Source organism: Cystobacter fuscus, assembly GCF_002305875.1.
In the GTDB taxonomy this organism is placed as follows: domain Bacteria; phylum Myxococcota; class Myxococcia; order Myxococcales; family Myxococcaceae; genus Cystobacter; species Cystobacter fuscus_A.
Genome location: NZ_CP022098.1, coordinates 1,778,615 through 1,893,957, shown reverse-complemented (window position 1 = coordinate 1,893,957; position 115,343 = coordinate 1,778,615). Strand labels below are relative to the sequence as shown.

General features: G+C 68.5%; 90 protein-coding genes and 5 pseudogenes (2 of these 95 running past the window's edge). 36 read left to right on the top strand and 59 right to left on the bottom strand.

From position 1 onward, the window contains the following. On the top strand, nucleotides 1–496 hold the end of the coding sequence (locus CYFUS_RS50410; protein ID WP_157758312.1) for a hypothetical protein. The gene continues 800 nt to the left of window position 1, outside the view; only the last 496 of its 1,296 coding nucleotides appear in the window; the start codon falls outside the window, past its left edge; its stop codon occupies nucleotides 494–496. A gap of 699 nt (nucleotides 497–1,195) precedes the next feature. Here the strand turns inward: CYFUS_RS50410 and CYFUS_RS51635 are convergent. From CYFUS_RS51635 to CYFUS_RS07885, 3 genes are read right to left on the bottom strand one after another with little or no spacing between them, the layout of a single operon-like run. After that, nucleotides 1,196–1,339 (bottom strand): hypothetical protein, encoded by a 144-nt coding sequence (locus CYFUS_RS51635; RefSeq protein ID WP_198316498.1) that lies wholly within the window; start codon nucleotides 1,337–1,339, stop codon nucleotides 1,196–1,198. Then, nucleotides 1,336–1,545 carry a hypothetical protein gene (locus tag CYFUS_RS51630; protein ID WP_198316497.1) on the bottom strand — a complete coding sequence of 70 codons (210 nt, stop codon included), beginning with the start codon at nucleotides 1,543–1,545 and terminating at the stop codon, nucleotides 1,336–1,338. Before CYFUS_RS51630 ends, CYFUS_RS51635 begins: the two co-directional genes overlap by 4 nt. A gap of 59 nt (nucleotides 1,546–1,604) precedes the next feature. Further along, entirely contained in the window at nucleotides 1,605–1,766 is a 162-nt protein-coding gene (locus CYFUS_RS07885; RefSeq protein ID WP_232537431.1) for a hypothetical protein, read from the bottom strand. 101 nt (nucleotides 1,767–1,867) lie between these two features. Between CYFUS_RS07885 and CYFUS_RS07880 the strand changes: the two genes are divergently transcribed. Together CYFUS_RS07880 and CYFUS_RS07875 are read left to right on the top strand one after the other, a co-directional pair. Beyond that, on the top strand, nucleotides 1,868–2,287 hold the full coding sequence (locus tag CYFUS_RS07880) for a hypothetical protein (protein WP_157758311.1): 420 nt from the start codon (nucleotides 1,868–1,870) through the stop codon (nucleotides 2,285–2,287). A gap of 7 nt (nucleotides 2,288–2,294) precedes the next feature. After that, the gene (locus CYFUS_RS07875) at nucleotides 2,295–2,822 is read left to right on the top strand and encodes a hypothetical protein (protein ID WP_095984672.1); all 528 of its coding nucleotides are present in this window, start codon (nucleotides 2,295–2,297) and stop codon (nucleotides 2,820–2,822) included. Between the two features lie 945 nt (nucleotides 2,823–3,767). Here CYFUS_RS07875 and CYFUS_RS07865 read toward each other — a convergent pair. From CYFUS_RS07865 to CYFUS_RS50405, 3 genes are all read right to left on the bottom strand, one after another. Continuing rightward, nucleotides 3,768–4,385, bottom strand: coding sequence for a pentapeptide repeat-containing protein (locus tag CYFUS_RS07865; RefSeq protein WP_095984671.1), 618 nt, complete (start codon nucleotides 4,383–4,385; stop codon nucleotides 3,768–3,770). A gap of 7 nt (nucleotides 4,386–4,392) precedes the next feature. Continuing rightward, nucleotides 4,393–6,033, bottom strand: coding sequence for a hypothetical protein (locus CYFUS_RS07860; protein ID WP_157758310.1), 1,641 nt, complete (start codon nucleotides 6,031–6,033; stop codon nucleotides 4,393–4,395). Between the two features lie 1,256 nt (nucleotides 6,034–7,289). Continuing rightward, on the bottom strand, nucleotides 7,290–9,350 hold the full coding sequence (locus tag CYFUS_RS50405; RefSeq protein ID WP_157758309.1) for an FG-GAP-like repeat-containing protein: 2,061 nt from the start codon (nucleotides 9,348–9,350) through the stop codon (nucleotides 7,290–7,292). A gap of 318 nt (nucleotides 9,351–9,668) precedes the next feature. On the opposite strand from CYFUS_RS50405, the gene CYFUS_RS07850 reads away from it, so the two are divergent. After that, nucleotides 9,669–10,886: an ISAzo13 family transposase gene (locus tag CYFUS_RS07850; protein ID WP_198316496.1), complete on the top strand. Its 1,218-nt coding sequence runs from the start codon at nucleotides 9,669–9,671 to the stop codon at nucleotides 10,884–10,886. Nucleotides 10,887–10,979: 93 nt separating this feature from the next. Here CYFUS_RS07850 and CYFUS_RS07845 read toward each other — a convergent pair whose 3' ends face one another. The 5 genes and pseudogenes from CYFUS_RS07845 to CYFUS_RS07825 all read right to left on the bottom strand — a co-directional run bounded on the left by CYFUS_RS07845 (nucleotide 10,980) and on the right by CYFUS_RS07825 (nucleotide 25,546). Next, a complete protein-coding gene (locus tag CYFUS_RS07845) occupies nucleotides 10,980–11,702 on the bottom strand; it encodes a hypothetical protein (protein ID WP_095984670.1) in 723 nt (240 codons plus the stop codon). Between the two features lie 5 nt (nucleotides 11,703–11,707). Further along, nucleotides 11,708–13,486: a class I adenylate-forming enzyme family protein gene (locus tag CYFUS_RS07840; RefSeq protein ID WP_095984669.1), complete on the bottom strand. Its 1,779-nt coding sequence runs from the start codon at nucleotides 13,484–13,486 to the stop codon at nucleotides 11,708–11,710. After that, on the bottom strand, nucleotides 13,483–22,803 hold the full coding sequence (locus tag CYFUS_RS07835; RefSeq protein ID WP_198316495.1) for a non-ribosomal peptide synthetase: 9,321 nt from the start codon (nucleotides 22,801–22,803) through the stop codon (nucleotides 13,483–13,485). Before CYFUS_RS07835 ends, CYFUS_RS07840 begins: the two co-directional genes overlap by 4 nt. A 227-nt stretch (nucleotides 22,804–23,030) precedes the next feature. Further along, a pseudogene (locus CYFUS_RS52450) lies at nucleotides 23,031–24,347 on the bottom strand (condensation domain-containing protein); the annotation flags it as partial. A 458-nt stretch (nucleotides 24,348–24,805) separates the two neighbouring features. After that, nucleotides 24,806–25,546: an SDR family NAD(P)-dependent oxidoreductase gene (locus CYFUS_RS07825; RefSeq protein WP_095984666.1), complete on the bottom strand. Its 741-nt coding sequence runs from the start codon at nucleotides 25,544–25,546 to the stop codon at nucleotides 24,806–24,808. A gap of 124 nt (nucleotides 25,547–25,670) precedes the next feature. Here CYFUS_RS07825 and CYFUS_RS07820 point away from each other — a divergent pair, with 124 nt between their 5' ends. Next, the gene (locus CYFUS_RS07820) at nucleotides 25,671–26,057 is read left to right on the top strand and encodes a winged helix-turn-helix transcriptional regulator (protein WP_095991866.1); all 387 of its coding nucleotides are present in this window, start codon (nucleotides 25,671–25,673) and stop codon (nucleotides 26,055–26,057) included. Nucleotides 26,058–26,395: 338 nt separating this feature from the next. Here the strand turns inward: CYFUS_RS07820 and CYFUS_RS52445 are convergent, their stop codons facing one another. Both CYFUS_RS52445 and CYFUS_RS54300 read right to left on the bottom strand, forming a co-directional pair. Next, nucleotides 26,396–26,605 (bottom strand): hypothetical protein, encoded by a 210-nt coding sequence (locus tag CYFUS_RS52445; RefSeq protein ID WP_095984665.1) that lies wholly within the window; start codon nucleotides 26,603–26,605, stop codon nucleotides 26,396–26,398. 56 nt (nucleotides 26,606–26,661) lie between these two features. Continuing rightward, nucleotides 26,662–26,766 (bottom strand): annotated as a pseudogene (locus CYFUS_RS54300) (kelch repeat-containing protein); the annotation flags it as partial. 449 nt (nucleotides 26,767–27,215) lie between these two features. Between CYFUS_RS54300 and CYFUS_RS07805 the strand changes: the two are divergent. After that, the gene (locus tag CYFUS_RS07805) at nucleotides 27,216–27,818 is read left to right on the top strand and encodes a hypothetical protein (protein WP_095984664.1); all 603 of its coding nucleotides are present in this window, start codon (nucleotides 27,216–27,218) and stop codon (nucleotides 27,816–27,818) included. Nucleotides 27,819–27,872: 54 nt separating this feature from the next. On the opposite strand, the gene CYFUS_RS07800 is transcribed toward CYFUS_RS07805, so the two are convergent. The 5 genes from CYFUS_RS07800 to CYFUS_RS50385 form a co-directional block, all read right to left on the bottom strand. Beyond that, nucleotides 27,873–28,979, bottom strand: coding sequence for a serine hydrolase domain-containing protein (locus CYFUS_RS07800; protein WP_095984663.1), 1,107 nt, complete (start codon nucleotides 28,977–28,979; stop codon nucleotides 27,873–27,875). A gap of 168 nt (nucleotides 28,980–29,147) precedes the next feature. Then, on the bottom strand, nucleotides 29,148–30,011 hold the full coding sequence (locus CYFUS_RS07795; protein WP_095984662.1) for an alpha/beta fold hydrolase: 864 nt from the start codon (nucleotides 30,009–30,011) through the stop codon (nucleotides 29,148–29,150). Nucleotides 30,012–30,050: 39 nt separating this feature from the next. Beyond that, complete coding sequence (locus CYFUS_RS50395; protein ID WP_157758307.1) at nucleotides 30,051–30,539, bottom strand: YybH family protein; 489 nt, start codon at nucleotides 30,537–30,539, stop codon at nucleotides 30,051–30,053. A 65-nt stretch (nucleotides 30,540–30,604) separates the two neighbouring features. Beyond that, nucleotides 30,605–30,754: a hypothetical protein gene (locus CYFUS_RS50390; RefSeq protein ID WP_157758306.1), complete on the bottom strand. Its 150-nt coding sequence runs from the start codon at nucleotides 30,752–30,754 to the stop codon at nucleotides 30,605–30,607. Beyond that, nucleotides 30,751–31,014 carry an NAD(P)-binding domain-containing protein gene (locus CYFUS_RS50385; protein ID WP_157758305.1) on the bottom strand — a complete coding sequence of 88 codons (264 nt, stop codon included), beginning with the start codon at nucleotides 31,012–31,014 and terminating at the stop codon, nucleotides 30,751–30,753. The genes CYFUS_RS50390 and CYFUS_RS50385 overlap by 4 nt, the downstream gene beginning before the upstream one ends. An 87-nt stretch (nucleotides 31,015–31,101) precedes the next feature. Here CYFUS_RS50385 and CYFUS_RS07785 point away from each other — a divergent pair, with 87 nt between their 5' ends. After that, entirely contained in the window at nucleotides 31,102–31,998 is an 897-nt protein-coding gene (locus CYFUS_RS07785) for a LysR family transcriptional regulator (protein WP_232537430.1), read from the top strand. A 167-nt stretch (nucleotides 31,999–32,165) separates the two neighbouring features. Here CYFUS_RS07785 and CYFUS_RS07780 read toward each other — a convergent pair whose 3' ends face one another. The 3 genes from CYFUS_RS07780 to CYFUS_RS50380 form a co-directional block, all read right to left on the bottom strand. Next, entirely contained in the window at nucleotides 32,166–33,800 is a 1,635-nt protein-coding gene (locus CYFUS_RS07780) for an IS1182 family transposase (RefSeq protein WP_095984660.1), read from the bottom strand. Between the two features lie 305 nt (nucleotides 33,801–34,105). After that, nucleotides 34,106–34,561, bottom strand: coding sequence for an immunity 26/phosphotriesterase HocA family protein (locus CYFUS_RS07775; RefSeq protein ID WP_095984659.1), 456 nt, complete (start codon nucleotides 34,559–34,561; stop codon nucleotides 34,106–34,108). Nucleotides 34,562–34,564: 3 nt separating this feature from the next. Further along, nucleotides 34,565–35,281: a hypothetical protein gene (locus CYFUS_RS50380; protein WP_157758304.1), complete on the bottom strand. Its 717-nt coding sequence runs from the start codon at nucleotides 35,279–35,281 to the stop codon at nucleotides 34,565–34,567. Nucleotides 35,282–35,316: 35 nt separating this feature from the next. Between CYFUS_RS50380 and CYFUS_RS52435 the strand changes: the two are divergent. Next, nucleotides 35,317–35,560: pseudogene (locus CYFUS_RS52435) on the top strand (tyrosine-type recombinase/integrase); the annotation flags it as partial. On the opposite strand, the gene CYFUS_RS52430 reads toward CYFUS_RS52435, so the two are convergent. From CYFUS_RS52430 to CYFUS_RS07750, 4 genes are all read right to left on the bottom strand, one after another. Next, nucleotides 35,501–35,773: a hypothetical protein gene (locus CYFUS_RS52430; RefSeq protein ID WP_232537429.1), complete on the bottom strand. Its 273-nt coding sequence runs from the start codon at nucleotides 35,771–35,773 to the stop codon at nucleotides 35,501–35,503. The pseudogene CYFUS_RS52435 and the gene CYFUS_RS52430 overlap by 60 nt on opposite strands. Before the next feature lie 139 nt (nucleotides 35,774–35,912). Then, nucleotides 35,913–36,587: a hypothetical protein gene (locus tag CYFUS_RS07760; RefSeq protein WP_157758303.1), complete on the bottom strand. Its 675-nt coding sequence runs from the start codon at nucleotides 36,585–36,587 to the stop codon at nucleotides 35,913–35,915. 240 nt (nucleotides 36,588–36,827) lie between these two features. Further along, entirely contained in the window at nucleotides 36,828–37,154 is a 327-nt protein-coding gene (locus CYFUS_RS07755) for a kelch repeat-containing protein (protein WP_232537772.1), read from the bottom strand. Between the two features lie 145 nt (nucleotides 37,155–37,299). Further along, complete coding sequence (locus tag CYFUS_RS07750; RefSeq protein ID WP_232537428.1) at nucleotides 37,300–40,365, bottom strand: CHAT domain-containing tetratricopeptide repeat protein; 3,066 nt, start codon at nucleotides 40,363–40,365, stop codon at nucleotides 37,300–37,302. Between the two features lie 408 nt (nucleotides 40,366–40,773). Here CYFUS_RS07750 and CYFUS_RS07745 point away from each other — a divergent pair. Then, nucleotides 40,774–41,981 (top strand): annotated as a pseudogene (locus CYFUS_RS07745) (ISAzo13 family transposase). Nucleotides 41,982–42,307: 326 nt separating this feature from the next. On the opposite strand, the gene CYFUS_RS07740 reads toward CYFUS_RS07745, so the two are convergent. After that, the gene (locus CYFUS_RS07740; protein ID WP_157758302.1) at nucleotides 42,308–42,604 is read right to left on the bottom strand and encodes a DUF2917 domain-containing protein; all 297 of its coding nucleotides are present in this window, start codon (nucleotides 42,602–42,604) and stop codon (nucleotides 42,308–42,310) included. Nucleotides 42,605–42,818: 214 nt separating this feature from the next. On the opposite strand from CYFUS_RS07740, the gene CYFUS_RS07735 reads away from it, so the two are divergent. Together CYFUS_RS07735 and CYFUS_RS07730 are read left to right on the top strand one after the other, a co-directional pair. Continuing rightward, a complete protein-coding gene (locus tag CYFUS_RS07735) occupies nucleotides 42,819–44,255 on the top strand; it encodes a PLP-dependent aminotransferase family protein (protein WP_095991864.1) in 1,437 nt (478 codons plus the stop codon). Nucleotides 44,256–44,264: 9 nt separating this feature from the next. After that, entirely contained in the window at nucleotides 44,265–44,741 is a 477-nt protein-coding gene (locus CYFUS_RS07730; RefSeq protein ID WP_095984654.1) for a GNAT family N-acetyltransferase, read from the top strand. On the opposite strand, the gene CYFUS_RS07725 is transcribed toward CYFUS_RS07730, so the two are convergent. From CYFUS_RS07725 to CYFUS_RS07685, 9 genes are all read right to left on the bottom strand, one after another. Next, entirely contained in the window at nucleotides 44,727–45,518 is a 792-nt protein-coding gene (locus tag CYFUS_RS07725) for a crotonase/enoyl-CoA hydratase family protein (RefSeq protein WP_095984653.1), read from the bottom strand. The two genes, CYFUS_RS07730 and CYFUS_RS07725, sit on opposite strands and share 15 nt — an antisense overlap. Before the next feature lie 17 nt (nucleotides 45,519–45,535). Beyond that, nucleotides 45,536–46,090, bottom strand: coding sequence for a putative Fe-S cluster assembly protein SufT (gene sufT / locus CYFUS_RS07720; protein WP_095984652.1), 555 nt, complete (start codon nucleotides 46,088–46,090; stop codon nucleotides 45,536–45,538). Between the two features lie 9 nt (nucleotides 46,091–46,099). Then, a complete protein-coding gene (gene sufU, locus CYFUS_RS07715; protein WP_095984651.1) occupies nucleotides 46,100–46,552 on the bottom strand; it encodes a Fe-S cluster assembly sulfur transfer protein SufU in 453 nt (150 codons plus the stop codon). Next, nucleotides 46,549–47,778, bottom strand: a complete 1,230-nt coding sequence (locus CYFUS_RS07710; RefSeq protein WP_095984650.1) for a cysteine desulfurase — start codon at nucleotides 47,776–47,778, stop codon at nucleotides 46,549–46,551. Before CYFUS_RS07710 ends, sufU begins: the two co-directional genes overlap by 4 nt. Then, on the bottom strand, nucleotides 47,775–49,100 hold the full coding sequence (sufD, locus tag CYFUS_RS07705; protein WP_095984649.1) for a Fe-S cluster assembly protein SufD: 1,326 nt from the start codon (nucleotides 49,098–49,100) through the stop codon (nucleotides 47,775–47,777). Before sufD ends, CYFUS_RS07710 begins: the two co-directional genes overlap by 4 nt. Beyond that, nucleotides 49,097–49,879: a Fe-S cluster assembly ATPase SufC gene (gene sufC, locus CYFUS_RS07700; protein WP_095984648.1), complete on the bottom strand. Its 783-nt coding sequence runs from the start codon at nucleotides 49,877–49,879 to the stop codon at nucleotides 49,097–49,099. Before sufC ends, sufD begins: the two co-directional genes overlap by 4 nt. Next, nucleotides 49,876–51,312, bottom strand: coding sequence for a Fe-S cluster assembly protein SufB (gene sufB, locus CYFUS_RS07695; RefSeq protein WP_095984647.1), 1,437 nt, complete (start codon nucleotides 51,310–51,312; stop codon nucleotides 49,876–49,878). Before sufB ends, sufC begins: the two co-directional genes overlap by 4 nt. Then, a complete protein-coding gene (locus tag CYFUS_RS07690; protein ID WP_095984646.1) occupies nucleotides 51,309–51,812 on the bottom strand; it encodes an SUF system Fe-S cluster assembly regulator in 504 nt (167 codons plus the stop codon). The genes sufB and CYFUS_RS07690 overlap by 4 nt, the downstream gene beginning before the upstream one ends. Nucleotides 51,813–51,972: 160 nt before the next feature. Next, on the bottom strand, nucleotides 51,973–52,455 hold the full coding sequence (locus CYFUS_RS07685; RefSeq protein ID WP_095984645.1) for an SMI1/KNR4 family protein: 483 nt from the start codon (nucleotides 52,453–52,455) through the stop codon (nucleotides 51,973–51,975). A gap of 88 nt (nucleotides 52,456–52,543) precedes the next feature. On the opposite strand from CYFUS_RS07685, the pseudogene CYFUS_RS07680 reads away from it, so the two are divergent. From CYFUS_RS07680 to CYFUS_RS52420, 4 genes and pseudogenes are all read left to right on the top strand, one after another. Beyond that, nucleotides 52,544–53,097: pseudogene (locus tag CYFUS_RS07680) on the top strand (ISAzo13 family transposase); the annotation flags it as partial. 639 nt (nucleotides 53,098–53,736) lie between these two features. Next, nucleotides 53,737–54,534, top strand: coding sequence for a MopE-related protein (locus tag CYFUS_RS52425; RefSeq protein ID WP_232537427.1), 798 nt, complete (start codon nucleotides 53,737–53,739; stop codon nucleotides 54,532–54,534). 419 nt (nucleotides 54,535–54,953) lie between these two features. Continuing rightward, a complete protein-coding gene (locus tag CYFUS_RS07675) occupies nucleotides 54,954–58,094 on the top strand; it encodes an RHS repeat domain-containing protein (protein WP_232537426.1) in 3,141 nt (1,046 codons plus the stop codon). Beyond that, nucleotides 58,060–58,827, top strand: a complete 768-nt coding sequence (locus CYFUS_RS52420) for an RHS repeat-associated core domain-containing protein (RefSeq protein WP_232537425.1) — start codon at nucleotides 58,060–58,062, stop codon at nucleotides 58,825–58,827. The genes CYFUS_RS07675 and CYFUS_RS52420 overlap by 35 nt, the downstream gene beginning before the upstream one ends. 497 nt (nucleotides 58,828–59,324) lie before the next feature. Here CYFUS_RS52420 and CYFUS_RS07670 read toward each other — a convergent pair whose 3' ends face one another. From CYFUS_RS07670 to CYFUS_RS07660, 3 genes are all read right to left on the bottom strand, one after another. Beyond that, the gene (locus CYFUS_RS07670) at nucleotides 59,325–59,756 is read right to left on the bottom strand and encodes a DUF2809 domain-containing protein (protein WP_198316494.1); all 432 of its coding nucleotides are present in this window, start codon (nucleotides 59,754–59,756) and stop codon (nucleotides 59,325–59,327) included. Between the two features lie 27 nt (nucleotides 59,757–59,783). Further along, the gene (locus CYFUS_RS07665; protein WP_095984644.1) at nucleotides 59,784–61,019 is read right to left on the bottom strand and encodes an esterase/lipase family protein; all 1,236 of its coding nucleotides are present in this window, start codon (nucleotides 61,017–61,019) and stop codon (nucleotides 59,784–59,786) included. Nucleotides 61,020–61,157: 138 nt separating this feature from the next. Further along, nucleotides 61,158–62,009 carry an alpha/beta fold hydrolase gene (locus tag CYFUS_RS07660; protein ID WP_095984643.1) on the bottom strand — a complete coding sequence of 284 codons (852 nt, stop codon included), beginning with the start codon at nucleotides 62,007–62,009 and terminating at the stop codon, nucleotides 61,158–61,160. A 145-nt stretch (nucleotides 62,010–62,154) separates the two neighbouring features. On the opposite strand from CYFUS_RS07660, the gene CYFUS_RS07655 reads away from it, so the two are divergent. After that, nucleotides 62,155–62,814 carry a TetR/AcrR family transcriptional regulator gene (locus CYFUS_RS07655; protein ID WP_095984642.1) on the top strand — a complete coding sequence of 220 codons (660 nt, stop codon included), beginning with the start codon at nucleotides 62,155–62,157 and terminating at the stop codon, nucleotides 62,812–62,814. Here the strand turns inward: CYFUS_RS07655 and CYFUS_RS07650 are convergent. The 5 genes from CYFUS_RS07650 to CYFUS_RS07630 all read right to left on the bottom strand — a co-directional run bounded on the left by CYFUS_RS07650 (nucleotide 62,783) and on the right by CYFUS_RS07630 (nucleotide 67,369). Further along, the gene (locus tag CYFUS_RS07650; RefSeq protein ID WP_095984641.1) at nucleotides 62,783–63,574 is read right to left on the bottom strand and encodes an SDR family NAD(P)-dependent oxidoreductase; all 792 of its coding nucleotides are present in this window, start codon (nucleotides 63,572–63,574) and stop codon (nucleotides 62,783–62,785) included. The genes CYFUS_RS07655 and CYFUS_RS07650 overlap by 32 nt on opposite strands. A gap of 91 nt (nucleotides 63,575–63,665) precedes the next feature. Further along, nucleotides 63,666–64,283, bottom strand: a complete 618-nt coding sequence (locus CYFUS_RS07645) for a TetR/AcrR family transcriptional regulator (protein ID WP_095984640.1) — start codon at nucleotides 64,281–64,283, stop codon at nucleotides 63,666–63,668. Nucleotides 64,284–64,356: 73 nt separating this feature from the next. Beyond that, complete coding sequence (locus tag CYFUS_RS07640; protein WP_095984639.1) at nucleotides 64,357–65,391, bottom strand: D-alanine--D-alanine ligase family protein; 1,035 nt, start codon at nucleotides 65,389–65,391, stop codon at nucleotides 64,357–64,359. A 4-nt stretch (nucleotides 65,392–65,395) separates the two neighbouring features. Beyond that, a complete protein-coding gene (locus CYFUS_RS07635; RefSeq protein ID WP_232537424.1) occupies nucleotides 65,396–66,460 on the bottom strand; it encodes a putative zinc-binding metallopeptidase in 1,065 nt (354 codons plus the stop codon). A gap of 87 nt (nucleotides 66,461–66,547) precedes the next feature. Continuing rightward, nucleotides 66,548–67,369: an endonuclease I family protein gene (locus CYFUS_RS07630; protein ID WP_095984637.1), complete on the bottom strand. Its 822-nt coding sequence runs from the start codon at nucleotides 67,367–67,369 to the stop codon at nucleotides 66,548–66,550. A 208-nt stretch (nucleotides 67,370–67,577) separates the two neighbouring features. Between CYFUS_RS07630 and CYFUS_RS07625 the strand changes: the two genes are divergently transcribed. Both CYFUS_RS07625 and CYFUS_RS07620 read left to right on the top strand, forming a co-directional pair. Next, nucleotides 67,578–68,765, top strand: coding sequence for an ABC transporter substrate-binding protein (locus CYFUS_RS07625; RefSeq protein WP_095984636.1), 1,188 nt, complete (start codon nucleotides 67,578–67,580; stop codon nucleotides 68,763–68,765). 240 nt (nucleotides 68,766–69,005) lie between these two features. Further along, nucleotides 69,006–69,500, top strand: coding sequence for a hypothetical protein (locus CYFUS_RS07620; RefSeq protein WP_095984635.1), 495 nt, complete (start codon nucleotides 69,006–69,008; stop codon nucleotides 69,498–69,500). A 24-nt stretch (nucleotides 69,501–69,524) separates the two neighbouring features. On the opposite strand, the gene CYFUS_RS07615 is transcribed toward CYFUS_RS07620, so the two are convergent. Beyond that, the gene (locus CYFUS_RS07615; RefSeq protein WP_095984634.1) at nucleotides 69,525–70,127 is read right to left on the bottom strand and encodes a hypothetical protein; all 603 of its coding nucleotides are present in this window, start codon (nucleotides 70,125–70,127) and stop codon (nucleotides 69,525–69,527) included. A gap of 107 nt (nucleotides 70,128–70,234) precedes the next feature. Between CYFUS_RS07615 and CYFUS_RS07610 the strand changes: the two genes are divergently transcribed. From CYFUS_RS07610 to CYFUS_RS07600, 3 genes are all read left to right on the top strand, one after another. Then, nucleotides 70,235–71,710, top strand: a complete 1,476-nt coding sequence (locus tag CYFUS_RS07610) for a DUF2252 domain-containing protein (RefSeq protein ID WP_232537423.1) — start codon at nucleotides 70,235–70,237, stop codon at nucleotides 71,708–71,710. A 128-nt stretch (nucleotides 71,711–71,838) separates the two neighbouring features. After that, nucleotides 71,839–72,042, top strand: a complete 204-nt coding sequence (locus tag CYFUS_RS07605; protein ID WP_043433126.1) for a cold-shock protein — start codon at nucleotides 71,839–71,841, stop codon at nucleotides 72,040–72,042. A gap of 223 nt (nucleotides 72,043–72,265) precedes the next feature. After that, nucleotides 72,266–72,697, top strand: coding sequence for a universal stress protein (locus CYFUS_RS07600; RefSeq protein ID WP_157758301.1), 432 nt, complete (start codon nucleotides 72,266–72,268; stop codon nucleotides 72,695–72,697). Between the two features lie 20 nt (nucleotides 72,698–72,717). Here the strand turns inward: CYFUS_RS07600 and CYFUS_RS07595 are convergent, their stop codons facing one another. Continuing rightward, nucleotides 72,718–74,277, bottom strand: a complete 1,560-nt coding sequence (locus CYFUS_RS07595) for a DUF4388 domain-containing protein (protein WP_095984632.1) — start codon at nucleotides 74,275–74,277, stop codon at nucleotides 72,718–72,720. Between the two features lie 44 nt (nucleotides 74,278–74,321). After that, entirely contained in the window at nucleotides 74,322–75,125 is an 804-nt protein-coding gene (locus CYFUS_RS07590; protein WP_095984631.1) for a tetratricopeptide repeat protein, read from the bottom strand. 263 nt (nucleotides 75,126–75,388) lie between these two features. Between CYFUS_RS07590 and CYFUS_RS07585 the strand changes: the two genes are divergently transcribed. Both CYFUS_RS07585 and CYFUS_RS07580 read left to right on the top strand, forming a co-directional pair. Next, nucleotides 75,389–81,331, top strand: coding sequence for an Ig-like domain-containing protein (locus CYFUS_RS07585; protein WP_095984630.1), 5,943 nt, complete (start codon nucleotides 75,389–75,391; stop codon nucleotides 81,329–81,331). Between the two features lie 100 nt (nucleotides 81,332–81,431). Beyond that, on the top strand, nucleotides 81,432–82,376 hold the full coding sequence (locus CYFUS_RS07580; protein WP_095984629.1) for a metallophosphoesterase: 945 nt from the start codon (nucleotides 81,432–81,434) through the stop codon (nucleotides 82,374–82,376). 27 nt (nucleotides 82,377–82,403) lie between these two features. Here the strand turns inward: CYFUS_RS07580 and hemW are convergent, their stop codons facing one another. Both hemW and CYFUS_RS07570 read right to left on the bottom strand, forming a co-directional pair. Next, nucleotides 82,404–83,627: a radical SAM family heme chaperone HemW gene (hemW, locus tag CYFUS_RS07575; RefSeq protein ID WP_095984628.1), complete on the bottom strand. Its 1,224-nt coding sequence runs from the start codon at nucleotides 83,625–83,627 to the stop codon at nucleotides 82,404–82,406. 4 nt (nucleotides 83,628–83,631) lie between these two features. Beyond that, complete coding sequence (locus CYFUS_RS07570) at nucleotides 83,632–85,119, bottom strand: hypothetical protein (protein ID WP_095984627.1); 1,488 nt, start codon at nucleotides 85,117–85,119, stop codon at nucleotides 83,632–83,634. A 159-nt stretch (nucleotides 85,120–85,278) separates the two neighbouring features. Here CYFUS_RS07570 and CYFUS_RS07565 point away from each other — a divergent pair, with 159 nt between their 5' ends. Continuing rightward, nucleotides 85,279–87,888, top strand: coding sequence for a M16 family metallopeptidase (locus tag CYFUS_RS07565; protein WP_095984626.1), 2,610 nt, complete (start codon nucleotides 85,279–85,281; stop codon nucleotides 87,886–87,888). Between the two features lie 98 nt (nucleotides 87,889–87,986). Here CYFUS_RS07565 and CYFUS_RS07560 read toward each other — a convergent pair whose 3' ends face one another. The 5 genes from CYFUS_RS07560 to CYFUS_RS07540 are packed head-to-tail and all read right to left on the bottom strand — an operon-like array spanning nucleotide 87,987 to nucleotide 96,256. Then, a complete protein-coding gene (locus tag CYFUS_RS07560) occupies nucleotides 87,987–93,173 on the bottom strand; it encodes a hypothetical protein (RefSeq protein ID WP_157758300.1) in 5,187 nt (1,728 codons plus the stop codon). Between the two features lie 9 nt (nucleotides 93,174–93,182). Then, entirely contained in the window at nucleotides 93,183–93,710 is a 528-nt protein-coding gene (locus tag CYFUS_RS07555; RefSeq protein WP_095984624.1) for a hypothetical protein, read from the bottom strand. Nucleotides 93,711–93,723: 13 nt separating this feature from the next. After that, nucleotides 93,724–94,890: a PilW family protein gene (locus CYFUS_RS07550; protein ID WP_095984623.1), complete on the bottom strand. Its 1,167-nt coding sequence runs from the start codon at nucleotides 94,888–94,890 to the stop codon at nucleotides 93,724–93,726. A 2-nt stretch (nucleotides 94,891–94,892) separates the two neighbouring features. Then, nucleotides 94,893–95,468, bottom strand: a complete 576-nt coding sequence (locus CYFUS_RS07545; RefSeq protein ID WP_095984622.1) for a type IV pilus modification PilV family protein — start codon at nucleotides 95,466–95,468, stop codon at nucleotides 94,893–94,895. A gap of 5 nt (nucleotides 95,469–95,473) precedes the next feature. After that, on the bottom strand, nucleotides 95,474–96,256 hold the full coding sequence (locus CYFUS_RS07540) for a pilus assembly FimT family protein (protein WP_157758299.1): 783 nt from the start codon (nucleotides 96,254–96,256) through the stop codon (nucleotides 95,474–95,476). A 228-nt stretch (nucleotides 96,257–96,484) separates the two neighbouring features. On the opposite strand from CYFUS_RS07540, the gene CYFUS_RS07535 reads away from it, so the two are divergent. The 11 genes from CYFUS_RS07535 (at nucleotide 96,485) to rsgA (ending at nucleotide 109,867) form a co-directional block, all read left to right on the top strand. Continuing rightward, the gene (locus CYFUS_RS07535; RefSeq protein ID WP_095984620.1) at nucleotides 96,485–97,354 is read left to right on the top strand and encodes a 50S ribosomal protein L11 methyltransferase; all 870 of its coding nucleotides are present in this window, start codon (nucleotides 96,485–96,487) and stop codon (nucleotides 97,352–97,354) included. A 9-nt stretch (nucleotides 97,355–97,363) separates the two neighbouring features. Beyond that, a complete protein-coding gene (locus tag CYFUS_RS07530; RefSeq protein ID WP_095984619.1) occupies nucleotides 97,364–97,873 on the top strand; it encodes a DUF962 domain-containing protein in 510 nt (169 codons plus the stop codon). 285 nt (nucleotides 97,874–98,158) lie between these two features. Then, nucleotides 98,159–99,286 carry an endonuclease/exonuclease/phosphatase family protein gene (locus CYFUS_RS07525; protein ID WP_095984618.1) on the top strand — a complete coding sequence of 376 codons (1,128 nt, stop codon included), beginning with the start codon at nucleotides 98,159–98,161 and terminating at the stop codon, nucleotides 99,284–99,286. A 72-nt stretch (nucleotides 99,287–99,358) separates the two neighbouring features. Beyond that, nucleotides 99,359–100,093, top strand: coding sequence for a 16S rRNA (uracil(1498)-N(3))-methyltransferase (locus CYFUS_RS07520; protein ID WP_095991861.1), 735 nt, complete (start codon nucleotides 99,359–99,361; stop codon nucleotides 100,091–100,093). Nucleotides 100,094–100,213: 120 nt separating this feature from the next. Then, nucleotides 100,214–100,480 (top strand): GlsB/YeaQ/YmgE family stress response membrane protein, encoded by a 267-nt coding sequence (locus CYFUS_RS07515; protein WP_095984617.1) that lies wholly within the window; start codon nucleotides 100,214–100,216, stop codon nucleotides 100,478–100,480. A 627-nt stretch (nucleotides 100,481–101,107) separates the two neighbouring features. Beyond that, entirely contained in the window at nucleotides 101,108–101,596 is a 489-nt protein-coding gene (locus CYFUS_RS52415) for an RDD family protein (protein ID WP_232537422.1), read from the top strand. Between the two features lie 84 nt (nucleotides 101,597–101,680). Further along, nucleotides 101,681–104,482, top strand: coding sequence for a HEAT repeat domain-containing protein (locus CYFUS_RS07505; protein WP_095984616.1), 2,802 nt, complete (start codon nucleotides 101,681–101,683; stop codon nucleotides 104,480–104,482). A 39-nt stretch (nucleotides 104,483–104,521) separates the two neighbouring features. After that, nucleotides 104,522–106,027, top strand: coding sequence for an ATP-binding protein (locus CYFUS_RS07500; RefSeq protein WP_095984615.1), 1,506 nt, complete (start codon nucleotides 104,522–104,524; stop codon nucleotides 106,025–106,027). A 130-nt stretch (nucleotides 106,028–106,157) separates the two neighbouring features. Continuing rightward, the gene (locus CYFUS_RS07495; protein ID WP_095984614.1) at nucleotides 106,158–107,228 is read left to right on the top strand and encodes an alkene reductase; all 1,071 of its coding nucleotides are present in this window, start codon (nucleotides 106,158–106,160) and stop codon (nucleotides 107,226–107,228) included. A 144-nt stretch (nucleotides 107,229–107,372) separates the two neighbouring features. Continuing rightward, complete coding sequence (locus CYFUS_RS07490) at nucleotides 107,373–108,791, top strand: sigma-54-dependent transcriptional regulator (RefSeq protein WP_198316493.1); 1,419 nt, start codon at nucleotides 107,373–107,375, stop codon at nucleotides 108,789–108,791. 35 nt (nucleotides 108,792–108,826) lie between these two features. Next, complete coding sequence (rsgA, locus tag CYFUS_RS07485; RefSeq protein WP_198316492.1) at nucleotides 108,827–109,867, top strand: ribosome small subunit-dependent GTPase A; 1,041 nt, start codon at nucleotides 108,827–108,829, stop codon at nucleotides 109,865–109,867. Between the two features lie 11 nt (nucleotides 109,868–109,878). Here the strand turns inward: rsgA and CYFUS_RS07480 are convergent, their stop codons facing one another. The 5 genes from CYFUS_RS07480 to CYFUS_RS07460 all read right to left on the bottom strand — a co-directional run bounded on the left by CYFUS_RS07480 (nucleotide 109,879) and on the right by CYFUS_RS07460 (nucleotide 114,534). Then, complete coding sequence (locus CYFUS_RS07480; protein ID WP_095984613.1) at nucleotides 109,879–111,279, bottom strand: WS/DGAT/MGAT family O-acyltransferase; 1,401 nt, start codon at nucleotides 111,277–111,279, stop codon at nucleotides 109,879–109,881. A gap of 4 nt (nucleotides 111,280–111,283) precedes the next feature. Beyond that, a complete protein-coding gene (locus tag CYFUS_RS07475; protein WP_095991858.1) occupies nucleotides 111,284–112,066 on the bottom strand; it encodes a hypothetical protein in 783 nt (260 codons plus the stop codon). 46 nt (nucleotides 112,067–112,112) lie between these two features. After that, nucleotides 112,113–113,096, bottom strand: coding sequence for a methyltransferase domain-containing protein (locus CYFUS_RS07470; RefSeq protein WP_198316491.1), 984 nt, complete (start codon nucleotides 113,094–113,096; stop codon nucleotides 112,113–112,115). 243 nt (nucleotides 113,097–113,339) lie between these two features. Continuing rightward, nucleotides 113,340–113,828: a hypothetical protein gene (locus CYFUS_RS07465; RefSeq protein WP_157758298.1), complete on the bottom strand. Its 489-nt coding sequence runs from the start codon at nucleotides 113,826–113,828 to the stop codon at nucleotides 113,340–113,342. A gap of 151 nt (nucleotides 113,829–113,979) precedes the next feature. Continuing rightward, nucleotides 113,980–114,534: a VUT family protein gene (locus CYFUS_RS07460; protein ID WP_232537421.1), complete on the bottom strand. Its 555-nt coding sequence runs from the start codon at nucleotides 114,532–114,534 to the stop codon at nucleotides 113,980–113,982. A 61-nt stretch (nucleotides 114,535–114,595) separates the two neighbouring features. Here CYFUS_RS07460 and CYFUS_RS07455 point away from each other — a divergent pair, with 61 nt between their 5' ends. Then, nucleotides 114,596–115,051 carry a hypothetical protein gene (locus tag CYFUS_RS07455; protein ID WP_095984609.1) on the top strand — a complete coding sequence of 152 codons (456 nt, stop codon included), beginning with the start codon at nucleotides 114,596–114,598 and terminating at the stop codon, nucleotides 115,049–115,051. Nucleotides 115,052–115,061: 10 nt separating this feature from the next. Here CYFUS_RS07455 and CYFUS_RS07450 read toward each other — a convergent pair whose 3' ends face one another. Next, nucleotides 115,062–115,343: the 3' portion of a M3 family metallopeptidase gene (locus tag CYFUS_RS07450; RefSeq protein WP_095984608.1), read on the bottom strand. The gene runs 1,830 nt beyond the window's last position; 282 of the gene's 2,112 nt are visible here — the last part of the coding sequence; its start codon lies off the right edge, out of view; it ends in the stop codon at nucleotides 115,062–115,064.

The following is a 115,343-nucleotide window of genomic DNA, read 5'->3' as shown; positions in this document are numbered from 1 at the left end:
TTCTTCCAGCGGCTGGCAGTACTGGAATGGCTCTGGGTGGACCACAGTGAATCAAGGGACATACCAAGGTAATAGCGGTCCTCAGCAGCCCTACATTTTTTGGGAATCTACCAACGCGTGCTCGCATTTGTACGCTCACAATGTTAGAAAACACGCCAGCAGCGGCAAGTGGATTGTCTTGGGGGCAGCGTATTGCACAGATGTTGATGCAAACGGCAATATTCTAGGCAAGGCAGTTTACTCATGGATTAACTCGCTAGCCAATCCAGCACTCCTAGACAAAACCGCCGCTGGCCAGTCCAGAAGTCCCCAAGTCATTCCCGCAGTTGGAAACTACATCCCCTTTAATGCGTACTACAGCTTCTTCGATGTAAGTGGCAGTCAGAATGTGGGAGACAACTTTGAGGTGGTGAACGACACGCCCTTGTTCACCGCCATCAACCCTGCGAAGAACACGATTCTTCACCAGTTCTTAAACATCTCGTACACGCCTTAACGAAACTGCTACAGAGGGCCTGTAAAACACTGATTCCTGAATTTACAGTTCATGAGAATCAGTGGGTTTCGGGCGTCAACCGGCGAAAAAAAGGGGTTTGCGGCCCCCCCTAGTACTACCCGGTCAGATGCGGGATAGGCCGAGAGGGGGAGCGCGAGCCGAGAGGGTGTCCGAGAGGGTGTCAAAGAATTTGAGAAGGCGCGACACGCGGCGGGAAGGCAAAGGGAGGAAAGCAGGCCAGGAAATCCCCCCGACTCCACCGCGCCGCCGCCTCTCGAAATGCCGCGACGAAGGCCCGATAGTGCTCGCGTAGCTCCTTCAATGCCTGCCGCGTGGAGGCATGGCCCAACGGCCTCGGGCTCCTCTTGAGGTGCTCGGGCCGGGTATGCGGGTGCTGCGCCTTCACGGCTCGCGCTCCCAGCACAGGCGTGCCCCGGGTTCGCGCCTTGGCTTCCTCTTGCTCCACCATCCCCCGTACCGCTCGCTGCCTCTGCTTCTCCTTCAGTCCTTCCCAGCACGGCAGCGCGCCTGGTGTTGAGACGCAAGCCGACACAGCCCAGAGACCTGGTGCCCCTGCCGCGCCCCTCCTGGGCGGCAGGCCTGGACAGGCCTGCCCAAGGTGGCGGCCTGGCTTCTGCCTCGGCCCGGCGCACAGGGAAGTTCGCGATGCCGTGGGGGCTCCTTGCTCCTCTTCTGCCCTCAGCCCCCGTCGCCGGTGTCCTCGCAGGTGGCGGCTGAACTGCGGTGCTCCGCCAGGAAGATGGTCTGCGCCATCATCCGGTACCCGGACATGCCTTCGCGCAGGGTTTCGATGGACTCCTCCGGGTGCACCGAGTCGATCACCGCATGGGCCCGACCGCGTTGAACTGGTGCGAGACTCCCCGGGGGATCTGCATGTCCACCCAGCAGTTCGGTGGCACGACGACGTTGTACCGCTCCCGGTGCACGCCCTCCGGGGTGTCCGGCAGGCGGTCGACGAAGGCGTGCAGCGGGGTCGTCCAGTCCGGGCGGGAGCGGTGTGGGGGACTCGTGTTCCCGCCAGTGGCCACCCTTCGTCCCGACGCTCAAGGCGGCCCTGCGCGCCACGGGGTGAGGGCGTGGCGTGCGCTCAGGCACGCACCTTGGCGGAGAACGGGCTCACATACGGCGCGACGACGAGCCGCGCCCAGGTGTCGTGGAGCCCGTCGAGGTAGGTGACCTGGACGCCGGAGAGGTCGGCGCCATCGAGGCAGTTCGCGTTGACGCTGGGGTACGCCCCGCCGTGGCTCACACCCGCCGGACTCTCCACGTTCACGCCCGCGTTGGACGGCAGCCTGTCTCAGTGTGGGGAGGTGGTACCCTGCCGCGCATCAGAACCCAAGGAGTAACCCCGTGAAAGAACTGCTGGCAGTCAGTTTGCTCCTGTGGTGTGGCCTGTCCCTGGCGGCCCCTCGAGTCCCCAAGGCCGTTCCAAACAAGGCCACCGTCCAGAGCGTGAAGACTCCCCCGAATCCAAATGGAAGGAAGGGGGGGACGGAGCATCAGGCGAAGGTCAAGGAGGTCGCCCAGGAGGTCGAGGCGCGTGGACTACAGCCCAAGACCGAGCATATGGTTGAGACACCCGGGGGAACCAAGAGCAAGCGGTTCGTCGATGTCGTGGGCACTGACAAGAAGACAGAAGAGGTCAAGGAAATGCACCAGGTGGGGCTCCAGACGAAGAAGGGGCAACCCGTGACACGTGAGCGGCAGGCCCTGGATGATATCCAGAAAGCCGAGGGCAAGCGCCCCGAGTTCCATCCGTACAACAAATAAGGCTCTCATGGGGCACCAGATCAATTTTTTCTTGATGCCAGAAGACACTCGGCTCCTCGAGAAGAGACTCAGAGAAGAGTGCCCGGTGGTCTTCCTGGATGGGGAGTCGCGGGATTCTGCTCCCGTACAGCTCCCTGACCTCGAGGTCGCCGAGTTCGGCAAGACACGGCTGAGGGTCATCCTGGTACAGCCGGAGGACCTGAAGTCAGTCATCCTGAGATACATTCCTCAGCAAGGTCATTGGTCGGTGGACTCAGACCGTTCTCCGGTGATCGAGCTGGACCGCTGCTACTACGACGGCGAGATTCTCAGGAGGGGACGGTTGTACTACCAACGGCAGTTCGCCGAACATGGTGCCTGGGTGGAGAAACCCGCGGCCTTTCAGGCCTGGGCAAAGAGAGTTTTCTCGGTCACCCGTAAGACACTCCAGAAGCTACCAGATAGGCCCTACCATGTCGGGCCTCATGCCCTGGCCGAGCAACGGCAGGGACACGTCAAGCTGATGGCTTCCACGAACAAGCCATTGCTCCCATGACACGCCCTCGGACCGGTTGCACGACTGACTTGAGCCCAGAAGGTCCTGTCGCTGTTGCCATCCCGGCGCTTCTGGGCGGGCGGGCTCCAGTCCGCTCCCTCCACATGGCCGAGAGGGTGTCGCCGAGAGGGTGTCAAAGAATTTGAGAAGGCGCGACACGCGGCGGGAAGGCGAAGGGAGGAAAGCAGGCCAGGAAATCCCCCCGACTCCACCGCGCCGCCGCCTCTCGAAATGCCGCGACGAAGGCCCGATAGTGCTCGCGTAGCTCCTTCAATGCCTGCCGCGTGGAGGCATGGCCCAACGGCCTCGGGCTCCTCTTGAGGTGCTCGGGCCGGGTATGCGGGTGCTGCGCCTTCACGGCTCGCGCTCCCAGCACAGGCGTGCCCCGGGTTCGCGCCTTGGCTTCCTCTTGCTCCACCATCCCCCGTACCGCTCGCTGCCTCTGCTCCTCCTTCAGTCCTTCCCAGCACGGCAGTCGCGCGAGCTCCAGTTCCACTGGCTCGGCCCATTCCTGTGCGAAGCGCCCCTCCCCCGCCAGGTCCTCACTTCCCCGTTTGCTCCAGCGCTTCGTCCAATTACCTGGACGTGACGAAATAGACACCCTCCTCCTGGAACATCCTCAGCGGCCAACCCATCCCCTTCCCCCCCCTCGTGAGCACATCGAGGCCGGATGCACCGCGCGCGCCAACTCGCAAGTCCGCAGAAACAGTTGAAGAGAGTGGGTTCCACCGTCCACGCCACGTCTCGTTCTGGCTTGGGTCCCGCGTTTCGAGTCCTTTGACACCATCCCGGCGACACCATCCCGGCGGACACCATCCCGGCTGGGTCCCGCGTTTCGAGTCCTTTGACACCATCCCGAGCCGGCACCCGTCAGCGGCCCTCCCCGGCCCCTCCGCACCCGCCCTCCCCCCTCAACTCGGCCTCTCTCCTGCCTAGACGCCCGCCCTACATGAAAATCCCGGGGGCCGTCTCCAGGGCGGCGCGCAGCTCCTCAACCGTCGTGTCCATCTTCTCGGCCACGGTGGGTGCGTGCCAGGTCACCGCGACTGTGCCGACAGGCGACTCGCAGACAGCCTCGACAGTCGCTCTGCCGACCAGTCCGGGCCAAGCGTGCCGGCGCAGTTCCGCCACGTGCATGAGGGGATCCAAGAAGGTGAAGCACGGCCACCGCGGCAGGCGAATGGTCTTCATGTCGCAATTGCGGAACCGGCACCCGTTGAGTCGGGCCTCTGAGAAGTCGCAGTCCTCAATGCCTCCGAGCTTCTGCCTCTCGTCCAGGTCCTCGCGCAACCCGAAGTCGTTTCCACCGAAGCGGCCCTTGAACCGGCACCCCTTCAACTTCATGGCTGCCCACGGTAGCGTTTTCAGCTCGCTCTTCGCATGAATGGTGCAGTCGATCAGGGTTCCCGACACCAGGTGCAGCCACCGCGCCGAAACGTTCGTGACCAGCGTACAGCCCCGGAGGGTGACGTTTGGCCCGAGCCAGTAGATGGCCGTCTTATCGGTCAGCTCCAGGTGCTCGCCCTCAATCTCTCGATTCTCGTAGTGGATGTTGGGAGTCACGCGGGCCTCAGAAGAAGATCATGCGGAAGAAGGTGCTCGCCATCCGGCGCCCGTGCAGCGCGAAGTTCGACTCCGTACCCGACAGGATCTCGTAGTGGTAGCTCTGGCCACCAGGTCCGGTGACGTCCACGCCGCGGCTGTTCCAGGATAGGTGCGGGAAGCGGTTGGCCACCTGTCTCTCGATCCACCGCCCTCGGGCCTGCCGCTCCAGCAGATTCGCGCGGTACTCCTTGCCGGCTGCTCGCATCTTCTTTATCGCCTCCAGCTCCTCGACTGACAGCTCAGCCTGGGACCACCTCGCCGCCTCCTCCCTCACGGCCGCCTGCAGCTCGTCGCCGAGCCGGTCTTCCGCCGGTATGTCATTGTAGCTCTGGCCTCGCGGGAGGTGCCACCGCTCGCCGTTGCCGAGGATGACCTGCTTGTTGCCCCCGCGGTGCTGGATGGCCACGGTGCCCCCATGCCCTCGAGCAGCTCCCGAGCCGCCACTCCTGGCCAGGACGTTGATGGCCACGGGCGCCTGCGGGGAGGTGAGGACGACGAGGGCGCGGCTCTGCTCCACCACCACCTCCACCGCGGCCGCCTCCTCCATCGCCACCGCTACCGAGCCCTCCATGCCCTGGGCCGCCCACTGCGCCTGCACCTGGTTGAACCTCGGCAGCGAGCGAAGGTGCGTCGCCACCTCGCCCAACGTTCGTCCGGTGAGGGTGGCCACTGCGAGAATGAGGGCCCGGGCCGCGTCCATTCCTATCCGCTTGCCGAAGGCCTCGCCGGCGTCGCGCAGCTCCTCGAACGTGGTGGCCTCGTGCGCCGCGTGCGCCATGCGGGCCCACCCGTCCATGAGGCCCCACATGGCGTCCACCCCCAACCAGGCCAGAAGTACCACGGAGAGCGCGGCGGCGGCCGCCTTGGTGCTCGGCTCGGGTAGCAGCCAGAGGGCCAGGTACAGGCCCGCGGCCCACACCAGGGAGGAGAGCAGTGCCTGAGGGCTGAGCTCGCGCCCAAGGGCCGCTCGCGTCTCGTCAAGCACACCTCCGAAGGCCAGGGCGAGCGCCAGGGTGCGCCTGTCGTCGGTGCGCAGGTAGGGTCCATCCGTGAAGAGGCCCAGGCAGTCCCCGCCGCCGCGTGGCTGGCACCACCGCAGGTACTTCGCCTTGAGCGCCGCCTCGGCCTCGGGGACGAGCGAACCCTTGTCGATGAGGGGCACCAGCGTGAGGACCCTGTCCCGATACACCTCGGCGAGCAGCTCCTCCTCGGGCATGGCCTGGAGCAGCCCCTGGGCGGCCTCCTGGGGCGTCCCGTGCACCTGGTGGTGCTGGAGGAGTTGCGCCACCGCACGCTGATACTCCTCCCGCGTGACGGCCACCACCCGCGTGCTGCCGCGCGCCTCCACCTCGGCCGCGTACACCACCAGCACCGGCTGCAGCTCCCTCGGCGCCGCTCGCGCCTCGCTCTCCGCGGCCTCGTCACCTGCCCGGCCACCCCCGGTCCCCCTGCTTGACGCGGGCCCCTGCGACGCGCAGGCCGCATGGAAAATCAGGACAATGAGCCAGAGGGCCCCGGCCGGCGCCCAGCGTGGAGGGCCCCGCCGGACCCCCAGCTGCGTTCCGCCGCCCTTCCCCACCGTCGGATTCGGTTGCTTCTTCGACATGGCGTTGGCCTCCCCCAGGAGAAACAGCCCTGAAGAATAGGATGCGGGGCGGCCAACGAGCGATTTTGGAGCACCTGGGACTGTCCACGGCAGATGCGAGCCTGACCCCGGCGCGAGAGCCACCCCAGGGCGCCTAGTGTCGAGGCTTCCGCAGGGGATGGTGATCGGGTCGAGGGCCGGCGCGGTGGTGTGCAGGCTGCTCTTGGCCGTCTCCGCCGTTTCCGGCTTCGTGCCCGTTTAGAGCTCACCATCACTCCGTCTCCGGCCCCCGCCACTTCGAACCGGACGGGCGGGTTTCCCGCATCCGGCTCACCGCGGAGGCGTCCTCCGCCGGGGTTATGCTTCCGTCCTTCTGGCCGCCGACTTTCGGAGCCATTCGCCCCTACTCCACCGCTGCCAGCCGGGGGCGGATTTCGCCCAGCGGTCCATCTTCATTCGAGGCTCCTGCGCATTTCCGGTGGGTCTTGTCATCCCACTCCCGCCTCACCTCACGTTCCGAATGCCTCCGGCAGGGCCCCTTGGCTCCACGGGCATTACCCCGCTTCATCGCTACTACGGACCCATCTGCCAGGCTCTCGCCTTCACCGCACTTCGCCTCCTCGGCTCGCGCGGCTACCTTGCTTCCGCGGGCTTTCTCCGCGGGGCGAGGAGCCCTTCCCTGTTTCCATCCATGGCCTTGTTCACGTGCCGCCGCCCTCTACCCCGCCGGGTGGACCCCCCAAGGTCGTCTTCGGGGAGTTCCTGCTGCCTTCGCCGTCTTTGAGCCAGCTCGGCACCCGGAGTTGACGAGTCACGAGGCCTCTTCCGGGCGTTCACTCATCGTTGCGGCCCGCGCACTCGCTCACCCCGCTTTCCGGGGCTTTGTCGGTGGGCTTCACCGCAGGGCTCTCCCCTCTCGGTGCCACCCAAGCTATGCGGTTCGACCTTCTCCCGCTTCGGGACTTTCACCCTATGGGTCCATGGACAGCCTCCAGGCATCACTCAAAGGACTCGTTCCGACACCTCGTTTCCTGCGAATCGTCTGACACCCTTCCGGGAGCCCGGCCGGCACCCGTCCGCGGCCCTCCTCGTCCCCTCTGCACCAGCCCTCCCCCTCCACGTGGCCTATCTCCTGCCTAGACGCTACTGCTGATTCAGTAGGTAGGACGCGAGCGAACGGTCGAGCTGCCCGGCTCGGCGGTTGATGCGCTCGAGGGACACCGGCCTTCTCCGGTTTGTCCCGGTCACCGAACCCCTCGAGCACCTTTTGCAGGCATTCAGTAGTCGAGGAGCGCTACAGGCAAGGTCCCCCAGCCTTCACCGCCCACTGCCGCGATGTCCGTCTGCCCATCCCCATTGAAGTCGCCAGTCACCACCGTACGAGTCTGCGCAGCCCAGGTTTGGAAGTACGGGATGAACTCGTTGGCCACTCGGAAGGAGCCATTGCCGTTGGAGAGCGCCACGGGCAGGGCCAGCCAGCCGTCAGCGCCCACCGCTGCGATGTCCGTCCGCCCATCCCCATTGAAGTCGCCAGTCACCACCGTACGAGTCTGCGCAGCCCAGGTTTGGAAGCTGGGGATGGACTCGTTGACCACTCGGAAGGAGCCATTGCCGTTGGAGAGCGCTACGGGCAAGGCCTGCCAGCCGTCAGCGCCCACCGCTGCGATGTCCGTCCGCCCATCCCCATTGAAGTCGCCAGTCACCACCGTACGAGTCTGCGCAGCCCAGGTTTGGAAGCTGGGGATGGACTCGTTGACCACTCGGAAGGAGCCATTGCCGTTGGAGAGCGCCACGGGCAAGGCCTGCCAGCCGTCAGCGCCCACCGCTGCGATGTCCGTCCGCCCATCCCCATTGAAGTCGCCAGTCACCACCGTACGAGTCTGCGCAGCCCAGGTTTGGAAGCTGGGGATGGACTCGTTGACCACTCGGAAGGAGCCATTGCCGTTGGAGAGCGCCACGGGCAAGGCCTGCCAGCCGTCAGCGCCCACCGCTGCGATGTCCGTCCGCCCATCCCCATTGAAGTCGCCAGTCACCACCGTACGAGTCTGCGCAGCCCAGGTTTGGAAGCTGGGGATGGACTCGTTGACCACTCGGAAGGAGCCATTGCCGTTGGAGAGCGCCACGGGCAGGGCCAGCCAGCCGTCAGCGCCCACCGCTGCGATGTCCGTCCGCCCATCCCCATTGAAGTCGCCAGTCACCACCATACGAGTCTGCGCAGCCCAGGTTTGGAAGCTGGGGATGGACTCGTTGACCACTCGGAAGGAGCCATTGCCGTTGGAGAGCGCCACGGGCAAGGCTTGCCAGCCGTCAGCGCCCACCGCTGCGATGTCCGTCCGCCCATCTCCATTGAAGTCGCCAGTCACCACCGTACGAGTCCGCGCAGCCCAGGTTTGGAAGCTGGGGATGGACTCGTTGGCCAAAATCTGCCGCGAGTACAGCTTGATGGTGGCGTTCACGTCCGCGAAGCTCAACCCGTCGCGCTGGCCGATGGACTGGCCCCCCAGCGTCTCGATGGTGGGCAGTCCGTTGGAGGAGAACGCATAGGCCCCGTAGTGCATGATGGAACCGAAGTCGTAGCTGAACACATCGTCGCCATCGCCGATGTGCTGGTCGAAGTTGTACGCGTAGTCGGCCTGGATGTTCTCCCACAGGATGCGCACGTTGGAGTCGCGGTCCTCGCGGTTCTGCTCGTGCCACAGGCCGATGGCGTGGCCGATTTCATGGATGGTGTTGCCCGTGCTGCACGCGGCCTCCAGGTTGATGAACTGCTGGCCGCCCCTCATCCCCACTGACGAGCTGCACCCGTTGTTAGGCCGGAAGGTGACGTAGTTGGGGTAGAGCGCCGCGTTGCTCGCCGTGCGCAGCACGAAGCGCAGTGGCGTCTTCGACTGCCAGTGGGCGATGGCGTCTGTTACCCGGAACTGGCTGGGGAGGCTCGGGTCGATGGTGTACGGCACCGTCGCATCGGGCCACCTGTAGCGCAATCCGCTGATGGCCACTCCTTGCGCCCGCACGCCCTGGGGCTGGAGCCCTCCGTGGGCCTGGACCTCACGAGTGTGTGCCTTCACCTGCTCCACACTCCCCAGCAGGATGTCGCCCTCCAGCACGGCCATCCCGTCCACGTCGGCGTAGCGCACTGCCTCGAACCGCTCTCGGGCCCCGTTCCAGACGTAGCCCTCGAGCACGGGCGAGTGGGCGGGGACCCAGGCGCTCTCGGGGTCACTCCAGGCCGGACGCAGCTCCGGCTGTCCTGCCTCGTGGCCACAAGCGGTGAGCAGCCGGATGGCCATAGTCATGCACGTGGCACTGGATACGGCCTTCAACGTTTTGATCGACATGGGAACGCACTCCTCAGTAACGGGTTGGACGACATCAGCTCGGCTCTTGGGTCGTTAGCACGAAGCCGATGGAGACACACAGTGGCAGCAGGGGAGGGAACGCACTGTGATGCCCCGCACAGGCAAACCATGAGGACAATCACAACCCGCGGGCAGCCCTCACGGAGCACCGGCAATGTGCCCGGGCAGGTGTCAGACGATTCTCAGTGGCTCGTCTTGAAAGCCCGGGTTGTCGCGGGTGGATCGAATCCTTTGACACCTTCGGCGCTGGAAAACAATAAAGTTGCCAACTTCTGTGGTTTGTGATCTGGCCTCCTCATGAGGCACGACTCGAAACTGGAAGCGGCCATCCGTGCCAAGTACCTCGCCCTTGAGGGAGTCCTGAATGAGAGGGCACGCCGATTGTGGGCAGCGACGGAGTCGCTCACGATAGGCTACGGCGGCGACGCGGTGGTTGCGAGCGCAACTGGTTTGGCGCGGGCGACGATCCGAGCAGGCCGCGAGGAGTTGAAGAAAGGCGAAGCGGTCACTGAACGTCAGCGTCGGCCTGGCGGTGGCCGCAAGGCGCTTGCCTTGGTACAGGGAGGATGGGTCGAGGCACTCGAGCGTATGGTTGCGCCGACGACGAGAGGGGATCCGATGTCGCCACTGCGATGGACGTGCAAGAGCACGCGAAATCTGGCAGCGGAGTTGCGGCACGAGGGGTTCGTGGTCAGCCACATGAGCGTCGGAAAGAAGCTGCACGAGCTGGGCTACAGCCTCCACGCGTTGCGCAAGAACCAAGAGGGCACGTCTCATCCAGACCGCAACGCGCAATTCGAGCACATCAGCGCGATGGTGGAGGACTTCCAGGCGCGAAACCAGCCAGTCATCTCCGTCGATACGAAGAAGAAGGAGCTCGTCGGCAGCTTCAGGAACGTAGGCCGTGAGTGGCAACCGACGGGGCGGCCGGAGGAGGTCAACGTCCACGACTTTCCCGAAGATGCGGTGGGCAAGGCGATCCCCTACGGAGTTTTCGACATGACTCGAAACGAGGCATGGGTGAGCGTCGGGCGAGATCATGACACACCGGCTTTTGCCGTCGCATCAATTCGACAATGGTGGAAAACGATGGGTTTGCCAGCCTATCCGAGTGCGACGGAACTTCTCATCACAGCAGATGCAGGCGGCAGCAACGGGTACCGGACACGTGCCTGGAAGAAAGAACTGCAAGAGTTGGCTGATGACACGGGGCTGAACATCCACGTGTGCCACTTTCCGCCAGGAACGAGCAAGTGGAACAAAATCGAACATCGGCTCTTCTGCCACATCACCCAGAACTGGAGGGGCAAGCCACTGACCAGTTTTGAGACAGTCGTCAATCTCATCGGAAGAACGCGAACTACCAGAGGTCTGCGCGTCAAGACGCGGTTGGACAAAAAGCAATATCCGACGGGCGTCGAGATCACGAAGACAGAAATGAAGCGACTGGCGCTGCGAAAGGATGATTTCCATGGCGACTGGAATTACCTTTTGGAGCCGCGGCGCACCGAATGAAGTTGGTCAAGTTATTGTTTTCCAGTGCCTTCCCTGCCCGGCGCACAGGGAAGTTCGCGATGCCGTGGGGGGCTCCTTGCTCCTCTTCTGCCCTCAGCCCCCGTCGCCGGTGTCCTCGCAGGTGGCGGCTGAACTGCGGTGCTCCGCCAGGAAGATGGTCTGCGCCATCATCCGGTACCCGGACATGCCTTCGCGCAGGGTTTCGATGGACTCCTCCGGGTGCACCGAGTCAATCACCGCATGGGGCCCGACCGCGTTGAACTGGTGCGAGACTCCCCGGGGGATCTGCATGTCCACCCAGCAGTTCGGTGGCACGACGACGTTGTACCGCTCCCGGTGCACGCCCTCCGGGGTGTCCGGCAGGCGGTCGACGAAGGCGTGCAGCGGGGTCGTCCAGTCCGGGCGGGAGCGGACGGTCAGCGGGGACAGGCTGGAGACGCGGATGGTGGTGTCCGGGCCGGTCATCATCCGCACGAAGCGCAGGCCGGTGTGCAGGTGCATGCGGGAGCAGATGCCGCGTTCCCGGGTGTCGTAGAAGTCCATCAGGTAGCGGTCGGCGAAGTAGCCCTCGAAGGGGGGGGCCAGCATGAACACGTCGCCCTCCTCGAACGACTGCGCCTCCTTCAGCGCGCGGGGGGGGGTGGGGGACTCGTGTTCCCTCCGGTGGGCGTGGCGGACCAGCCCGGCGAGCGCGGTCACGACGGTCAGGGCGACTTCCGGGGGCAGCTGCAGCACCGGGGTGATGCGGTTGCGGCCGGGGTCCTGGTGGCGTTCCAGGTCCAACACCTCGTCCTCGTGGTCGGGGACCTGCTTCATCCTGCTCATTCGTTGCCTCTGTTTCCGCTGGTCGGGGTGTGGGCCCACAGCACGCCGCCGAGGTCGTGGCGGCCCGCGCGCAGCAGTGCGCAGCCGACGACGGCGAAGCCCGCCTCGCGCAGTCCGGCGAGCCCGTGCCACCGGTCGCCCGGCTCCTGGGTGGGGTAGTCCAAAAAGGACAGCAGTGGGCCGAGTGCCCACGGGCATCCGTCGAGGGTCGTGATCGTGGGCAGGTGGCTGGACACCACCGCGCCCGGGTGGGCCTCGCGCAGGCGCTCGGCGAGTTCGGCGTACCCGGCCAGTGGCCATTCGGTGCTCAACTGCTCGCGCCAGCGGGCTTTCGCCTCCGCCAGCTCGGGGTCGGCACGCCGGTGCCAGTGGGCGCGCATGAACTCCAGCGCCTCGAACACCGCCTCCTCGCCCTCCCGCGCGGGCTCGTCCACGTGCTCGGCCAGTGCACGCAGCCCGGCATCGTCCACACCGGAGCGGAGCAGGTCGTGCGCGGTGGCCGAGGCGTACCGCAGCAGCCGCTCGTACCGGGCGGGCGCGTACCGCAGCGCGACCAGCGAGCGGCCCATGGCCTTGCGCTGGGGTTTGCCGGTCGAGGTGGCCTGGAATCCGCCGAACTGCACCGAGGCGGGCCGCAGCGGGCTGTTCTCGCACACCGCGCGCACGGCCTCCACCGGCTGGTCCGTGGCGACGAGCCCGATCTCGTGACCGAGCGTGGGTTCGGCGACGGCCACCGCCGCGAACCGCCCGCCGAGCCCGGCCTCGCGCCAGGTCCGCTCGACGTCCAGTGGGTGGTACTTCTCCCCTCCCCGGTCGATGCGCTCCCCGGCCCGGCCCCGCAGCACCAGCAGGCCCTCGCGCAGCTCACCGAGGTCCCCGGTGCGCAGCCAGCCGTCCTCGGTCAGCGCCGCCGCCGTGGCCGCCGGGTCCTGCCAGTAGCCGCGCATCATGTCCGGGGTCCGCACCCACACCTCGCCGTCGACCAGCCGCAGCTCGGTCTCCGGCAGCGCCACGCCGACCGGCGGGTGCTGGTCCAGGTACTGGCGGGTGAACGCGGCCTCGTCGAGCAGGGGCGTGGTGAAGCTGAAGTTCATCGCCTCGGTCAGGCCGTAGCCCTGGCGCAGCCTCGGGCCGTAGCGGTCGTGGAAGCGGCGGGCCAGGTCCGAAGTCAGCGGCGCGGCCGCGGTGATCAGGTACTCCAGGTCCTCCGGCCACTCCGGTGAGACATCCAGCAGGTCGGCCAGCAGCGCGGGCACGATGGAGGCGGTCCGGGCCCCGGCGGCACGCAGCGCGGCGAAGTACCCGGCCGGGTCCGCGCCGTTGTGCAGCACCAGCGGGGTGCCGGTGAAGTGCGTGCCCAGCAACGACATGACCAGCGCGTTGCAGTGGTACAGCGGCAGGCAGGTGCCGTGCGGCCGGTCGGGGGTGAGCCCGTGGAGCGCGGCGGTCTTGGCCGCGTTGCCCAGCACCGCCTTCCGGCTGAGCATGACGCCCTTCTGCGGACCGGTGGAGCCCGAGGTGAACATCAGGAACGCCAGGCCCTCGGCATCCGGGTGCTCGGCGGGGTGGCCGGTGTCGTGCAGCCCGTGCTCGTCCAGCACGGCGGAGGCGGCGACCCGGTCGACGATGCCGCGCACCGCGGTATCCGTGCTGCGCGGGTGCAGGGGCACCGCGACGAGCTCGCGGTCGAAGCAGCCGAGCAGGGCCTTGGCCAGGCCCGGTCCGTTGGGCAGCCGCACCACCACCCGGGCACCTGCAGGCAGGTAGTCGATCATCGGTTCCTCCTCAGTTCGTCCCGGAGCAGCGCGCCGGCCTCGGCCACGTGCTCGGGCTGGAACACTTCGTGGTGCGCCGCGGCCAGCTGGTGCACGGTGAGCCGCCCGCCGACGTGCGACCGCCACCGCTCGTGGTTCGAGCCGCCCGCCGCGTTGAAGTACACGACGTCCCCCGGGTAGACCGGCGGTCGGTAGGCCCGCAGCAGCCGTTCGTTGTTGCGCGCCACCGCGGCCAGCGGCGCGCTGTCCCGGCCCAGCAGCCGGGTGATCCGCTCCTCGACCGGCCCCGCCTCGGCCACCGCACCCGCGACCGAGTCGACCACGACCAGCAGGCCGACGGGTGCGCCGAGTTCCCGCAGCCGCACGGCCATCGCATGTGCCACCAGGCCGCCGAAGGACCAGCCGAGCAGGTGGTAGGGCCCGTCGGGGTGGGCGGCGCGCAGTGCCGTGACGTGGTGCTCGGCCAGTTCCTCAATCGAGTCCGGCAGGTCGTCGGTGTGCAGGCCGTACACCGGGTGCTCGCCGTCGAGGTGGGGCAGCAGGCCCGCGTATACGCCGCTGAGGCCGCTCAACGCCGGAACGCAGCACAGCGGTGCGGCGGACCCACCGGTGCGCAGGGGCACCAGCGGACCGGTCTCGGCCGCTCCGGCAAGGCGCGCGGCGAGCGCCGCCGGGGTGGGTGCGGTGAACACGTCCCGCACGCCCAGGGCCACGCCGAACACCGCGCGCACCCGCGCGCTCAGCCTGGCCGCCACCAGCGAATGCCCGCCCAGCTCGAAGAAGTTGTCGCCGGGGCGGACCGAGGGCAGGTCGAGCACGTCGGCGAACAGCCCGCACAGCAGCTGCTCCTCCGGGGTGGCTGTGACCTCGGCGGCAACGGACCAGTCCGGTTCGGGCAGCTGGTCGCGCCGCACCTTCCCGTTGGCGCTCAACGGGAACTCCGGCACCGCGACCAGCCGGGCGGGCACCATGTGGTCGGGCAGGTGCCGCGCCAGGTGCGCGCTGATCGCGGGCAGGTCCGGTTCGGCGACGGCGGGCACCAGGTAGCCGATCAGCACCCCCTTGCGGTGCACGGTCACCGCGGCCGCGTGCACGTCGGCGTGCTGGGCGAGCACCGCCTCCACCTCGCCGAGTTCCACGCGGTGGCCACGCACCTTGACCTGGTCGTCGGTGCGCCCGTGGAAGCGCAGCACCCCGTCCGCGCTCCGGGAGACGAGGTCACCGGTGCGGTACATGCGGCTCCCGGGCGGCCCGTACGGGTCGGGCAGGAAGCGCGAGGCGGTGAGGCCCGGCTGGCGCAGGTAGCCGGTGGCCACCCCGTCCCCGGCCAGGTAGAGCTCGCCGAGCACACCGGGCGGCACCAGATTCAACCGCTCGTCCAGCACGTGGCAGCGGGTGTTCCACAGGGGACGTCCAATGGGGACGGTCGCGCCGGTGGCTCCGGTGACCGGGTGCAAGGTGGACCACACGGTGGTCTCGGTCGGCCCGTAGCAGGCCAGCAGCGAGGACACCCGGCCGCGCAGTTCCTCGGCCAGCCCACCGGGCACGGCCTCACCGCCGATCAGCGCGCGCACCCGGCGCAGGCACTCCGGGCGGCGGGCGGCCAGTGCGTGCCACAGCGAGGGCGTCGCCTGCACCACGGTGACCTGGCGGCGCTCCAGCAGGGCCAGCAGCTCGTCCGGCTCGCGCACGGTGTCTCGGTCCGCGAGCACCTGCGCGGCCCCGGTCATCAGGGGCGCCAGCAGTTCCAGCTCGGAGATGTCGAATCCGACCGGTGCGGAGGCCAGCACCCGGTCCGCCGGGGTGAGGTCCAGCCGCTCGCGCATGGCGTGCAGCAGGTTGAGCCGTGCGGACCTGGGCACCACCACGCCCTTGGGTCGCCCGGTGGACCCGGAGGTGTACCGGACGTAGGCGGTGTCCTCGGGCACCGGTGTCCCCGGGCGGGCCGTGACGCGCAGTCCGTTCTCGTTGTCCACCACCAGCGCCGGTCGCGCGTCGGCGAGCAGCGCGGTGAGGCGTTCCGGTGGCAGCCCGGGTTCCAGGGGCAGGTGGGCCGCGCCGACGAGGTCGGCGGCCAGCATCGCGGCGGGCAGGTCGGCGGTGCGGTGCAGCACCAGGGCGATCAGGCTGCCCGGACCGGCTCCGAGTGCGCGGAACTGCTCGGCGAGCTGCTCGACCCGCTCCGACAGCTGCCCGTAGGTGAGGTCGTCCACCGCCAGCGCATGGGGATGGGCGCGCGCCCGTTCGGCGAACAGGGAGTGCACCGAGGTGTCCGGCACGGTCCGCGCGGTGTCGTTCCACCGGGTGAGCAGCCGTTCCCGCTCACCGGGCACGAGCACCGGCAGGTCGGTGACCGGGCGGTCCGGGTCGGCGACGGCGGCGCGCAGCAACAGGTCGAGGCGGGCCAGCAGCAGTCGCGCCGTGGCGGGGGTGAAGAGCTCGGTGTTGTACTCCAGCAGCCCGTCGATGCCGTCGGATTCCTGGCGCAGGCTCCACAGCAAATCCAACCGCGAGGCCCCGCCGTGCACGGCCACGGGTTCGGCGCGCACCCCGGGCAGGGAGAACTCGGCGGCCGGGGTGTCCTGGATGGCCAGCATCACCTGGAACAGCGGGTGCCGGGACAGCGAGCGCGGCGGGTTGAGCGCCTCCACCACCTGCTCGAACGGCACGTCCTGGTGGGCGAACGCGTCCAGGTCCACCGCGCGCACCCGCGCCAGCAACTCGGCGAAGGTGGGCGCGCCGGACAGGTCGGTGCGCAGCACCACGGTGTTGATGAAGCAGCCGACGGTGTCGTGCAGCGCGGCGTCGTGCCGCCCGGCGACCGGGGTGCCGATGGGGATGTCCGCGCCCGCGCCGAGACGGTGCAGCAGGCAGGCGATCGCGGCGTGCAGCACCATGAACACGCTCGCCCGGTGCGCGCGGGCCAGCTCGGTGATCCGGCCGTGCAGGGCGGCGTCCAGCCGGAAGCCGACGGTCTCACCGCGGTGCGCGGACACCGCCGGCCGGGGGTGGTCGGTGGGCAGCGGCAGCACGTCCGGGATGCCCCGCAGCACCTCGACCCAATGGGCCGGGTGGGTGTTGCGTTGCTGGAGCGCGTAGTCGGCGTACTGCACCGGCCTGTTCGTCCACCGTGGACTGTTCCCGTCGAGTCGGGCGCGGTAGGCGGTGGACAGGTCGCGGGCCAGCGGGGACAGGGACCAGCCGTCGGCGGCGATGTGGTGCAGGACGAGCAGCAGCACGTGTTCCCGCGGCCCGGTGCGGCAGAGCAGCGCGCGCACGGGCAGTTCGGCGGTGAGGTCGAAGACGTGCCCGGCGGCCTCGGCGAGCCGGTCGGCCAGCGCCGACTCGGGCACCGCGAGCGAGTGCACGGGCAGCTCATCGGCCGAGCAGATCCGCTGGCCGGGTTCGCCGCCGCCCTCGACCACCTTGGTGCGCAGGCTCTCGTGCCGCTCGAGCACGTCGTGCAGTGCCGCCCGCAGGGAGTCCTCGTGCAGGTCACCGCGCAGCCGGGTGGCGAAGGCCATGTTGTACACGGAGTTGGGCCCGGCGAACTGGCTGAAGAACCACAGCCGGCGCTGGGCAGCGGACAGCGGGATGTGCGCGGGCCGGGCCCCGGGGGTGAACGCGGTGTCCGGCGCGGTGGGCACCTCTGGCAGGCAGCGGGCCAGGTCGGCCACCACGGGGGCGTCGAAGAGGGTGCGGATGCCCAGCACCGCACCGGTTTCCGCGCGCACCCGGTTGATCAGCCGGGTGGCCAGCAGCGAGTGCCCGCCCAGGTCGAAGAAGCTGTCCTCCGCGCCGACCTCGGGCACGTCGAGCACTTCGGCGTACAGCGCGCACAGCAGCTTCTCCATCGGCGTGCGAGGTGGCCTGCTCACCGGCAACGTGGACTGCGGCCTGGGCAGCGCCCTGCGGTCGAGCTTGCCATTGCCGGTCAACGGGATCTTCGGCACCGGCACCACGAACGCGGGCACCATGTGCTCGGGCAGCACGCGCCGCGCGTGCTCGCGCAGCCCGGCCGCGTCCAGGTCGCCGGTAAGCACGGCGTAGCAGACCAGTCGGTCCTCATCGGGCAGCACCACGGCCTGGACCACCGAGGGGTGCCGTTCCAGGACGCGCTCGACCTCGCCGGGCTCGATGCGGAAGCCCCGGATCTTCACCTGCTGGTCGGCACGACCCAGGTACTCCAGGCCACCGTCCTGGCGCCGCCGGGCGAGGTCGCCGGAGCGGTACATGCGGTCACCGGGGGCACCGAACGGGTTGGGGACGAACCGGGCCGCGGTGAGCTCGGGCCGGTTCAGGTAGCCGCGCGTCACGCCGGGCCCGGCCACGTAGATCTCACCGGGACAGCCGGGCGGCACCGGCCGCAGGGCATGGTCGAGCAGGTGCAGCCGCAGGTCGGGCAGCGCGACCCCGACCACGCTGGCGGTCTCCTCCGGGTCATCGAGCTCGATGTAGCTCGAGTGCACGGTGGTCTCGGTGATCCCGTACATGTTGACCAGCTTCGGCCCGCCGGGCCGCCGCCAGGCGCGGATGCGGCTCAGCGCCAGTGCCTCCCCGGCGAAGACCACCACGCGCAGCGCCAGGTCGGCCGGGGGCAACTGGTAGAAGGCCGACGGGGTCTGGCTCAGCACGGTCACGCGTTCCCGCGCCAGCAGGGCGAGGAACTCCTGCGGTGACCGGGTGACGTGCTTGGGCACCACCACGAGCCGCCCACCCTTGGCCAGCATGCTCCACAGCTCGAACACCGACACGTCGAAGGCGTAGGAGTGGAACAGCGTGTGCACGTCGCCGGGGCCGAACCCGAACCAGGGGTCGGTGGTGTCCAGCAGCCGCACGACGTTCTGGTGCGACACCACCACGCCCTTGGGCACACCGGTCGAGCCGGAGGTGTGGATGACGTAGGCGACACCGTCCGGATCCGCGCGCGGCCCGAGATCGTGCTCGGGGTGTTCCTTCGACGGGTCGACCTGGTCGAGCACCAGCACCGGGTTCACCGCGGCGAGCACCTGCCGCAGGCGTTCCTCGGGCTGGTCGGGGTCCATGGGCACGTACCCCGCGCCGGACTTGAGCACCGCCAGCACCGCGACCACCAGGTCCAGCGAACGCGGCAGCACCAGGGCCACCAGTCGTTCCGGGCCCGCACCCCGTGCCACGAGGTGGTGGGCCAGGCGGTTCGCGCGGGCGTTGAGCTCGCGGTAGGTCAGGTGCTCGCCCTCGAAGGTGACGGCCACGGCGTCCGGGCGGGCCCGCACCTGGGCCTCGAACAGCTCGGGCAGGGTGCACCGCCGCGCGGTCTCCGGGGTGGGGACCGGCTCGTGCTCGTCGGGCAGCAGCAGATCGAGACCCCCCAGGGATGCGTCCGGCCGGTCGGCGAACTGCGCGAGGATCGAGGCGAGCCGGGCGAGCAGCCGGTGCGCGCCCTCGGCGTCGAGGACGTCGGCGCTGTGGTCCAGTCGCAGCCGCCCGTGCTCCCCGGGCATCACGACGAGTGTCAGCGGGTAGTGCGTGCCGTCCAGGCCCCGCGCGCTGCGCAGCACCAGCCCGGGCAGCGCCTCCTCTTCCAGGGGGTAGTTCTCGAACACCACCACCGTGTCGAACAGCTCCGACTGCCCGGCCAGGGCCTGGAGTCGCGTCAGGTCCACATGCTGGTGGTCCAGCACGGCCAGCTGCTGTTCGCGCAGTGCGGCCAGTGCGTCCGCGACCGTGCGGGCCGGGGCCAGTCCGACCCGGACCGGGATGGTGTTGATCAGCAGGCCGACCATGCCCTCCGCGCCGGGCAGCTCCGGCGGCCTGCCGGACACCGTCGCGCCGAAGACGACGTCCTGCCTGCCGGTCAGCGCGCCCACCAGCACGGCCCAGGCCAGCTGCACCACGACGTTCGGCGTCACCCCATGCCGACGGGCGACCTCGGCGATCCCGGCGGGCAGGTCCGCCTCGCACCGCAGCCGGGCCGAGGCCGAACCCCGCCTGCCCGGCCCGCCGACCAGCGTCGGTCCGTCCACGGTGGACAGGATGTCGCGCCAGGCCTCCTCGGCGGCATGCGGGTCGCGGGTGGCGAGCCAGTCCAGGAAGTCGCGGTAGGCGGGGGCCGGGGGCAGCGGCTGCCCGGCGTACAGGCCGAACAACTCCTTCACCACGATCGGCATGGACCAGCCGTCCAGCAGGAGGTGGTGGGTGGTCAGCACGAACACGTGCCGGTCGGCGGCACGCCGTTGCAGGGCGGCGCGGAACAGCGGCGGGCGGGCCAGGTCGAAGCGCCGCTGCCGGTCCTGCGCCAGGAAGGCCTCCAGGTCCTCATGCGCGGGCAGGTCGTGCCAGGGCACGGAGAACTCCGGGTCGATCACCTGCACCGGCCTGCCCGCCGGGCTCTGCCGCACTCCGGCGGACAGCTGCGGATGCCGCAGCAGCAGCCGGTGCAGGGCGGTGCGCAGCCCGGCCGCGTCCAGCGCGCCTTCCAGCTCGAAGACGAACTGCACCAGGTACGGGTCGGCGCCGTCGTGGTCGTAGAGGGAGTGGAACAGCAGCCCCTGGGCCAGCGGCGGCAGCGGCAGCGCGCCGGTGGCCCGGGCACGGGCCCGGGTGCCGAGCGCGGTCAGCACCTCGAACCAGCGTTCGGCCAGCGCGCTGATCTCCTCGCGGGGCAGCAGCCTTCCCGGCCAGGACCAGTTCGCCACCAGCCGGGGACCGTCGGGGTGGTTGGCGAGCACCGCGTCCAGCTCCACCGCGTGGGCCAGCGCGAGCGGTCCGCCGGAGGTCGCACCGACCACGGTGTCCTCGGGCAGCACCGCCCAGTCCCCGTCTCCGTTGACGTCGAAGTGGCCCAGGTAGTTGAACGCATACCGGGGGGCCGGTACCCCGGCCAGGAGCGGTGCGGTCTGCGGGTTGAGGTGACGCAGCAGGCCGTGGCCGAACCCGGTGCGCGCCAGGCCGTTCAGGGTCTCGCGCACCCGGGCGACCGCGCCGTCCAGGTCGACAGGGTCGGTGGGCCAGGAACAGCCCGCGGCGAGCTGGACGGGGTAGAGCGTGGTGAACCAGCCGACCGTACGGGAGAGGTCGAGGCCGTCGGCGAACTCCTCGCGCCCGTGGCCCTCCAGCTCCACCCGCACCGGGCCGGTGGCCAGCGCGAACGCGGTCAGCAACAGCTCGTACACCGAGCAGTCGAAGGCGGCCGCGGCCTTGGGGAGGAAGTCCGCGGGCAGGCTGATCGAGAGCCACTGCCGGGTGTCCTCGGTGTCCAGCGAGGGGTCCAGCGCGCGGTCGCCGACCGGCGGGTCCGCGACCGGGGCGAGCCAGCGGCGCAGGTCCGCCAGCAGATCGGGGTGGTGGGCGTGCTGGAGCAGGGCCCGCGCCCACTGCGGGAACGGCGTGCCGGTGGCGGGCAGCGTCGGGGCGCGGCCGTCGCGGACCGCGGCCCAGGCCGTGTGCAGGTCGTCTAACAGGATGCGCCAGGACACGCCGTCCACGCACAGGTGGTGCGCGGTCAGCTTGAGCCGATCCTCGCGCCAGGTGACGTGCAGGACGTGGCCGAGGGCCAGGTTGATGGGCCGGTCCAACTTGACGGTGACGTGCTCCAGCACCCGCAGCGCCCACACCCCCTGCACTTCGGACAGCGCGAGGCGCAGCATGCCGTGGTGGTCGACCAGCGCCTGGACCACGGCGCGCACCTGCTCGGCCGTGCACCCGGCCGGGGTGCGCACGGTCATCGACTGGACGAACCGGTTGTCCGGCGCGCCCCGGCCGCGCAGCCAGTGCATGACCGGTGTGAGCGGCACGGTCGGGTCGTCGGGATCTCCGAGTGCCAGGCTGCGGCCGCGCGCGGCGGGCAACGCGAGGCCCTTGGCCAGTGCGGTGACGGTCGGGGCGCGGAAGACGTCGGAGGTGCTGACGGCCAGCCCGGCGCGCTGTGCGGCGGCGGCGAGCTGAATGGCCCGGATGCTGTCGCCGCCGAGCTTGAAGAAGTCCCCGTCCACGGGCACCTCGGCCCGGCCGAGCACCTGCGCGAACAGCTTCGCGAGGGTCCGCTCGACGGCCGTGCCGGTGGCGCGCACCGGCTCGGGTGCGGGGGCAGAGGGGTCCGGCAGGGCGGCGCGGTCGAGCTTCCCGTTGCGGGTCAACGGCAGCGCGGCCAGTCCGACCACGGCCGAGGGCACCAGGAACGGCGGCAGCCGCTCACCGAGCCGTTCCAGCAGCCCGTCCGGGACCTCGCCGACGACGTAGGAGACCAGGCGGCCCTCGCGCATCACGGTCGCGGCCTGCCGCACCCCCGGCTGGGCCAGCAGCGCGGCGTCCACCTCACCCAGCTCGACCCGGAAGCCGCGCAGCTTGACCTGGCCGTCGGCGCGCCCGGCGAACTCCAGCTGCCCGGCGGCGTTCCAGCGGGCCAGGTCGCCGGTGCGGTAGACGCGGGCACCGGGCGGACCGGACGGGTCGGGCAGGAAGCGCTCGGCGGTGGCACCCGGCCGGTTCAGGTAGCCCAGGGCCACGCCCGCGCCGCCCAGGTAGACCTCGCCGGTGGTGCCGAGCGGGACGGGGCGCATGGCCCCGTCGAGGAGGAGCACCCGGGTGCCGTCGAGGGGACGGCCGATGGGAACCACGTCGGTGATCGGGCCCGCGGGGTAGCGGGTGGCGAAGACGGTGGTCTCGGTCGGGCCGTAGCCGTTGACGACGGTGAGCTCGGGCAGCGCCTCCCGCACGGCGCGCACGGCGGCGGGGGAGACCACGTCACCGCCGGTCCACACCTGGCGAAGCCCGGCGAGGCAGCGCGGGTCCTGGGTGGCGATCGCGTTGAACAGCCCGGCGGTGAGCCACATCCCGGTGACCCCGGCGGTCGTAATGGTGCGGGCCAGCTCGCCGGGGTCGAGCCTGCCGGGCGGGGCGAGCACGATCTCGCCGCCGGTGAGCAGCGGTATCCACAGCTCCAGGTTGATCGCGTCAAAGGCCTGCGCGGAGTGCAGCAGCACCCGCTCGGCCCCGCCCTCGGTCCACCAGCGGTCGGCGGCGAGGTCGACCAGGTTGGCATGGGTGACGGCGACGCCCTTGGGCGTGCCGGTGGAGCCCGAGGTGAACATGACGCAGGCCAGGTCGCCCCCGCCGACCTCCGGGCACGCGGCGTCCGGGCCGGTGCCGTTGACGGTCAGCACGCGCAGACCGGGGGCCGTCGCGTCCGCCTGGTCGGTGAGCAGCAGCCGGGCCCCGGAGTCGGCGAGCACGGACGCGCGCCTGGGCGGCGGGTCCTCGGCGTGCAGGGGCACGTAGGCCGCGCCGGACTTGAGCACGGCGAGCACGGCGACCACCAGGTCCACCGAGCGAGGCAACAGCAGCGCGACGTTGCGGCCGGGCCCGGCCCCGCCCCGGCGAGCCGGGCGGCCAGGGCGGTGGCCCGCTCGTCCAGCTCGCGGTAGGTCAGCCGCCGCCCGGTCTTCGGGCAGTGCACCGCGGCGGCCTCCGGCTGTTGGCGGACCCGCGCGGCGAAGGCCGAGGGCACCGTGCTGGCTCGCGCCGCCTGTGCGGCCCCGGTGCCCAGGTCGATCAGGTGCGCGCGCTCGGCGGCCGTGGTGGGCTGGATGTCGACCAGGGGCGTGTCCGGGGTGGCCTCGACCAACTGCCACAGCACGTGCTCGAACCGCTCGCCCAGCTCCCGCAGCCGCTTGGGGGAGCACGTGGTGGGGTTGGCGTCGAAGTCCAGGCGCAGCCTGCCGTCAGCCCGGTCGTAGGCCACCACGGACAGGTCCTCCGACGGCGGGGCCTGGAGGTTGTGCACCGTCACCGTCGCCGAGCCGAAGCGCAGCACGTGGTCGAACCGCTGGATGTTGAGCACCGGTCCGAAGAACTTCCGCCCGTCCTCCGGCAGCCCCAGCTCGCGCCGCAGGCGTTCGCCCCGGTACCGCTGCCGCGACCGGATGGCGTGCAGTTGCGCCGATACCTCCTGGAGCAGCCCGCCCACGGTGCCCGCCAGGTTGACGCGCACGCGCAGGGGCACCACGTTGGCCGTCATGGCGGGCACGGCCACCTCCGCCGCGCGGCCGGAGACAGGCAGGCTGAGCAGCAGGTCCGACTGCCCGGTGACGGCCTGCACGTGCACGGCGGTGGCCGCGGCGACCACGCGAGACCACCGCGTCCCCAACCGCTCGGCGCCCTGCCGCAGCCGGGCGAACTCCCCTTCCGCCAGCACGCGGGTCCACCGCACCGAGGTCTCCGCGGCGGGCGCGGCGCGCGACCCGACCACCACCGGCTCCGGCCGGTCGGCCAGCCGTGCGAGCCACCACTCGCGGTCCTCGGCCAGTGCGGCCGAGTCGCGGTACGCCTGCTCGGCCGAGGGCACCTCGGCCAGGGCTGCCCACCCGGGTCCGGGTACGGCGAGCCCTTCCCGGAGGCACTCGTAGATCTCGGCCACGCGCCGCACGAGCAGCGCCATGCCCGCGCCGTCGAGGGCGATGTGGTGCACCCGCAGGAACAGCCACTGCCGCTCCTCGGCCAGCCGCAGCACGGCACCCAGGAACAGTTCCTCGCCCGCCGCCGCGAGCCGCTCCGCCATCCACGCCCGCGCCGAGGCGACGGGATCGGGGGCCTCCCGGAAGTCCACGGTGGTCACCCGGGGTTCGGCGGAGTCCAGGACCCGTTGCCGGGGAAGGGAATCGGCCGTCGCCTCGAAGACCACCCGGACCGCCTCGCACTCCGCGGCGGCCCGCGTGAGAGCGGCGGTCAGCAGGTCGGTCCGGACGGTCCCGCACAGGTCCAGGTACTCGGCCCACTGGTAGGAGCCGGGACGGCTGTGCCCGGAGCGCTCGGCGAGCCACACACCGGTCTGGGCATCGGACAGTTCGAGTTCAGCGCTCTGGTCGACCACGTGGGAGCCCATCCTCAACAGCTTGTGTGGGTCAGCGGGTCGCTCTTCTAGCACGGAATGTTTTGGAACAAAGGAAATTCCGCTTTTACCCGTTCCAGCGCACCATTGAAGGAGAAGGCCCCTCGCCCCCAGCGAGCCGCCGCCTCTCGGAACGCCGCGGCGAAGGTCCGGTACTGCTGGTTATTGCTTGCCCTATCACCCGTGTACGGTGTGGAAGTCCTGCCCGCTAAGATTATCAGAAACTGAAACACTGCCGGGTGTAGTGGCACCGTCGCCTTCCGTGTGATCCCCGCCAATCCTTGAGCCTCGTGTGAGGGGGTGCCTCCCACATCGGGGAGGTAACGCGCAATCCCTTGGGTGGCCTCCTCACTGGCTGGGCGCGCCGGATGCCATTGGGTTGTGCCGAGGAAGGTGTCTCGAGGAAGGTGTCGCGCCCAAGGTGCTCCGGTATCTTCAAACCATTCGGTGTTCTAGACCGCCATGACACCGCCATCCACGAAGAGCTCGACGCCCGCGACGAAGCTGCTCTCGTTCGACGCCAGGAACAGCACCGCATTCGCGACGTCCTCCGCCTGACCGAGCCGCCCGAGCGGCGTCATCTGTTTCAGCACGTCCTCCATCCCCGCGTTGTTATGGAGGTACGTCTGTATCGCGGGCGTTTCAATCACTCCCGGCGAAACCACGTTGACACGGATGCCTCGGCTCTTCAGGTCGGTCGTCCAGGTTCGCGCGAACGAGCGAATCGCGGCCTTGGTCGCGTTGTAGACCGACAGCCCGGGGAGTCCTTTGCTGCCGCTGGCCGATCCGGCGAGAATCACCGTACCTCCGCTGGTCATGAGCGGCAGCGCCTTCTGCACGCTGAAGACCACGCCCTTCACGTTCGCGCCAAACACGCGCTCGAAGTGCTCCTCGTCGAGCGCACCGAACGTCACGGTTTCGGAGATTCCCGCGTTGGCGAAAACGACATCGACCCTGCCGTGGTCGCGCTTGACCCGCTCGTAGAGTCGTTCGAGGTCGGAGAGATTACTGACGTCCCCTTGGATGCCAACGGTGGCGCCACCGATTTCGTTGACCGCCTCGTCGAGCCTCTCTTGCCTGCGCCCGGTGACGTAGACATTGGCCCCTTGCGCAGCGAAGGCCTTCGCCGTCGCGAGCCCGATGCCGTCACTTCCACCGGTGACGACCACGACTTTGTCTTTGAAACGCGTCATATCGATTCCATCTCCTTTGAGAACGGCTCATGTCGTGACGATGGGAAGAGAGGCAAAGGGGTCACGCCACGGAAGGTATCTCTTGCATACCAGGGGTCAAGAGCGTACCTTCAGCATCCTTGGTATGCTGAGCGATACTGAAGACGATCCCATCTACCGGGCCGACTGCCCCAGCCGCACGATCCTCGATCAGATCGGCGACAAGTGGTCGATGATGGTCCTTGCCGTGCTTGTGCGCACGCCGAGGCGGTTCAACGCAATCAAGCGACGGCTCGAGGGAATCACCCAGCGCGTGCTAACGCAGACGCTGCGAAAGCTCGAACGCAACGGGATGGTCCGCCGACGCGTCATCGGCGGCTCGCCGCCGGGCGTCGAGTACTCGCTCACCCCGCTTGGCAGATCGCTCCAGGAGCCGTTCGCGGCACTGTACGATTGGACCCTCGCGCACATCGACACGATCCAGAAGCACCAGGAAGCCTACGACCGCGAGCGTCCCCCTGGAGCGCCCTGAGCCGGGCATGCGCGGGGAGCGGCGCGGTGTCCGTGACGATGGCGGTGACCTCGTGGCCACGGTGGAGGCTCTCGGCCAGCAGCTTGGAGCCGACATAGCCGGTGGCACCGATGAGTGCGCTCTTCATGGCGGTGTTCGCGGAGACCGTCGCCATCCCGATTCGTGGACCCCATGAAGTAAAGCGCGGACGTGATGAAGCGCATCGACGACATCCTCGGCCCCATCGTGGAGATGGCTCCGGAGAGGCGTCCGTCAACACCCATCAGGCGCACGAACGAAAGGGGCCGCCTCCCTCGTGGGGAGACGGCCCCCGGGCCCTCGAGCAGCGAGGGCGCGGACTACCTGCCGCCCAGGCCGTACACTTCGCTCGTGTACGAGCTGCCGTTGCTGAACCCCGCGGTGATGAGCACCCGGCCATCCGGCAGCGGCGTGGCGGTGTGCTCGTAGCGGTCCTGGCCCAGGGAGCCGGTGGTGCACCACGCCCCGGCGTTCGGGTCATACAGCTCGGCGGAGGCGTGGATGCCCGTGGAGTCATCATAGCCGCCCACCGCCCGAGGCCGCCCGTCACCAGCACGCGGCCATCCGCCAGCCGCACCGCAGAGTGCTCGCGGCGGTACGTCCCCAGGTTGCCGGTGGCCGCCCAGGCGCCCGTGGCCGGGTCGTACACCTCCGCCGAACTGCTCGCCCTGGCGCCATCACCGCCGGCCACGAGCACACCCAATCGACGCCGAGCGGGTCGGCGCGGCTCGGTTCTTCGTGGAGAGCTGCTGCGTCATCCAATAGCAAGCGCTGGTGGACCTGGGCACCGGACAGCTCCTCGGGAAGGTCGAGGGTCCTCGATACCCAGGGACGCACGCTGCGGACCCTCCAATGGACCCCTGCGGTGGCTCCCGTACAACCGAAGTAGCCGGCACCAACAATCCCGCAACGATGACTTGCAGGTTTTTCTCTTTCGCAAAGATGGGCGTGCGGATACCTCTGAATCACGCCATGACATGGTTCCACTCATGGCCATGAACTGGTGAGAGAATGGCAATGACTACGAACGAACAGGTGATCCGCGCCCTCTACGAGGCAGCGGAAGTCCAGGACGTCAAGACAACAAGTCGCCGCCATTCCTGGCGGGCGACGCTCTCGTCTTCCTTCGGAACCAGACCCATGAGCACGTCTCTCGCCACCCTGCTGATCTCCACCTTCGTGGCCTCGGCTTGCGGAGCTCCCGAGCAGATGGAGAACGTTCCCACCCCCTTCAAGGAGCGGCAGGAGAACGTGGCCTCCTTCACTCCACTCACGTCCGGCGTCTACGACGCCCGCGTGGACGGCGCCGAACCGGTCCTGATTGCCCCGGGCGAGGCCCGCGAGTTCTCCTTCTCCGCGGACGAGGGCCAGAAACTCGAGTTCGCCGCCACGCTCGCGCTCGGCAAGTACAATGGCTACCGGCTCATCACCCCACCGGGCGGCATCGACCTGTACGAGAGCAACACTCCCATCAGTGGGGACATCACCTCAAGCATTCTGCTCCGGTATGTCGGCACCGAGGAGGACAAGGCGCCCACCATCGGTTCTCGCACCAGCCCCAAGCAGACTGGCGCGAGCTTCGCCGCGCCGGAGGTGTCCTCGATACTCAGCGCCACCGTGCACTCGAACCTGGCCACGAGCATGTTCACCGTGCGCATCGAGAACGTCTCGCAGGACGTGACGCTGCACCTGGAGTTCAATGCCCTCTCCATCCCGATGTTGTGGGGCCCCGACCAGGAGTAAGTCCTGTCAGGGCACGGCCCACGCGGCCTGCTGCCGCTGGCTGCAGCGCGGGCGTCACCGCGGACGTCCGCGCCCGGTCGTCCGCCGCCCCGTAGCATCCCGGATGACTTGTATTTCGGGCCACATGCGGAAGGCGTCCTCGCGCAGATAGAGGAAGACGATGCCGTAGCCTCCCGTCTTTCGCTCGACCCAAGGATAGACGCCGAATGCGCCGATGCTGGAGTTGCGGTCGCACTTGCCTTGTGCGTTCCAGGTCTCGCACCAGCTGCCCAGGCTGTAATGTGCATCCTCCAGCACGCTGGCGCCGGTCGGTGTCATCCGGGCGCTCGGCGTCTGATCTGACAGCATCGCATCCACGGACGCGCGCGACAGGATACGCTTGCCTTGATAGGCCCCGCCCTGCGCCAGCATGCTGAGGAAATGCATGTAATCCTCAGCAGTGCTGACCGCACCGCCCTGCAGCACCGGGTTCAGCGTCTCCGCAACCGGCAGTTCGTCCGTCCGGTCCAATCTCAGGTGTGTCCAATAGGTGTGCGTCATGCCCAGGGGACCGGCGATTTTCTCGTAGAAGACCTGCGCCCAGCGCTTGCCTGTCGCCGCCTCCACCGCGGCACCGGCGACCTGGAATCCCGGACCGCCATAGACAAACACGTCGCCCGGACGGGTGACGAGCGGACGAGCGGTGACCTCCTCGGCCGATTGCCCGAGCGTGATTCGGTGATCCTGCGCGAGATCGTAGAGTTCCGCGCGCGAGCCGACGATGCCAGACGTCTGCGACAGCAGCTGGCGGAGCGTAAGCTTGCCCGCATCGCCCGTGATCTTCGGGAGCCACGTCGAGACGGGTCGATCCAGCGACAGCTTGCCCTCGTCTACCACCGCCATCACCGTCGCGGCGGTCAGCCACTTGGAGGCCGAGGCGATGGGGAAGCGCTGATCGGGCGCTATGCCTCCGAAGCTGACCCGCGAGACTTCCTTGGCGCCCGTGCCGGTCGCGATGGTAAAGCCGCCCGCCCCCTTGGCCACCATGCGGTCGGCCGCCTGGTTCGCCTCCGGCGGGAGCGCGCTGCCGCGGTCGATCCTGTAAGAAACGGGCGATTGCGCATGCGCACCGCTACCGATCACCAACGTGCCAAGCGCCGCTGTGGCCAGTCGAATTTTCATGATCCACTCCCTGCTGTCATGTTGCTCTTTTCGGCTATTCGTTATGCAATGTCTGCTTGATTACCAATACGGTGCAGCTCACACGACGTACCACAGCGGGACGACCTCGGCCGAGTGCAGCACCGCCGCCCTGCAGGAAGTCGTGGACGGGTGACGCGCGCCTTGAGTTCAGCGGCTCGCTCCTGCGGCGGGAATGCCGTCCGCCTCAGGAGTGATGGTGGCCGCCGGCCGCTCCCTCGCGGCACTGCGAGGCGGCAGGCCGCGCAGGAACGCCGCCACGTGGGCCAGCACGACTTCGGGATGCTCGCGGTGGGGGACGTGCCCGACGCCTTCGAGGAGGATGGCATGCGCCGGCCCGGCTGGCACGCTGCGAATCCGCTCGGGGTGCGCGGGCGAGCCGTACTCGTCGTTGTCGCCGTGCAGTGCCAGGACCGGGCAGCGCAGCCCGCGCAGGTCGTCGTCGAGCCGCCACGTGGCGAAGCCCGGGGAGAGCCAGGTTTCAATCCACGCGTCGAGCACCCAGCGCGCCTTGTCCCCGTGGTAGCGCGCCAGGCGCTCCACTTGGCCGGGCGCGGTGAAGCCCGCCTGTGCCGCGCGGATACCCGCGACGGTGCGGTCCTCCACGAAGGCCTGGGCCGACTCGGTGATGACGGCCGCGCAATCCTCTGGGAAGTGCGCCGCCGTGGCGACGGCCATGGCGCCGCCGACGCTGTGGCCAAGGGGTACCAGCGCGCCGAGGCCGAGCTGCGAGATGAGCGCGGGGACGCTGGTGCGTGCCTCCTCGCGCATGAAGTCCGGCGTGAGGCAGCCCGGGTGGGGGTCCGAGCGGCCGAAGCCGAGCCGGTCGTAAGCGACGACGGCACGGCCCGTGGTGGCCGCCAGGCGCGCGGGGAAGTCGCGCCACAGTTCCACGCAGCCGAGGGAGTCGTGGAAGAGCAGAAGCGTCGGTGCGTCGCGCTGTGGCTCGCCCCAGAGGCGCGCAAACAGGCGCCCTGCTGTGGTCTCGAGGATGCGGTCGGTGAAAGATGTCATGAGGGGTGTCAGGTTCGCTGGTGCGGCACAGACCCGGGCCTAGCTCTTGCTGCCCGCGGAAGCAGGCGCCGCCGAGAAGCTGTAGTGCGAGAACTTCCACTCTCCGCTCTTCTGCTTGCTCAGGATGAAGAGTTCCTTGAAAGCAGCCGGCCCAGCAGGCTGGCCCGAGCCGTTGACCTTGAGCGTGCCATTGGAGTGGCTGCGCAACAATGCTCTGTCCTTGCCCAGCATCTTCACCTCGTCCACCGTGAACTTGAGGTTGAGCGAGATGGCCTTGAACGTGCCGTCGTAGGCGGCCCGGACGGCTTCTCGGCCCACAGCAGCAGGCGCATCGGGTGCCATCTGGACACCCTGCTCGGTATAGAGGCTCACGATCGTGTCCGTGTCCGCAGCGTTCAGGGCCGACTCGTAGCGAGCGAGGGTCTGCCGGATGGCGCGTTCGTCCGCGCTGTCCTTGGCATGGGCGAGCGCGGGAGTGGTCGCCGTGGCGAGCAGGAGAGAGGCACACAGGATTCGAATCGAGGTCATGCTTGCTCCAAGCGCACGCGAGGTGCGCGGTGTCTGGTGTGAGTTCTTGAAGGTCTTCGCGACGGTCACGGTGTCTCCCGCTCCCCGCCCTTGGGGCGCTGCGGGGGTGTCCGCACGCGCGCCTCGTTGGGCCGCAGGTCGTCTAGGTGGAGCGGCTCGAGGGTGAAGGGCGCCTTGTGGGCGCGGGCCACGGCGGCAGTGATGGTGGTGGTCATGGCCGCACCTCCTTCCCGAGCCAGACGACCTTGAAGCCGATGTCCGCGCCGTACCGGGTGGCGCCCAGGTTCTTGATGGCGTCCTGACGCGCGGAGGCGGGGATGGTGAGGATGATGAAGTCGCCCCAGGCGCTCGCGGTGCGCACGTCCTTGGGGTCGGCCCCCGTGGTGCGGACTTCATACCCGGCATTCTTCGCGCCCTTCTCCAGCGCGCTGCCGACGTTCCCGTTGCCGATGATGGCAATCTTCGTGGCGGCCATTGTCCCGTTCTCCTTGCGAGGGGTGCGCTGCAACGCGGAGAAGAATAAGGCGTTCCAGAATCGGCACTAGGTGCCCAAGAGTGGTAAATGCGTTCCATGCCTGGAACGCCAGACTGGAACCTACTCCCGCTCTTCGTCGCTGTGGCCGAGAGCGGAAACATCTCCGAGGCGGCGCGCAAGCTGGGCGCCCCCAAGTCGTCCGTCAGCCGAGGGGTCGCCGCGCTCGAGCGCTCCCTGGGCGTGCAGCTCTTCCACCGCACCACGCGTGACGTGCGCCTCACGACGGCGGGCACGGTCTTCTACGACAAGGCGCGTCCCGTCCTGGCGGCCTACCGCGAGCTCACCGGGGCCATTCCGGAGCAGGAGGCCGAACCGTCGGGAATCTTGCGCATTACTGCGCCGGCCGACGTCGCACTGACGCTTCTGGTCGGCGTCCTGCCCCAGTTCCTGCTGCGCTACCCGGGCGTCAGTCTCGATGTGCGGCCTACCAACCGCATCTCTGACCTGGTGGGCGAGACCTTCGACGTTGCGCTCCGCATCGCAGACAAATTGAAGGACTCGACGCTGGTCGCCCGCAGGCTGGGCGTCATCGAGATGGGCATCTACGGCGCCCCCAATTACGTCGCGCAGTTCGGCGCGCCGCGCACCCTCTCGGAGTGCGCCCAGCACCGCTGGGTCCTCTTCTCGGGGCCGGCGCGACTGCCGCCAGTGTTGCGCTCCCTGACGTCGACGCGGGTGGCTACGGACGACCTCCTCTTCGCGCAAGGGATGACCCGTGGGGCCGTGGGGTTGAGCGTGCTGCCCAACCACCTAGCACAAGAGGATGTGCTCGCGGGCCGCCTGGTGCGGGTGCTCCCATCCTGGAAGCACACTGTGGGGACGCTCTACTTCGTGCATCCGCCGGCGCAGCACCTGCCGCGCAAGGTCACCGCGCTGCGCGACCACCTCGTCGACGTGTTCGCCCGGCGGCCCCTCGACCGGTGAGCCGGCAGCAAGCGAGGGCAGCCAGGGCAGGGGTGTGCCCCAAGGGGTTGCACCGTCCCGTGTCCCGGCGCGGCGCGCGGCCTTGCTGGCCCCGGCTGCCGCCCTTCTCGGCCCCTCCGATCCAGCCCTCTCCCTCTCCTAGAACACCGACCGATTTAAAAACCACATCATCCCACCTGCTGCTGGGACAACTCTAGATGGCGTTGCCATGTCTCCAAATTCTGGATGCTGGCCGCACGTCGTAGATCAAAGACGTTCTTACGCACGCCCCGATAGCGCGCACGACGCCCCTGTCGTCGCGCTATATGGGCTTGTCGATGTTCCACCCCTACTCGCTTCCTGAGTCGCTCTCGCCCAGCAGGTGTCTTCATTAATTTGCGCAACTTGTGCTGGAGCGCTTCATCTTCACTGATTGCCACAGTCCGTCCTTGTCCTATCTGGGCTTGTGTACATTTCTCGCGCAATGGACAAGTCTCACAGTCCTTTGTCGCGAATTCGACTGTCTTTCCCAGTTCGAAGCGCATTGTCTTCCCCTCCGGACACGTGATGGTCCGGCTTCGCATATCTATTTTGAAGTCTGACTTCGCGAACAACTCCCCATTGCGTGCCTTCCACGGCTTGCTCAGCACTTCCCCTCCCTCCTCGAGCACGCTGTCCACGATACTGCTGTTGATATACCCCCGGTCTATGTGTAACTCGTCAATCTTCACTCCTTGCTTCTCCATGTCCTTCTCAAGCGCCGGTGTTGCCTCCGCTTCAGGTCGGTTGGCGGGCGTCACAGCACATGCCAGGATGAGTTCTTCGTCCAGCGCCGTGGCCACATGCTGCTTGAATCCGTTGAAGCGCTTGCTTTTGCTCTTGCGTCCATGACGCATCTCCCCATCTTCTACCGACACTCGTCTCTCTTCCGCCACTTGCTGGCGAACGCGGACACCTCCTCCTTCTGGGTCCGGCTCCAGGTCCTGCTTGCGAATCTGCTCGAGAGTCTGAACGTGTTCCCTCAAAGGCTCCTCTTCCATCTCCTCTGCCAGATTCTTTCTTAGCCAGGACATCATGCTTTCCACTTGCTCGAGCAGGGCTTGCAGCGCTTTCTTTTTCTGCCCCGCTTCGCTCCAGTCCACATCCAATCCCTTCTTGATACTTTTTTCCAACAACAAGGGAATACCCGCCTCTCGGCAGGCCTGCTGCTTGGAACATCCCAGCAGCTTCGCCACGCACATCATCACCTTGCGCGCTGCGTGTCCTACCAGGTTGATGGTGTCCTCTACCCGGCCAGCTCCCTCCAGTGGCTTTGAGTCAATCGCCACTCGCAACAGCGTCTTGAGCTTTCGCTCACCGAACTCTTTCTGTTCCCGCGCCACCTCGACTGTCTTCTCCAGGAGGCGCCGGTCCATTTGGTTTCTCATCAGCCGCTGACGAAACTCATACAACGAGCCCTGGGAGAACGCCGGCTCGCTGTGACCCAACCAGCCCAACACCATCTGCACTCTCAAGTCGAAGACCGTCAGTTCCACCAGGGTGGCATCCGACACTCCCATGTATCCCTGTAAGAGTATTGCCATTGCCATCAGCCCGGGTGCTATAGCCACTTTCCCTGCTCCTGTCTGGCGGTACATGGAGGCCAGTTCCGCCTGAAAAGCCTCATCCATCAGCTTGTGCCGATTCAGACGCAGAAAAGCGAACAGCTTGCCGTTACGGCTCATCCGTTCGACAATCTGTTGCTCTTGCTCGTTCAACTCCCGCGGAGGAGTCCATCGAGCTATCTCTCCGGTCACCTTCGGCGGACTGACGGCTAAGGTCATGTGCCGACCTGATCAAATTCAGCCCCTGTTGTCCATCCCCTCACGTAAATCCCTGATTTTACTAAAAAATCAAATCGGTCGGTGTTCTAGCAGGAGAAAGGCCACCAAGTGCGACAGGGTATTGACCTTTGGGGCGTCCAGGCAAGCGAGGCGGCGCAACAGGCGGGTCTGTCCTCTGCAAGAATCGCTGCATCGCTCACATGATCATCAGCGATGATGCAAGAGTTCCGCCGCTCTTCGTGAACAACCCAGGCTCAAGAATGAACCTGGGTTGTGTGTTGGCCGCATGTCCTAAAGGCACTCTGCTACTCCAACTCCTTCCACATGCGCACCAAACTGTCGTTGGGCCGCCCCATGAAGGCATCGAGCAGACGTTCCTCGACACCGTGGGACTCCCAAACAGACGCTGGCTCGAGCCCAACACACTCTTGGGGGGACGCCTCTCTCGAATTGCCGAGGGTGTCGAAAATCCAACAGCGCCGGAGTGGGCCCACTTCCATTCTGAATTGGACAATGGGTTGCGTCAGGCGCTCCTCAATCTCTCTCCACCCAATGAACTTCCATGACTTCGGGTAGGGATACTTGACCATGATCCTGAAAAGAACGGGCCTGGATGCGATCCTGTCCAGGTCCGAGTCTGGACTGGTGGTCCTGTAATCGTAGAAGGCATCGAAATGCAATTCGAGAACCCTTCCATAGCCGAAGGAACCGTCTGGGAGGGGAATTCTCCAAAATGAACCTGGTTTATGCGTTGGCAGCATGTCCTAGTATCCAGTGTAACGGTGAAGTTCGCCCCAGCGAATCGTGGCAGCATCGTGAAACCGTCTGCCCCGCGGGTTGTCTTTTGCCACGGCGCGCACGACGTTCTCGGTTCGATGGGGCTTGCCCGTGTCGGACTGGGCGCCTCCACTAAAGTCTATCAGTTGCTGATCCCTTCCGCGAATCCGCCAATACGCTGGATCATCATACCGCAGATTGTAGTCAACGGCGGTTCCAATGTCGAACACATCAAGTTGTGCTTGAGCAAATGAAGCATCCTTCGGGTCTTCGTTCTCATCAATATGATGATTCCTGTCTCGGAACCGAAGGGCCAGCTGTGCCTGGAGGTCAAGGGGCAAGCCGAGATCAACGACCATGCTGGTCCGGCCAGCGCAGTAAAGGTTCGTTTTCTTGTTGATCTTTCTGTAGGTCACATAGAGACGACCGCGTTTCTTTTTGCTTTTCCTGTCGGATTCCGCATCTGGCCATCCACTGGGAGGAGCACGGGGCGGGGACACCGATTCAGGTTGGGCCAAGGGCGCGCTTGTCGTCACCTCCACTGCGCCGTCAGGCGCCTGGTGAATAAGGATCTCCATCGCGATGGTAGCCGGATGCGCAGAGCCCTTTGGGGGATACCGGCCTTGAACCCATCCAGAAACATCTCCGAAGTGTGTGCCGTAGAACTTGTCCGCGATGTCGATGGGGGTCTGCTCACCGTCCACAACCGCTTTGACGGTGAAGCAGTCAACGAAGGGACAGCGAACGCGAGGAGCGGAGCTACTGGCACGACCTGCGCCCCGCCTACCGCAGCCATCTCGCCAGGCGGGGCGTCCCGCTCAAGGTCATCCAGGAACTGATGAGGTATGCCCACCATCGGCATGACGATGCGTTATGCCCACCTGAGCCCGGACACGCGTAGAGAGGTGGTCGGAGTACTCGGCCTACCCCTTGCGCCCGCGTGCGACATACGTGCAACACGAGATGTACATCCTCATTCGTGAGAGCGAGCCCACCGGCTTCGCGGTGCTGGCGGCGACGCACGCGTTCCTGGCGGCGTACCTGAAGTTCCGGGGCTCGCCCGAGGCGGCGGAGTGATCCAGGCCGTGCACCCGATAGGGCAGGCCGCTCTCCTCGAGCATCCATAGGGCGCGCAGGTCGCGCGTCACGCCATGTACCTTCTCGTGGACACGGCCAAAGCCGTAGAGCGTCATCATTCGCGGGTCCTCCTGTGGCTGGAACTGCTGCCGGGGCCCGGACCCTCCCATGCCGGCAGGCAGGCGCGGAAGGGGTTGTCGGACAAGCAGGAACCTCCCGCGGGTGCATCGCCCAGGAGTGGATGATGACGAGTCTCCGTCACGGAGCGCAGTACGCGCCGGTACCGTAATAGATGGTATACGTGCAACCCGCGCCGCTGTTGTCGCTGTAGGCGCTGTCGAACTCCTGGGCGATGTGCGCGGAGCCCACCCAGTTGTTCAGAGAGCGGCACGGCTGGGGATCACCGCCGTTGGGGTTGGGCGGGCTATACGCATTCCAGCTTCCCGAGTTGAACACCACCGCCTGGATGGCTCCGTACGGCACCCAGTACGACATGGCCTGGTAGGGCGAGAACGTCACGGTCTCCTGGCCGCACTGCGAAGCCATGGAGGAGCAGAAGGTGTACGTGCAACTCCCGGAGTTGTCGTTGTAGTAGGAGTCGAAGCTCTTCGTGTAGGTCGACGAGTAGCCGACGGCGTCGCTCAGGCGCGGGCAAGTGAGATCGACGTACTCGGTGCGAGTGGGATCGGCGGTCCAGGAGCCCGAGCCCGTCACGCTCTGGATGGTGTATCCGCCAGGCGGCGTGTACTGGATGGGCGACCGCATGTCGTACGTCCACGTCTCGCACTCGGTGAGCTGCTGCCGGGCGATGCCGGTGCTCCGCGCTTGCTCCCCCCGCACGAAGCGCTGGGGCTGCTGCTCGAGTTCGCCTCCACAACCCACCAGGGCTCCAACGCACATCATCGCCGCGGTAAAATGAGAGATTGTCTTCATGGGGTGCTCCCTGACGTGCTTGAGCCAATCACCGAGGGTCCGATTCTCCACCAGTCCGGTGCGCGTATCCTCGATCTGTAGGGTGAGCATAGTCATGGACGAAGCTTACTCACCCGGACATAGATTTTGTCCAGGGGAGCGGAGCCGTAGGTGGGTGGCGGAGCAATGCGCGCCGAACAGCCGCCACCCACTCGTCGAGTGTGGTGTAGCTGCGCTCGGGTAGCTCGGCGAGGGCGCGGACTACCTGCCGCCCAGGCCGTACACTTCGCTCGTGCCGGTGGTGCACCACGCCCCGGCGTTCGGGTCATACAGCTCGGCGGAGGTGTGGATGCCCGTGGAGTCATCATAGCCACCCACCGCCAGCACCAGGCCGCCGTTCAGCGGGGTGAGCGAGTGACGGCGCCGGGGCGAGTGCATGTCCCCCGTGGCCGTCCACGTGCCCGTGGCCGGGTTGTACACCTCGGCCGAGGCCAGGCAGTTGAAGCCCAGGCACTCGTCTGCGTTGTCGACGAGGCCGCCCGTCACCAGCACGCGGCCATCCGCCAGGGCCGTGGCCGAGTGCGTCACCTTCAATGAAGATGCTCCACGAAAGAAATACATCCCATGCTCAAGACCCTACCCCACCGGGCGGCATCGACCTGTGGATGTCCTCGATACTCAGCGCCACCGTGCACTCTGCGGGCTACTGAGCAAAGCCGATTCACGGGATTGTTCAGGGAATGGGTGGAGCCCCGGTGTGCGGGGTCAGCCCGCGCAGGGGCCCGTCCTTTCCGAGGAGGATGAAAGGCGCCCAGAAGTGAGGATGCGGATGCTTCTGGCGCAGCGTCCGCATCGCGGTGCCTAGCGCCGCGGTGAGGCCCTGGCCGGAGAGCAGGCCGCCGTAGTAGCTCTCCATCAACTCCCGCGTCGTCTCGTCATTTACCTTCCAGAGGCTCGTCACCAGCGTCTGCGCCCCGGCCACCATCAGCGCCCGGCGCAAGCCATGGACGCCCTGGCCGAGCTTGATGTCCCCTCTCCCGGTGTCGCAGGCCGACAGCACCACCAACTGCGTGCCCCACAGGTTGAGACCGGCCAGCTCCAGCGCCGTCACCAGCGAGTCTTCCCGGCGGCGCGAGCCAGGCTGTGCCTCCGGAGCGTGCGCGCCCGCGAGCACCAGGCCGGAGCGCAGCAACGGGTCGGGGGGACGCCGCGTCGGGCCGGCTTCGCCCACGGCGCCGAAGTACTTCACCGCGCGCGTGCCCGCTGGGACAGGGGCATCCTCCAGGAAGAAGCCGTGGGTGGCGATGTGCAGCAGGCCCGGCGTGGGCAGTTTCAGCAGCGCCTCCTTGGTGGCGTCGCGGCCCAGGAGGAGCTGGGCTTGGGGAAGCAGGCGCTGGATGGCCTCGGCCTCCTTGCGCGTGCCGGGCAGCGGTGGCCAGGGCTGGTCGAAGACGACGGAGCGCGGCGTGGAGAAGAAGCGCTCGAGGGGGGCGGAGCGCTCGGCGGAGACGGGTTCGGCCCGCGCGGCCAGGGAAGGCGCGGCGGAGTCGAACTCGGGGTCGGCCAGGACGACCATGGCACGTGGGGGGGTGCTGTCCTCGGGGCGGGGAAGCAGGTCCTTGCCCGAGGTGAGATAGGTGAGGTCCCAGGCATCGACGAGGAAGCGGCTGCCGTCGTGGAGCGCGGCGAAGGGGATGAGGGAGAGCTGCCCATCGGGCGAGAGGAACAGGCGCTGCGCCTTGCCGAGCAGCGGCACCAGGGGACGGAAGGCGAGCGCGTAGAGGGCCTGGGCGGCGGATTGATAGGAGACGGCGCGGCTGGCGAGCGCGTCATGCAGGCGCTGAGCGGCGCGGTCGATGGGCGCGGCGGGACCCAGGTCGAGGGCAGCGGTGCGGCCATCGGCGAAGAGCAGGAGCGCGAGGTAGCGCAGCTCGCCCGGACTCCCCGAGGGAGGAGTCCCGGGCTCGGGCACGAGCGGGCTGTCGCGGTAGGTGATGAGCTCGATGAGCGCACCCTCCCTGGGGAGGGCTGCCGCCACGCGCTCGATGATTTCCGCGGGAGGAGGCAGCGCGGAGTGGGCGCGCAGGGGCTCCGAGCGCTTGGAGAGGTCGGCTTCGATGGCATCGCTCTGGGTGGCGAGCTCCTCGAGGCGCCGCTGGTAGTCGGCGGGCGAGAGGCTGCCGGAGCCTGAGAGCGACAGCTTGGAGCGCTGGGTGCGCAAGGCGCGCAAGCGCTCGAAGGCCTCGCGATCGGCCTGCCCCAGTCCTCGGTAGATGATGCGAGAGGTGTCCGCGAGTTCCTCGACGGAACGGCCCTTGCGAAGGAGCGCGGCGGAGAGCGCGAGGTGCCGCACGCGGGCATTGTCCGGGCGCACGCGGACGAGCGAGTAGAGGCCTTCCTCCTCGTCGCGAAGAAGCTGCAGGAGTCTGGCCAGGCCCGCCTCGGAGGAGCCAAGAACCTCCTGGCGCAGGTGCTTCTCGGAGACGGTGATGGCGCGCTCGAAGAGCGGCAGGGCCTCGTCGAGGCGCTGCTGCGCCAGGCGGAGTCGAGCCAAGCCGTTGAGCGAGCGGGAGATGTTGGGATGACTCTTGCCGAGGGCCGCATCAAAAGTCGCGAGCGCACGCTCATACAGCGGCTCGGCCCGTGCGTGGAGCCCCTGAGCCAGGTAGAGGTCGGCGAGGTTGTTGAGCGAATGGCCGACGTCGGGATGGTGCCGGCCGAAAGCCGTTTCCCAAATCGCGAGTGCGCGCTCATGCAGCGGCTCGGCCCGAGCGTAGAGCCCCTGGGCCTGGTAGAGGAGGGCGAGTTTGCTGAGCGAGCTGGCGACAGCGGGATGGTGCTTGCCGAGGGCCTCCTCCTGAATCGCGAGCGCACGCTCCAGAAGCGGCTCGGCCCGTGCGTAGAGCCCCTGAGCCTCATGGAGGCGGGCGAGGTTGCTGAGCGAGTTGGCGACAGCGGGATGGTGCTTGCCGAGGGCCTCCTCCTGAATCGCGAGCGCACGCTCCAGCAGCGGCTCGGCCCGTGCGAGGAGCCCCTGCGTCTTGTAGAGGACGCCGAGGCTGTTGAGCGTGTTGGCGACAGCGGGATGGTGCTTGCCGAGGGCCTCCTCCTGAATCGCGAGCGCACGCTCCAGCAGCGGCTCGGCCCGTGCGTAGAGCCCCTGATTCCAGTGATTGATGGCGAGGTTGCTGAGAATGATGGCGACAGCGGGACTGCTCTTGCCGAGGGCCGTCTCCTTGATCTCGAGCGCACGCTCCAGCAGCGGCTCGACCCGTGCGTAGAGCCCTTGATCCCCGTAGAGGTTGGCGAGGTTGTTGAGCGAGTTGGCGACATCGGGATGGCTCTTGCCGAGGGCCGTCTCCTTGATCGCGAGCGCACGCTCATACAGCGATTGGGCCTGTGCGTAGAGCCCCTGAACCTCGTAGAGGCGGGCGAGGTTGTTGAGCGAGCCGGCGACAGCGGGATGGTGCTTGCCGAGGGCCGTTTCCCGAATCGCGAGCGAACGCTCCAGCAGCGGCCTGGCCTGTGCGTAGAGCCCCTGAGCCTCGTAGAGGATGGCGAGGTTGTTGAGCGAGTTGGCGACATCGGGGTGACTCTTGCCGAGGGCCACTTCCCGAATCGCGAGTCCACGCTGAAGGATGGGCTCGGCTCGCGTATAGCGTCCCTGTGCTTGAAGAGCATCACCGAGAAGGTTGAGGCACCTGGCCACCTCCAGATGCGTTTCCCCGAGAGCTGCTTCCCGCAGTTCCAGCGCGCGCTCGGCCAGCGGCACCACCTCCGCGTACCGCTCCGCTTCCATCAGTTTTTTTCCCTCATCAAACGCCTTTTGTGCCTCCACCAACCGTGCGTCCGCTGGAGCCTTCTCCACCGTTGCGCACGCCGCACAACACAGGATGATGAGTGCTGTCGTCGCGAGTGCTCGTTGCAATGCTCTCTCCAAGTGGGGTGCGGCTGCCCGCACAACGCTCCCGGTTGTAATTCAATCCGGGTGTGGAGCGCAGCCTCACTCAAGCGGGGACGGAGGCGAGCCCACAGGTGGAGGAGCCGAGGAGACGGTTCTCGACACCGTGTGGTTCCCAAACAGTCGCTGGCTCGAGCCCAATACATTCTCTGGGAGACGCCTCTCTCTCATTGCCAATGGAGGCTGGAGGAAATAACTTTTCCCTTTCAGTTGTTGCTCCAATGAACTCGGCAGTGAGGAAGGCGGATGGACGAGGGCGCATTGCTAAAAGTCATCCAGAGCAAGTACGAAGCACTGCGCGCTGGCATGAATGAGGCGGTCCGTCGACGGTGGGCGGCAGCAGAGGCCATTGCGATGGGGTCCAAAGGAGCTCGGCTGGTCGCCCAAGCTACAGGACTGTCGCTGCCAACGATTCGACGGGGAATGAGGGAACTGAAGCAAGGCATTCCGCTAGAGGTGTACCGCGCACGTCGACCCGGTGGAGGCCGAAAGAAGGCAACCGCAAGGGATGAAACGTTGCTGGCGGACCTCGAAGCATTGGTTGACCCAGTGACCCGCGGCGATCCCACCTCTCCGTTGCGTTGGACGTGCAAGAGCACTTTGAAACTCGCAGAGGAGTTGCACAACCAGGGCCATGGCATCAGCGCCCATACGGTGGGCGAGATTCTCCACCGGCAGGGTTATAGCATGCAGAGCAATCGTAAGACCCATGAGGGGGCCCAACACACGGATCGCAATGCGCAGTTCGAGTACGTGAACGCCCGGGTGAAGGAGTTCCAGGGGCGAGGCTCTCCGGTCATCTCCGTGGACGCCAAGAAGAAGGAACTGGTGGGGGACTTCAAGAATGCTGGGCGAGAGTGGACTCCAAAGGGCCAGCCACCTCAAGTGCGCGCCTACGACTTCGTAGACAAGGAGCTGGGCAAAGCCCTGCCCTATGGCGTCTACGATGTGGGAGCCAACGAAGGCTGGGTGAGCGTTGGGGTAACGCATGACACCCCGGCCTTCGCGCTCGCAACCATTCGGACATGGTGGTTGGAGATGGGCGTCGTACGCTACCCGAAGGCAAAGGAGTTGCTCATCATCGCCGACAGTGGCGGTAGCAACAGCGCCCGTGCCCGACTGTGGAAGGTGGAGTTGCAGCATCTGGCGGACGAAACGGGCTTGCGGATGGCCGTAGCCATCTGCCACCTGGCACCAGCAAGTGGAACAAAATCGAACATCGCATGTTCTGCCACATTACTCACAACTGGCGCGGACGCCCGTTGGAGAGCCGAGAAGTCATCGTCAATCTGATTGGCAGCACGACAACGGCAAAGGGACTCCACATTCAGGCCAGTCTCGACATGGCGGACTACCCCACGGGCATCAAGGTACGTGACGACGAGGTGGAAGCATTGAAACTCAAGCGCGATGACTTCCATGGAGAATGGAACTACATGCTCCTTCCCAAGTAGCCATAAGACATCCCCTTGCGACGGGTTGTGTGCTTTCCTGAAAGGGAAAAGTTATTTCCTCCAGCCCCCCAAGGTTATCGAAAATCGTACAGCGACGGGTCGGACCCACTTCCAAGCTGAATTGGACAATGGGTTGAGTCAGACGCTCCTCAATGTCTCTCCACCCGATGAGTTCCCATGATTTCGGGTATGGATGGGCGAGCACCACCGGGAACTGGCCTGCCTCGGCCCTCACGCCCTCCGGCACCTTCATCAAGCAGAAGCTGTTGCAGTAACCCGCGACAGGCGGGAGGCCCAAGTTCCCCCAGGCCTCCCGCTCGCACGGTTCAGGGTTCGCTCGGGCCGAAGCGTGCCGGACGCAGCGCCTGCACCACCACCAGCCCCGGACCGTCCAGCCGGACCGAGCCCCCCGCCTTCACCACCTTGTCCGTCGGCTCCCCCTCGTGGGTGAGCCAGAGCAGGCCCTCGCAGCAGGTGAGCCGTAGCCCCCCCGCCCGCACGCGGCAGCTCCACACCGCTCCTTCTTCGAGCACCACCTGCTCCGGCCCCTTCGTCTTTCCTCGCGCCGTCCGGTGGTGCGGCCTCACGGCCTGCCACAGTCCTCGGAGCATTGCTGTTGCCATCACTGTTCCTCCTTCGAGGGTGAACATGCGCCCGGGGCCCCATGCGGAACAGATTCAGGCGAGTTGAATTGTGAGGGGTACAGTTGCGGCGGGATGAACTGTGCTGGTTGCCCACCCGCGCAGCTGTATCTGGGCGGGCGAGGCCCCGCTGGTTATGTGTTCCCGATGGGACGCGGTCGCGCGTCTCGAAGGAGGTGGACCCTTGGACACGGCGATGGGAGCGGTGGTGGAGGCCTCCCGGCCCCGGCGTTATGAACAAGTCGCCGAGCGGCTCGCGGAGGCCATGGCCGCCGGCACGCTGCGGCCCGGGGACAGGTTGCCCTCGGTGCGGCAGCTCAGCCTGCGCGAGCGGGTGAGCATCTCCACCGTCCTCCAGGCCTACCTCCACCTGGAGTCGCTCGGCCTCGTGGAGACGAGGCCCCAGTCCGGCCACTACGTGCGCCGCCGCGAGCGCCTCCGCCTCGAGGAGCCTCGCGTCTCCCGCCCCCTCACCACCGCCACGCCCCCCAGCAGCAGCGCCCTCGTGGCCCGCGTGTACCAGGCCACCCGTGACGCGCGGATGGTGCAGCTCGGCGCCGCCGTGCCCGCGCCCGAGCTGCTGCCCGGCCCCCGCCTCCACCGCGACATGGTGATGCTGTCCCGCCAGCGCCCCGACGCCATCGGCTACGACATGCCTCCCGGCTGCCTGGAGCTGCGCCGCCAGGTGGCTCGCCGCGCGCTGGATTGGGGCTGCGCGCTGTCCCCCGACGACTTCATCACCACCTGCGGCGCCACCGAGGCCGTCTACCTCAGCCTCGCCGCCGTGGCGCGTTCGGGCGACACCGTCGCGATCGCGTCCCCCGCCTATTACGGCACCCTCCAGGCCATGGAGTCGCTCGGCCTGCGCGCGCTGGAGCTTCCCAGCCACCCGCGCCACGGCCTGGAGCTGGACGCGCTGGAGGCCGCCCTCGACAAGCGCCGCGTGGCCGCCGTGCTGGTGGTGCCCAGCTTCAGCAACCCGCTCGGCGCCTGCATGCCCGAGGAGAATCGCGCCCGCCTGGTGGCGATGCTCGCCCGTCGCGAGATTCCGCTCATCGAGGACGACATCTACGGCGACCTGCACTACGGCCTGGAGCGCGCCCGCACCTGCAAGTCATTCGACCGCGCGGGGCTGGTGTTGCTGTGCGGCTCGGTGTCCAAGACGCTCGCGCCGGGCTTCCGGGTGGGGTGGGTGGCGCCCGGGCGCTTCCAGGAGCGCATCGAGCTGCTCAAGTTCGCCCACACGACGGCCACGCCCACGCTGCCGCAGCTCGCGGTGGCGCGCTTCCTCGCCAGCGGCGGCTATGACAAACACCTGCGCGTGCTGCGGCGGCGGCTCGCCTCACAGGTGGAACGGATGACGGAGGCCATCTGCGAGCACTTCCCCGAGGGCACTCGCGTCTCCCGCCCCACGGGCGGCTCGCTGCTGTGGGTGGAGCTACCGCCCACCGTGGACGCGCTCGTCCTGCACGCGCGGGCGCTGGAGGCGGGCATCAGCATCGCACCGGGGCACATCTTCTCCGCGCAGCCCCGTTACACGCACTGCATCCGCCTCAACTGCGGGCAGGCCTGGAGCCCCCGCCTGGAAGCCGCCATGGCCACCCTCGGCAGCCTCGCACGTACACTCGCGTAGAGCCCGGCCATGCTTGCCATTGAACCCGCGCGATTCCCATCCGACCTGCCGCTCGTGCGGGAGCTGTTTCGCGAGTACGCCGAAAGCCTGGGCATCGACCTGGGCTTTCAGGACTTCGAGTCCGAGCTGGCGGACCTGCCGGGCAAGTACGCACCACCGCGCGGGCGGCTGCTGATCGCTCGGCGGGAAGCACGGGCCCTGGGGTGTGTGGCGCTGCGGCCGCTCAGCGTGGAGACGTGCGAGATGAAGCGCTTGTATGTCCGGCCCGCCGCGCGCGGCGAGCAACTCGGGCGACACCTCGTCGAGCAGCTCTGCGAGGAGGCGCGTGCCATCGGCTATCAGCGCATCTGCCTCGACACCCTGCCCGACATGGCCGCGGCAATCGGGCTGTATACCTCGCTGGGGTTCAAGCCGATCGAGCCCTATGTGTTCAACCCCATCCCAGGCGCCCTGTTTCTCGGACGGGATTTGTCAGACATCCCCTGACGGGTAGGAGCGGGCCTGATCGAACTGGCCGTGGCGGCCGGCGCCTCCGGCGAAGTGCTTCGCCCCCGCCAGTCCTTCCAACTCCACCACCCGACGGCCTCCCTGGAACTCCTGGAGCAGCGCCTCCGGGAGCGACAGGTCCGCCTGGGCATACGCCGAGCGCCGATCCGCCTTCATGCACTCCTGGGGGAAGGAGGCGATCTGCCGGGCCAGTTGCTCGGCGGCCTCGCGCGCGCCTCCCCGGGGAACCACGCGGTTGACGAGCCCCATGCCCAGGGCCTCCTGGGCGGAGACCGGACGGCCCGTGAGGATGAGATCCATCGCGCGGGACAGGCCGATGAGTCGGGGCAGACGCACCGTGCCCCCATCGATGAGCGGCACGCCCCAGCGGCGGCAGAACACGCCCAGCACGGCGTCCTCCTCGGCCACCCGGAGATCGCACCACAGGGCCAGTTCCAGCCCACCCGCGACGGCGTGGCCGGAGATCGCCGCCACCACGGGCTTGTCCAGCAACATCCGAGAGGGGCCCATGGGACCATCCCCCTCGGGCGAGAGGGGGTTGAGCCGTCCCTCACTCACCGCCTTCAGGTCCGCGCCCGCGCAGAAGGTGCCCGCCTCGCCGAAGAGGACACCGACCTTCGCGTCCGGGTCGGCGTCGAACTCGCGGAAGGCGGCGGCCAGGGCCTCGGCCGTGGGTCCATCCACGGCGTTGCGCACCTCGGGCCGGTGGAGGATGACCGTGGTGACAGGGCCGTTCTTCTCGACAAGCACGCTCATGACCACCCCGCTCTGAACTACATCCAGCCCAGCTCCAGCCGCGCCACGTCGGACATGCGGCTCTGGTCCCACGGCGGATCCCACACGAGCTGCACGTCCGCCTCCTTCACCCCGGGCAGGTCACCCACCTTGCGCCGCACATCGTCCACCAGCACGGGACCCATGCCACACCCGGGCGCCGTCACCGTCATCTGGATCTCGACCTTGTGCCCACCTTCCGGCAGCGGCGTGCTCTTGCACTCGTACACGAGCCCCAGCTCCACGATGTTCACCGGAATCTCCGGATCGTACACCGTGCGCAACTGCGCCCAGACGCTCTCCGGGTCGAACTCCCCGCTCTGAGGCTGCTCCTCGGCGGGCTTCGCGTTCTGCTTCAGGTAGTCCTCGCCCAGCACCTCGACATCTTTCTCGTCGATGCGCATGAGCTGCCCGTAATCACCCTGCACGGTCACGTTGCCGCCGAGCGTCTGGAGCACCCGGACCTCGGTGCCGGCGGGAACCACCACCCGCTCGCCGCTCGGGATCATCGTCACCTCGCAGTCGCGTGCGAGCGGTGTCTGTAGCCCTCTCATCTGTCCTCCCTATTCCGTCGACACCGAGGCGTCCTTGCCCTCGAGCGCCGCGCGCAACGCATGCCAGGCCAGGCTCGCGCACTTCACGCGCGAGGGGAATTCACTCACCCCGGAGAGCACCGCCAGCTTGCCCAGCGCCTCCAGGTCCAGGCCCTCGGGGCCCTCCGTCACCAGCCGGTGCACCAGCTCGAAGAGCCGCTCGGCATCCGCCCGGGACAGCTCCTTCACCGCGCCCGTCATCAACGACGCCGAGGCGCGGGAGATGGCACACCCCTGCCCCACGAACCCCACGTCCCGGATGACGTCGCCGTCCATGCGCAGCGTCACGGTGAGCTGATCCCCACACAGCGGGTTGTAGCCATCCGCGCGCCGGTTCGCGCCTTCCACCTCGCGGAAGTTGCGCGGACGCTTGCCGTGCTCCAGCACCACCTCTTGGTAGAGGTCCTGCAGTTCCGAACTCATGCGAACACCTCCCGCACCTTGTGCAGCCCGCGCACCAGCGCGTCGATGTCCTCGCGCGTGTTGTACAGGGCCAGGGACGCGCGCACCGTGGCCGCCACGCCGAAGCACGCCAGCAGGGGCTGCGCGCAGTGGTGGCCCGCCCGGATGGCCACGCCCTCGCGGTCCAGGATGGTGCCCACGTCGTGCGCGTGCACGTCCTCCATCAGGAAGGACAGCACTCCCGAGCGCTCCCGCGCCCGACCCATGAGCCGCAACCCCGGCACGGTCTCCAGGGCCTGAGTGCCGTACTCCAGCAGCTCCCGGTCGTGCGCCGCGATGGCCTCCCGCCCCACCGAGTCGAGGTAGTCCAGCGCCGCCGCCAGCCCCACCGCGCCCGAGATGTCCGGAGTCCCCGCCTCCAGGCGGTAGGGCAGCCGGTTGTAGACGGTCTTGTCCAACGTGACGGTGAGGATCATGTCGCCACCGCCCTGCCAGGGCGGGAGCGTCTCGAGCACTTGAGCCTTGCCGTACAGCACGCCGATGCCCGTGGGGCCGAACATCTTGTGTCCGGACAGCGTGTAGAAGTCGCAGTCCAGGTCCTGCACGTCCACGCGGAAGTGCTGCATCGCCTGGGCGCCGTCCACGAGCACGGGCACGCCCCGCGCGTGCGCCCGCCGGGTGATCTCCTTGATGGGATTCACCGTGCCGAGCGCGTTGGACACGTGCGTCACCGCGAGCAGGCGCGTGCGCTCGGTGAGCAGCGTGTCGAGCAGGTCCAGCCGCAGCTCCCCGTGCTCGTCCACCGGCACCATCTTGAGCGTGGCGCCCACGTGCTGGCAGAGCATCTGCCAGGGCACGATGTCCGAGTGGTGCTCCATGGCGGTGATGAGCACCTCGTCGCCCGGGCCCACCCTGGAGCGGCCATACGTCTGCGCCACCAGGTTGATGGCCTCGGTGCAGCCGCGCACGAAGATGATCTCCTTCGTCTCGCGCGCGTTGATGAAGCGGCGCACCCGCTCGCGCGCGCCCTCGTAGGCCTGGGTGGAACGCTCGGAGAGCGCATGCACGCCGCGGTGCACGTTGGCGTTGTCGTGCGTGTAGTAGTGCACCAGGGCGTCGATGACGGCCCGGGGCTTCTGCGTGGTGGCCGCGCTGTCGAGGTACACCAACGGCCTTCCCCGGACCTCCTGGTGGAGGATGGGGAAGTCGGCGCGGATGCGCGCCATGTCCAGGGTTGCTCCACTCATGCCCGACCCTCCTTCACTCCGGGAAGCTTTTGCGTGAGCAGCTCCTCCACCTGGGTGCGCAGCGACGCCAGGGGAATGGCGCTCACCACCTCCGTGGCGAAGGCGAGCGTCAGGAGCCGCTCCGCCTCGCCCCGGGGAATACCTCGCGAGCGCAGATAGAACAGCGCCTGCTCGTCCAGCCGGCCCACCGTCGCACCGTGCGCGCACTTCACGTCATCCGCGAGGATCTCCAACTGGGGCCTCGCTTCCGCCGACGCCGTCTCCGACAGGAGGAGGTTGCGATTGTTCTGCCGCGCGTCGGTGTGCTGCGCATCCGGGCGCACCATCACCTTGCCGTGGAAGGTGCCCCGGGCGTTGTCGTCCAGCACGCCCTTGTACAGCTCGCGGCTGGTGCAGTCCGGCTGCGCATGGTCCAGGTTCGTCCACTGATCCAGGTGCTGGGTGCCATGGCCCACGTACAACCCGTTGAGCGTGGCCTCACCGCCCCGGTCCTTGAAGAGCGCATGCACCTCGTTGCGCGCGAGCGCGCCACCCAGCGAGAGCACATGCGAGGCGAAGCGGCTGTCCCGGCCCTGCTCCACGTGCAGCGAGCCGATGTGGAAGGCCACCTCGGACTCGGCCTGGAGCTTGAGGTGCGTCACCCGCGCGCCATCCCCGAGCACCACCTCCGTCACCGCGTTGGTGAAGGACACGCCGGGCGACACGCCCACGTAGCTCTCCACGAGCGTGAGCTCACTGTTCGCCCCGGCGCGCACCACCACCCGGGGGCTGGCCAGCGACAGCGTGGCCACGCCGCGCGCGAGGAAGAGCAGCTGCACGGGATCCGCGCACACCGTGCCGGGCGCCACGTCCACCCACGCGCCCTCCTCCAGCAGCGCCACGTTGAGCGCGGTGAAGGCACTCGACTCCGCGCGGGCCCGCTGACCCACGAGCTCCTCCAGCGGCGCGCCCTCCTCGAGCGCCTCGCGCAGGCTGCGCACCTGGAGCCCCTCGGGCAGGCCGTCCAGCCGGGACAGCTCGCGCACGAAGCGGCCGTCCACGAACACCAGCCGCGCGCCGGGGCCCGGCAGGCGTTGCAGCTCCACCGCCGCCTCCATGCTCGCCTCGTGCACGGTGTGCACGGGGCAGAAGGACTGGCAGCTCACGGAGGACACGTTCGTGTACTTCCAGTCCTCGTTGCGCGTGGTGGGAAACCCCTGGCGCGCGAGCTGCTCGATGCCGTCCTGCCGCAGCGCGCGCAGCCACGCGGGAGCCCCCGCGGCGCGCTCCGCCTGGAAGCGCTCGGCCAGATCGAGGTAGTAGCGCAGCCCCTCGTCCGTCACGGCCGGGCCTCCTTGCCCACCGGGGCCTTGCCTTCGTTGAGCCACGCGTAGCCCTTCTTCTCCAGCTCCAGCGCCAGCTCGCGCCCACCCGTGCGCACGATGAGCCCACCGGCCAGCACCGACACCCGGTCCGGCACCACGTACTCGAGCAGCCGCTGGTAGTGGGTGATGACGAGCATGCTGCGCTCGGGCGTGCGCAGCGCGTTGATGCCCCCGGAGACGATCCGCAGCGCGTCGATGTCCAGGCCCGAGTCCGTCTCGTCGAGCACCGCCAGCTTCGGCTCCAGCACCGCCATCTGGAAGATCTCGTTGCGCTTCTTCTCGCCGCCGGAGAAGCCCTCGTTCACCGAGCGCTGCATGAACGCCTGATCCAGCTCCACGAGCTTGGACTTCTCGCGCGCGAGCTTGAGGAAGTCCATGGCGTCCAGCTCCTCCTTGCCCTCGGCGCGCCGCCGGGCGTTGAGCGCCGTGCGCAGGAAGTGCAGGTTGCCCACGCCCGGAATCTCCACCGGGTACTGGAAGGCCATGAACACGCCCGCGTGGGCGCGCGCCTCGGGCGGCATCCCGAGCAGATCCTTCCCGTCGAAGAGCACCTCGCCCTTCGTCACTTCGTACGCCTCGCGGCCGGAGAGCACCTGCGACAGCGTGCTCTTGCCCGAGCCGTTGGGGCCCATGATGGCGTGGACCTCCCCGGGCATGAGCTCCAGGTTGATACCCTTGAGGACCTCGCGACCCGCCACGCGCACGTGCAGGTCCTTGATGCTGAGCAGCGGCTTCATCCCACGCTTCCTTCCAGGCTCACACTGAGCAGCTTCTGCGCTTCCACGGCGAACTCCATGGGCAGCTCCTTGAAGACCTGCCGGCAGAAGCCATTGACGATCATCGATACGGCGTCTTCCTTCGAGATGCCCCGCTGCTGGCAGTAGAAGAGCTGGTCCTCGCCGATCTTCGACGTGGACGCCTCGTGCTCCACCTGCGCCGAGGCGTTCTTCACCTCGATGTACGGCAGCGTGTGGGCGCCGCACTTGCTGCCGAGCAGGAGCGAGTCGCACTGGGTGTAGTTGCGCGCGCCCTCGGCGCTCTTGAGCACCTTGACGAGGCCCCGGTAGGTGTTCTGCCCGTGGCCCGCGGAGATGCCCTTGGACACGATGGTGCTCTTCGTGTTGCGGCCCAGGTGGATCATCTTCGTGCCCGTGTCGGCCTGCTGGCGGTGGTTGGCGAGCGCCACCGAGTAGAACTCGCCCACCGAGTCATCCCCCTTGAGGATGACGCTCGGGTACTTCCAGGTGATGGCCGAGCCGGTCTCCACCTGCGTCCAGGAGATCTTCGCGCGGTGGTGCGCGATGCCGCGCTTGGTGACGAAGTTGTAGATGCCGCCGCGGCCCTGCTCGTCCCCGGGGTACCAGTTCTGCACCGTGGAGTACTTGATGGTGGCCCCGTCCAGCGCCACGAGCTCCACCACGGCGGCGTGGAGCTGGTTGGAGTCGCGCTGGGGCGCGGTGCAGCCCTCGAGGTAGCTCACGGTGGAGCCCTCGTCGGCGACGATGAGGGTGCGCTCGAACTGGCCGGTGTTCTCCGCGTTGATGCGGAAGTAGGTGGATAACTCCATGGGGCAGCGCACGCCCTTGGGGATGTAGACGAACGAGCCGTCGCTGAAGACGGCCGAGTTGAGGGCCGCGAAGTAGTTGTCCGAGTGCGGCACCACGGTGCCCAGGTACTTCTTCACCAGCTCCGGGTGCTCGCGCACGGCCTCGGAGAAGGAGCAGAAGATGACGCCCGCCTTGGCCAGCTTGTCCTTGAAGGTGGTGGCCACGGAGACGGAGTCGAACACGGCGTCCACCGCCACGTTCTGCAGGCGCTTCTGCTCCTCGAGCGGGATGCCGAGCTTGGCGTAGGTCTTGAGCAGCTCGGGGTCCACCTGGTCCAGGCTGTCGAGCTTCGGCTTCTGCTTGGGAGCCGAGTAGTAGATGATGCCCTGGTAGTCGATGGGCGCGTACTCCACCTTCTGCCAGCGGGGCTCCTTGAGGGTGAGCCAGTGGCGGTAGGCGCGCAGCCGCCACTCGAGCATGAACTCCGGCTCGTTCTTCTTGGCGGAGATGATGCGGATGATGTCTTCGTTGAGCCCGGGGGGGATGGTCTCGGACTCGATGGCGGTGACGAAGCCGGCCTCGTAGGGGCGCTTCGTGAGTTCCTGCAGGGTCTGGGTGCTCATGCTGGGGTTCCTCGCAGGGTGACCGGGGTGGGAATCGGGGCGGGAGTCGAAGGGGGATGCTCGGCCAGGGGGGACAGGCGCGAGACGGGGGCGCAGAGGTCGGCCAGGGTCAGCCGCCCGAGCGCGTCCTGGAGGGCGCGGTTGATGATGCGCCAGTGGCCACGGACCCGGCAGACGGTCTCCAGCTCGCACGGACCGCTGGCGTGCGGGGTGCCATGGGCGCCGCACTCGGTGAAGGCAACCGGGCCCTCGAGCGCGGCGATGATCTCCGTGAGGAGGATGCCCTGGGCGGGGCGGGACAGGCCGTAGCCACCGCTCGCGCCCCGGTGGGACACGAGGAGTCCCGAGCCCTGAAGGCCCTTGAGCACCTTGCTCACCGAGGGCAGGGGCACGTGGGTACATGCCGCCAGTTCCTTCGCCGTACGCGTCTCGCCCGAGGCGCGCGCCAGCTCGGTCAGCAGCACGATGCCGTAGTCGGTCATCTTGCTCATCCGGAGCATTCGGAATCTCTCCCACCAGGGGGGCGCCCGGACTACCCGGGGGACACCACCGCGTCAGGGGCTTTTAAACAGGACCAATCTGGTCCGCATTAAAAATCGTGCCCGGACGAGGGAGGAAGCGCCCGCTTGGGGGGAAGAGGCGAGTGGCCGACCCGCGAACCTACTTCCCGCCCAGCCAGTACACGGGGCGTCGGGAGCGCATCACCGCCTCCAGGAACTCCGCGAAGGAGCTGGCCACGGGCCCGCAGTACTCCGCGTTCGGCCACGCCTCATGGTAGCCGTCCATGAGGGGGTAGCGGCCGTTCTCCTGCCGGCTCACATCCACCAGGACGTAGTCCCCGTCCTGGACATCACACAGGGTGTACAGCGAGGCGGGACCGTGCTCGTCATCATCGCCTCGCTCTCCGAAGATGGCCACCCGCGCCCGGGTGATCTCCGCCAGAGGCAGGATCTGATACGGCGAATCGGGCAACCGCTCGATCAGCTCCGCCCCATTGCAGTGCAGGTAGAAGGCCCGCAGGTCCGGGTCCAGCCGCCAGCCCACCCGCCGCTCGAAGTCCTCGAGCTCCTCGGGCGTGGCGGGGGGATACGGGAAATGCTCGCGGGAGACCTCTTCGAGCAAGCTGCTCATGGGCGTGGCCATCGTCAGTTGTCCGGCTGAGAGTAGTATTGAACCCCGGCGACCCATGACCAGGAGCCTGCGCTTCCTGGTGACCATCAACACCCAAGAGGCGTTGGGCAAGGCGATCCCCTACGGCGTCTTCGACATGAGCCGAAACAAGGCATGGGTCAGTGTCGGGCGCGATCATGACACACCGACCTTTGCCGTCGCATCGGTTGGTCAGTGGTGGAAAACGATGGGCTCCGACCAGCCTATCCCACAGCGACGGAGTTGCTCATTACAGCCGATGCAGGAGGCAGCAACGACTATCGCACACGTGCCTGGAAGATCGAACTGCAGAGGTTCGCTGACGAGACGGGGTTGCACATCCATGTGTGCCACTTTCCGCCAGGAACGAGCAAGTGGAACAAGATAGAGCATCAGCTCTTCTGTCACATCACCCAGAACTGGAGGGGCAAGCCGCTGACCAGCTTTGAGACCGTGGTCAATCGCATTGGAAGCACGAGAACAACCAAGGGGCTGCGCGTCAAGGCTCGCTTGGACAAACGGCAATATCCTACGGGGGTCGAGTTCAAGAAGGCGGAAATGAAGGAGTTGGCGCTACGACACGATGATTTCCATGGTGACTGGAACTATGTTTTGGAGCCGTGGCGAATTCAATGAAGTTGGCAACATTATTTCCAGCGCAAAAAAAAGTTACCCGCCCTGGATTCAATCGAGATTTCTCGCTCAGGATGTGACCCAGTTCACAGCGCTTGCGTGGAGGGTGGGGTAGAGAGCAGTGGCCAGAGACGTCGAAAATCGCTGGTCACTCAATGGAAACAAGCCTGTTTTCCTGGAAAGAAAGAATCATGCATGAAGTGGATTGTTGTCGTAATGGGGCTCGTCACTGGAGTCTGGGCAGGCTGCGGAAAAACAGAGAACGAGTCTCGGGTCGAGGTGGAACCGCAGCCGCTGACGGAACCACGTCCGCTGCGTGCCGAGAGGGCGACGAAGCAACTTGGGGAAGACTGCGGGGAGAACGGAGCCAGCGCATGCCTGTCTGGCATCTGCATTCATGTGAAGCCGGACCGCCACGAGGGATATGTGTGCAGTCAGTCCTGCCAAGAGCAAAAGGACTGCCCCGCGAACTGGCGCTGCTCTGAATTATTCCCGGCATACAAGAGGCGATTGTGCGTTCCGCCCGCTACGAAGGTTGATGCCACCTCGGATCCGTGAGCCTTCCTTATCCGAGCCATTCGTCGATCAGGGATGGGTGCGTTCTCGAGACGGATTAATCTTCTATTGCCTGAGTGTTTATTCATGACGAACAAGAATTCTCCTTGTTTTACCAGACCCATCGTGTCATCTGGTGCATCCTGGTCGTCTGCTGCTTGTCTGGTCATGCTATTTTGTCTGTTGGCCATGACTTCCGCTCATGCCCATGATTTTGGCTATCACGAACTGCGCTCCAATCCCGATGGAGTCGGTGCTTCCATCATCACCTGGGACTGCAGTTGCCCCGGCGGAACCGTGGGGAGTCCGCGGTGTACTCGTTATGCCACCGATGGTGCGGGCAACGTGCCTCCCGAGGCTCGAAGAGACTATCTGTTCCTTGGGAACCTGGGCCTCAATGCCTGTGCGAAGGGGCCTCAGTGGGAATGCAACAGCGACTTGGATTGCGTGAAGCCTGGTGCTTTTGGTCAGGGGCAGTGTGTGGTCAATCCGGATGCTCAACTGACGGAGACCGCGAGTGGAAATGAATTCTTCGACCCCGTCGTGATGTGCATGTACCCGGTGTCGGAGTCCGAGGTGTGTGATGGCAAGGACAATGATCTCGATGGGGAGACGGATGAAGACGGATTCGGTGGGACGGTCTGCCTGCAGGACGGTGGGGCCGCGACGAGTCCGGACGCGGGCGGTGACGGTGGCTTGTCCTGTGGCGCGGAAATCTGCGCGGATGGCCAGGACAACGACTGCGATGGTGCGGTGGACGAGGCTGCGTGCCCGGAGAACTCGATGGGGGAGGGCCCGTGGGAAGCAATCGATGCCTCTACGGATACGATCCCGTCAATCTCGCCTCGGGTTCCAGCTTCGAGCAGGCGGAGGATCTTCGTGTAGAGGATGGCCTCACCACCTTGACCTTCGAGCGGACATTCAGCTCTCGGGCCGATGAATGGATATACGACGCTCCCCTGGTGGGGGTGCCCAAGCCCTTTGGCGGGAGCCCCAACAATCCCGAGTCCGTGGAATGGTGGCACAACTGGCTGAGTGTCGTGGTGGAACACCAGTACCACTGGAGTGTCCGTACGCCGGATGGAGGCTTGTTGCGTTTCCTCCCGTGCCCGGGCTCGACTTGTGAGGCCGTGCCCGCGGAAGGAAACCAGTCCCGTCCAGAGCGCTTGAGGCGGACGCCCATGGGTTATGAGCTGCGCCAGTCGAATGGAACGCTGCTGGTCTACGAATCCCTCTTCCTGGCACCGCGAGAGGGGAGGCGCCGCTATTTATTGTCCCGAGTGGTCTCCGGTGCGGGAATCGACTTGGCGCAGCTGAGCTATGCCCAGCCCGAGCTGGACGATTGCGCGCAGGGCGCGCCGGGAAGCAGTCCGGGCGTCCCCTATCTCTCCAGTGTGCAGAGCCCCGCCGGAGCGAGTCTACGCTTCGACTACCGTACGCTTGCGCGTTCCACGGGGGGCGTGGACTGTGTCATCGACCGGGTGCGCACTCTGGCATACCAGGGCAAACCGAAGGATTCGGTGGTGTACGCCTACACCACGCACGGAGGGATCGAGCGACCGGGGCGTATCGCACAGGCGGAAAAGCGTGCGCGCCTGGAGCGCTATCTCTACGCGGCGGGAGCGTTTCAGCGCTCGGAGGCGGGAGTGCTGCTGGTGCGGCATACGTACGGGCCGGACGGGCGTGTGGACTCGGCGACAGGAGGAGGCCATGACGCCTCGCTTTCCTGGGAGCCCACGGCGGGAGCATGCCAACCGGGTTCCAACTGCTGCGGCCGGACGCCCCAGGTGCGCCAGGCGGTGGATTCCTACGCCGGACGGGGTGACGGCGATGAGGGGGCCGCCGGCCTGTCGAGCACCTATGCGACGCTCTCCAACCATGGCCAGGAGCATGCGCCGCGCATGTACCAGACCCAGGATGCGTGCTCGGTGAGTGGTGCCTGCAGCCCGGGCTCGGTCCGCTCGGAGTGGACCTGCTCGTCGCCCGGAAACCCCGGCAAGGAAATCGCGCGCAAGGACAAGCGGGACAACTGGCAGGTGTTTGGCTACTCCTTGTCCCCCGAAGCCTCTCCACGACTGGAACTCGCCAGTGTCAAGCGGGGTGCCTCGGACATGCTCGGGACGGGGGCCCTGGAGGAAACACGGTACACCTATACCTACTCCAACGGTCAGCAACTGCCGCAGGTGGAGGAGGAGGCCAGTGTCCTGGGGGGGATCGCGGAGCGCAAGCGCATGCTTCACGTCTATGCCCCCGGAACGGACCGCACGAAGGCCCTCATTCGCTCCGGTTGGACGCGGGTCCGCGGCGGCAACGGCACCTGGACGACCGAACGCCGTTTCGTGGGCACCTTCTTGCTCACCACCTTCAATGGAGACCAGGAGGATCCATTGGGCCGGGTGAGGGAGATTCATGGTCCATGCTGGGTGGCCAGCGAGTCCGCCACGGATTGTCCCACGACGGCGCCCTATCCTGTGACGCGCTACGTGTATTTCGAGCCGGACGCCACTGGCGCGCATGCCAACCGGTTGTCCCAGGAGATCGTCTACCCCGCCGGAGGCCCGGTGAGTCCGAATTCGCTCGGCTCGGTGACGGGGCACCTTTACGATTTCAATTCCGATTCAAGCCGCATCGAGACCATCATCGACGGCAACAGTGGGTGGACCATCGAGAGCCATTACAATGAAGACCGGCTCGTGAGGACGGAAGAAGGTGACTACAATGGGTCTCCGTCGAAAATCACCATCTACGGCTATCAGAGCGACAAGTACTTGAGCTACATCAGCCATCCCGAGGGAGACTTCGATGTCTTCTGCTACCGCACGGGTTCCTCGCTGGACGGGCGCTGCACCAGTGGTGCGATGTCGGACAAACTCCAGTGGGTGGCGCGAGCCCGTGGGGCGGAGGGGACGGGCTGGACGGAGAAGACCGTCTACGCCTACTGGCCCGATGGAACGCTGAAAGAGGAGCGATTCCTGAGCCAGACGGGGACCGGGACGCAGACGAGGCGGGTGATGAAATACGCGGCGGACGCGCACAAGCGGCCGACGTGGAGCCAGTGGGGAGAAGGCGCGGGGAGCTTCACGGCGGCGAAGTCCTTCGATGGCGCGGACAACCTGACGGGAGTGGGGCACGCCTTCAACAGCCCGCCCGCGTGGTGTGGTGGGGTGAAGACGGGAATGGGAGCACCGGAGAACGGCACGCCGCTGTCGCAGCTGTGCTCCTCGCTGGCCTATGACCGGGCCAACCGACTGGTGCAGGTGGACGAGTATCCGGAGGACGGCGTCTCCCAGCGCACGCTCTTCACCTATGACGTGCAGGGCAACGTGTCCGGAGTGAAGGTGGGCTGTCAGTCCACGGACACGTTCGCCACCTGCGTTCACCCCGCGTCCGTGTACACGTATGACGATTTTGGCCAGGTGGTGGAGGTGTCCCTGCCGCACGCCGATGGCCCGGTGCGCTATGCCTATAACCCCCAGGGCAACCAGGTGGTGAAGGAGACGGCGGCCATGCGTCAGGCCGGCGAGTATGTATTCTCCACCTACGACATGCTCTCGCGCCTGGTCTCCGTCCAGCGGGTGCATGCCGCGGAGAGCGAGCTGCTCTATCGTCTGGGCTACGATGACCAGGTAATGCCTCCTTCGAGTTGCCCGGCGGTGGAATACAGCAAGGGCCGGCTTCGCTACCGCGAGGACTCTTTCGGCACCACCTGGTTCTCGTATGACTTGTGGGGCAACGTGCTGGGGGAGATTCGCGTGAGAGCGGGGGCTACCACGTGTGGTGCCGAGGCCAACGCGAACCCGCACACCCGCTACATCTACACGCCCAACGGCAACCTCCAGTCGGTGACGTACCCAAACGGGCGGACGGTGACGTATGTGTACGGGACGGGAGGCAACACCAACCGGGTGAGCGCGGTGGACGTGACGCTGTACGACGGGACGGCGTGGACGACGCGGCGGCTGCTGAGCAACGTCTCCTGGGAGCCGTACGGCGGGCTGCGGGGCTACACGTTGAACCAGCCCGGAGCGAGTGGCTCCATGACGGTGGAGTACGGCCTGGGGGATGACGGCTCGGTGCCGCCCGCGGGTTGCTCCACCAGCTTCCCCTCCGCGACGAACTCGGATTTGACGGGGCGGTTGCGCGGCCTGCGCGTGTCCTCGGGCACCATGGCGATGGGAACAGCCCACGGGGTCCTCGCCGCTGGCGAACCATGCAACATCCGTGAGGATGCGAGCGATGTTCCACCAGGTGGACCTGACGGCGGGACAGGTGGAGGTGGTGGATGCGGACCTGGGAACGGTGTTGGCGTCCGTGTCGGGAGCGGGCCGAGGGCGGACCTGGTCGGGCTGGGTGACCCCTTCCACGGGGCGTGCGAGCGTGAGGTTGGTTTGGCCCGGTGGGCCGGAGAACATGACGTCCCAGGGCGTGGTGTTGGATGGCTATGAGTACCAGCGTTACCAGACGGGAGCCCAACCCTTCTGGACGCCGCTGCGCTTCCCCGGCCAGTACCACGACGTCGAGACGGACCTCTTCGAGAACTGGAACCGCTACTACGACCCAAGCATCGGTCGGTACCTGCAGCCAGAACCGATGGCGGTGGTGGACTCATTAATGGTTAGGTCGCCGACGTATGGCTACGCCAAATCAAACCCGATCAACTGGACCGATCCAACAGGCAACTACACGGTTGATGACCCAACCAAGTGTTCCAATTGGAAGGCCGCTGAGTGGCTTGCTCAAAAATGGGCGGGATGTGCTGGCACCAGCGGTGACAAAAACTGTAAGTGTCAGGAGGCACTCGCTAAGTGCAATGGAGGATGCGACATTTGCGCGATCCTCGCGACCGGAACGGGTCCTGAAGCGCTCTTCCAAGATTTGGGAGAACTAAAACCGACACGAACAAACGATCCGTCAGGCTACGACGGGAAAAGGGCGCGTGAGTCGATCCACTTTGTCACGGGCGAGCGGAGCTACAGCATGAATGAGAGGATGTGCAATGATTCGGCGTATATTCCCGCACTGGCGTCGACCTTGATCCATGAGGCTTCGCACGCGTGTGCAATCGTCAACAATGGTAAGGGGTTGCGCGACCGCAACACACTGCCCGGCATGCTCGATCCCCCGACCGCCGGATGCGCAGCGGTTGATATCGAGGCCGCGTGTAAGGGAGCTTTTTGATGAGGCGCCTCATGCTCCCGCTCGTTTTGATTGTTGGTGTTCTTTTGGGTCGATTCTTGGTTCCAATATTCGAAGGCAGAACTCACCACGGAATTCAAGTCTCACAGGTGAGTGAGAAGGGATGCTCGATGCGTGTCGCGAGCGAGGTGTTCGTGCTCGGCCGGATTGTCTCAACAATCGAGGGGTCGAACTTTGCTGCTTGTGGCCAGTTCACGGAGGTGACGCCGAATGTGCGTATTCTCTGTGATTGCAGTCGATCATCGCTCAAATAGAAGCCAAGCCCTTTCTGAGAGGATGTTGAACTGGAGCAGGCTCCGGGGGTATCACGGTACTGTCGACCTGATCATTCACGGGCTGCACGCGGTAGACGACCGGGGCACGTAACCGCGACATCTACGGCTCGTGGGGCAGGACGAGCAACTACGCACAGGCCGTCATCGATTACTGCGAATAGGACACGGTTCCGCCTGGAAGCGAGCTCCCCGCTTCCAGCGGCATCACGGCCGCGCCCGGGAACTCCGAGACAACAACCCCATATCAATCCCCACCCCGAGCGCCACGCCCACCGCGTAGCAGAAGAGATCCGACACGAGGAACCCGCGCCCCAGCACCAGGGCGACGAAGGGGTTGGCGCGGAGCGCATCGAGCCAGGGGGGATGGAAGAGCTGGCTGAGTTCAATCACCACGGAGAAGCCCAGCGCGCCCGCCGCGGCCCGCCCCACGGAGAGCCGGGGCCAGAGCAGCAGAATCCCCACGTAGACGAGGGTGGCCCACAGCGTGTCGCCCGCGTACTCGGTGACGAAGCCCGGCAACACCTGACGGGCCACCGCGGAGCGCGAGCCCAGTCCCAACATGACGAGGAGCAACAGGCACGGCACCAACATCGCGCGTGAGCGTGAGGAGGAGCCGTGCGGGGAAGGGTCCGGCATGCGCCGCAGTGTACACCGGCGCGGAGGCTATCCCGGTGCCGCGGACGAACGGCGCGACGCGCGGCCCGATCCGGCGTAGGACCGCCCCTGGGCGAACGAGGCGATCCGCGTCCATACCTCGTGGAAGGTCGCCGCGTCGAAGCCCGAGGCGGAGTTGAGCAGATCGTAGCGCTTGAGGGCGCCGTGCGTGTCCCCGGCGCTCTCCTCCTGGTAGTGCCCGATGACGTCCGCGTGGTCCGCGTCGACGAGGTAGCACGACGCCGCGTCCGGCCAGACCTGGGACACGGTGTTGACGAGCCCATCGTTGTCGCTCAACGAGAGCATCTGCGTGGTCCGGGGGTCCAACAGCTTCTGCACGGCCCGTGGCGGACCCAGCCGAGCGACGGGTGACTCGGCCGTGAGCGCGTAGAGCTGGTTGAAGAGGTCGAACCAGTGCTCCGACCTGGGCCGCGCCACGGTGACGATGGAGGCGTAACGGATGCCGTGCTCGACGAGGAAGCGCCGCTCGCTCTCGGGATCGTCCACGTGCGCGGGGCTGAGCGGAGCGTCGCCGAGGTGCACGGGGCTCAGATCGCTCAGGGCCGAGGAGTCACTGGCCATGTGCAGCAGCCAGCGCAGCAGCTCGAAGTACGAGGCGCGGGCCAGCGCGCTCGAGTATGCCCCCTCGCGCGAGTAGCAGCCCTCCAGTGTGTCGAGCAACGCGTCGATCCAGTTGTCCGACTCCACGCGCTTGCCGCGCCGCAGGACGCGGCGCAAGAGCCGGCCGCTCACCGAGGTACCCCGCTCGCGCAGGGCCCGCGCGCTCTCGAAGAAGGTGCGCAAGAGGGGGCGGATGAGCAGGGAGCGCACCAGCGGCTGGTTCATCCGGCGCACCAGGTTCGTGCCACGCTGGGGCGTGGAGAGGAACTGCACGGAGCGGATGTGGCTGAGCACCTCCAGGGCGGAGTCCGCGCGGCGCAGGTCCTTGGACTCCTCCAACTCCCGGTAGCGCCACAGGAGCTGGCGCAGATCCAGCCCGCCGGTGGAGTGGCCCACCAGGTGGATTTCATCTCCCGAGCGGATCTCCTTGCGCCGCCAGCGCTCGTCGAGGAAGGCGAGCATCTGCTCGGCGCGGGTGCGCACGCTGGCGGTGGGCAGGTTGGGAAAGTAGTGCAGGACGAGCGGTGTCTCTTCCAGCACACGGGTGACACCTTCGTAGTAGCGCAGGGTACCGAGGGCATCGAACCCACCGAAGCCGGGTACGAGCACGAGATGAAGGCTCATCGGGGACCACCTCCCGCAGCCGCTCCCCGGCATGGGGATGCGCGCCAGCGCCCCCAGTCAAGAGGAAGGACGGACGCCCGGCAATCGCCCCCGGGGGCAACGTTCGGCGTCCATCACCTCCCCCCAGGCCCGCTCCCCTTACGAATCGTGGCTATCGATGAACGTCACGAGGCGCTGGAGGTGCAGCGGGTCGACGATGGCCGTGAGGTGCGAGCGTCGCGGAAGGATGACGTTCTCGAACTGCTTCAGCTCGCGCGTCATGCGCGTGGTCCTCGAGTAGGGATTGTCGAACTCTCCGTTCACGGCCAACACGGGGAAGTCGATCCGGGTCAGGTCGATCGGCTGGGGCCACCAGGTGGTCCAGGCCGCGGCCACGGCCTCGACCGCGACCATGTCGGGCTTGGGCTGGCCCTCCTGCGCACGGGCGAACTCCTCCAGGATCCACGCCTCATCGGGATCCGTTCCCTTCGGATCGAGCGCCTCGGCGGCGGCCTTGAGCGCCTCGTCGGTCTCCTCCACGCCCGCACCTCCGATGACGGCCGTGATGAATCGCTCCGGAATCCTGGCCATCAGCACGCGCGTCATCGAGCCTCCCATGGAGTAGCCGCCGATGTGGGCCCGGCCGATCTCCAGATGGTCCATGAGCTCGATGACGTCGGTGGCCATGCGCTCTCCGTATGCCGAGGGCTCATGTGGCTTGTCACTCTCACCATGTCCCCGCTGGTCGAGCAGGATGACCCGGTGACGCTCCGCCAGGGCCGGTGCGAAGCCCGGAGCCACCCACGCCCCGCTCGCCGTCCCCATGTAGCCGTGCAGGAGCACGACGGGCGTGCCCTGCCCCACATACTCCAGGTAGTGCAGCTTCACCCCATCGCTGGCGGTGAACCACCCGTCGACGGGTTCCACCGGGACGTCCGGGGCCGTGGGGCTCTCGCAGCCCGTGAGTGCCACGCAAGCCATCACGACGGTGACCACGACTGATTTCAACATGCAGCGTCTCCCAGATTTGAACACCCGGCCCAAGAACTGACCCACTGGCCTGATTTTTAGCCAGCCGGTCAAATCAGGTCAAATGCACGGGCTCCCACCAGGCGTGTGGCTTGATGCACCCGGGAGGCCGTGACAGCATCCAACCGTGACATCGGGAACCCGCTCGAAAGGCCCTCGGAGCTCATTCCTCGAGGAGGCTCGCCGCGCGCAGATCGTCCAGTGCGCGATCGACATCATCTCCACCCATGGCTATGCGCAGGCCTCGCTCGCCCTGATCGCGGAGCGCGCGGGCATCAGCAAGGGCGTCATCTCCTACCACTTCGCGGGCAAGGAGGAGCTCATCGCGCAGGTCTACGCCGAGGTGATCACTCTGGCGGCGAAGGCGGTGCTGCCGCGGGTCGAACAGCAGCCACGGGCAAGTGACAAGCTGCGCATCTACATCGAGGGCAGCATCGCGTTCATCGGGACCCACGGCCCGCACTCCATCGCACTGCTGGAGATCTGGAACGGCCTGCGCACCCCGCAGGGCAAGCCCGTCCTCGACGCCCGCTCCTACGAACCGGGCCTCGAGTTCCTGCAGAACATCTTCCGCCAGGGCCAGGCCGAGGGAGAGTTCCGGCGGTTCTCTCCCCGCCACATGGCCGTGGCGGTCCGGTCCGCGATCGACGGCGTGCTGGTGCAGCGCATCACGTATGGCGACAAGGTCGACCTCGAGGAGTCCTCGCGCGAGCTGGTCGACCTGTTCCACGCGGCCACCGCGAAGCCGGCGGCGCCTACGCGCGCATCCCGCCGTCCACGCGCATGACCACCCCGGTGACGTAGGAGGCGCGATCACTGAGCAGCCACGCGGCCGCCTCGGCGATCTCGTGGGGCTGGGCGGCGCGGCCCAGCGGCGTGCGGACCTTGAGCGTCTGGAGGATGTTGGGCTCCGCGTCGACCCAGCGCTGGATCATCTCGGTCATCGTGGTGCCGGGCGCGATGGCGTTGACCCGGATGCCCTCGGCCCCGTACTCGATGGCCGCGGTCTCGGTGAGGCTGTTGATGGCCCGCTTGGCCGCGCCGTACGCTCCCAGGGTGGGGTTGCCCGCGAAGCTGCCGACGCTGCTGTTGTTGAGGATGGCGCCGGTGCGCGAGGTGGCGCGGATCGCCTTGATCTCCTCACGCATGGCCAGCCAGACGCCCTTGTAGTTGACGGCGGTGAGCTGATCGAAGTGGCGCTCGTCCACGTCGACCAGCGGCCCCGGCGGGGTGGCGATGCCCGCGTTGTTGAACGCGATGTCGAGGCGGCCGTAGCGCTCCACCACGGCCCGCACGGCCTTCTGGATGCTGGCGGCGTCGCTCAGGTCGGCCACCACGTAGTCGGCGGTGCCGCCCGCGGCGCGGATCTCCTCGACCACCGAGCGCAGCTCCGACTCGGTCCGGGACGCCAGCATCACGGACGCCCCCTCGCGGGCGAAGAGGTGCGCGGAGGCAGCTCCGATGCCCCGTCCCGCGCCGGTGATGAAGGCGATCTTGTTGGCGAGCAGGCCGCGCGAGGCAGGGTGGGTTTCAGCGTTCATCGACATGGGACTTCCTCCAGGTTGGACTTGGACCACGTTGGACCGCGACGCCTCCGGAGTGAGCGCTCACTCCGAAGAAGGACAAAAAAAGAGACGGCTACAGCCGGATGGCGTTCCAGCAGCCCTCGAGGACGCGCTCGAGGAGGGTGTCATCGAGCACCACCTGACCGAGGTGGTGCCTGCGCACCAGGCTCATGAGCGGCTCGAAGAAGAGGGCATTGAACACGGCCGGGGGCATGTCGCGCACCACCTGGGCGCGAATGGCCTCCGCGAGCAGTTCCTCCATGCGCCGGGCGAAGCGATCGAGCGTCTCGGGAGGTATCTGTTTGACGTAGGGCGAGTTGTAGAACTGCGCGAGGAAGAAGCAGGCGTCGCGGTTGGCGAGCTGCGAGCGCGCGGTGTTGCGCCACGCGCGGTGCAACCGCTCGCGCAGGGGCTGGCCCGGCGCATCCCCCTGGAAGACCAACGAGGCCCCTAGCGTCTTGATGCGGTCATAGACGCGCAGGACGAGCTCGTCCTTGGTGGCGAAGTAGCGGTAGATGGTGCCGGCGCCCACGCCCGCTCGCGAGGCAATCATGTCCGTCGAGGTCCCGTGGAACCCGTGCTCGGCCACCAGCGCCTGCATGGCCTCGAGGATGGCCTCCTCCTTCTCCGGCACCTTGGGGGCCGACGAGGCGTCCTGCGCGGAGCGGCGATGTGAGCGGGAAGTGACCATGGAGTGAGCGTTCACTCCGTTATAAGGCCCCTCCCCCGCCCCGTCAACGAGGAGTGAGGGAGCTACCGGTTCTTCAGCCCAGGGGCGCGGGCTCGACGGCCGGAGCCGGGGCGGACTGGAGCTTGTCCCGGTCCAGTCCGTAGCGCCGCGCCGCCGTCTCGACGATGCGCTGGATGAGCTGGGGGTAGGACAGGCCGAGCTCCCGCGCCCCCATGGCCACCTCGCACTTCGCCTCCAGGTAGGGATTGGGGTTCACCTCGAGCAGGTAGGGCTCGTTGGTGGTGCTGGACACGCGGAAGTCGATGCGCGCGTAGTCGCGCAGCTTGAGCGCCCGGAAGGCACTCACCGCGGCGCGCTCGATGCGCCCGCGCAGCTCGTCCGACAAGTCATGGGGCATCACGAGATGGGGCTCGCCCGGGCCCTCGGGGCCGAACTTCACCTCCCGGTCGGCGATCTTCATCCGCTTGCGGCTCCACTTCGTGCCGAAGTCGAGCTCCACCACGGGCAGCACCTGGGGCCGCGCGTGGTCGCCGAGCACGCCCACGTACACCTCGCGGCCCTCGATGAACTCCTCCGCGAGCGCCTCGTCGTCGTACTCCTCGCGAATCATGCGCACCCGGCGCGCCAGGCCCTCCATGTCCCGCTCCACGCCCAGACCCATGCTCGCGTCCGAGCGGGCCGGCTTGACGATGAGGGGAAAGGACAGGTCGCCATGGGCCTCGAAGGACGTGCCATCGAAGGTGGCGAAGCGGGGCGTGAGCACGCCGTGGAATTGCAGCAGTTGCTTGGTGAGGATCTTGTCCTGCGCGAGCAGCAGCCCCGCCGTCCCCGAGCCCGTGAAGGGCATGCGCGCCAGCTCCAGCACCGCCGCCACGTTCACCTCCAGCCGGTAGTCTTCGGCGAAGGTCTCGCACAGGTTGAAGACGAGGTCGGCGCCGCTGCGCGCCACCTGGCTCACCAGGTCCGTGATGCTCTCGTCGACGCGCAGGAGCACGGGCGTGTGTCCCGCGTCCCGGAGCGCGGCGGATACCTGTTCCGTGACCACGTCGGCGGGCTCGTCCTTGGGCTGGTAGTGCAGGACCGCGATGCGCAGGGAGAGCGGGCTCATGGCGTCATTCCTCGAAGAAGCGGTCGGTGTAGAGGTAGTTCATGGACAGCACCGTCACGAGCGACACGAGGCGGCAGATGGCCTCCCGGCTGTCGTCCGGGTGCAGCGTGAGGTTCATGTCGGAGGTGCGCTCGAGCAGGTGGTCCACCAGCGCGCGCACCACGCCCCGGCCCACCCCCGAGTACTGGCTCACCAGGGCCATCAAGCGCTGGCGCTCGGCGCGCACGAGCGTCTCCGCCCGGACCGGCGCCTCGCCCGGGCCCTCGAAGATGTCCTCCAGCGACTGGTCGAAGGCATTGCGCAGCTCCACGTCCACCTTCTCGTCCAGCTCGCGCTGGCGGTAGTGGTCGAGCACCGTGCCTTCCATCTCCTCGGTGGTGAAATCTGGCGTGTTCAAGCGCACGAGCGGCTCGGTGCGGCCCAGGCGCTTGACGGTCTCGTCCACGTACTGGAGCTTTCGCAGCGCGCCCCACCCCTGGTAGCGCCGCGCCCAATCACTGCCGGGCGTGAGCCAGACGGCGAAGGTCTCGGCGAAGTCCTCGTCCGGGTGCTTCTGGGCGTACCAGCCGGAGATGTGCGTGACGTAGCGGCGCGAGAACGGCTGGGGTTTGTAGTCGTCGCGGTAGGGCCGCGAATAGTCGCCGAACACGCGCAGCCACTCCTCCGACTCGTAGAGCCGGTAGGCGTAGTTGAAGGCGTGGCCCGCCTCGTGGCGCAGATACATGAGGATCTCCGCCTCGCTCTCCGCCCCGCCCCCGAGGTCCGCCTCGATGGAGAGCAGGTTCGGGTCGGCCAGGTAGAACGGCAGGCCGATGACCGGCACGCCCGAGGGGCAACCCCACTCGTCGGACAGGTAGCACTGGGGTTTGAAGGAGATGCCCCTCGCCTCCAGCTCCGCGTGGAGCTGGGCGATGTGGCGCTCGAGCGGCGTGCCGGCGAGGCGCAGCGAGAGATCCTTGATGCGCGCCTGGAGCAGGGCCTCGCGCTGGGGAGACAGTCTTCCCCGCCCCTCGCCGTGCTCGGTGGAGTGCTTCTCCCGCATCAGGTCGGTCTGGACCGGTGGCATCATGCTCCCTTGAGGTAGGGAGCAGGAGCCCGGAAGAACAGGCCGGCCGAGCACGGCGGCGGCCAGGGAGGCGAGCCCTCCCACGCGGGCCTAGAAGTCGGCGATGCGGTCGGCCAGCAGGGCGTCATCCACGAAGGGATTGCGGTTGCCCTGGTAGCTCTCGATGGCGGTGTTGCGCGCCAGCTCCGCGGCGTCCACCCGGTCCAGGTGGTTCCACTGCTTGAGCACCGCCTCGTCTCCGGCGGGAATCGGCTTGCCGTAGACGGTGGAGAAGTAGAAGAGGGCTCGCGCCACGTTGCCCTTGTGCGCGTCGGGCGGCTCGAAGACGGTGTTGCCCTTCGCGTCCTTGCCGAACTTCGCGCCGTTCTGGCTCCACTTCACCTCCTTCACCTCGCCGAACGGGTAGCTGCTCCGGATGGAGTTGGCCTTGCTGTCCGTGGGGAAGAGGTGGTGCAGGTCACTCTTGGCCGGGCCCGTGGCGCCCTTCGACTGCGGCCACGTGTGCTCGGTGTTCATGTCGTTGGCGCTGGGAATCTTGTCCGTGGTCACCTCGCGGCCCGTGTACACGCACGTCACCTGGCCATCATGGTTGTCCAGCGTGGTGAAGATGATCTTCCGCGCCTGGTTGTAGCCAAGGTCCTTGTGCTGGGCCGAGGCGTCATGCAGCGCCTGGATGAGCGCCTTGTCCTTGAGCCCGTCATACGGCGAGGGCGTCGTGGGCGAGGGCGTGGAGCCGGTGGTGTCCGTTCCAAGAGAAGGCAGACCCCGGCGCGCCGTGGGCTGGAAGCTGTCGAGGGTCGCGTGGAGGGGACGCGCCGAAACCGCGGGCGGAGCGGGCCGGAGGCTCTCGGACGCGGCGGCCGGGAAGACAGGAGAGGAACGAAGGGGAGCGGTCGTCGAGCGCAGCATCATCGGAGCGGTCCTTCCAGGCGGGCCTACATTGACAGGCGGACACCTGAATTGTCGCCCAACGACTCCACGAGTTGCCTGTTGCCACACTTTCACCGCCAGACACCTTCAATATACGACACAACCACACTCCCCGTGTCACGAGGTCTTCGCCGGAGCGCCCGGGTTAGAAGTCCGCCCCAGCCCCCCCTTTGCCTGGAGTGTTCGTCCCATGCGCCGCACCCCGTCATTGCTGCTCACCGCGCTCGCCGTGCTCGTGGCCGCCTGTGAGAAGAAGGCACCGCCCGCCGCGCCTCCCGCCGCCACACCCGCCGAGGCCTCGAAGCCAACCCCCTCGGACTCCACGCCCATCCTCGTGGGACAGGTGGGCAGCCTCACCGGCAGCGAGGCCACCTTCGGCCTCTCCGCGCGCCAGGGCATTTCCATGGCCCTCCAGGACGCCAATGCCGCGGGCGGGGTGAAGGGCCGCCCGTTGGCGCTGCGTGTCTATGACAGCCAGGGCAAGCCCGAGGAGGCGGCCCAGGCGGCCGCGCGCCTCATCAGCCAGGACCACGTGGTGGTGATCCTCGGCGAGGCCGCCTCGTCCAACTCGATGGCCATGGCGGACAAGGCGCAGGCGGCCGGGGTGCCGATGATCACCCCCACCTCCACCAACCCCGCCGTCACGAAGAAGGGCGACTACATCTTCCGCGTCTGCTTCATCGATCCGTTCCAGGGCGAGGTGATGGCCCGGTTCGCCCATGACCATCTGCACCTCAATCGCGTGGCGGTGCTCCAGGACAACAAGAGCGCGTACTCGGTGGGCCTGTCGGACGAGTTCCGCCGGAAGTTCACCGAGCTGGGCGGCAGCGTGGTGGCCACCGAGAGCTACTCCAAGGGAGATACGGACTTCCGCGCCCAGCTCACCACGCTCAAGAAGACCCGGCCCGAGGGGCTCTTCGTGCCCGGGTACTACACCGACATGGGCATCATCGCCCGTCAGGCGCGGGAGCTGGGGCTGACCCTGCCCCTGCTCGGCGGAGATGGCTGGGACTCCGCCCGCCTCTTCGAGCTGGGGGGCGAGGCGATCGAGGGCAGCTACTACTCCAACCACTACTCGGAGGAGAACCCGGATCCGCAGCTCCAGGCGTTCATCGCCCGCTACAAGGCCGCCTACGGCCAGGTGCCCGACAGCGTGGGGGCGCTCGCCTATGACGCCGCGCGGCTGGCCATCGACGCGATGAAGCGCGCGCCGAATCTGTCGGGCCCCGCCCTGCGCGACGCGATCGCGGCCACCCGCGACTTCCCCGGCGTGGGCGGCAACATCACCCTGGACGCCAACCGTGACGCGGTGAAGCAGGCGGTGATCCTCAAGGTGGAGGGCGGCAAGGCGCGCTTCGTCACCGCCCTGAAGCCCTAGTGTCCCGAGTCCCAGCCGGGGTGGTGACAGACGTCACCAGGGGATGACAGACGTCACCAGGAGTCCGACATCTCCTCCAGAACGGCAGTCACCAGGGCGCCCTCGGCCCTCACGTCATTTCAAGGGGTTACGCATTTCGAGGGGGCTTTGGGGGATTGGCACACGCCCTGCTATGGTCTCCCTCGTCACCGAGAACGGTGGTCGAGAAGTCCCCTTCCCCCCTAGCACACGAGGCATACCATGGGCGTTTCTGGCGTTGGTCCCCGCGGCAATATCTACACCCCCACCACCCCCGAGACCGGCAACACGCAGCAGACGCCCGAGGCGCAGCTGCTGGGCAAGGCGCTGCAGGGTGACCAGAAGGCCATCGAGCAGCTCGCGCAGAAGCTGGGCATCGATCCGCAGCAGCTCAAGCAGCTCATCGAGCAGCTGAAGGCCGCGCTGGGTGGCAAGGAGGGCGCTGGTGGCAAGGAGGGTGCCGGTGGCAAGGAGGGCGCTGGTGGCCCCGAGGGCGCCGGTGGACCCGAGGGCGCCGAGGGCAAGCAGGGCATCGAGCAGCTGCTCCAGGCCCTGATGGATGCGGTCAAGCAGCTCAAGGAGGGCAAGGGCCAGCCGGGCAAGGAGTTCTTCCAGGACAAGTTCGAGTCGGCCCCGGGCGAGGGTCCGGTCAACCTGGAAGGCGGCCAGACCCCTGGCGTCCAGATCCCGCCCCCGGTCGAGCCCCCCAGCATCTGAGTTGAGTCACCCCGCCTCGTGAGCCTACACCGCGCTCCGCTGCTGCTTGCGGCGGCAGAGCGCGGAGGCCGCCAGGAAGCCGTAGCTGAAGCCAGGCCGGAAGAGGGTCTTGTAGACCCAGCCCACTCCGGGCACGGCCTCGATCATGTCGCCCAGACTCCACATCTCCTCGTGCCGATGGATGAGGGGGTGGGGCTCGCCGCCGGTGAAGGGGCGCTCCAGGGAGAAGTCGTAGGCCAGGAAGGTGCGCAGCGGATAGACGTAGAGCCAGTCGAACTGCCTCAGGTTCATGGTTCCGTCGACGAGCACCCGCCCCTTCTCGTTGCCCGGCTCCAGTTGGACGTTGAGCTGGAGGATGTCGAAGTCGAAGCGGAACATGCAGTGGAAGCCCGCGGCGCCGCGCCGGTAGGTCTCCCGCCCCGCCCCCGTCTGCCAGGGGTCGATGAAGCGGATGTCCTCCCCCAGGTAGGGCACCAGCTCCTCGTCCAGCACATGCTCCGGAATGCGCGTGTCGTAGAGCAGGTGCGTGATGCGCCGGAAGCGCTCCTCCAGCTTGAGGATCAACTCCCGATCTCCGCCGATCCTGGACTGCCCCTGTTCTCTTCCCGACGTGGACGCGGTCTTCATGGCTGCCCACGGTAAGCACCGCCACCGGGCCCGGGAAGCGTGTACCGCCTCGGGTTGAACAGTGAAGGGCGCCTCCAGTCGGAGGGACGAGTGCTTAGGTTGGGCGCATGTCCGCTCGCATCCAGGCCCGCCGTACCTTGCGCCGCATTCGAGCCCTCCGGCCCTCGCCCCCGGTGGAGGTCGAGCACGATCTGACCGAGCCCGAGGCGGGGCCCGCGCTCGTCCCCGAGCACATCCCCGTGCGCGCCGAGCGCAAGCGGCTGGGGCGCGCCCTGCGCGAGAAGACGCCGCGCGAGGCCCACGCCTTCTGGAAGGCGGACAAGGCGCGGCCGGATCCCATCGCCCTGCTGGAGGCGTCCAACGTGGGGAGGCTGCCCTCGCTGGTGCCCATCCGCCACGCGCGCATGGGGGTGGATCCCTTCGCCTTCCTGCGCGGCTCGGCGATGCTCATGGCCAACGATCTGGCGCGCACCCCCAGCGTGGGCCTCAAGGTGCAGGCCTGCGGCGACGCACACCTGGCCAACTTCGGCATGTTCGCCACCCCCGAGCGCAACCTCGTCTTCGACGTGAACGACTTCGACGAGACGCTGCCCGCCCCATGGGAGTGGGATCTCAAGCGCCTGGCGGTGAGCGTCTGGGTGGCGGGCCGATCCAACGGCGACTCCGAGGCACGGTGCGAGGAGGCGGTGGAGGCGTGCGTGCGCGGCTACCGCCGCTGGATGCGCACCCTGTCCAAGTGGTCCTACCTGGACGTGTGGTACGCGCGCGTGGACGCCGAGGAGCTGCGCCGCACGCTCTACCGGGAGGAGCCGGCGAGCGCGGAGAAGACACTCGCCCAGGCGCGTCGGCGCACGCAACTGGCCACCCTGCCCAAGCTCACCGAGCTGCGCGAGGGCCGCCGCTGCATCATCGACGACCCGCCCCTGGTGGTGCACCCCCCGCGCGAGCACGCGGAGATGCTCGCCGAGGTGCTCCAGGTGGTGGGCGAGGGCTATCTGTCCTCGCTCCAGGGGGACCGCGGCACGCTCGTGCGCCGCTACCAGGTGGTGGACGTGGCGCGCAAGGTGGTGGGCGTGGGCAGCGTGGGCACGCGCTGCTACCTCGCGCTGCTGCTCGGCGCGCACGCGAGGGATCCTCTCTTCCTCCAGGTGAAGGAGGCGGGCCCCTCGGTGCTCGAGCCCTTCGCCGGCGCGAGCCCCTACCCCAACGCCGGGCAGCGCGTGGTGGAGGGGCAACGGCTCATGCAGGCCGCCAGTGACATCTTCCTCGGCTGGTGCCAGGTGGGCGGCCGCGACTTCTACGTGCGGCAGCTGCGCGACATGAAGGGCTCCACGGACGTGGAGCGGCTGTCACCCCGGGGGCTGCGCGAGTACGCGGCCCTGTGCGGCCGGACGCTGGCCCGGGCCCATGCGCGCGGAGGGGATGCCGCGGTGCTGCGGGGCTACCTCGGCCGGGGGGACGTCTTCGACCGGGCCCTGTGCCGTTTCGCCCGCGCCTACGCCGACCAGAACGAGCGCGACTACCAGCTCTTCCGCAAGGCCGTGCGCGACGGACGCCTGCCCGCCCAGGACGAGGGCGAGTAGGCGGACGAATCCACCGGCGGGCTCTGGCTATTCACCCCTGGATGTGGGATACGTGGGAAGTCACACTCGAAATGAGTGAGGCATCCGGTGCAACTCATGCGGCCGGACAAGAAAGAAGACGCGACGAAATGGCAACTGGTACCGTGAAGTGGTTCAACGATGCGAAGGGCTTCGGTTTCATCACGCAGGAGGGCGGGGGCGAGGATCTCTTCTGCCACCACACCGCGATTCAGACCGAAGGCTTCCGCACCCTGGCCGAGGGACAGCGGGTCGAGTTCGACGTCGCCCGCGGCCCCAAGGGCCTGCAGGCGCAGAACGTCCGCCCGATCTGAGTCGAGGCGCTGAACCCGCATCAGGCCTGGTCTCCTCGTGAGGCTGGGCCTTTTGTATTTCAGGGGTGCCGTGAGCGCCTCCCCGCTCCGCTCTCGGGGCGGCGGACCCTGGCCCGCTCCCCCGCTTTCCCGTCCCCGCCCGGCTTGCCCCTGGCGCGTCCCGCCCCACCCTGAAGAAGAGGAGCCACTGGACCCGGGCTCCTCATCCAGCAGGAGGGCGGACGTGATTCAGCACATCCTCGTCGCGATCGACGGCTCGGACACCTCGCGCAAGGCGGCCCGCTTCGGGCATGACCTCGCCCAGCAGACCCGTGCCCGCGTCACCTTGCTCTTCGTGCTCGAGCCGCCCCGCGTCCTGCCCTTGGGCTTCATGGACGCGGAGCTCATCTCCGGCGTCCCGCGCGACCCCGAGCAGCTCGCCGCCGTGCGGCGCCTGCTCGACGAGGTGGCCGCGGACCTGCCCTCGACCCAGGTGGAGAAGGTGGTGGAGATTGGCCGCCCCGCCGACACCATCGTCGCCATGGCCGACAAGCTCGGGGCGGATCACATCGTCGTGGGCGCCCGTGGACTCAACGCGGGCGGCAAGTGGTTGCTCGGCTCGGTGAGCGACCGGGTCATCCAGCACGCCGGCCGCCCCGTCACCGTAGTGCACTGAAGGAGTGCACTGAAGCGGGCTCAGCGCTTCACGCGCTTCATCGTCTCCTGGACGAGGTCCACGTACTGGCGGTTCTTCGGGTTGATCTTGAAGGCCTTGCGGTAGGCATCCTCGGCCTGCGCCCACTGGCCCTCGCCCCGGGACACCTCACCCAGGAAGAACCACCCCTCCTCGCACCCGGGCTCCTGCTTGAGCACGTCCTGCAGCTCCTGCATCGCCAGCTTGCCGTGGGACTCGGGCTTCATCAGGTAGCGCGCCCACGCGCGGTGGGCCCGGTACAGGGGCTTGGGATCGATGTCGCAGGCGTACTCGAAGTACTCGAACGCGCCCGCGAAGTTCTCCGCCTTGAGCCGCTTCATCGCCTCGTCGAACTGGGTGCTCGCGTCCAGCAGGTCCGTGCGGATGCGGAACTGCTCCGCCGTGGAGGGCCGGCCCGTGTTCACCTTCTTCTCGCGTGCCGCCTGGCGGCGCTTGCGCCACAGCGTCGCCTGCTCCACCTCGGAGAGCGCCCCGTACGCCCGCGCGTACGCGGTGAGCAACCCCTCGGCCTTCTCCTTGAGGTCCGCCGAGTGGAAGCGCAGGGGCGAGAACTTGTCCGCCAGCGCCAGGAAGGCCTTGCGCAGCGCCACCGGCTGCACGTTCTCCGGCACGCCCAGCAGGTCGAACGGATCCTGGCTGCGGTGGGACAGGAAGACGCTGAGCAGCTCGTTCTTCACGGCCTCGTCCTCGTCGGAGAAGGGGATGCCCTGGGGCCGGACCTCCACCGTCTCGAGGGTGCCGGGCAAGGGCGTGAGGGCGGGACCAGGCGGCATGGCGGGCACGGCGACGGGCCCCGCCGTGGCGGGCCGGCGCGCATCCACCTCCTCCACGAAGTCCACGAGCCCCAGCACACAGAAGGCGTAGAGCCGGCGCAGCGTGGCGTCGGTGTCCATGCCCGAGCGCTCCATCAGTTCGGGGAAGGTGGGCCGGAAGCGCAGCGCCTGGAACAGCCGCGCGTCCTTGGCGGACAGCTTGGGCCCCTCGATGCCCGGCACCTGGGCGAAGCGGCGCTCATCCGTGAAGGTGAAGTGCGTGGCCACCTCGTCGAAGGGCATCACGTTGGCGATGCCCGTGAGGATGAGCTGCGCGGTGTTCATCCGCACGCTGGTGTCCGGCGGCTCGATGTCGGCGATGAGCCGGTAGCGCGCGTCCGTCCAGCGGAAGCAGTCCAGGAGCGTCATCGCCATGTTCGCCTGCATCTGCTTGTACAGGTCGAACGGGCTGATGAGGCCCTTCTGCACCACCAGTCCGCCGAAGGGCACCTCGGTGCTCACGCTCTCGGCGAGTGTCTTCTGGTAGTCCGCCTCCGACAGCTTGCCCTTGTCCACCAGGAACTTGCCCAGCGTCTCGTGCAGCAGGTTGCTGGAGCTCGCCACGGGCGCGCCGTCCTCGAAGGTGATGCGCTTCTCGCGCTGGCGCACCTTGAGCTCCAGCGTGCACGTGCGCTCCTCCACGGCCAGCGAGTGCAACAGCAGGGCGAAGGGTGTCTCGGCGAGCGCCCCCTCGCGCTGCCTCAGGACCTGGGCGGGGGTCGAAAACATGGTTCCCCGAGCCTAGCGGTTTTTCCCCGCGAAAGCCGCCCCGCCTACTCCTCGGTGCCGGGCTCGTCCGACACCCAGGCCTGCTCGTCCGCTTCCCAGCTCGAGGCGGAATCCGCCATCCGGCCGAGCAGCGCTCCCACGAGGACGAGGCCCACCACCAGCGCCACCCCGTAGGCCAGGGGCCGGCTGGGGCGCGCCCGCCACGCCCACAGCCGCTCGCGGCGGCGCTGGAAGGCGGGCGCGGCCACGTACTCCTTCCAGGCCTCCTCGCGCACCAGGGCCCCCTCGCCATCCTGGCCCCCGCGCTCCAGGGCGCGCGCCAGCAGCACCCGCCCCTCCACCGTGCCCGGACGCGCCTCGCGCACGCGCCGCAGGGCCTCGATGGCACGCGGGAAGTCACCGCGCGCCAGGCGGAAGCGCCCGCGCTCCAGATCGATGGCCCCCATCTGGTGGTGGGGGTCGAGCTTCTCGGCCTCGTCCAGCAACAGCTCGCCCCGGGCCGTGTCGCCCGCGCCCAGGTAGGCCACGCCCAGCAGGAAGAGCGTGGACACGTCCTCGTCCCCCGCCTCCAGGTTGGGCTTGAGCACCTCCACCGCCGCCGCGTACCGGCCCCAGCCCACCCACAGCTCCGCCAGCTCGTAGCGCGCCCGCCGGTCATGGGGATTGACGTGCAACGTCCGCCGCAGCGCCGCGGCGCGCCGCCACCGTCCCAGCAGCCGCAGGGGACCGGGCAGGATCATGCTGTAGCGCCCCACCGCCCACAGCACCCCCAGCACACCCAACGCCGACAACACCGGGCTGCCCGTCACCCGCGCGAGCACCATCCACAACAGCCAGCTGTAGCTCATGAGCGCTGTCTCATATCAGGCGGCCCCGCTTCCGCGCGCGGGTGGGGCCAGCCGATGGGGCCCCTGGAGGCGTGGCGATTCGCCACAGGGGCGTTCCGCCACACTCCCAGGCCCGGCGAACATCCCGCCTGGATTCCCCACAATGCACGGTGTTCTGGGCGGCTCCTGGAAGAAGCAGGTGGAAAGGGGTCCCGGATTCGCGACTCCAGAGGGGACTGACGTAGGCTGAACTGCGAAATGGCCGGTGGCGTTCGCCTTGCAGCATGAGCGCCGCGAGCCGTCCTTCTCCCCGCTTCAACCTCATTGCCTCCATGAGAAATCCCTCCTCGCCCTCCCCGACGTCTCCGCGCGAAGCCGCGTGGGGCAGCAGTGCCCCGGCGCTGTTGCTCACCGTCGCGCTGGCCCTGGTGGCTGGAAGCGCCCAGGCCCAGCCCAGGAACAACGATCCGCCGAAGCTGCGCTTCGCGCAGGACCTGCGCGGCGACTTCGCCCTCATCGGCAACACGCTCGCGCAGGACTGCCGCCCGCTCACAACACCCCGGCCCCTCATCGGCCGGATGCCGCCGATGGGCTCCGGCAACTCCCTGCCGGGAGATCCCGCCTGCACCAGACGCGACACCTCTCCGGACTTCTTCTGGACCCTGAACGACTGGACGGTCGACAGCACGGGTGCCACGACCCAGCCCGCCCCCGCCAGCACCACCGGCATCAATCCACTGCTCGCCCGGAGCCAGGCGTCGCTCTCGCTGCCCGCCGGAGCAACCATCGTCCACGCACGCCTGTACTGGGCGGCCACCCGCTCCACCAAGGACGCTGGCGACAAGCTGCAGCAACCGGACCTCACCGCCCGGCTGTCCCGGCCGGGCGTGGCGGGATTCGACAAGCCCATCGACGCCGACGACTACGCCTTCCAGTACACGGTGGGGGGGAACGAGGAGTACCAGTATCAGTCCACGGCGGACATCACGGACATCGTCCGGCAATACGGCGCGGGCCGCTACCAGGTCAGTGACGTGCAGGCCCTGCCCCTGGACACGCTCAGCGCCGAGTACGTCTTCGACGCCTGGTGGATGGCGGTCTTCTACGAGGTGCCGGGCTCGACCAAGCGGCACTTGAAGCTCTTCGACAGCATGCGCGTCGTGGCGAGCACCTCGGGCACGACCTTCACCCTCAGTGGCTTCCACGTGCCGAGCTACGCCGCGGACGCCAAGCTGGGTGTTGTCGCCTTCGAGGGTGACGATCCCCTGCCCGACCACGGCGACACCTTCTCGTTCAACGGCAAGGTCCTCGGCAACGATCTCAATCCGCCGGACAACTTCTTCAACAGCACGCGCTCGTGGACCACGAAGCGCGGCACCATCTCCACCGACACACCGCTGTCGCTCTCGGACCCGGGCACGGACGGCGTCTTCGACTCCTACCCCATCAGCAGCCGCAACGACCGGCCCCAGCTCACCGGCACCCCGGGCAGCATGTCGGGCATGGACCTGGACGTGGTGGATGTCACCGTGGCCGCGGGTGACAGGAACGCCACGGCCAGCGCCAACACCTCCGGCGATCGCTATTGGCTGGCGGGCTTCATCACCTCCATCACCACCCAGGCCCCGGACTTCGTCAACACCATCAAGTCCGTCAAGAACCTCTCCCGCACGGACGGCACCGCGCGCTCCGGCGACATCATCGAGTACACGATCTCCACCGAGAACACCGGGGATGACATCTCGCGCGACACGGTCATTACCGACAAGCTGCCCACCAACAAGCTCGACTATGTGCCGGGCTCGCTCAAGCTGCTGACCGTGGCGGCGAGCGACAACACCCAGGTGCCGGGCCCCCTGACGGATGCCAAGGGCGACGACGTGGGCCACTACGACGCCACCACGCAAACCATCACCGTCTACCTGGGCAAGGGGGCCACCCACAACAAGGGCGGCCAGCTCAGGGGTGTCCTCGTCCCCGGGGACGTGCCCGAGAGGACCAGCATCTCCTTCCAGATGAAGGTCAGGTCCGACGCCAGCAATGGCAAGGTGGAAAACCAGGCCATCATCACGGCCGGCGGCGTGCTGGGCATCGAGCCCGTGGACACGCCCTCTCGCAACCCGGATGGGCAGGGCTCCACGGACATCGAGATCGCCATCGTCCCGAGGCCCGTCATCCAGACGCCGGCCCAGGGCTCCGCCGTGTCGACCGCGCAGCCCACGTACAGCGGAACCGCGCTGCCAGGCACCACGGTCACCGTCTACGAGAATGGCATCGCCCTCTGCACCGCCACGACCACGGCCTCGGGCACCTGGTCCTGCGTCTCGACGACCCTGAGCGATGGCGGCCACACCGTCACGGCGGTGGCCACGAACGATCAGGGAACGAGTGATCCGTCGGCGTCTGTCACATTCACGGTGGACACGCAGAAGCCAGTGCCCCCTACCATCACCGCGCCCACGGCCAATGCCGTTCTCACCACTCAGCGCCCCACCTTCGAAGGCACCGCCGAGCCCAACTCCACGGTCATCGTGAGCGTCGATGGTCAGGTGGTTGGCCGCGCCACCGCCGACAGCACGGGCAAGTGGTGGCTCGTCTCGCCCCTGCTCGCGGATGGCCCTCACATCGTCAGCGCCACGTCGCAGGACGCGGCGGGCAACCGCAGCGACGCCGCGAGCGTCCCCTTCACCATCGACGCCAAACCGCCCGATACGACGATTGACACGGGCCCGGCGCCCACCGGCACCACGGGGACGGCCAACTTCACGTTCACGGGCATCCCGCCGTCGAGCAGTAGCATCCACAGCTTCGACTGCAGCCTCAATGGCGCCCCGTTCATCAAGTGCTCGGACGCGAACTCGAGGAAGGGCACCTACGCGTACAGCAATCTGCCCGATGGCCGGTACACCTTCCGCGTCCGTGCCCGCACCTACTCGGGCGCCGTGGACCTGACCCCTGCCGTGTGGACCTGGGTGGTTGGCCTCGATAGCGACAGCGATGGCCTCCCCGACAGCATCGAGGACAAGAACCACAACGGCACCGTCGACCCGGGCGAGACCGACCCGAACAACCCCGATACCGACGGGGACGGCATCATGGATGGCGTCGAGGACGCCAACGGCAATGGCACCGTGGATCCGGACGAGACCGATCCGCTCAACACCGACTCCGATGGCGACGGCATCCTCGATGGCGTCGAGGACACGAACCACAACGGCACCGTCGACCCGGGCGAGACCGACCCGCGCAACCCCGACTCCGACAGCGGTGGCGTGCCCGATGGCATCGAGGACGCGAACCACAACGGCACCGTCGACCCGGGCGAGACCAACCCGCGCGACACCTCGGATGACGTCACGCGCGACACCGACGGGGACGGCATCATCGACGTCATCGAGAAGGCGACGAACACCGACCCCAACAACCCCGACACCGATGGGGACGGCATCCTCGATGGCATCGAGGACAGGAACCACAACGGCTCCGTGGACCCGGGCGAGACCGACCCGCGCAAGCCCGACTCCGACGGGGATGGGCTCCCCGATGGCCTCGAGGACAGGAACCACGACGGCTCCGTGAACCCGGGCGAGACCGACCCGCGCAAGACCGACTCCGATGCGGATGGCCTGCCCGATGGCCTCGAGGACAGGAACCACAATGGCACCGTGGACCCGGGCGAGACCGACCCGCGCAACCCCGACACCGACGGTGGCGGCGTGATCGATGGCGCCGAGGACAAGAACCAGAACGGCCAGGTGGACCCGGGCGAGACCGACCCACTCAACCCCGCGGATGACGACCCCACGCGCGACTCCGACAAGGACGGCATCACCGACAACATCGAGGTCGCCACGGGTACGAATCCGAACAACCCGGACACCGACGGGGACGGCCTGCCCGATGGCCTCGAGGACAAGAACCACAACGGCTCCGTGGACCCGGGCGAGACCGACCCACGCAAGGCCGACACCGACGGCGGTGGCGTGTCCGACGGCGCCGAGGACAAGAACCACAACGGCCAGGTGGACGAGGGCGAGACCGATCCGCTCAACCCCGCGGATGACGATTCCGACGGTGACGGCCTCCCCGACAAAGTCGAAAACGCCCACGGCACGGATCCGAACAACCCGGACACCGACGGCGATGGGCTCTCCGACGGCGAGGAGGACAAGAACCACAACGGCACCGTGGACGACGGCGAGACCGACCCGCGCAACCCCGACACCGACGGCGGCGGCATGTCCGACGGCGAGGAGGCGAAGGCCCACACCAACCCGCTGGATGGCAACGATGACCTGCTGATCGGCGGCCGGGGCTGCAGCACCTCGGGTGGCACTCCGCTCGCGTGGCTGACCATGGCCCTGCTCGGCCTGCCGTGGCTGCGCTCGCGGCGCACGGCCCGTCCGGGCGTGCTCGGAGGACTGCTGGGGCTCGCCGGCGTGCTGTCCGCTCCGGCGGCGGACGCCCAGGTCGTCTCCCCCTCCCCGCTGTCGCAGTCCATCGACGTGCAGCGCTACAAGCCCGGTCCCGGCGCCACGGACATCCTCGGCGTGCACGGCTCGCGGGTGGACAACCACCTGGGCTGGCACCTCGGGGCCTCGGTCAACTACGCGAGCAACCCGCTGGGCTTCTACAACCCGGCCACGGACCGCTACGTCTACGAGCTCGTCGCCCACCAGGCGACCCTGGATGTGATGGGCTCGCTGTCCCTGTGGAACCGGTTCGAGCTGGGCGTGGTGCTGCCCATCACCTACCAGTCCTCGGAGTCGGATGCCGGCTTCACCCCCGCCTTCGCGCAAGGGCTGTCGGGCGCGGGCCTCAGCGACGTGCGGCTGGTGCCCAAGCTGAACCTGGTGTCGTCGGAGAACTTCGGCCTGGGTCTCGTCGTCCCCGTGCTGCTGCCCAGCGCGAGAGGCGAGGCGTTCCGCGGCGGCGCGGGTGTGAGCGCCCGGCCCCAGCTCGTCGTGGAGTGGGGCCGTGACAAGGGCGCACGGCTGGTGGCCAACCTGGGCGCCAACATCCAGCGCGAGGAGCAGCTGCGCAACCTGCGCACCGGCACCGAGCTGATGTACGCGCTGGGCGCGCAGATCCCCTTCAGCGAGAAGCTCGCGCTGCGAGCCAACCTCGCGGGCTCGTACGGGTTGAACTACACGGGCTTCGGGGCGCTGCCGCTGGAGGTGCTCGCGGCGTTGCAGTACCGCTTCTCGCCCGGACTGTCGGCCCACGTGGGCGGCGGCCCGGGCCTCACCCGGGGCTACGGCACGCCCGCCTTCCGCGTCTTCGCGGGCATCGACTGGCACCAGCCCGGCGAGCGCGCCTCGGCCGCTCCCAAGGCCGCTCCCACGGACGAGGCCGCTCCCGAGACCGCTCCCACGGACGAGGCCGCTCCCGAGGCCGCTCCCGCCGCCGCGCCCGTCGACACGGACGGCGATGGCATCCCGGACACGGCCGACCAGTGCCCCACGAAGGCCGAGGACAAGGACGGCTTCGAGGACCAGGATGGGTGCCCGGATCGGGACAACGACAAGGATGGACGTCCGGACGTGACCGACCAGTGCCCGAACGAGCCCGAGACGATCAATCGGTTCCAGGACGAGGACGGGTGCCCGGATCAGGCTCCGGCCAAGGACTCGGATGGGGATGGGCTGTTGGACTCGCAGGACAAGTGCCCCCTGCAGGCCGAGGACAGGGACGGCTTCCAGGACGAGGATGGCTGCCCGGATCCGGACAATGATCAGGACGGCGTGCCGGACGCGAAGGACCAGTGCCCGAACGAGCCGGAGATCATCAACGGCGTGAAGGACGAGGACGGCTGCCCGGACCAGGGCAAGTCCAAGGTGCGCCTGGAGTCCAACCGCATCGTCATCCTGGACAAGGTGTATTTCGCCACGGCCAGGGACGTCATCCTGCCCAAGTCGTTCAGCCTGCTGAAGCAGGTGGCCTCGGTGCTCAAGGCCAACCCGCAGATCGAGCTGCTGCGCGTGGAGGGACACACGGACAACCAGGGCAATGACGCGAACAACCTGCGGCTGTCCCAGCGCCGCGCGGACAAGGTGCGTGCCTTCCTCATCCGCGAGGGCATCGCCGGGGAGCGTCTGGATGCCATGGGGTTTGGCGAGACGCGGCCGGTGGACGACAACAAGAAGGCGACGGGCCGGGAGAGCAACCGCCGCGTCGAGTTCAACATCCTGAGGATGAACGGGAAGGACGTGCGGAACACCCCGTAGTCCCCCTTCGGACCCGCTGGACAGGGACGGCGCGGACAGGCGAGATGGCCTGCCCGCGCCGTTCGCTTTTGTGTATGCACCCCCTCGTGAGGAAGAAGCCATGTCGTCCCCCGCCCCCCGCCCAGGCCTCCTGGTGTTGATGGTTCCCTTGATGCTCGCGGCGACCCCCCCGTCGCTCCCGTCGCGCGCGAAACAAGACACCCCGGAGACCTTCTCCGGCGTGGAGCGCGTGGTGGCGGTGGGTGACGTGCATGGAGACGTGGACGCGCTGAAGGCCGTGCTGAAGCTGGCCGGGCTCATCGACGCCCGGGGGCGCTGGAGCGGGGGCAAGACGCACCTGGTGCAGACGGGAGACATTCCCGATCGGGGAGACCAGACGCGCGAGGCCTACGAGCTGCTGATGCGGCTGGAGAAGGAGGCGCTCGCCGCGGGCGGACGGGTGCATGCGCTGCTGGGCAACCACGAGGTGATGAACATGCTCGGGGACCTGCGCTACGCCACGCCTGGCGAGCTGGCCTCGTTCGCGGACCTGGCGAGCGGACCCACCGAGGGGGGACTCGCCGGGCACCGGGCCGCCTATGGGCCGCAGGGGCGCTATGGGCGCTGGCTGCGCACCCATGCTGCGGCGGTGCGCATCAACGACACCCTCTTCGTGCACGGTGGCATCGCCCCCGGGGTGCCCGCCCAGACCCTGGCCGAGCTCAACCGCTGGGTGCGCCAGGACCTGACCGAGGGACAGCCCCCGGGAGGCGCGAAGTCTCCCGAGGGGCCGCTGTGGTTTCGGGGCTACGCGCTCGGGGACGAGAGCACGCAGGCGGCGCTCGACACGGTGCTCGACCGCTTCGGCGCCCGGCGCATGGTGATGGGCCACACCACCGAGCGCGAGGGGAAGATCCGCACGCGCTGGGGTGGCAAGGCGGTGTTCATCGACACCGGCCTGAGCACCGGCTACGGCCACCACCTCGCGGCGCTGGAGATACGCGGAGGCAAGCTCACCGCCCTCTACCCCGAGGGCCGCGTGGAACTGCCGATCGGCGCCCCCTGAGAAGCAGGGAGGCAAGCACGGAGGGACTCACAGCAGGCGCGCGCAGATGGCGCTGTGCACGTCCGCGCCCGCGTCGGTGAGCACGAGCCGGGCGCCCTCGAGCCGGGCGAGGCCATGGCGCACCAGCCGCTCCACCTCCGCCCGGCGGGGCTCGGGGGACTGGCCGTAGCGTGTACACACCGCTTCCCAGTCCACGCCGGAGCGCAGCCGCAGCCCCATGGACAGGCGCTCGGCGAAGAGCTCCTCGGGGCCCAGGGCTTCCCGGCTCGCCTCCACCGGCCGACCCTCCTCCACCGCGCGCAGGTACGCGCCCGAGCCGCGCGGGTTCACGTAGCGCGAGCCCTCGGGAGGGGCGCCCGCGGAGGAGGTGAGCCACATGCCCGTGGCCCCCACGCCCAGCGCGAGATACTCGCCTCCGGTCCAGTACAGCGCGTTGTGGCGCGAGCTGAACCCCGGCCGGGCATGGTTGGAGATTTCGTAGCGGTGCAGTCCACCCCCGGCGTAGACGTCGCGCACCGTCTGGGCCATCTCCACCACGGCCTCGTCCGAGGGCAGCGCCAGCACGCCCTGGTCGAGCTGCCGGGACAGCGGCGTGGCCACGGCCAGCACCTCGCGCTCCACCGTCAGCGCGTAGGTGGACAGGTGCTCGGGCTCGAGGGCCACCGCCTGGCGCGCGTCCGCCTCCACCTGCGCGCGCGTCTGGCCGTGCACGCCATAGATGAAGTCCATGGACACCACGTCGAAGCCCGCGCGCCGGGCCGTCTCGAACGCGGCCACCGCCTGCGCGCCCGAGTGCTCGCGCCCCAGCGCCTGGAGCGTCTCCGCCTGGAAGGACTGCACGCCCAGCGACAACCGGTTGACGCCCGCGGCCCGGTAGCCCGCGAAACGCCCGGCGTCCGCGAGGCTCGGGTTGGCTTCCAGGGACACCTCGGCGCCCGGCGCCACCCGCAGCCGCGCCGCCACGCCCTCCAGCACGTGCGCCACCCACCGGGGATGCCACAGGGACGGCGTGCCCCCACCGAGGAAGATGGACTCCAGCGTGCGCTCGCGCAACGAGGGGTCCGCCGCGAGCCGAGCGTCCAGCTCCGTGAGCACCGCGCGGGCGTAACGCTCCTCGGGCACCTCGCGCACCACCGCCACCGCGAAGTCGCAGTAGGGGCACTTGGACACGCAGTAGGGGAAGTGCACGTACAGCCCGAAGCGCGCCGCGGGCGTGCCCGTGAGGGCGTCGATGGGGCCCGCGAAGTCCATCCCCCTACTTCGCCTTCCGCAGTTGCGCGAGCTCCGCCTCCAGTCGCGCCACCTTCATCTTGTGGCTGGCCGCCGTCTCCAGCGCCAGCTCCGCCGCCATCAGCTTGCGCTTCATCGAGGCGACGTCCTCCCGGAGCTGGTCGCGTTCGGCGAGCAGCTCGGCGTCCGGCGCCGGGGCCGGGTTCTTGCGCCGCGCCCCCTCCAGCGCGACCTCCAGCGTCTTCACCCGCTGGCGCAGCCGCTCCGCCTGGGCCTCGGCCTCGAGCGCCCGGCTCTCGGCGCCCTCCTCCCGCGCCTCGTCTTCTTCGGGCGCTGCCTGCTTCGCGCTCCGGAGCGACTCCAGCTCCGCCTCGACCTCGGCCAGCGCGCGCGAGAGATCCTGCCGGTCCGCCGTCACCGTGCGCAGCTCTTCCTCCAGCCGCGCCACGTTCGCCTCGGCGGACTCCACCACCTCGCCCAGCGCGGCCACTTCCGACTCCATCCGCTCGCGCAGCCGCTCCACCTCCGCCTCCGCCAACGCCAGCTTCTCGGAGAGATCCCCGCTCTCGGCCAGCGCCCCATCGCGCTCGGCTTCCACCTCCAGGGTGTGCGCGCGCACCTCTTCCAGCGAGTTGTTCGACCACTCGGCATCCGAGAGCAGCGACTCCAGCTGCCCCACGCGCACCGACAACCCCGTGCGCTCCGCCGCGGCGAGCTCCCGCTCCCGCTCGGCCTCCCGCAGCCGCTCCGTGGTCTGCTCCAGCTCGGCCAGGGTGGCCTGGTACTCGTCCCGGACGGCCTCCAGCGCGCCTTGCGTCTCGAGGTGCTCGGTCACCAGCTCCGACACCCGGTCCTGCGCGAGCGACAGCGCCTCCTTCGCCCCGATGAGCTCCTCGGCGAGCGCGCCGCGCGACTCCCGCTCCCGAGCCAGCTCGTCCGACAGCCGCGCCAGCTCCGCTTCCACGTCGGCGAGCGAGCGCGAGAGATCCTTGCGGTCCTCCTCCACCTGGAGCAGCTCGGCCTCGAGCCGCGCCACCCGGGCCTCGGCCACCTCCGCGCGCGCCGACTCGCGCGAGAGCGCCGCCGCGGACTCCTTCTGGACCGGGCGCGCCTTGAGCTGCCCCTGGGCCTCCACCAGCTGGCCGCGCAGCGTGGTCTCGGAGACGCGCACCGTGCGCAACTCCGCCTCCCGCTCCGCGTACAGGGTCCGGGCGCGCTGGAGCGTCTCCACCTTCTGCCGCAGCACCGTGCGGAAATGGTCCAGCCGCTCCGGGAGGGAGCCCTCGGGGGGAGCGGAAGGCTCGGTGGGCTCACCGAAAGGGTCCGCCGCGGCCGTCGAGGCCGAGGGGCGCGTGGGCATGCGCACGGCGGGCAGGGTCATCGCGGGCCGGAGCGCCACCGACGCCCGGCGCGGGGGGAGCGGAGGAGGCGCGGCCGTGGCGGCCGCCTCCGCGTCCGAGCCCTGCCCCTCCCGTAGCTCGGCAAGTGGATCCACTTCCTCTGACGACCCCATGTCTTTCCAGGTTACCGCTCGCGCCACCGCTTCTCCACCCAACACCGCTCCCGGCACGAGCCCCGTCCTCCTGATTGGTCTCCAGGCATACGTCAGGGGGCTCCGAGGGCACCGGGCGCCTTGCCACCCCCTCCTACCAGTGCCAGGGTCGACTGTTCCATGGCTCAACGCTACACACTTCCCAACGGACTCACCGTCGTCTTCGAGGAACAGCACGCCGCCCGGGTGGCCGCCTTCCAGGTGTGGGTCAAGGCGGGCAGCGCCGACGAGCGCCCCGACCAGGCCGGGCTCGCCCACCTGCACGAGCACATGCTCTTCAAGGGCACGGCCCGGCGCGCCCCCGGGGAGATCGCCCGCGACGTGGAGGCCCATGGGGGGGAAATCAACGCCTGGACGTCCTTCGACCAGACCGTCTACCACATCGTCATCGCCAGCCAGTATGCCCGCATGGGGCTGGACATCCTCGGCGATGCCATCCGCTCCTCGGCCTTCGACGAGGGCGAGCTGGCGCGGGAAATCGAGGTGGTGTGCGAGGAGATCAAGCGCAGCCAGGACACGCCCAGCCGTCGGGCCTCGAGGGATCTCTTCTCCACCGTCTACCAGGAGCACCCCTACCGCCACCCCGTCATTGGCACCGCGGAGAGCGTGCGGAGCTTCAGCCGGGACAAGGTGCTCGAGTTCTACCGGCGACACTACACGCCCCGCAACCTCGTGCTGGTGGCCACCGGGGACTTCACCGAGGCGGAGCTGCGGGGGTGGGTGGACGAGTGCTTCGGGGGAGACTGGGGGCGGCCCTACGAGGGTGGTGTCGTGCGCCCGCGCGAGCCCCAGCTCACCCACCGCCGCGTGCTCTTGCGCCCGGACGAGGTGAAGGAGGCCTACCTCAACCTCGCCTTCCCCATCCCCCAGGGCAACCACCCGGACGTGCCCGCGCTGGACGCGCTCGCCATGATCTCCGGCCAGGGCGAGGCCTCCCGGCTGGTGCTGGAGGTCAAGCGCAAGCGCGGCCTCGTCAATGACATCCACACGTACGCGTACACGCCGAGGGATCCGGGCCTCTTCGCCGCGAGCCTCACCCTGCCCCCGGACAAGCTGCCCCAGGCGTTCGAGGAGACGGTGCGGGGGTTGGCCGCGCTGCGCACGGGGCTCGTGCCCGAGGAGGAGCTCGCCACGGTGAAGGCCCTCATCGAGTCCGAGGCCATCTACCAGCGCGAGACGGTGCAGGGGCTGGCGCGCAAGCTCGGCCACTACCAGTCCTCCATGGGAGAGCTGGAGGCGGAGGCGCGCTACTACGAGGCCATCGCGCGGCTGACCCCCGAGCAGTTGCGCGAGGTGGCCGGGCGCTACCTGCGCTTCGAGCACGCCATCGTCACCGGACTGCTGCCCCCCGGCGCCGCCTTCAGCGCGGAGCAGGTCGAGGAGATTCTGGACCGGGTGCCCCGCGAGCCCTCCGCGCCGCTGCCCGAGCGCCGCACGCCCAAGACCCGCCCCGTGGCCGGGCACGCGCCGCGAGAGGAGGACAGGAGCCCGCGCGCCACCCCGGGCCGGGTGGTGGAGGAGCAACTGCCCTCGGGCGCGCGCATCCTCGTGCGGGAGGAGCGGGCCGTGCCCCTCTTCGCCATGCGCGCCGTGTTCCCCGGCGGCCTGCGCTACGAGACGGCGGAGACCAACGGCCTCACCACGCTGCTGGGCCGCACCCTCACCCGGGGCACGCCCACGCACGACGCGGAGGAGATCTCCCACCTCGTCGATGCCTTCACCGGCGCGCTGTCGGGCATGGGGGGACGCAACACGGTGGGCCTGCGCGGCGAGTTCCTCTCGCGCCACTTCCAGCCCGCCTTCCGCCTCTTCGCGGACTGCCTGCTCCACCCCCTCTTCCCCGAGGCCGAGGTGGCGCGAGAGCGCGCGCTGCTCGTGCAGGACATCGTCACGCGCGAGGACAAGCCCAGCGGCGTGGCGTTCGATCTCTTCAACCGCACCCTCTTCCAGACGCACCCGTACCGGCTGCCGACCCTGGGCGAACAGGCGTCGGTGGAGCGACTGGGGCCGGAAGCGCTGCGCGCCTATCACGCCGCGCACATGGACCCGTCCCAGCTCACCCTGTGCGTGGTGGGGGACGTGCGGGCGGACGAGGTGTTCGCGCTCGCGCACGAGGCCTTTGGCGCGTCGCGGGGCCAGGCACGGCCCCCGCCCGAGGTGCGGCCCGAGCCCCCACCCGAGAGCGCCCGGACGACGAAGCGGGAGCTGGCGCGCGCGCAGGCGCACCTCGTGCTGGGCTTCCAGGGCGTGCGGCTGGATGACTCCCGGCGATATGTGCTGGAGGTGCTCTCCACGGTGCTCAGTGGCCAGGGCGGACGGCTCTTCGTGGAGCTGCGCGACAAGCGCTCCATGGCCTACAGCATCAGCAGCTTCTCCGTGGAGGGCGTGGACCCGGGCTACTTCGCCGTCTACATGGGCACGAGCCCCGAGAAGGTGGAGGCGGCGCTCGCGGGCATCCGCGAGCAGCTCACGCGCATGCGCGACGAGCCCATCCCCGAGGGCGAGCTGGCCCGGGCCCGGCAGCACCTCATCGGCACGCATGAGATTGGCCTGCAGCGCAACGGCTCGCGCGCCGCGCTCATCGCGCTGGATGCCTGCTACGGCCTGGGGCGGGAGAACTTCCTGCACTACTCCGAGCGAGTGGCGGCGGTGACGGCCGCGGACGTGCGCGCGGTGGCCCGCGAGCTCATCGACCTGGAGCGCTGCGCGCTCGCCATCGTCGGGCCTTGAGCATCGGGCCCTGAAAAACAAAACCCCTCTCCCCGCGGTGGGGGAGAGGGGAAGCGCGAGTCCCGGGCCTCGGCGTGAGGCCCGGTCCAGCGAGGGGACTACGGAGTGACGACCTCGCCGTCGCTGCAGGCGTCGGAGTTCTCGTGACGGCACTCGTGGAGGTTGCGGGGCACCTCCATCCACGAGATGTCCGGCGTCGTGTTCTTCCGGCTGCTCAGCGTCTCGGTGACGGGCGCCGAGCCAGCGGCCGAGAGGGCCACCTGGTAGCGGATGCCACCCGTCGCGGAGATCGCGATGACGGGAGTCGGCTCGCCCGGAGGCGCCGCCGTCTTGGTCTCACGCGAGAAGATGAACCCATCGTTCGTCTTGAAGCCCTGGGCTTGATCCGGCAGGCCCGTGATGGCATCCGCCTGCCACGAGTAGGACCTGTCGTTCATTCCCGACAGCGAGCACACGTCCGTTCCCGCCTCCGTGACCGGAGCGAAGGAGGACCAGAACACGACGCCCGCGAGCACGGTCGAGCCGGACGCCGTCCGCTCCGCCTTGCTGTTGGTGTAGCGGATGAACCAGCCCGGAGCCTCGGGGCCCGGGGCGATCGCCTTCAGCTTGGCGAGGTTCACGTTGGAGATGTAGCGCTGCTCCACGCCATTCACCGCGGTCTGCTTCGAGATGTAGCTATCCAGAATGGTCATATCCACCAGCGAGCAGTTGAGGCCCTCGCAGGTGACGTTCGGCTTGTCCGTCACGCGCAGCTTGTCGAACGCGACCGCGCCCTCCGCGGTGGTGAAGATGCGCTTGTTGCCACCGTACGAGTGGAAGCCGAAGTAGCGGTTGGTTCCCACCGTGGTCAGCTCGTCCGGCGAGAGCAACTGATCATGGTGATCGGACGTGTTGAGCGGCGAGCGCTTGCACTCCCAGTTGCCGTTGGTGAGCGCGCAGCTGGACTCCGTGGCCAACGTCTTCTCATCATAGACCGTGGTTCCGTAGGCGGGCCCGGGGCAGCTGTACTTCAGCTCGGTGAGTTGCATCTTGGAGGCCGAGCACGCCGCGCCGATGGTGTTCTGCCAGCTCTCCGTGTTGCTGGTGAGCACTCCGGCCTTGTACTCGATGGTGCTGGTGCGCTGCTGACCATTCACCTCGGCGATGAAGGACGCCTTCACGTCGCACTTGAGCCGGATGCAGGCGAGCAGGTCATCCGCACTGCAGTCCTCGCCCGGCGTGGTGCGCAGATGCTGCCGGTCTCCGGTGCCAATGAAGCTGCGCAACCAGCCCGTGTCCGGCTGCAGCACCGTGGAGGCGACATGGAAGAAGGGCGCCTTCTGGTGGCCGTTGACCGCGGTGTCGTCGCGCTGGACCTCCAGCGAGCGGGCACCAAACCAGTTCTTCACCTGACCCGTCGTGGTGTCCAACTCGCCGGGCTCCTTGAAGCGGAAGGTCCACACCTGACCGCCCATGTCTCCGACGATCATCGTGTCGAAGAAGCCGTCCAGGTCGCGCTGCAGCCCCTCGCCCTTGCCAATGTCCACCAGCGACGCCGAGGCCGCCACGGGCTGCATGGTGTTGAGCACGGCGGCGTAGTTGCCGGCATTGGCACCGGGCCGAGCCTCCGCGGACCACAGCTTTTCACCCGACCAGGCATCCACCATGTACACGCCACGACCTCGTGACAGGTCGGGGCTGTAGCCACCATTGAGCACCGCCGCCCAGCGCTCCTCCCAACCACGGTCCCGATCGCTGGCGGGGCTGGACGCCGCGCTCTTGAGGCGCACGGGCCCAATGGGCGGAGGCTTGGGCGCGAAGTTCGACCAGGACTGCCCCATGGACAGCGACTCCGGGTCGCAGGCATTGGGGAACATCCAGCGGAAGGGCTTGAAGGCGCTGCCCGTCCCCCCCTTGACTGCCTTGAACATGAGGTAGGGATCCGTCACGTCGAGCGCCATGTAGCGCTGACCACCCGCCCGCTCGGTCACCACGGCGATGGTACGGAACTCCTCCTTCTGCTTCACCCCATCGCGGGTGCCCGAGACAGCACCATCCGCCCAGATGTCACGCACCATGGCCGTGCCGTCCACGAAGTACTCGTGAACCAGGATCATCTGGTTCAGCTTGGGCATCAGGTCCGGCGGAATGAAGGCCCACATCTCCTGTCCCGTGCCGACGTCGTAGCCGGTCGGTTTCCCCGTCGTGGAATCCAGGATGGCCTTGCCCACGTGGACGGCGTGCAGCATGCCACCATTGGAGCCCACCAACGCGATCCGGTCGCGCGCGGACACCGTCAGGTCATCCATGTAGTCGTTATAGACGCCATAGCGCTTGGTCTGGGAGACGGGCGTCGCCATGGGGGTCGCCTTGTAGCAAGGCTTGGCGCTCGTGCCCGTTCCGCACAGCGGCTCCGAGGTCACCGTGTACTTGAAGTCCTCGTAGAGCGTGGACACGCACTGGCTGCTCAGGCCCAGCGAGCACAGGAACGGATCCACGGGCGGCTCCACCGTCACGGGAGTGGAGTGGAAGATGTCCGCGAGCTTGCAGGTCTTCTGACGCTTCGCGTGCTGCAGATCCTCGGCATCCGGCTTCGAACTGGCCGGCGGCGCCTCGGCATCGAGCAGCTCGTCCGCGCACGGCCGCCCCTCGGCGCGCACGTTGTCGCCGTCATAATCAAGGACATCCATGCCGCGCACGAACCGGATGAGCAGCTTGGCGCACAGCTCCTGATCCGCGGCGGAGCCCGTCCAGACAGTACCAGTGCCGGCCCTCGGGAAGAGCGTGCCGCAGAATTTGTCCTGGAAGGGCAGCAGGTAACCCTTGAGGTCGGCCACATTGTCCTCGTGGAACTCCACGGGGGGGTTGTCCGCGTCGGTGAACTTGCCGTCCTTGTTCCGGTCGATGAGCGTGAAGATGCAGCGGCCACCCTGCGGATCGAGCGGGTTGTCGAGGTTGCACTTCGTCCCCGCCTTGCGCAGGTTGAGCGTCTCCGCCAGATCCCAGAAGGGCTCCGCGGGAGTGCCTCCCCGGAGGACGCCCTTGGTGTCCACCGTGGCGGTGTAGACCTGGACCCAGACGCCCTCGTCGTTCTCCTGGACGATGTCCTGCGGCGAGAACACGGGCTCTCCCTTGGCATTGTAGGACGAGGGCTTGTCCAGGAAGAAGGCGTCGTCGCAGTCCCCATCCCCGTTCAAGTCGGCAGCGTGCGTCTTGCCAGGCTCGACCTTCTCGCAGCCCTGGGAGAACTCGTTGAAATAGAAGAAGCGGTAGAGGTGGCCCTCGTACGGGCGGTTGCGGCGCGGCACGAAGCGCGGCACGAACGTGGAGGACTGCAGGCCACCGGTCTGCACGCCGGCGATGTTGGCGGAGGCGAAGGAGGTGGACAGCTGCTTGATGTCGCCCAGGGCGGCCAGGAGGGCCTCGCGCAGCTGGGGACCGCTGTCGGCCCGGTAGAACTTGCCCTTGCCCGCCTTGGCGATGCTCTGGAGCATGGGGCTGTTGTCGCCATAGCCAATGGTATACGTGCGCACCGACTGGACGCCCTTGGACTGCGCTTCCCGAGAATCAGCCGTACGCAGGTCCGAATGGGCCAGGAAGAACGCCACGTCATCCATGAAGTTCTTGTTGCCCACCCCCATGCCATGAGGCCAGTTGTAGTCGGTGTAATCGCATTGAGTCTTATCCACCCCGAACTCGCCGCAATAGTTGATGCCGCCCACGTCTGGGTTGGTTTCCGGATTCTCGGGGCTGAACTTGACCAACGGACCGCCCGGCAACTCGTGGCGGGCACCCGCCTCCACCAACAACTTCATCATCTTGGTGATGGGCACCGAGTTGTCATACTTGGGCGCGCCGTCGGTGACGACGATGATCGAGCTGACCTGGCAGGCGAAGCACACGGACTTGTTATCCCCGGGCTGCTCGAAGCGCTGGCCTGGCAATACAGCACCCGTCACGGGGTCCGTGTATTGCGCCTTGAGCCACTCATCCGAAGACCTGCCGTAGGCACCACCGGTCTGGTAGGGCGGGTAGGGATTGTCGATGGTTCCACCGTAGGGATTGCCCGGCCAGTAATTCGGGTGCTTGCCTCCCGTGGTATTGCCAATGTTGGTCTGGTCGAACCACAGCGACCACCGGCTGTCCTGGCCCTGAGAGGAGAAGTAGCCGCCCAGACCAAAGAGGGCCTCGCCAATGGCACGCTCGTTGTGCCTGAACACCACGTTGTTGACGGCTGCCCTCAGCTTGGGCCGGTTGAGCTGCGCCTCGTTCATCTCGGGGTAGGAATAGGAGCAGCCGGGCAGGATGTCCTGGAGAACCCATGGCGGGTCATACCAGCCGCGGTCCCCGCCGAAGGTGGCCACGCCCATGCGCACGTTGGTGGCCTCATCGATGACATTCTTGAGCACCTTGCGCGCCACCACGAACTTGGGCGGGCGCACGTTGAGGACGCGACCGCTGAGCACCCACTTGCGCCTGGATTCGCTGGGGAACGTGGGCTCATCATCGTACTGCTTCGGGCCCAGTGTTCCATTCTTCGTGTTCTTGCCGAAGGGAATGATGGGACCGCGCCACCAGCCCTTGCTCGCCAGGCAGCTGAGGCACTCATTGTAGGAGATTGGATTGCGATTGTAGTACTCGTAGACATTCGCGATATTCCGGCAGCCCGAAGCGGCGTCATAGCTCGTCAGGCTGTCGAACGTCGGCGACATGGAGTACGGATAATCCTCGCCGTTTCCGTTCCAGGCGACACGCCAACCTCGCGATTGGTAGTACACGCTGGGATCGAAAAAGGGACTGCCCAGATCGGAGTCGTTGTCGTAGGGGATGGAGCCGTTCTTCTCCGGGTCCGGACTGTCCTTGTCGAACCACTTCATCGCATCGACAAGCTCCGCGTCGGAACAGCCCGTGTCGGTGAAGTCGCCGTACGCTGGATCGCTATATCCCTTGTCGCCTTGCTTGGCGGTCGCGATGGGCGCACTCGGAGTCTTGGGCTCGGGAAGGTAGGTGGGGAACTCCTGCATGGACCGGTTGTTGCCCAGCAGGAACATGATGGATGGCGGGCTGGAGGGGACCTCGAAGAAGTCCTTGTCCGCCCCGATGGCCGGGCTGATCATCGCGTCGCCCGTGGCCACGGCGCTCGTACAGCACGCCGCCGGATCCGGGGTGCCAATCAGGCCCGAGCGGCTCTCCATGGCCGCCAGGCCCACGGCCCCCACCACCACCACTCCCGAGGCCAGAGCCACCTTGCGTGAGAAGGCTGGCTTCCACGCGCGTCGAAGGGTGTCTAAGTTGATTCGCATCATGAAAGGCTCCTAGAGACCAAAACGGACCACGAATTCCACTTCGGTCCCTCGTCCGTTCTCATCCAGACAGTGGACTGTAATCTTGTGGGGAACGCCCCCCAACGTATTCGGTGCGACACTGTTGCTCAAATCCCGCAGCTGACGGCGACTCCCGCCCGCATTGCTCGCGACGGCCGTCACGCCCGTGACTGACATCTTCTGTCCGAAGTGGCCGCTGCGCATACACCGGGCGTCCGCGGGGATGCCGCTGCCCAGCGGAGGGCAGTTGGCGGCGGCGCTGCTGAGGTCGGCGTTGAGGTTCAAGTTCACCGGGCTCAAGTCCAGGGGCGAACCCCCGAGCATGTCGAAGCGCGAGAGCATGTACTGACGGCCCGCGTCCGCGCACGCGAGCAGCTCATCGCCCGAGCGCTCGTTCTTCACCGCGCCCAGCTCGCTGCGGGAAAAGGACAGGGCGGCGGCCGCCAACAGGCTGAGCACCGCCAACAGCACCACCACCAGCAACAGCACGGAACCGCGTCTGCCGAGGCGTCTCTTCATGGGAAAATCCTCTCTAGCCGCCAGCACAGTTGTAGTTGTCATTGGGAACGGCGCCTCCCTTGCAGGCACCCGAGTCCAGCGAATAGATGGGCAGGGGCATCTCCGAGGAGCGCATGTTGCGGACCTGAACGGTCATCTCGGACACGACCCGCCGGATGCCCGGCGCCAGCTTCTTGTTGGTGGCGCGGTCGTTTTCGATCTCGTCTTCCAGCGGGAGGTCCTGCGGACGAGCGCTGGTCGTCGGATCGAAGTCCTTCACCGCATCCTCCTTCTTGCTGAACGCGGGGATTTTGTTGTCCGCGGTGGTGGACAGATCCCGGGTGCTGCTGCGCGCCACCATGCCCACGATGACGGCGCGGATGTTGGCCGGGCTCTTGTTCGTGGGCCCACGCAGCGCATCGTCCACGGGCGTGTCGTAGTCAGGCGCGGCGGCCGTGGGATCCGGCAGGAAGGGAGAGCCATCCTCCCGGAGGAAGGTGACGCGAAACGCCTCGATGTCCTCGGCCACCGGCTCGCCATAGGGATCGGACGAGGAAACGGGTCCAATCCCATGCTGGCGGAAGAGATAGGGGCGGTCATCGATGAAGCGCAGGGAGTAGTCGTAGACGTCGATCTTGAAGATGTTGATCTTGCCGCCCGCCGAGCCGAAGCAGGGCGCGGTGAAGGCGTTGAGGTTGGGGAACTTTCCGGTCGCGCCCTTGAGCGACAGGGTCGTGCTCTTGGCCGGCGCATCCGCGCTCAGCTGGGCGTAGGACCAGGCGACAGCCCCTTCACACATGACCTGGATGATCTGCCCCTCGCGCAGCGTCTGCTTCAGCGGCTGGGAGAGGTTGATGGACGCGGCGGACAGAGGCAAGGAAGCGAAGGCGTTGAACGCGGGGTTGCGCATCCGGAAGACGAGCCGGTTGGACATGTTGTTGTTGTTCGCCGCGCTGCGCTTCCAGCCATCGGGAAAACCGAAGGCCAGCGCCGGCTCCATGCCATAGCCCGCCATGCGCAGGTTGCGGATCACCATCAGGTGACTCTGCCGCAGCGAGGCCTGCCCACCCCGGATGCCCGCCTGCGTGTAGAAGGACTGGGAGTAGTTCAGGAACGCCGCGGAGACCGTGAGCACCGTGAGGAAGGTCACGGCGGAGCTCACCAGCAGCTCGATGAGGGAGAAACCATGCCGTTGTCGCATCTCTAGCTCCCCATCTGAAGACGCATCGCCTGGGTGGTCACGACCCGCGGCTCGCCCGCGTCGTCGTAGCGAACCTTCACCCAGATCTGCAGGCGCTTGACGCCCGGGCGCACATCCTGCACCAGGATGCTGTAGAAGCGCCTGTACTTGGTGATGTTGCCCTGCTCGTCCTTGAAGACGTGACCCTTGTCGAAGGTGGAGGTGGGATCCTTCAGACCCGCCCACTTGTTGGAGGCGATGTTGATCTCGTCCTTCATGCACGCCGCATAGGCCTGGAACGCGGAGGAGGCCTCGGGCTGGAGCAGGGCGCCCGCCTTGTCCATCGGATCGTCCTTGCACACGCCGGTCGCCGGGCTGGCCAGACGCGAGTCCTTGATGTCCCAGAGTTGTATCTGCTCGACCAGGTCATTGGCGATGTCGGTGGCCTGCATGTACCGGCGCGCCTGGGCGGTGGCGTTGCGCGCCTGGGTGAGCGCGCCGAGCAGACCGGAGAGACCCAGGAGGAACACCACCGCGGCGACGAGCGCCTCGATGGTCGTGAAGCCGTGGCGTGGGCGGGAGGAACCCCTTGGCAACATGGAAATCACCTCGTGGACGCCGAAAAGGTCCGCACAAGACCGGTGTTGGTGATGACGACGGCCTGGACATTCTCCAACCCACTGTCGGTGGGCCGGAAGGTGATGGAGGCCGCGCCCTGGTTGGAGACAGTCCCCGCCGCGTTGGCGAATCGCACGGAGCCATCCGGTTCGAAGAAGATGACGCCGCGCACGGGCTGCGAGACGCCATCTCCGGTGCAGAAGGTGCACCCCTTGCTGCTCGGCACGAAGCAGTAGGGCGGCGGAAAGATGTCGTCGGAGCTCGAGGGCTGCCCACGAGCGAGACGAATGTCGGCGAACTCGGGCTTGCCGCAGGACGGGTGCGTCACCGAGCCCACCGCGCTGATGAAACCGAGCGGATACACCCGCACCGACGAGTTGAAGTAGCCGGAGTCGTACATCATGAAGGAATCATCCGTCCTGTCCGGAGAGGTGGGCGTGAGGTCATTCAGCCCGCTCCAGTCCGGCTTGTTGCTCAGCGCCTGGGACAGGTCCGACCATTTGTCCACCACCACCCAGTAGCGGATGGGCTGGCCGAGGTTCTGGGTGGCGGCGTTGATCAACACCGCCACGCGCTGGTTGCGGCCGTAGGCCTGGGAGCGGGCACTGGAGATGACGGCGGCGAACTCGAGCGCGCCGCCCGTCAGCCGCGTGCGCTGTGGCAGCACCTCCAACGCGGCCAGCGACAGCGCGGCGAGAATGCCGATGATGCCCACCACCGTCATCAGCTCAAGCAGGGAGAAGCCGGTATTGCGACGGGTTCGCTTCATACTCCATCCTGAATCACGGGCGCACACGGGGAGGGGCTGGACAACGGAGGGCCTGATGATGAGGGGTTTCAAGGGAAGCTTACCGCAAATTCCGCAAGAGGAAATCGCCTCACCCGCCAGTTCCCTCCCGGACCGACGAGCGAAGCGCCCGCCACCTCGAAATTTCTTCCTCCACTGCAGCCCACCCGGCATCTTCCCGGGAACAACGAGAGATGCGAGAAGGGCGACATGACGGGGACGTATCAGACCCTCACGGTGGACTTGCCGGACGGGGACTCAGAGGCGGCGCAGGATCTGCTCCACGACGTGGGCGTGCTGGGACTGGAAGTGCGGGATCGCGAGGGGCCCACCATGCCCGGCGTCCGGGCGCCCGCGCCGGGCGAGGCCATCCTCGTGGCCTACTTCGAGGACGCCGAGACGGCCGAGGCCGCTCGCGCCCAGCTCGCCGAGAGCTTCCCCTCGGCGCGGCTGCAGCTCGCCGAGGAGGCCCAGCAGGACTGGAGCAACGCCTGGAAGGTCCACATCAAGTCCGTCCAGGTGGGCCGGCTGTGGGTGGGCCCCCCCTGGGAAGCCCCCCAGGCCCCGGCCGACCGGGTGCGCCTCGTCATCGAGCCGAAGATGGCCTTTGGCACCGGCGACCACCCCACCACCTCGCTCTGTCTGGGTGCGGTGGATGACTACATGGCCACCCATCCGGGCGCGAGCGTGCTGGATGTGGGCACGGGGACGGGGGTGCTGGCCATCGCCGCGAAGAAGCTGGGGGCCGGGCGCGTGGTGGGCACGGACAACGATCCGGTGTCGGTGGAGCTCGCCCGGGAGAACGCCGAGGTCAACGCGACCCCTGGACTGGAATTGTCCGGCAAGAGCCTCGACGCGGTGGACGGCGTCTTCGAGCTGGTGGTGGCCAACATCCTCGCCAACACGCTCATCGAGCTGGCGCCGCTCATCGTCGCCCGGGTGAAGGACAAGCTGCTGCTGGCGGGCGTGCTCGCGCACCAGAAGGCGGACGTGGAGGCGGCCTACGTGAAGCTCGGTCTGGTGGCGGAACCAGGTGCCCAGCAGGGCGAGTGGGTGCGGCTGGACTTCCATCGGGCTTAGACTCTCCCCATGCTCAGACCACGGACCCAAGCCCTGTTCGATGAGTATTACGCCTCGCACCAGCACCCCACCAACCGCCTCACCCACAAGATCGCCATCCCCATCATCGTCCTGCACATCGTGGCGATGCTGGACTGGGTGAAGCTGGTCCCCGTGCCGGTGCTCCCCGGCGGCGTGCTGACGCTCGCCATGGTGTGCTGGTTCACCAGCCTGCTCTGGTACCTGCGCGCCGACCCGAAGCTGGGCCTGCTCGTCTCGGCCTTCATGCTGCTGTGCATTCCGCTCGGGCGGCTGCTGCCCGTCTGGGCCGTCATCGCCCTCGCCGTGGTGGGCTGGGGCGTGCAGCTCGCCGGCCACTCCGTCTGGGAGAAGAAATCCCCCTCCTTCCTCACCAACCTCGTCCACGCCCTGGTGGGGCCGCTCTTCTTCGTCGCCGTGCTGACGGGCGACTACAAGCTCCCCGCCGACGCCCGCGTGCCTCCCCCCGCCGGCGGCCGGGGCAGTCAGGCACGCACCTAGTCCCCGGCACCGCGCCCGGCCGGTGTGCCGCCGACCAGGCATGCCCTCCCGGGCTCGTCCGCTGTCCCGTCCACCCTCGCCGGAGACGGCACGGGTTGGCGGGCGCCCGCACGCGCCCGAGATTGTGGTGGGAAGCTCGCAGCTCGAGCCACGCATCCACGCCGAGGACTCATGCCAGGACAGGCCCTTTCGAGACTTCTGGATCGCCTCCCCTTCGGAAGAGGGGTCATCGACGGAGTACCCCTCGCTCCCCCCACGCACCTGCCGCACCGCGAGCCCCTCCACGTGTTCCAGGGGTTCGAGTCACTCCAGGCGGCCACGGGCCCTCGCCAACTGGGCACGGGGGTCACGTTGCTGGTGCACCATCCCCAGCCCCGCCCGCCCCGGGACAGGTGCCTGCGCGTGATGACGTACAACATCCTCCTGGGCGGCGAGCGCCGCGCCCTGCTCCAGCACTACTTCGATCGGCTCGAGACGAGCGGCCGGATGCCGGACGTCATCGCCCTGCAGGAAGCCAGTCAGCCCACGGCCATGGAGCTCGCGCGCGACTTCGGCTTCCACGTGGCCTATCAGGGCCGCGACATCCACGGGCCCGTGGTCAACGGCAAGGCCATCCTCAGCCGTTACCCCCTCGAGGAGGCCGCGCACTTCACCTATGACTTCCCCGCGGACGCGCGCTCGGCGGCCGTCGCGCGCCAGGGCTTCGTGGGCGAGCTGGACGAGGACCGGGGCGCCCTCTTCGCGTTGATCGACGTGCGCGGCCGCCCGGTGGCCCTCTACAACGTGCACCACACCCTGGGCGACAGCGGCGTCAACGCCGGTCAGCTCTGGCAGCTCCAGGCGCTCGTGCACGCGCGCGAGGGCGTGCCCTCCATCGCCCTGGGCGACTTCAACGCCAACATCAACGTCAAGCAGCACTACTCGCTCCTGCCCAGCCCCCTGCGCAAGCACGAGCCCACCGAGACGATCCGCGACTACGAGTCGCGCTACGGCGACGTACACCCCAGCGTGGGCGACTGGGGCGTGGGCAACATCGGCGACGTGCGTGTGCGCCGCGCGCTCCATGCGCTCGAGCACGAGCTGCACGATCCGCTGCGCCGCGCCCGCGAGCTGCGCGTGTGCATGCCGGATGGCTCGTACATGAAACCCGACGAGGCGCGCGAGCTGCTCGTCGCCGGCAAGTACCCGAAGGACTCCGCGCAGTGGATGCGGCTGCAGGACGTGGCCGACATGTCCACCCTCAACTCGCTGCCCGACGGCAATGGCGTCGTGCCCGCCACCGGCAAGCGCTTCGATACCTTCTTCGCCTCGGCCGAGCTCGAGCCCCTGCTGCTCGAGGTGGACCACTCCACCGATGCGTCGGATCACCTGCCCTCGGTCGCCGACTTCGCGCTGCGCGACACGCGGCACTGAACCGGCCCTGGTGCAAGGGGCGGCTTCCTGGTGAAGTCCCCCCTCTTCCCCCCGCTGGAGGACACCCTCGCCGTGGTCCGACTCTTCGTTCCCCTCCCCGAGCCCGCCCCCACCGAGGTGACGCTCTCGGGCGAGCGGCGCCATTACCTCCTGCACGTGCTGAGGCTCACCGAGGACTCCGTGCTCGAGATCTTCGACGGCGCCGGCCGCGCCTTCTCCGCGCGCGTGCTCGCGGTCGAGGAGGACGGCGTGCGTCTGGGGCTCGGTGAGGTCCGGCACGCGCCGCCCTCGCGCGAGGTGCACATCCTCCAGGGGCTGCCCAAGGGGGACAAGCTGGAGTGGGTGCTGCAAAAGGGCACCGAACTGGGCGCCACCGCCTTCCACCCCGTGGCCGCCGCGCGCAGCGTGGTGAAGCTCGAGCCCAAGCGCGCCGAGGAGCGCACCGCGCGCTGGACGAAGATCGTCGAGGAGGCCGCCCGTCAGTGCCGGCGCAACGACGTGCCCCACGTCCACCCGCCTCGCGCCCTGTTGGAGGCCGCGCGCTCGCTCGCCCCGGACACGCTCCTGCTCGTGCTCGACGAGGAGGAATCCGCCGTGCCCCTGGGCGAGGCCTTCCGCTCGCGTCCCGCCGGCACCCCCGTGGCGCTCGTGGTCGGTCCCGAGGGAGGACTCACCCGCGAGGAGGTGTCCGCCCTGCAGGCGCTCGGCGCACGGCCCGTCACGCTCGGCCGCCGCATCCTGCGCACCGAGACGGCCGCGCTCGCCGCGCTCACCGTCATGGCCCACCTGGATGGGGAACTCGGCTAGCGACCAGGAGCGGAAGCCCTCGTTCCCCACCGTCTGACCGCTCCCCGCTCGCGTTCCTAGGTTTGCCTCGTACGGTCGGTCCACCCAACCCCGAGGGGTTACGCGAGGGAGCGTCTTCTCATGGCCATCTTCGTCTACACGTTCATCGGACTCGTCATCGGTGTCCTCTCGTTCGTGGCGATGCCCGCCACGCGCCTGGTGGGCCTCTGGGGCGGAGTGCTGCTCGGCATGGTGGGAGGCACCCTCGGGGGCATCATCGGCACCACCATCGCGCCCAGGGCCATGTACGCCGGCGTCACGCCCCTGGGCATCGTGTTGGCCGTCGTCGGCGCGCTGCTCGTCTCGGTCGGGTTGATGCTCGTTTCCCAACGCCGACCCGCCTCGTGAGGTGGGCGGCCCGGTGAGCCACCAGACAGGGAGGCCCCGGACCCGCGGCGGTTTTCTTGCTCCCGGCACGGGGAGGGCGTTTCATGCTGCTACAGCCTTCTTCAGCCTGGAGGAAACGTTGTCCAAGTGCCTGAAATGCGGAGCCTCGCTGCCGCCCGTCGGGGACTGCCCCACCTGCGCCGCCGCGTCTCGGTCCGCGGCTCGGGCCGTCCCGAACCTGTTGGACCGGGAAATCCACATCGATCGCCGCCGGCCGGACCGGGGCGCGGACAGCGACAGCGAGGCGGTGACGATTCCGGCGGGACCCCTGCCCCAGCCCCCGGGAATGACCGCTCGCACCACCCCTCCGGGCATGACCCCCGCGCGCGGCCCGGCCCGCACGCCGCCTCCACCGGCCCCGTCCGCCCCCTGGTCCGAGGTGGCCGCCCCGACTCCCGCTCCCGTTTCCCAGCGCGCTCCCGGCCTGCCCGTCATGCCCCGCGCTCCCCGTCCCCGGGTCTGCCCGGCGCCGCCCCGCTGCCGTACGCGGCCCGTGAGGAGGACTCCCTCCCGGTCGACATCGACGAGGAGCCACCCGCTCCCAGCAGCGCCCCGCGTGCCGCCCCGCCCACGGTGAAGCCCGCCGCGATGTCCGCGACGGACGGAGAAGTCCACGCCCGTCCGGCCTCCCTCTGGCGCCGGCTGCTCGCCTTCGGCGTCGACGCGAGCGCCATCTTCGGCGTGGTCGCGCTCTACCTCCTGCTCGCCTCCTCCGTGGCCGGCGTCCAGGCCCCCGCCACCACCCTCACGGGGCTCGATCTGTTCCTCCTCCAGGTCCGCTCCCTCCAGTCGGTGCTGATTCCCGGAGCGATCCTCCTCATCCTCCTGTCGCTCGTGTACTGCGCCGCGGCCGCCTTCCTCTGGAATGGCCGCACGTTGGGCCGCCGGTTGCTCGGCCTGCGGCTCGTGGATACCCGCGGACAGGCTCCCGCTCCGGGCCGGGCCGTCGTGCGTGCCCTGCTGGCCAGCGTGTCCTTCGGCTTCTTCCTCGCCGGCTTCTGGATGGCCCTCTTCGACCGGCGGGGCCAGACGCTCCACGACAAGCTGACGTCCACCTATGTCGTCCAACCGAGCTGAATGACCCGGGGGGGGAGCGGGTTGACAACGGATTAAAGGATTCGTTGTGCCCGCCTTCCGCGGCTTTAAGATGCCGGACCCCCCATGCCTTCTCATCTCGCCCACACCCTGATCGCCCAGGGACTCCTCCCCCAGGACAAAGCCGAGGAGGCCCTGCGCCATCAAGCGGCGTACGGGGGCGCTCTCGACACCGCCCTGCTGGAGCGCCAGTGGCTCGCCGAGCCCCAGGTGCTCCACGCGCTCGGTGAGGCGTCGGGGCTGCGTCCGGTCAATCTCGCCGACTTCGAGCCCAACGCGGACGTCGCCTCCTTCATCCCTCCGAAGATCGCCGACCGGCTGTGCGTGGTCCCCCTGTCGCTCGACGGCAGCACCCTGCACGTGGCCTGCGGCTACCCGGTGCCCCGCAAGGAGCTGGAAGAGGTCGGCTTCCTGCTCGGCAAGTCGCTGGAGCTGTGGGTGGCCACCGAGGTCCGCGTGCGCGAGTGGATCTCCGTCATCTACCGGCTGCCGCTCTCGCCCCGCCACAGCGCCGTGCTCGGCATGCTCGACCCCGAGCGGAGGGGAGTCACTCCGCCCCCTCCCGCCCCGGCGCTCACCCCGCCTCCCCCGCCGCCCAGGCCCGAAGGAGAGGACGCCGCCCTCACCCTGGAAATGGTGGAGCGGCTCGCGCGCACGGTGGCCTCCGAGCCCATCCCCTTCGAGCGGACCCTCGAGGCGCCCGCCGCCCCACAGCCTCCGCCCCAGCGCGCCCCGGCCCCCACCGCTCCGGCCCCCGTCGCACGTCCCGCTCCCGCCGCGCCGCCTCCGTCCGCACCCGCCCGTGAGCCCCTGCGGCTGAACATGACCGAACCCGCGCGTCCCGCGGCTCCTCCCCAGCAGGTGCCCCCCGCCGCGCGTCCTCCGCCTCCCGCCCAGGCCGCTCCGCCTCCCCAGGCCGCGCGTCCTCCGGCCCAGGCCGCTCCGCCTCCCCAGGCCGCGCGTCCCCCACCTCCCGCCCAGGCCGCTCCGCCGCCTCAAGCCGCGCGCCCTCCGCCCCCGGCCCAGGCGGCTCCTCATCCCCAGGCCGCGCGTCCTCCGCCTCCCGCCCAGGCCGCTCCACCTCCCCAGGCCGCGCGTCCTCCACCTCCCGCCCAGGCCGCGCCTCCCCTGCAGGCCGCTCCGCCGCCTCCCGCCCAGGCCGCACCTCCGGCCCCTGCCCAGCCGCCGCGGAGTTCTCCTCCAACCCTCCTGATGGCCATGCCTCCCCTCCAGGTGGCCGCGCCCGCCGCGCAGCCACTTCCTCCGGCCGTCACCCCCGCGCCGGAGCACACCGCGCCGAGAAGTGACGAGGTGCCGGAGTGGACGCTCGCCCAGGCACGCGCCGCCCTCAAGGAGTCCACGCGCGACCGCGACCGGCTCATCGACAACGCCCTGCGCTTCGGCCGCCGCACCTTCGACTACGTGGCCGCCTTCGCCGTGCTGCGCGGCTCCGCCGTGGGCTGGGACTCGCGGGGCGAGGGCATGGGCGGCGACGCGCTCGCGCAGGTGTCCATTCCGCTCGACGCCTCCAGCGTCTTCCGCACCGTGGCCGTCACCCGCGGCAGCTACGTGGGCCCCATGCCGCCCGACAGCCTCACCCGGCACTACCTGGAGCTGTTCGGACGGCAGCCGCCGCGCACCCTCTTCCTCTACCCCGTGGAAGTGCGCGGCCGCCTCGTGGCCGTGCTCTACGGGGACTGCGGCCAGAAGCCCGTCAGCCAGCGCCGGCTCTCCGACTACATCCTCTTCTGCCAGGACCTGCCCGCCGCCTTCCAGGAGCTGCTGCTCTTCCGCAAGCAGCGCATGGGCGAGCAGCGTCACTCCGCCGCGCTGGACTTCGACGTGGACGTGGACCTGTCCGACTCCGCCCCGTCGTCGGCCCCGGCCCCGGCGCCCTCCTTCGCCGCGAGCCTCGGCTGGAGCCCCTTCGCCACCCGCTCCGCCAACGTACCGGGCCGCGCCGCCTCGCTCGCCCCGCTGGTGATGTCGCAGGAGGAGCGTCCACCTCCGGACTTCGGCCCCCTGCTCAAGCGGCTCACCGGCCCGGACGCCAACCAGCGCGCCAACGCCATGGCCGAGCTGGCGCGCTCGCCCGAGGCCAGTGCCCGGGTGCTCGCCATGCACTTCCCCGGCCCCAGCGCGTGGAGCCGGCTGCCCGTGGTGGAGCTGCCCGAGGCGGACGAGCTCGGCCCCGTCGCCGGTGCCCTGTCGCGGCTCGGCCGGCCCGCGGCCCAGATGCTCGCGCCCCTCTTGGACTCGCCCGACGCGGACACGCGCTACTTCGCGCTGCTCACCGCCGGCAACCTGCCCTACGTGGAGCTCGTGGACGGCATCCTGCGCGGCCTCTTCGATCCCGAGCCGGACCTGTCCAGCGCCGCGCGCGTGGCCGCCGCCTCCCTCAAGCACCTGCCCCGAATGGACGCGGCCCGCCGCGAGCTGCGCCAGGAGCTGTCCCACCCGGACCCCGCGCGGCGCGCCCTCGCCGCGCGCGCCCTCGGCACACTGCATGACCGCGAGGCCATCGACGGCCTCATCCCGCTCACCCACAGCGGCGACCAGGCGTGCGCCCAGGCCGCCGCCGACGCGCTGCGCGAGGTGACGCGCGCCACGTTCGGCCTGGACACGCGCGCGTGGATGGCCTGGTGGACGGAGAATCGCTCGCGCCGCCGCGCCGACTGGCTCGTGGCCGCGCTGCGCCACCCGGAGCTCGACATCCGGCTGACCGCCATCGAGGAGCTCAGCCGCGGCCTCAACGACACGCTCGGCTTCTACGCCGACGCGCCCGAGGGCGAGCGCGAGGCGGCCGTGCGCCGGTGGGAGACCGTGGTGGCCGATCCCGTGCGCTCCCGGCGTCTGGCCCTCCTGTAGCCGGCCCCCTCGAGACACGAAAGGCACGAGCGGGGAGCGATGACGACCCAGGCGTGGATCAGCCTCGGGGCCTGCGCGGGGCTCCTGGCGCTCGCGGGCCTCGCCCTGGTGCGGGTGGGGCGCAGTCCCATGGGGCTGCCGCTCGCGGTGCTGTGCATCGCGCTGTCCACGTGGAACTTCGCCGACTTCGCCCTGGAGCACGCGGGCGGTCCCGGCTGGCGCCTCATCGCCACGTGCGCGACGTTGACGGGCGTGCCCACCGCCCTGCACTTCATCCTCGCCTTCGTGGGCGAGCGGCGCCGACTGGCGGTGGTGATGTACGCCACCTATGCCGTCTTCGGCATGCTGGCGCTGCTGAGCCTCGGAGGGCTGGGCTCACCGCGAGTGGCGGACGAGGTGGACTCGCGGGGCTTCTCGCTGATGGTCCTGGTGCTGAGCGCGCCGCTGCTGTTCGGCAGCTTCGGCCTGCTCACCTGGCACCTGCGCCGCGAGCCGCGCTCCACCGAGCGCGCCCGGACGGGATTGCTGCTCACGGGGCTCGCCCTGCTGGTGACGCTGCTGGGCACGGACGTGGTGGCGCTGCTGGGCGAGGACGTGCCGCGCCTGGGCGGCCTGGGCACGCTGCTGGGACTGCCGGCCATCGCGGTGGTGGCGCTGCGCCTGCGCCTCTTCGGCCAGGAGTTGTCCAACGTCCACGCGATGTACGCGCTGCTGCTCTCGCTCGTGGGCGTGCTCTCCTACCTCACCGTCTTCCGCGCCTTCGCCGCGCGCCACGGCGCGCTCGTGGTGGGCACGGCCGCCATTACCCTCGCACTGCTGGCCATCACCCGCCGGGGCGTCATCGCCTTCACCGCCCAGCGCGAGCGGCTGGAGCAGATGGCCACCCTGGGCCGCTTCTCCGCGCAGATGGCGCATGACCTGAAGAACCCCATCGCCGCGCTCAAGGGCGCCGCGCAGTACCTCCAGGTGGAGCACGCGCGGGGCCGCTCGTGGGACGACAAGGGCGAGTTCCTCGAGCTGCTGCTCGAGCAGGTGGAGCGCCTGGACCGGGTGGTGAGCACCTACCAGCGCCTGGGTCGGGTGGAGCCCCTGCTGGCGCCGCTGGACGTGAACCACCTGGTGACGAGCGTGCTGTCCCTCCAGGGCTTCGCCGGCAACCCCGGAGTGGAGCTGCGCCGGGAACTCGCCGAGGGCCCGCCGCGCTGCGCGGGGGATTGGGATCTGCTGGCCACCGCGCTGGAGAACCTGCTGCGCAACGCCCTGGAGGCCATGCCCCGCGGGGGGGTGATCACCGTGCGCACGCGCACGGAGGACTCGGGGGTGGTGCTCAGCGTGGAGGACACCGGCGAGGGCATGAACGCGCGCACCCGCGAGCGCGCCTTCGACGACTTCTACACCACCAAGACCACGGGCAGCGGACTGGGGCTGGCCTTCGTGCGGCGGGTGGTGGAGGCCCATGGCGGACGCGTGGCGCTCACGAGCCACGAGGGGCGCGGCACCACGGTGACCCTGCGCCTTCCCGTCTCGGCCACGCGTGTTCCATGAGTGGAACGATGCATTCCAAATCAGGCTCTACAGCCCAGACCTGGGAAGGGGTTACTTCTGTCCTCGTCACGGTGACTCGCTGTTGGTCCCACGCCGGCGGCCCTCGCCGCCCACCCCTCCGAGGTCCCTCATGTCCACGCTCTTCTCTTCCGTCTCGCTCGGCCGCTACACGCTCAACAACCGCATGGTCATGGCGCCGATGACCCGCTCGCGCTCGGATGACCAGACCGGTGTCCTCACCGATCTCGTCCCGACCTACTACCGCCAGCGCGCGGGCGCGGGGCTCATCATCACCGAGGGCGTCTTTCCCTCCGCGATGGGCAAGGGCTACGTGCGCACCCCGGGCATCGAGACCGACGCACAGGTGGCGGCCTGGAAGCAGGTGACCGAGGCCGTTCACGCGCAGGGCGGACGCATCTTCATGCAGATCATGCACAGCGGCCGCATCTCCCACCCGAGCATGCTGCCCGGCGGAGCCACCCCGGTAGCGCCCTCGGCCATCACCCCCGCGGGCCAGAGCTACACCTCCACGGGACCTCAGTCCTTCGTCCAGCCGCGCGCCCTGCGGCTCGAGGAAATCCCCGAGGTGATTGGGGAGTACCGCCGCGCGGCGCGCCGCGCCCTGGAGGCCGGCTTCGATGGCGTGGAGCTGCACGCCGCCTCGGGCTACCTGCCCGAGCAGTTCCTCTCGAGCAACACCAACACCCGCACGGACGCCTACGGCGGCTCGCTCGAGAACCGCGCTCGCTTCATCCTCGAGACCCTCGCCGCCCTGGTGGACGAGGTGGGAAGCGACCGGGTGGGCATCAAGATCTCCCCGGAGATGGGCTTCAACGACATCAAGGACGCCAACCCCCGGGAGACCTACCGCTACCTCGTCGAGCAGCTCGCGCCGTTGAAGCCCGCCTACCTGCACGTGGCCACGTTCGGCCCCCAGTTCGACTCCTACCACACCACGTTCCGCGCGCTCTTCCAGGGCACGTACCTGCGCGGCGGCAGCCTCACCCAGCAGAGCGCGGAGGCCGTGCTGAAGAACGGCGAGGCGGACGCGGTCGTCTTCGGCGCGCTCTTCCTCGCCAACCCGGACCTGCCGGAGCGCTTCCGCGCGAACGCGCCGCTCAATGCGCCGGACAAGCAGACCTTCTACTCGGCGGGCCCGCAGGGGTACATCGACTATCCGCGGCTGTCGACGGAGGGCTGAGCCGAAGCGCTCCCAGCGGGCGGGCTCCGCCCCGAGGCAGGCACTGCCCGAGTCTCCCGGGGCGCGGTAGCATCCCGAGGGGGGGCGCGCGCGAGCCACACCGGGGAACGCGGCCCCTCTCCCCATACCAGGAGATGGAGCCGCGTGGCCGAGTCGCTCAAGGGAAGCGTGCTGCTGGTGGATGACGATCCCGCCGTGGCCAAGGTGCTCGGCGCGCTGCTCGTCCAGGCGGGGCTCACCGTGCAAACGGCCGCGCGCGGGGACGAGGCACTCGCCCTGCTCGGCCGCAAGCCCATCGACGTCGTCGTGAGCGACGTGCGCATGCCGGGCATGGGCGGCCTGGAGCTGCTCGCCGAGGTGCAACGCGGCTGGCCCGACGTGCCCGTCATCCTGCTCACCGCGCACGGCACCGTGCCGCTCGCCGTGGAGGCCATGAAGGCGGGCGCCGCCGACTTCGCCCTCAAGCCCTTCGATCGCGAGGAGATCCTCTTCAGCATCCGCAAGGCGCTCCTGCGCGCGCAGCAGCACCAGGAGGCCACGCGTCCCCTGGGCAAGGAGTCCGGCGGCTTCGTGGGCCAGAGCACCGCCATGGCCAGCGTGCAGGCGCTGCTCGGCCGCGCCGCCACGGGCACCGCCACGGTGCTCCTGCGCGGAGAGTCCGGCACCGGCAAGGAGCTGGCCGCCAAGGCCGTGCACGACGCGAGCCCCCGGCGCGGTGGCCCCTTCGTGAAGCTGCACTGCGCGGCCCTGCCGGACACGCTCCTGGAGAGCGAGCTGTTCGGCTACGAGAAGGGTGCCTTCACGGGCGCCGCCACGCGCAAGCCCGGCCGCGTGGAGCTGGCCCACGGCGGCACCCTCTTCCTCGATGAAATCGGCGACATCACCCCCCAGGTGCAGGTGAAGCTCTTGCGCCTGTTGCAGGAGCGCGAGTTCGAGCGGCTCGGGGGCACGCAGACGATCAAGGTGGACGTGCGCTTCGTGGCCGCCACGCACCGCGACCTGGAGGCGCTCGTGCGCGAGGGGGTGTTCCGCGAGGACCTCTTCTACCGGCTCAACGTGGTGCCCGTGTGGCTGCCCCCCCTGCGTGCCCGGCCCGAGGACATCGAGCCGCTCGTGCGGCACTTCCTCGAGGTGCATGCCCGGGCCAACGGCCGCCCGCCCTTCGTCCTCACGCCCGAGGGACTCGCCGTGCTGCGCGCCCAGCCCTGGCCGGGCAACGTGCGCCAGTTGCAGAACTTCATCGAGCGCCTCGTGGTGCTCTCCGACGGCCCCCTGCTCTCCGGGGAGGAGGTGCTCCGGGAGCTGGATCGCCAGCCGGGCATCGCCCCCATGGCCGCGCCCCCGCCCGTCCCGAGCCCGCCGCCAGGACTCCCGGGCTCCGCCCCGGCGTCGTTCCCCGCGGGAGAGGGGCGCACCCTGGAGTCCCAGCGCAAGGGCATGGAGCGGCAGGCCCTGGTGGACGCGCTCCAGCGCGCGGGGGACAACCGCACCCTCGCCGCGCGACTGCTCGGCATCAGCCGGCGCACCTTGTACAACAAGCTCGAGGAGTACGGGCTGGTGTAGTCCCGCCCGTCATGGAGAACGCATGAGCCAGCAGCATGGATGAGCGGGCCTTGGAGAAGCTGGGGTGGGGCCCCCCCTTCGTCGACGCGTGGAGGGCTCGCGCGAGCACCAGCGAGCAACCCGCGCGCATCACCGCCGACCATGGCGTGGAGTACGTGCTCGGCACGGCGGGCGGCGAGCTGCGCGCCACGCTTCCCGGCAAGCTGCGCATGGCCATCCGCAAGGGGGACTCGGCCCGCCCGGTGGTGGGTGACTGGGTCTCCTACGAGCCGCGCTCCCAGGAGGGCACCACCGTCATCCAGGCGGTGCTGCCACGCCGCACGCAGCTGGCGCGCAAGGCCGCGGGCCGCACCACCGAGGAGCAGGTGGTGGCCGCCAACGTGGACGGCGTCTTCCTCGTCTCCGCGCTCACCAAGGATCTCAACCCGCGCCGGCTCGAGCGCTACCTCACGGTGGCCTGGGACAGCGGCGCCCAGCCCATCATCGTGCTCACCAAGGCGGACCTGAGCGCGAACGCCACCGCGGAGCGCGAGCGCATCGTCCAGTTCGCCCAGGACGTGCCCGTGCACACCGTGAGCGCCGTCACCGGCGAGGGCCTGGAGGCGCTCGCGCCCTACCTCGGCCCGGGCCGGACGGTGGCGCTCATCGGCTCGTCCGGCGTGGGCAAGTCCACCCTCATCAACCGCCTGCTGGGCTCGGCGCGCCAGGAGGTGCGCGAGGTGAGCGAGGACGACAAGGGCCGCCATACCACCACCCACCGCGAGCTGTTCGTGCTCGCCAGCGGGGGCCTCGTCATCGACACGCCGGGCATGCGCGAGCTCGGGGTATTGGAGAGCGAGGAGGGCCTGCGCGACGCCTTCGTGGACATCCAGGAGCAGGCCGCCCACTGCCGCTTCAGCGACTGTCGGCACGAGCGCGAGCCGGGCTGCGCCGTGCGGCAGGCCGTGCGCGAGGGGCGGCTCGCCCCGGAGCGGCTGGAGGCCTTCCACAAGCTCTTCCAGGAGGCGGCCCGCCCCGAGTACGACACCCCGCTGCAGACGCGGGGACGGCAGGGCGGCAAGCGCAAGGGCCGGTAGTCCCGAGACGCTCAGGAGGAGGACGTCGCGCGCGCGGCCTCGCGCACCGCCTGGGCGAGCGCCTCGAGCTCCGCCTCGAAGTCCTCGATGAGCACCCGGGGCTCCGGGACCAGGCCCGCGTCCACGGCCACGCCGAGCGTCACGTGGCCCGCGTAGCGGAAGAGGCTCAGTCCCAGGCCCAGCCGTCCCGCCATGGGCACCCAGAAGGCCATGCCCGACAGCCGCGCTCCCGCCAGGTACACCGGCCTGCGGGGCCCCGGCACGTGGGTGAGCACCAGCGAGGACTTGCGCCGCATCACCTCCACCGCGGCCCGCTCCACCGGCGCGGGCGCCAGACCCGCCGCCGTCAACATGCCGAACACCACCGATGCCTCGGGCGAGCGCTTGAGGGTGTCCATGCGCCGCTTGAGCTCCCACAGCCGATCCACCGGCTCTTCCAACGTGAGCGGCAGCGGCAGGAACACCATGCCGAAGCGATTGCCCAGCGTGCGCGGCAGGGGCTCATGGAGCGAGCGCAGGTTCACCGGCACCACGGCGCGCAGGTCCCTCGGCTCCGCGCCGCGGGTGTGCATGTAGCGACGCAGCGTGCCCGCCACCACCGCCATCATCACGTCATTCACCGTGCTGCCCGTGCCATGGCCGATGGCGCGCACCTGCTCCACGGGCACCGGCCGCGACCACGCCACGCGCTTGACCGGACCGAGCCGGCCCGTGAAGGGCGAGGGGGGATCCGGCACCAGCGACAGCAGCCGGCTGAGGGCCGAGGCCCCCCGGGCCCCTTCCACCGCCAGGTCCATGAGCTGGATGGGCTCGGCCCACAACTCCCCGCCCCGCTTCAGCGCCGCCTGGGTCGTGTCCGCCACCTTCCGGGCGCCCCGCCACAGCCGCGTCCAGGTGCTCGGCGGGGTCTCTGGCTCCTCGAAGGCGTCCTCCCGCTCCGGACCCTCCTCGGCGCTCGCGTCCGTCAGGGCGAGCAGCACCCGCCCCAGGGAAATCCCATCCGCGATGCAGTGGTGCACGCGCGCCAGCAGCGCGCAGCCCTCCTCATACCCCTCGAAGAGATGCAGCTCCCACAGGGGCCGCGAGGGCTCCAGGGGCGTGCCCATGGACTCCCCCACGAGCCGCTCCAGCGCGTCGCGCCCCCCGGGAGGCGGCAGCCGCGTGCGCCGCAGGTGATCCTCCAGCCGGAAGGCGGGCACCTCCTCCCAGTGCGGCGTGCTCCACAGGCCCCGCGTCACCGCGCGCTGGTGGAAGCGCGGATGGCGCGCCACGAGCCGCTCCTCCACCCGGCGCACCAGCCGCTCGAAGTCCAATGGACCGTCGAACCACAGCACCGCCGTGATGACCATGAGACTGGTGGGCTCCTCCATCTGGAGCCACGCCGCGTCGACAGGGCTCATCCGCTCGGCCATGCGCTTATTTCGCCTTCTCTTCCGCCTGCCGGCGGAACTGGAATGTCTGCTTGGAGGTCGTCCGCGCGGTGACCCCGAGCACGTCGCCCTCCAGCTCGTAATCGTAGAGGGGCCGCTGGAACCTGCCCTTGGACAGGCCGACGACGCGGGGCTTGCCGCACACCATGCCCACCGCCTGGCCGGACTTCGTGCGCAGCTCCACCGTGTCCTCCTTCTCGTTCACCACGAAGGCGCCCCAGGAGCGCACCTCCAACTCACTGCCCCTGCCCAGCGTGGCGTTCTCCAGCTTCGTGCGCAACAGGAAGCAGCCGTTGGGTGTCACCACCAGGGTGCGCTCGAAGTCCGGGCGCGGCTTGACGTCCTGGGGCTCGTCCTGGCCCACCACCCTGGCCTTCTCCTCGGGGCGCACGCTCGCCGCTTCCAGGTTCCAGGTGCCCACCATCCCCTTGGGCACCGCGCCCGAGCCCACCGAGCCGTCCGCGCACGGGTCCGGGGTCTCCTTCTCGGGGCTGGGGGGAGCAGGCTCGAAGGTGCGATCACACTGCTTGCCGCACACCCGCTCCACGCAGTCCGAATCATCCGCGCCACAGCCGCTCCGGGCGGCACAGTCCGCCAGCGCGTCCAGCGCCTTCTCACACCCCTGGGCCAGGCACCGGTCCACGCACGTCACGTCGATGCACTGCGCCACGCACACCCAGTTGGCCGAGCCACACCGGCCCGCCAGGGAGCGCGGGGTGCCCGCCCCCCGGGTCACCGCGGGAGCCTGAGCCCCCGCCGACGAGGTCACCAACAACAGGAGCGCGACGAGGCACGGGACACGCAGGCGGCTACCCTCACGAGAAGTTCCACCGCCATGTGGTGATGTCCGCCAGGTCCGGCAACGACATCTCCACGCGGATCGTCTCGTAGCGGGCAAAGTCGCGGCTGTCCGTGCGCAGCAACATCACCGGAGCACACGCGCGGGGGCGCTCGGGGACGGTGTCATAGGACAGCGTGTCATCGAAGTGCGCCCGGTAGTAGAGGCACAGGCCGTCCATGCGGCCCCCGTGCACCACGGGCCTCGCCAGCTCCAGGCGCCGCGGCAGCGCGCCCGAGCGCAGCGTCTCCAGGTCCAGCGTGAAGGCGGGCCTCGCCTCACACAGCGAGCGCTCCACGTCCTGGGGACGGATGAGCCGGGTGAAGTACGTGGGATTCAAGGTGTCGCGGAGGATCTGCAGGCAGCTGAAGTCCACGTCCGGCAGGCGCTGATCCCACAGGAAGGGCACGCGCGCCTCCTCGCGCAACTGCACCGGCTCGAAGAAGATGTCGAAGCGGTGGGGCAGGATGCGGCCCCCGGGCGCGAGCAGCCGGTCCCGCGCGTCGAGCAGCCGGGGAATCAGCCCCGCGTCGAACACGCCATCGCCCACCAGCTCGTGCAGCAACACGTCCACCCGCTCCGGCGGCTGGAAGCGCGAGATGTCGGCGCGCACGAACTCGATGTCCGTGAAGCCATTGCGACAAGCCACCCACTGCGCCGTGTCCAGTTCACCCGAGGTATCCACCGCGTACAGCCTGCGCGGCCCACACCGGGCCGCGAGCATGGCGCGCAGTCCGTTGCCCGTGCCCACGTCCACCACCACGTGCTCCGGCTGCACGTAGCGCTCGATGGCGTTGCGGTACGCGTCCACCCGCGCCGTGTCCACCAGGGGCATGTACCGCGAACCAGGGCTGGCCAGTTCCGACTCGTCCGCCAACAGGTGGCGCAGTGGCTTCACCCGACGCGGCAGGTCACGCAGCTTCGACTGCACGTCCCCCCAGGCCTGTCGCCGCAAGGCCATCAAACTCGGCATGTCCTCGTCCCCCCCGGCATCATGCGCCGCGCCTCCGGCTCCCCTCGGAGCGGATGATTCGAAGCTAGCCGAAAGACGGAAACACAGGAAGTCAGCCAGAACGGGACATCGGGTGTCGGAGCCCGGATGTTTCGAGGAAGAACAGTCCGGGAGCGCCGGCCCTTGAGCTTCGTCGCCTCCTGGCGGGTGCGCTCCGACCCCAGGGGTAGTCCCGGGGGGAGAACGGGGACGTCAGGACAGGGCGTGCAGGCTCACGTGCACCGGCCCCCGCGGGGAGGGACCGCCCTCCGCGGCGAGGTAGCCGCGCAGCTGCAGGTGCAGCTCGGCCTCCACGCGCGTGCGGAAGATGTGCCAGGACGCCTGGGCCATGGTCGCCACCGTGTAGGCCATCATCCTCGGGATGGGCTGGGGAATGGCGCACACCACTTCCATGCGCGCGCCCCACTCGCGATCCAGCTCCTTGAAGGCGTTGGCGAAGCCGATGCGCGCGTTCACCATGCCCGTCCCCTCCAGGAAGAAGCAGCAGGGGCCGGGGTGAGCCTTCAGGAAGCGACGCAGCTGCTCACACAGCGCCTTGCCGTTGAGCTCATCCCCCTGCTCGGGAAGCGTGACGCGCACCAGATGGGCCGCCAGGGGCGGCGAGGAGGGACGAACCGCATCGCCTCGCGTCGCCGGCGCGGGGTCGGCGACCCGGGGCTCTGGCTTCAATAGGGTGGACATGGAGCGTCAATGTAGAGCACGGCTCCCACGCCACCTCGAAACTCCGCCCCCGGTAGGTATCGGCGGTGAACACGACGCACCCGCGGTGGAAAGATGCGGACGCGCCGCCAGGAGATTTCCGGACTGCTCCGGGAGCGCGCGGCCTCGTGGCTCAGGCGGGCTCGAACCCGAGCCGCTCGTCGCGACGCCGCAACCAGGACACGAGGGGCAGCGACAGCAGCACCATCCACGCCTTGCCCACCACCTGCCCCGCCAGGAAGTCGAGCCCCCCGAAGGCGAGCTTCAGGAAGAGGACGCTGTCCACGACGAGCCCCACGGCGCTGCTGGCGAGCACGGCCAGCACCAGACCGCGCCGCTGCAGGGGCGTGTAGACAGCGAAGTCGGCGAGCTCCGACACGGCGAAGGCCGCGCTCGAGGCCACCACCAGCGCCGACGGCGCGAGCACCCCCGAGAGCAGCGCGCCCAGGGCGATCGCCGCGAGCGTCCAGCCCTTGCCCAGCCGGCGCTGCACCAGGTCCCTCAACACGAAGGCCAGGCCCACCACGAGCACGCCGCTGGGAGCCAGCAGCCCCGGCCCCACGGGCAGCAGGCACGGCCCCGCGTCCGAGCACACCACCCCCACGTGGCCGATCATCCAGTTGGAGAGTGGAATCGAGGCGCCAAAGCCCGCCAGATAGAGAAAACCCTCGGTTCGACGCGAATCCACCAGCCCTCCGGACTCGCGCGCCATAGCACGTTTCCACGGGCCTGTCAGAATGGCTCCCCCCATGGACCCGGACTCCCCCTTACCGGGATCCCGCGACGGATCGCCGCCGGATTCGACCCTCTTCGATGAATCGCGCTGGCCGCTGCTCGTCCTGCGGCTGCCCGGCACCCTCTCCATGTCAGAGCACGTGGCGTGCCTGGACACGTTCGCGGGCTACCTGCTGCGCGGCGAGCGCTTCGTGATGCTCGTGGATCTCTCCCGGGTGGGAGTGGTGCCACTCGACCAGCGATGGCGCCAGGTGGAGTGGTTCGAGAAGCACGAGCGCGCCCTGCTCGCGTGCGTGCAGGGCACGGCCGTCATCCTCACCACGCCCCTCATGCAGTTGTCGCTCAGCGCCATCATGCACTTCGTCCGGTTCCACCCGCCGCTGGCCACCTTCGCGGACCTGGCCGGCGCCGAGGCCTGGACGGCCCGGCGTCTGCGGGAGACGGGGCTCCTCCCCCAGGACGAGCCCTGACCCCGGCGCGCTACACGCGCGTCTCCTGCGTCTCCAGCAGGCCCGTCTGCTTGAGCAGGGGCTGGGTGCTGGGGGCGCGGCCCCGGAAGGACTCGAACACCACCAGCGGGTGACGGCTGCCGCCCAGCGCGAGCACCGTGTCCCGGAAGCGCCGGCCGGTCTTCTCCACCGCGCGCGCGTCCGACAGCCCCACCTCCTCGAAGGCGGCGAAGGCATCCGCGGAGAGCACCTCGGCCCACTTGTAGCTGTAGTAGCCCGCCGCGTAGCCGCCCGCGAAGATGTGGGTGAAGGA

Bases quoted from the DNA above. Each gene is read 5' to 3' on its own strand.
- CYFUS_RS07875 (WP_095984672.1), top strand. From the start codon at position 2,295: ATGGGGCACCAGATCAATTTTTTCTTGATGCCAGAAGACACTCGGCTC.
- CYFUS_RS07860 (WP_157758310.1), bottom strand. From the start codon at position 6,033: ATGTCGAAGAAGCAACCGAATCCGACGGTGGGGAAGGGCGGCGGAACG.
- CYFUS_RS50405 (WP_157758309.1), bottom strand. From the start codon at position 9,350: ATGTCGATCAAAACGTTGAAGGCCGTATCCAGTGCCACGTGCATGACT.
- CYFUS_RS07850 (WP_198316496.1), top strand. From the start codon at position 9,669: ATGAGGCACGACTCGAAACTGGAAGCGGCCATCCGTGCCAAGTACCTC.
- CYFUS_RS07845 (WP_095984670.1), bottom strand. From the start codon at position 11,702: ATGAAGCAGGTCCCCGACCACGAGGACGAGGTGTTGGACCTGGAACGC.
- CYFUS_RS07840 (WP_095984669.1), bottom strand. From the start codon at position 13,486: ATGATCGACTACCTGCCTGCAGGTGCCCGGGTGGTGGTGCGGCTGCCC.
- CYFUS_RS07825 (WP_095984666.1), bottom strand. From the start codon at position 25,546: ATGACGCGTTTCAAAGACAAAGTCGTGGTCGTCACCGGTGGAAGTGAC.
- CYFUS_RS07820 (WP_095991866.1), top strand. From the start codon at position 25,671: ATGCTGAGCGATACTGAAGACGATCCCATCTACCGGGCCGACTGCCCC.
- CYFUS_RS07805 (WP_095984664.1), top strand. From the start codon at position 27,216: ATGAGCACGTCTCTCGCCACCCTGCTGATCTCCACCTTCGTGGCCTCG.
- CYFUS_RS07800 (WP_095984663.1), bottom strand. From the start codon at position 28,979: ATGAAAATTCGACTGGCCACAGCGGCGCTTGGCACGTTGGTGATCGGT.
- CYFUS_RS07795 (WP_095984662.1), bottom strand. From the start codon at position 30,011: ATGACATCTTTCACCGACCGCATCCTCGAGACCACAGCAGGGCGCCTG.
- CYFUS_RS50395 (WP_157758307.1), bottom strand. From the start codon at position 30,539: ATGACCTCGATTCGAATCCTGTGTGCCTCTCTCCTGCTCGCCACGGCG.
- CYFUS_RS50390 (WP_157758306.1), bottom strand. From the start codon at position 30,754: ATGACCACCACCATCACTGCCGCCGTGGCCCGCGCCCACAAGGCGCCC.
- CYFUS_RS50385 (WP_157758305.1), bottom strand. From the start codon at position 31,014: ATGGCCGCCACGAAGATTGCCATCATCGGCAACGGGAACGTCGGCAGC.
- CYFUS_RS07785 (WP_232537430.1), top strand. From the start codon at position 31,102: ATGCGTTCCATGCCTGGAACGCCAGACTGGAACCTACTCCCGCTCTTC.
- CYFUS_RS07780 (WP_095984660.1), bottom strand. From the start codon at position 33,800: ATGACCTTAGCCGTCAGTCCGCCGAAGGTGACCGGAGAGATAGCTCGA.
- CYFUS_RS07775 (WP_095984659.1), bottom strand. From the start codon at position 34,561: ATGCTGCCAACGCATAAACCAGGTTCATTTTGGAGAATTCCCCTCCCA.
- CYFUS_RS52430 (WP_232537429.1), bottom strand. From the start codon at position 35,773: ATGATGACGCTCTACGGCTTTGGCCGTGTCCACGAGAAGGTACATGGC.
- CYFUS_RS07760 (WP_157758303.1), bottom strand. From the start codon at position 36,587: ATGAAGACAATCTCTCATTTTACCGCGGCGATGATGTGCGTTGGAGCC.
- CYFUS_RS07750 (WP_232537428.1), bottom strand. From the start codon at position 40,365: ATGGAAGCGGAGCGGTACGCGGAGGTGGTGCCGCTGGCCGAGCGCGCG.
- CYFUS_RS07740 (WP_157758302.1), bottom strand. From the start codon at position 42,604: ATGGCAACAGCAATGCTCCGAGGACTGTGGCAGGCCGTGAGGCCGCAC.
- CYFUS_RS07735 (WP_095991864.1), top strand. From the start codon at position 42,819: ATGGGAGCGGTGGTGGAGGCCTCCCGGCCCCGGCGTTATGAACAAGTC.
- CYFUS_RS07730 (WP_095984654.1), top strand. From the start codon at position 44,265: ATGCTTGCCATTGAACCCGCGCGATTCCCATCCGACCTGCCGCTCGTG.
- CYFUS_RS07725 (WP_095984653.1), bottom strand. From the start codon at position 45,518: ATGAGCGTGCTTGTCGAGAAGAACGGCCCTGTCACCACGGTCATCCTC.
- sufT (WP_095984652.1), bottom strand. From the start codon at position 46,090: ATGAGAGGGCTACAGACACCGCTCGCACGCGACTGCGAGGTGACGATG.
- sufU (WP_095984651.1), bottom strand. From the start codon at position 46,552: ATGAGTTCGGAACTGCAGGACCTCTACCAAGAGGTGGTGCTGGAGCAC.
- CYFUS_RS07710 (WP_095984650.1), bottom strand. From the start codon at position 47,778: ATGAGTGGAGCAACCCTGGACATGGCGCGCATCCGCGCCGACTTCCCC.
- sufC (WP_095984648.1), bottom strand. From the start codon at position 49,879: ATGAAGCCGCTGCTCAGCATCAAGGACCTGCACGTGCGCGTGGCGGGT.
- sufB (WP_095984647.1), bottom strand. From the start codon at position 51,312: ATGAGCACCCAGACCCTGCAGGAACTCACGAAGCGCCCCTACGAGGCC.
- CYFUS_RS07690 (WP_095984646.1), bottom strand. From the start codon at position 51,812: ATGCTCCGGATGAGCAAGATGACCGACTACGGCATCGTGCTGCTGACC.
- CYFUS_RS07685 (WP_095984645.1), bottom strand. From the start codon at position 52,455: ATGGCCACGCCCATGAGCAGCTTGCTCGAAGAGGTCTCCCGCGAGCAT.
- CYFUS_RS52425 (WP_232537427.1), top strand. From the start codon at position 53,737: ATGACGAACAAGAATTCTCCTTGTTTTACCAGACCCATCGTGTCATCT.
- CYFUS_RS52420 (WP_232537425.1), top strand. From the start codon at position 58,060: ATGACGTCCCAGGGCGTGGTGTTGGATGGCTATGAGTACCAGCGTTAC.
- CYFUS_RS07670 (WP_198316494.1), bottom strand. From the start codon at position 59,756: ATGCCGGACCCTTCCCCGCACGGCTCCTCCTCACGCTCACGCGCGATG.
- CYFUS_RS07665 (WP_095984644.1), bottom strand. From the start codon at position 61,019: ATGAGCCTTCATCTCGTGCTCGTACCCGGCTTCGGTGGGTTCGATGCC.
- CYFUS_RS07660 (WP_095984643.1), bottom strand. From the start codon at position 62,009: ATGTTGAAATCAGTCGTGGTCACCGTCGTGATGGCTTGCGTGGCACTC.
- CYFUS_RS07650 (WP_095984641.1), bottom strand. From the start codon at position 63,574: ATGTCGATGAACGCTGAAACCCACCCTGCCTCGCGCGGCCTGCTCGCC.
- CYFUS_RS07645 (WP_095984640.1), bottom strand. From the start codon at position 64,283: ATGGTCACTTCCCGCTCACATCGCCGCTCCGCGCAGGACGCCTCGTCG.
- CYFUS_RS07640 (WP_095984639.1), bottom strand. From the start codon at position 65,391: ATGAGCCCGCTCTCCCTGCGCATCGCGGTCCTGCACTACCAGCCCAAG.
- CYFUS_RS07635 (WP_232537424.1), bottom strand. From the start codon at position 66,460: ATGATGCCACCGGTCCAGACCGACCTGATGCGGGAGAAGCACTCCACC.
- CYFUS_RS07630 (WP_095984637.1), bottom strand. From the start codon at position 67,369: ATGATGCTGCGCTCGACGACCGCTCCCCTTCGTTCCTCTCCTGTCTTC.
- CYFUS_RS07625 (WP_095984636.1), top strand. From the start codon at position 67,578: ATGCGCCGCACCCCGTCATTGCTGCTCACCGCGCTCGCCGTGCTCGTG.
- CYFUS_RS07620 (WP_095984635.1), top strand. From the start codon at position 69,006: ATGGGCGTTTCTGGCGTTGGTCCCCGCGGCAATATCTACACCCCCACC.
- CYFUS_RS07615 (WP_095984634.1), bottom strand. From the start codon at position 70,127: ATGAAGACCGCGTCCACGTCGGGAAGAGAACAGGGGCAGTCCAGGATC.
- CYFUS_RS07610 (WP_232537423.1), top strand. From the start codon at position 70,235: ATGTCCGCTCGCATCCAGGCCCGCCGTACCTTGCGCCGCATTCGAGCC.
- CYFUS_RS07605 (WP_043433126.1), top strand. From the start codon at position 71,839: ATGGCAACTGGTACCGTGAAGTGGTTCAACGATGCGAAGGGCTTCGGT.
- CYFUS_RS07595 (WP_095984632.1), bottom strand. From the start codon at position 74,277: ATGTTTTCGACCCCCGCCCAGGTCCTGAGGCAGCGCGAGGGGGCGCTC.
- CYFUS_RS07590 (WP_095984631.1), bottom strand. From the start codon at position 75,125: ATGAGCTACAGCTGGCTGTTGTGGATGGTGCTCGCGCGGGTGACGGGC.
- CYFUS_RS07585 (WP_095984630.1), top strand. From the start codon at position 75,389: ATGAGCGCCGCGAGCCGTCCTTCTCCCCGCTTCAACCTCATTGCCTCC.
- CYFUS_RS07580 (WP_095984629.1), top strand. From the start codon at position 81,432: ATGTCGTCCCCCGCCCCCCGCCCAGGCCTCCTGGTGTTGATGGTTCCC.
- hemW (WP_095984628.1), bottom strand. From the start codon at position 83,627: ATGGACTTCGCGGGCCCCATCGACGCCCTCACGGGCACGCCCGCGGCG.
- CYFUS_RS07570 (WP_095984627.1), bottom strand. From the start codon at position 85,119: ATGGGGTCGTCAGAGGAAGTGGATCCACTTGCCGAGCTACGGGAGGGG.
- CYFUS_RS07565 (WP_095984626.1), top strand. From the start codon at position 85,279: ATGGCTCAACGCTACACACTTCCCAACGGACTCACCGTCGTCTTCGAG.
- CYFUS_RS07560 (WP_157758300.1), bottom strand. From the start codon at position 93,173: ATGATGCGAATCAACTTAGACACCCTTCGACGCGCGTGGAAGCCAGCC.
- CYFUS_RS07555 (WP_095984624.1), bottom strand. From the start codon at position 93,710: ATGAAGAGACGCCTCGGCAGACGCGGTTCCGTGCTGTTGCTGGTGGTG.
- CYFUS_RS07550 (WP_095984623.1), bottom strand. From the start codon at position 94,890: ATGCGACAACGGCATGGTTTCTCCCTCATCGAGCTGCTGGTGAGCTCC.
- CYFUS_RS07545 (WP_095984622.1), bottom strand. From the start codon at position 95,468: ATGTTGCCAAGGGGTTCCTCCCGCCCACGCCACGGCTTCACGACCATC.
- CYFUS_RS07540 (WP_157758299.1), bottom strand. From the start codon at position 96,256: ATGAAGCGAACCCGTCGCAATACCGGCTTCTCCCTGCTTGAGCTGATG.
- CYFUS_RS07535 (WP_095984620.1), top strand. From the start codon at position 96,485: ATGACGGGGACGTATCAGACCCTCACGGTGGACTTGCCGGACGGGGAC.
- CYFUS_RS07530 (WP_095984619.1), top strand. From the start codon at position 97,364: ATGCTCAGACCACGGACCCAAGCCCTGTTCGATGAGTATTACGCCTCG.
- CYFUS_RS07515 (WP_095984617.1), top strand. From the start codon at position 100,214: ATGGCCATCTTCGTCTACACGTTCATCGGACTCGTCATCGGTGTCCTC.
- CYFUS_RS52415 (WP_232537422.1), top strand. From the start codon at position 101,108: ATGTCCGCGACGGACGGAGAAGTCCACGCCCGTCCGGCCTCCCTCTGG.
- CYFUS_RS07505 (WP_095984616.1), top strand. From the start codon at position 101,681: ATGCCTTCTCATCTCGCCCACACCCTGATCGCCCAGGGACTCCTCCCC.
- CYFUS_RS07500 (WP_095984615.1), top strand. From the start codon at position 104,522: ATGACGACCCAGGCGTGGATCAGCCTCGGGGCCTGCGCGGGGCTCCTG.
- CYFUS_RS07495 (WP_095984614.1), top strand. From the start codon at position 106,158: ATGTCCACGCTCTTCTCTTCCGTCTCGCTCGGCCGCTACACGCTCAAC.
- rsgA (WP_198316492.1), top strand. From the start codon at position 108,827: ATGGATGAGCGGGCCTTGGAGAAGCTGGGGTGGGGCCCCCCCTTCGTC.
- CYFUS_RS07480 (WP_095984613.1), bottom strand. From the start codon at position 111,279: ATGGCCGAGCGGATGAGCCCTGTCGACGCGGCGTGGCTCCAGATGGAG.
- CYFUS_RS07470 (WP_198316491.1), bottom strand. From the start codon at position 113,096: ATGGCCTTGCGGCGACAGGCCTGGGGGGACGTGCAGTCGAAGCTGCGT.
- CYFUS_RS07465 (WP_157758298.1), bottom strand. From the start codon at position 113,828: ATGTCCACCCTATTGAAGCCAGAGCCCCGGGTCGCCGACCCCGCGCCG.
- CYFUS_RS07455 (WP_095984609.1), top strand. From the start codon at position 114,596: ATGGACCCGGACTCCCCCTTACCGGGATCCCGCGACGGATCGCCGCCG.